We start from the raw sequence: 114,286 nt of genomic DNA, 5'->3' as shown, positions 1-114,286 counted from the left end.
CGCCGCCAGAGCTGATGGCGATCGAACGTCGCGAGTGGGGCAACTTCTACGGCTACCTGGTCAACGTCAAACAGGACGGCAAAGTTATCGCCGAGGGTGAAGCTGCCTGGCCTGAACTGCAAGCGCGGATCAACCGTGTGAACGGCCTGGCGGCACAACTGAAATCGCTGGAAAAAACCGACATCGGTGCGATCAACGCAGGACTGGAGCGCATCCGTCTGCACGGTCGCAAACTGGAACTGGAAGGCAAACTCGACGCCACCGCGCAAGCGGACATGGAGTCCGAGCGTGCCGAGCTGAATGCGCGTTATCAGGACATCGAAGCGCGTCTGGCCGATCTGCATGCGCAGTTCAACCGCGATGCCCTGACCGCTCGCGATGCCAACGGCAAAGAGATCGAAATCGGTCTGGGCAAAGTGGTTCACGCCTACCAGCCGAACGCGATGAGCACCTTCACCAAGGTCGGCTTCTACTTCAGCAAGATCTGGGAATTCCTTTCGGATGACCCGCGTGAAGCGAACACCGAAGGCGGGATTTTCCCGGCAATCTTCGGCACCGTGATGATGACGTTGATCATGGCGATGATCGTCACCCCGTTTGGCGTGCTGGCGGCGGTGTACCTGCGTGAATACGCCAAGCAGAACACCCTGACGCGGATCATCCGTATCGCGGTGAACAACCTCGCTGGCGTACCGGCGATCGTTTACGGCGTGTTTGGTCTGGGCTTCTTCGTTTACGTGCTCGGTGGTTCGGTCGACCGCTTGTTCTTCCCCGAAGCGCTGCCGGCACCGACCTTCGGTACCCCGGGTCTGCTTTGGGCCTCGTTGACCCTGGCGTTGCTGGCGGTGCCGGTGGTGATCGTGGCGACCGAGGAAGGTCTGGCGCGTATTCCGCGTACCGTGCGTGAAGGTTCGTTGGCCCTCGGCGCGACCAAGGCTGAAACCTTGTGGAAGATTGTGATCCCGATGGCCAGCCCGGCGATGATGACCGGCATGATTCTCGCCGTGGCTCGCGCCGCCGGTGAAGTGGCGCCGCTGATGCTGGTGGGTGTGGTGAAACTGGCGCCGTCGCTGCCGGTGGACGGCAACTACCCGTACCTGCACCTGGATCAGAAGATCATGCACCTGGGCTTCCACATCTATGACGTCGGCTTCCAGAGCCCGAACGTCGAAGCGGCCCGCCCGCTGGTGTATGCCACGGCGCTGTTGCTGGTACTGGTGATCGCGACGTTGAACCTGTCGGCGGTGTATATCCGCAACCACCTGCGCGAAAAATACAAAGCACTGGATAGCTAAAGCCATTAGCCACAAGCGGCAAGCTACAAGCCGCTTTTGCTCAAACTTGCAGCTTGCAGCCAGAAGCTCGCAGCTACGAACGGAGTGAGAACCATGCAGCACGAAACACATACCCACGGCATCAACATGTCCGCCCTGGGCCGCGACAAGCAGAGCCTCAACCTCGAACAGGAAACCGTGGCCATCGAAGTACCGGGCCTGAGCCTGTACTACGGCGAGAAACAAGCGCTGTTCGACGTCAGCATGAACATCCCGAAACAGCGCGTGACCGCCTTCATCGGCCCGTCCGGCTGCGGTAAATCCACGCTGCTGCGCACCTTCAACCGCATGAACGACCTGGTTGACGGCTGCCGCGTAGAAGGCGCGATCAACCTCTACGGCAACAACATCTATCGCAAAGGCGAAGACGTTGCGGAGCTGCGTCGTCGTGTCGGCATGGTGTTCCAGAAGCCCAACCCGTTCCCGAAAACCATCTACGAAAACGTGGTCTACGGCCTGCGCATTCAGGGCATCAACAAGAAGCGCATCCTCGACGAAGCGGTCGAGTGGGCGTTGAAAGGCGCGGCGCTGTGGGACGAGGTCAAAGATCGTCTGCACGAGTCGGCACTCGGCCTGTCCGGTGGTCAGCAACAACGTCTGGTGATCGCCCGCACCATCGCGGTTGAGCCGGAAGTGCTGCTGCTCGACGAACCGTGCTCGGCCCTCGACCCGATCTCGACGCTGAAAGTCGAAGAGCTGATCTACGAGCTGAAGTCCAAGTTCACCATCGTCATCGTGACCCACAACATGCAACAGGCCGCGCGGGTGTCCGACTACACGGCGTTCATGTACATGGGCAAACTGGTGGAATTCGGCGACACCGATACCCTGTTCACCAATCCGGCGAAGAAGCAGACCGAAGACTACATCACGGGGCGGTACGGCTAGCCGTACAGCTGCAAGCCGCAAGCTTCAAGCGGCAAGTTAGAAGCGAAGCGGCATGGATCACCACATAACAGCTTGCAGCTTGTAGCTTGCAGCTCTTGGTTAAACGCTTTTTCGGAGCGAATGCATGATTTCCAAAGAAGGCCTCACTCATCACATCTCTGCGCAGTTCAACGCTGAGCTTGAGGAAGTGCGCAGCCACCTCCTGGCCATGGGCGGGCTGGTCGAGAAGCAGGTCAACGACGCGGTGACTGCGCTGATCGAGGCCGACTCCGGCCTGGCTCAGCAGGTGCGCGAGATCGACGACCAGATCAACCAGATGGAACGCAACATCGACGAAGAATGCCTGCGCATTCTTGCCCGTCGTCAGCCGGCGGCGTCCGACCTGCGTTTGATCATCAGCATCTCCAAGTCGGTGATTGACCTTGAGCGCATCGGTGACGAAGCGACCAAGATCGCCCGTCGTGCGATTCAGCTGTGCGAAGAAGGCGAAGCGCCGCGCGGTTACGTCGAGGTTCGCCACATCGGCGACCAGGTGCGCAACATGGTCCGTGATGCGCTGGACGCGTTTGCCCGTTTCGACGCTGATCTGGCGTTGTCGGTGGCGCAGTACGACAAGATCATCGACCGCGAATACAAGACCGCGCTGCGTGAGCTGGCGACCTACATGATGGAAGACCCGCGCTCTATCTCGCGGGTCTTGAGCATCATCTGGGTGCTGCGTTCGCTGGAGCGCATTGGCGATCACGCGCGCAATATCTCCGAATTGGTCATTTACCTGGTGCGCGGCACCGACGTGCGCCACATGGGCCTCAAGCGCATGAAAGAAGAAGTTGAAGGCACAAGCGGCGAAACCGCTAATGTTCCGGGTAATGCTGACGATAAGTAAGATTGCCTGAGAAAAGCGCCCGGCCCTTTGGTCGGGCGTTTTTGTTTGTGCTTTTCACAAGGCAGATCGAATTAAAAAGCAGCACCCGCGAACGAAAAGTCCCGGCGTGACTGAAGAGTTTTGGCAATGTGCCATCAGCCAGCGTTATGCTTGCCGGGATTTTAATAGGGGTGTTGGATGAGCAAGATCAGTGTGTTGGTCGTGGACGATGCTTCGTTCATTCGTGACTTGGTGAAAAAGTGCCTGCGTAATTACTTCCCGGGGATCCGCACCGAGGACGCCGTCAACGGTAAAAAGGCTCAGGCCATGCTGGCCAAAGAGGCGTTCGACCTGGTCCTGTGCGACTGGGAAATGCCGGAAATGTCCGGTCTCGAGCTGCTGACCTGGTGCCGCGAGCAAGACAACCTAAAGACCATGCCGTTCGTCATGGTCACCAGCCGTGGCGACAAGGAAAACGTCGTGCAGGCGATTCAGGCCGGCGTTTCCGGCTACGTCAGCAAGCCGTTCACCAACGAGCAACTACTGACCAAGGTCAAACAGGCGCTGAACAAGGTCGGCAAGCTCGACACCCTGATGAACAGTGCGCCGACCAAAATGAACTCGGCGTTCGGCAACGATTCGCTGAGCGCATTGACTGGCGGCAAGCCTGCCGTGGTCGGTGGTGCGCCGGCGGCCGCAGCGGTCAACCCGTTTGCCAAACCGGTTGCTGCCGCGCCAGCGCCCGCTGCTGCGCCATCCCGTGGCCTGCTCAACAGCCCACCGGTCAAGGCACCAGCCGCCGCATCGGCTCCGGCCAGCGGTCGTGGCCAAGGCCAATTGCGCCTGCCAAGCGGTACTCAGCAATGCGTGATCAAGGCTTTGAGCATCAAGGAAGCGTTGTTGGTGGTGAAACGCACCGAGACCCTGCCGCAGATCCTCGACAGCGCCGTGCTCGACCTGGAGCAGGGCGACAACGCCGAAATCGCCCGTCTCAACGGTTACTTGCACGCGGTTGTCGCGTTCGAGCCGAAACCGGACAGCGACTGGCTGCAACTGACCTTCCGTTTCGTCGATCAGGATGCGCAGAAGCTCGACTACATTTCCCGCCTGATCGCACGCGGCACGGCGCAGAAGCACTTCGTTCCGGGCGCGTGATCGGCGTCTGTGAAAAGATCGCAGCCTTCGGCAGCTCCTACATTGGAATGCATTTTCCCTGTAGGAGCTGCCGAAGGCTGCGATCTTTTGCTTTGTGCGCTGGGCAAATTGAAACATCTGTCGACTAGCCTGGTCTGCTTCACCTGCTAGGCTCATTTCCAGGCCTTCCTTTCGACAGACTCTTGCCCATGCTCGCGCGCCTGCTGTTTTTCTGTGGTCTCTTCATGGCCTCCACCTCGGCTGTGGCCATGACCATTTACAAGTCCACCGATGCCAACGGCGTGGTCTCGTACAGTGACCGGCCGAGCAAAGGCGCGCAGGTGTTCGTTTTTCAGGACCGCATGGTCGAGCGTCTGGAGCGGCAGGTGTACCTCGACATCAAAAAGCAGAAGGGTGCCGACGTGGTCTTCGTGCGCAACGATCTGTATGCGCCGGTCGAGGTGGCGCTGGCGTTCACCGGGATGAGCAATGTGCGCGGCGCGCCGGCACAAACCATCCGCCGGGTGCTGCCGGCGCGCAGCAATACGCGGTTGGCATTGCTGACGGCGGTGTCCGGCAAGCAGCCGCTGGTGTACACGCCGCAATTTCACTATTCCCTCGGTGACCCCGCTGGAACCGCACAGGGCTATCGTTATCCGCTGCCATGGCGCGGTGGGCCGTTTCGCCTGAGTCAGGGCGCCAACGGCCAATACAGCCACTACGGGCCGAAGAACAAGTACGCGATGGACATCGCCATGCCGGTCGGCACGCCGATCATTGCCGCGCGGGCCGGGGTGGTGGTGAAGACCGAGAATTCCCAGAGCGGGCGCGGTAATGATGCTTCCGGCAATTTCGTGCGGGTGCTACACGACGACGGCACCATGGGCGTGTACCTGCACCTCAAACAAGGTTCGGTAAGCGTGCGCGAAGGACAAAGGGTGACCGTGGGCAGTCCGCTGGCGCTGTCAGGCAACACTGGCAACAGCAGCGGCCCGCACCTGCACTTTGTGGTGCAGCGCAATACCGGGGAAGGGTTGGTGTCGATTCCGTATCAGTTCAACCAGCCGCTGGGGGCGTTGCCCAACTTTGCGTTGGGCAAGCAGTAAGCTTCTAAAAGCAAAAGATCGCAGCCTGCGGCAGCTCCTACAGGGATTGCATTCCCATGTAGGAGCTGCCGCAGGCTGCGATCTTTTAGCAGGCAACGCGGTTTCCCGCATTGCACTCAATCCAGCATCAACACCTTGGCCAGCACAATCTTCGGCCCTTTCATCTTCTTGATGATGATCCGCAGGCCTTCGACTTCCAGCACTTCTTCCTCTTCCGGCACCCGTTTCAGGGTTTCATAAACCAGCCCGGCGAGGGTTTCCGCTTCGATGTGATCAAGGTCGATACCCAGCAGGCGTTCAACCTTGAACAACGGCGTGTCACCACGCACCAGCAGTTTGCCCGGCTGATAGGCAAGGATGCCGCGCTCAGCCTTGCGGTGTTCGTCCTGAATGTCGCCGACCAGCACTTCCAGCACGTCTTCCATGGTCAGGTAGCCGATGATGTTGCCGTCAGCCTCCTCGACCACGGCGAAGTGCGAGCCACCCTTGCGGAACTGCTCCAGCAACTGCGACAACGGCATATGGCGCGACACGCGCTCCAGCGGACGGGTCAGTTCAGCGAGGTTGAACGACTCGGGAATGTGATCCAGTGCTGCCAGTTCCAGCAGCAGATCCTTGATGTGCAGCAGGCCGACGAACTCCTGTCGCTCGCTGTCGTACACCGGATAACGGCTGAACTTGTGGCGACGGAACATCGCGAGGATTTCTTTCAGCGGCGCGTTGAATTCAAGGGTGATCAGGTCTTCGCGGGAGTTGGCCCAGTCGACCACCTCCAGCTCGCCCATTTCCACCGCCGAGGCCAAAACGCGCATGCCCTGATCGCTCGGATCCTGGCCACGGCTGGAGTGCAGGATCAGTTTCAGTTCTTCACGGCTGTAATGGTGTTCGTGGTGCGGGCCGGGTTCGCCCTGGCCGGCGATACGCAGAATCGCGTTGGCGCTGGCGTTGAGCAGGTAGATCGCCGGGTACATCGCCCAGTAGAACAGGTACAACGGCACCGCCGTCCACAGCGACAGCAGCTCGGGTTTGCGGATCGCCCACGATTTCGGGGCCAGTTCGCCGACGACGATGTGCAGGTAGGAAATGATGAAGAACGCGGTAAAGAACGACACGCCTTTGACGATTTCCGGCGACTGCACGCCGACCGCACTCAGCAGCGGCTCGAGAATGTGTGCGAAGGCCGGTTCACCGACCCAGCCGAGGCCGAGAGAGGCGAGGGTGATACCGAGCTGACACGCCGACAGATACGCATCGAGCTGACTGTGTACGGTGCGCAGGATGTGTCCGCGCCAGCCGTTCTGATCAGCGATGGCCTCGACCCGGGTCGAGCGCAGTTTGACCATGGCGAATTCCGCCGCAACGAAAAAGCCGTTGAGCAAAACCAGGATCAGAGCAAAAAGGATCATGCCGAAATCGGCGAATATTGTTGCGAGGGACAAGCCAGGGGAAGGGTCCATGATGGAGTTTTGCGGGTTCCGTGTGATTCAAGAGAGGTAAAAGTCGCGCCTGAAAGGCAGGCACAAGTCAGCCAATGTAGCGGCTGACCTGGCGATTGCCTAGTGCGACATTACTCAGCGGCGCTGATCGCCCGCGCCTGGGCCACTTGCGCCGGGGCGAAATGGCAGGTGAATGTGCTGCCGTGACCGGGCACGCTGCTGATCTCCATGCGTGCGCGGTGGCGCAGCAGTACGTGTTTGACGATGGCCAGACCAAGCCCGGTGCCGCCAGTGTTGGAGTTGCGGCTGGAGTCGACACGGTAGAAGCGTTCGGTCAGGCGCGGCAGGTGTTTGCTGTCGATGCCGATCCCGGAATCCTGCACGCTGAGGTGTGCGCCCTGGTCGTCGCCCCACCAGCGAATACGGATGTTGCCCTCGGCCGGGGTGTATTTCACGGCGTTGAACACCAGATTGGAAAACGCACTGCGCAATTCCGCTTCGCTGCCTTTGAGCAGCAGGCCGGCGTCGGCTTCGAGGGTGATGCGCTGGTTCTTCGCGCCGGACAATTGCTGCGCATCGCTCTTGATCGATTGCAGCAGCGAGTCGACCTGCACCGGCTGGTTGTCGGACGGGTAATCGGTGGCTTCCAGTTTCGCCAGCAGCAGCAAATCGTTGAGCAGCGTCTGCATGCGCCCGCCCTGTTGTTGCATCTGCTGCAGGGCGCGGCTCCAGCGCGGATTCACTTCCTCGACGTTGTCGAGCAGGGTTTCCAGGTAGCCGCAGATCACCGTCAGCGGCGTGCGCAACTCGTGGGAGACGTTGGCGATGAAGTCTTTGCGCATCTGTTCCAGCTGATGGATGCGCGTGACGTCGCGCACCAGCATCAAATGTTCATTGTTGCCGTAGCGGGTCAGGTACAGCTGAATGCGCACGCGATCGTTGGTCGGCGAGGGGATTTCCAGCGGCTCGGCGTAGCTGTCCTGCTCGAAGTATTCCTTGAAGCGCGGATGGCGCACCAGGTTGGTCACCGGTTGGCCACTGTCTTGCGGGGTCTTGAGACCGAGCAGGGTTTCGGCGGCACGGTTCCACCATTCCAGGTTGCCGTCGCTGTCGAGCATGATCACTGCGTCTTTCAGCGCGGCGGTGGACTCCTGCACCCGGTCGATCACCGCTTGCAGGCGCCCGCGCACCCGTTGATCGCGGCGTTGCAGGTGGTAGATGCTGTCGAACACTTCGCCCCACAGGCCATAGCCATCGGGCGGTGCTTCGTCGGGTTGGTGCTGGCGCAGCCATTCGTGCAGCCGCAGTAATTGCTTGAGCGTCCAGCCCAGATAAATCCCCAGGCCCGCCGCGAGGCTCCAGCCGTAATAGCCGGTGATCAGGCCGATCACCAGACACGCTGTGACCAGCAACAGCATGTGGCGAATCAGGGTGCCATGCCAGTTTTGATTCACGGGGGCGTCCTTAGCCGCAGCTTCAAGTTTCAAGCTGCAAGCTACAAGTCAGAGCGGCTCGCTGTTACTTGCCGCTTGTAGCTAGAAGCTTGCAGCTGTTTTTTTATGCTTTGGTGGAAAACCGGTAGCCGGTGCCGCGCACGGTTTGTACCAGATTTTCGTAGGCGTCGCCGAGGGCCTTGCGCAGGCGCCGGATGTGCACGTCGACGGTGCGCTCTTCAACATAGACGTTGCCGCCCCAGACCTGATCCAGCAACTGGCCACGGGTGTAGGCGCGTTCCTGGTGGGTCATGAAGAATTGCAGCAGACGGTATTCGGTCGGGCCCATCTCGGCAGGTTTGCCGTCAATGGTCACGCGGTGGCTGATCGGGTCGAGCAGCAGGCCGCCGACTTCGATCGGTGCTTCGCCGTCGGTCGGGCCGGCACGGCGCAGCACGGCTTTGAGACGGGCGACCAGTTCGCGCGGGGAAAACGGTTTGGTGATGTAGTCGTCGGCGCCGACTTCCAGGCCCTGGATCTTGTTGTCCTCTTCGCCCTTGGCGGTGAGCATGATGATCGGGATGTCCCCGGTCAGTTCATCGCGCTTCAGGCGACGGGCCAGTTCGATACCAGAGGTGCCGGGCAGCATCCAGTCGAGCAGGATCAGGTCCGGCTTGCGGTCGACGATGATGGCGTGGGCCTGCTGCGAGTTCTCTGCCTCGAGGCAGTCATAGCCGGCCATTTCCAACGCAACGGCGATCATTTCGCGAATGGGCGCTTCGTCGTCGACGATCAGAATGCTCCTGCCAACCATGCCTTAATCCTCTTGTCATTTAACTGTCTTGCGCCGCATTAGATAACGGAATTATTGCAGTCGTGTGACAGTATTTTAGTCCGGCGGCGATTGTGCAAATCCTCAACTAAGCTCTAAGTCCGAATCCTGACAACCACAAAAGAAGGTTTCCATGACTCAAATGACTGTTTCTTTCAAAGCACTGCTGCTTGCCGCTGCCATTGCATTACCGTCGATGGCGTTCGCCGCTGACCCGGTCATGATGAAAGACGGCATGATGACCGACCACAAAGGCATGACCGTGTACACCTTCGACAAGGACACGGGCGGTAAATCGATGTGCAACGGCGATTGCGCGAAGAACTGGCCGCCGATGATGGCGCCGGCGGGAGCCAAGGCTGAAGGCAAATTCACCCCCATCAAGCGTGATGACGGCATGATGCAATGGGCATATGACGGCAAGCCGCTTTACACCTTCAAAATGGATGAAAAACCAGGCGACATGAAGGGGGAAGGGTTCAAGGACATGTGGCACATGCCGAAACACTGAGTCCTGCAGCAACTGCGTCCCTGTGGGAGCGAGCCTGCTCGCGAAAGCGCTGTGTCAGTTAACGCATTGGCTGACTGACACGACGCCTTCGCGAGCAGGCTCGCTCCCACAGGTTTGAATCCTTAGCGCAACGCGTAATCCAGCACAATCCCGACGAAAATCGCCAACCCGGCCCAGTGGTTGTGCAAGAACGCTTTGAAGCAGCGCATGCGGTCACGATCGCGGGTGTACCAGAACTCCCACGCATAACACCCGGCAGCCACCAGCAAGCCGAGATGGAACCAGACACCCAACTCGAACTTCGACCCCGCCAGCAACAGGCACCCCAGCGACAACGCCTGCAAGCTCAGGATGATCACCCGATCCGCCTCGCCGAACAGGATCGCCGTGGATTTCACGCCAATCTTCAAATCGTCATCGCGATCGGTCATCGCGTAATAGGTGTCGTAACCCACCGTCCACAGCAGGTTGGCGATCCACAGCAGCCACGCCGCTGCCGGCAACTCCCCGGTCTCGGCAGTGAATGCCATCGGCATACCCCACGAGAACGCTGCGCCCAGCACCACTTGCGGGTAATAGGTGTAACGCTTCATGAACGGATAAGTGAAGGCCAGCGCCAGCCCGCCCAGCGACAGCCAGATCGTCGGCGCATTGGTGCACAGCACCAGCAGGAAACTCACGCCCATCAACAGCGCAAAGAACACCAGCGCTTCTTTCGAGCTGATTCTGCCGGCAGCCAATGGCCGCTGTGCGGTACGTTTGACGTAGCCGTCGACCTTGCGATCGGCCCAGTCGTTGATCACGCAGCCACCGGCGCGGGTCAGGATCACGCCGAGGACAAAAATCACCACGTTGGCCAGCGACGGCGAGCCTTTGCCAGCAATCCACAGCGCCCACAGGGTCGGCCACAGCAGCAGGTAAATGCCAATCGGCTTGTCCATACGGGTCAATTGAATGAAGTCCCAGGCGCGCGGGTTCAAGCGGTTCAGGGACTTGAGCAGACTCTGATACATCAGCAATTCTCCGGATGGGCGCGGGCAGCGCTCCACAGGCTTGGCAGGAAAATCTCCGCCACCAGCACGCTCAAAGCGCCACGGTCAAAACGCGAACGGCGGCCCCACAGTTCCGGCGCTTTGGCGGCTTCCGGCAGCCATTGTTCAGGGTAGTGGCAAACTTCGAGGGCGCGACGCTGAAACGCTTGATCACAAAACAGCAATTCGCCCAGCGAGCGGCTGCCCAGCTCATCCATGTGCAAACCGTCGCCCTGCAAGGCTTCGCGCGATGCCACGCTGCGGGCAAACACCCAGGCCTCGCCGTGGCCGCGCAGATACACTTCGCGCACCCAGCCTTCGCTGCCGTCGGCCAGATCCAGTGCGGCGCATTCGTCAGCGCGCAGGGTGTCCCAGCCTTCGAACAACGGCGTGACACTGAAGCCATCATTGGACAGCCGGGTCAGTCGGCGGGTGAGGGAGCCTTCGTCGAACAACCAGTCGAGGGTCAACGAATCGGGGAGGGGCGTCAGTCGGCTTTGGGTCAGCCAGAGCGAGGTCGGGCAGGCATTTGAATGTTGCACAATGAGTCATTATTGGCCGCAAATGAGGCGGCGAGCTTACCATGGCGAGCTGCGATATTGAGTGACCCGGGTCGCCATTGCGCCGAACAGGCTTGCATCTGCCCGGCACCATCAGTACAAAACGCCCTGAGCCGGATGGCAGTGCAACTCCATCGACCGTCCGCGCCGGCACCAAGCCTGAACCCTGAGGAAGTACCTGAATGAAAAAGTGGCAATGTGTGGTCTGCGGCCTGATTTACAACGAAGCCGACGGCTGGCCGGATGACGGCATTGCGCCGGGCACCCTGTGGCAGGACGTACCGGAAGACTGGCTGTGCCCGGACTGCGGCGTCGGCAAGATGGACTTCGAAATGATCGAAATCAACTAAGCAAGAAAAACAAAGGAGTAAGGCATGAGCGCACCTGTCGTCATCATTGGCACTGGCCTTGCGGGCTATAACCTGGCCCGCGAATTTCGCAAGCTCGACAGCGAAACCCCGCTGCTGCTGATCACTGCCGATGACGGCCGCTCTTACTCCAAACCGATGCTCTCCACTGGTTTCGGCAAGAACAAGGACGCTGATGGTCTGAGCATGGCTGAACCGGGTGCGATGGCCGAGCAGTTGAAAGCCGAAGTGCGCACCCACACGCGCATCAGCGGCATCGACGCCGGCCATAAACGCCTGTGGATCGGCGAAGAAGCGGTTTATTACCGTGACCTGATTCTCGCCTGGGGCGCAGAAACCGTACGCGTGCCAATCGAAGGCGATGGCGCGGAGCTGGTATTCCCGATCAACGATCTCGAAGACTATGCGCGTTTCCGTGCCGCTGCGGCGGGCAAGCGTCGGGTGCTGCTGCTCGGCGCCGGCCTGATCGGCTGCGAATTCGCCAACGACCTGATCCTCGGCGGCTACGAAGTGCAACTGGTTGCACCCTGTGAACAGGTCATGCCGATGCTGCTGCACCCGGCGGCTGCGGCAGCCGTGCAGGCCGGGCTGGAAAGTCTCGGTGCGAAATTTCATCTCGGCCCGGTACTGACCCGCTTGCAGAAAGTCGCTGACGGCCTCGAAGCGCATCTATCCGACGGCCAGGTCATCCCATGCGACGTGGTTGTTTCGGCCATTGGCCTGCGTCCTCGCATCGATCTGGCGGCGGCTGCCGGTGTACAAGTCAATCGCGGTGTCGTGGTTGATCGGCACCTGAAAACTTCCCACGCCAATATTTACGCCTTGGGCGACTGCGCTGAAGTCGACGGGCTGAATCTGCTGTACGTGATGCCCCTCATGAGTTGTGCGCGAGCGCTGGCACAAACCCTGGCGGGCAACCTGACTGCCGTGAGCTACGGTCCGATGCCGATCACCGTGAAAACTCCGGTGTGCCCATTGGTGGTTTCGCCGCCGCCACGGGGCAGCGAAGGCGTCTGGACGGTTGAAGGGCAGGGCGCCGACATAAAGGCCCTGTGTCACAGCGCCGACGGCCAGTTGCTCGGCTACGCGCTGACCGGCGCCGCGGTGCTGGAAAAACTCGCCCTGAACAAACAGCTTCCGGCCCTGCTGGCGTAAATACCGGTCGTTCTGTCGGAATCACCCCGCTTTTGCCCCTACAAAGGTCGCGGGGAGACTGGCGCCGCCGGTATCCGCGTGCCATTCTCACTCCCGTCTGCCGCAGAGTAGAGCCTGCGGCGCCTTGGGCGCTGTTCCAACGAGAACAGCACGGACATAACAACAAAAAACCGTCAAAGGGGCTTCACTAATGCGTAAACCAGAACTCGCCGCTGCAATCGCTGAAAAAGCAGATCTGACCAAAGAACAGGCCAACCGCGTACTCAACGCCGTTCTCGAAGAAATCACCGGCGCTCTGCACCGCAAGGACAGCGTGACGCTGGTCGGCTTCGGCACCTTCCTGCAACGCCACCGCGGCGCCCGCACCGGCAAAAACCCGCAGACCGGTGAACCGGTCAAAATCAAGGCCAGCAACACCGTTGCGTTCAAGCCAGGCAAATCGTTGAAAGACAGCGTCAATCCATAAGCGGCGGATCCCCTGAATAGCGGGGGAACATCGTAATAAAAAATGGGCACACCGATTGCGGTCGGGTGCCCATTTTTTGTGGCTGTAAATCGGCTTATTGACGCCGGAAGCAGGCCTTGCCGTTGCCGAAGTCCACGGCCAGGCAGTTTGGCTCAATAGCCAATTGCAGATCCTCGAACAGGACAGACAAATCGTTATCGGAAGCAGGCTTGGTTGCACTTTTCAGCGTCAGTATTTCCTTGTCCACTTGCCAAGTGCCTTTGGCAAAACCGTCAGCACTGCCGTACGCCACGCCCGCATCAAAAGTACCGTCCTTGCGCAGCAGCAATTCGGCGCCCATTTCCATGGCGCCGGACAGGTAGTAATGGCCGTCCAGTGAGGGGGTGTCTGCTGATGCTTGGGTGATTGGCAGCCAAATAAGTGCTGCGAAAAATAGGGTTTTCAATTCCATGAGGTGAAGCTCCTTACCAGCCGTTGTAGAGGGTGCAGATTCTGTGGGCGTTGGATTCTGGCATAGCCAAGATTTGTCCGCGCGTTGTTTAGCCGCTACACAATCGAATCAATATCCAGCTGAAACGGCGCGCCAACCGCATGGCCACTGGTCATTGCGGCGATGGCGGCATCGTGGTCTTCGGCGGCTGTCGGAATCATCGCCAGTTGTTCCTGGACGAGGTTTTCCGGGTGAGCGTTCCAGCGCACCAGGTTTTCCTGCACCCACTCGGGCTGGTCGGCATAGCTGCCGTAAACGTCGGCTTCGGTGACGCGCTGGCCGCGCAGAGCGACCAGGCGGTCATGGGTCATTTTGATTTTGTCTATTTCGTTGTTGAGAACCGTGGTCTTGTGATTTCTTTCCTGGTGGCGGACATAGGCGCTGGGGTGGGCCTGGATCTCGCGCTCAACGGCACGCAGTTGCTTTCTGATATTTTCCAATGCGCCGCTGACCCATTCGAACTCCCGGGGTGTGACCAAAGAGCGTTTGAGCTGCTGCGCCTCCTGCCAGCGGCGCAGGCTGGCCCAGCAGCCGGGGATGTAGCTGCCGACCATCGAGTGATCGCCTGCCGCGAAGAGCTGCTTCAGAAAAGAGCCGCGCTTGGGCAGGCCATTGATATTTCGCAAGGCTTCGGCACAGCCGTGATCGTTGATAATGCTGCAGCCCGGCTGCCAGAGAATGGAGGATTGGTGTTCCTTGCCAAACACTACGGGCATGAAATGGCGCAGTGCACCGTGGTGTCCGTAATCGTCACCAAAGAAGTTGGTCATTCCCCAGACAAGCAAGGCAAAACCGGCAGCGGGGGTAATAACCAGCACTGCTCCATTGGCGATATACATCGGCTCTGGTTTGGCAAAGGTGTTCATCCATGTGGCGGGTACGCTCGGAACCGGGTCGTTCTGGTTGACGATGCGGTGGTGGATCAACGCCTTGGCACTTTCGATGAAAGTGGTGTCGCCGGCGCGAGGGGCGCCGTAGGTGTAGAGCACGATGTCGGGGTCGAAACGCTTATCACGGCGCAGCATTTCGGACAGTATCAAAGCCACTGCACCGCCCAGGCTATGCCCGGTGATCAGCAGCTTTTGCCCGCTGTAGAACTTATCCAGATAGGTCACGATAAAGGGGTATGCCGCCAGAGCCCCGCCGTAGAAACCTCGGTGCACCTTGCCTTCGCCTTCTTCGAACGCAACCTGATAAGCATCGCCATCACGCAGGCCGTCGGGCCATATTTCACTGGTGCCGCGCACGCTGATGAGGATCAGTTCGTCGTGGTGGCAGATGAAGGCTTGGGTGTCGGTACTGTTGTCTTTGTTGCGGTCATCAAGAAAGTGCAGTTTGGCCGGATTTTCTTGCTCATCACCCAACGCCGGGTCGTTCACTTCGGGGTAGAGTTGCGGGTCGAACGGAACCACTTCCAGGCGTTTCGAATAAGGCACTTCTTCGTACAGCGGGTAGTACTTTTGCGTTTGCGCAGCATCGACTTGCCATAACTCATCAAACTGCGCCAGGGCATGGCCGAACCAGTTGCCGCTGCTGGGCTGCAGGGGGAAGCTTACGCTGTCGGTTTCCACCGGTTGCGTGTTCGGTTCCTGTCCGAAATCGCTATAGCTCAGGGTGGCCAGCAAGGACAGTTGATAGAGGTTGAGTGCGCAGAAATCGTCGCTGGTCGACAGCATCGGCCGCAGCGCCCGCATTGGGCGAACTTCCAACACGTGATGTTTGTTTGGCAGCAGGGCAATGCCCTTGGGTTTGGGTGGAGGCGGGAAAAACCCCAGCTCGACCGTGGCCATGTCTTCCTGATTGAAAATTGCACTTAGCCCGCCATCCGGTGCAGTTGTATCAACCTGCTTGAAAGTTCTGCTTTTGGGCGCGGACCGCAGCAGTTTGTGCACCAGCATGTTTGGTGGGTCGCGGCGCTGCGCCAGCGGCGGTAGGTGCGCCACATGCTTGACCAGTTCACTCACCTCGACCTGGTAATAGGCATGGGTGTCGGTGAGATTTTTTGCCGGGTTGGCTTGGGTGCGTACACCTGTTGTGTGGAAAAAGCGGGTTTGTTCGGCGCGTACCTGGAGTTCGGTAATGGGGAGTGGGTAATGTGGTCGTTGCTTCAGCCGAGCGTAGGTTTCCTCTTTGCCCTGATAAAACTGATTGAGTTTTAGAGTGACGGGGCCACAGTAATGATCAATGACTTTGCCAGAGCCAGTAGCATCCAGTTTTCCGGAATAGACGGTGTCTTCGTAATCAATGACTTCATAAGTCAACCCGGCATAGGGTTTGCCGTCGCCAAATTCGTCCACTAGCTGAAACGTGGTCGTATGGCCACGTAAAGGGCAGGCGTGTATGTTGCCTTGCATAAAGCTCGCATCACTGGCGGCCAATGGTTCAACGCTCATTGGGTTTCTTCCTTGTTTTCTGTGCAGCCCGGGTAGATGGTGCAGACGCGCTCATCCAACATTTTGAAGGTGCTGAAGTCTTCGTAATTGCCGAAACAGAACGCGTCCTGATCCTCAAAGCCTTTCCCCATACAGCGCTTCCAGCCGCCAGGGACTTTGACCCACGTGTCACCAAATGCCGGCTTTTCCTCATCGGCCAACTTGACCTTCAGCCTTACCGTTTTTCCCGATAGCTGAGTCAACGTGTACGCAGTGGAGGGACGACCCCTGCGGACGTTGCCCTGCTCATCCATTTTTTTGCAGGTGAGTATTTTCGTGATGTAGCGCTTCGGGCCAACGGTGCGGAACAGCCATTGGCATTCACCGAAAAACTCGCCCGCGCCGTCATCACCGAAGGTACCCATCTGTCGTTCCAATAATTCCGGACGTACGGCGAACGAGGCATAGTCATATCCCGAGTAGCTTCGTTTCTCGTCTCTGCCAATCACTCCGATGATCTTGATCTCAACATGGTTGAGCGCTAGCGGGCACTCACTCTCGGTTCTGTACAGCTCGATCTCGGCAGTACTGATGTATTCCATGCCGGGTTTATTGAAACTGACCCAAAAATCTCGCTTTACCGGCAAGGTGCATGTTTCGCCTTGCGCGGGAAGGTAGATAGCTTTGAGTTCATACGTGAAATCAGCTGGGAAATCGGGAACGAACGTAAACGAGTTCGGCTTGCCGACGGCGGAGCAACCCAAGGTCAGGGCAAGGCAACTGCCCAGCGTCGCCCAGCGTAATGAACCCCTCATATAGACCCCTCCCCCTGCCAATACAGCGCCTGCTGATACAACCGTTCGAAATGCGCCGCGGGGTCTTCTTCAGGTTTAGGCAGCCAGTTTTTGGGTGGCAGATAATCCGGTGCTTTCAAACTCTGGGTCAGTAAAAAGTGCACCTGCTCCGGTTGGTGCCACTGCCACAGGTGACTCAGTTGAATCTGTGCCCACAACCAGTCATCCACATCATGCTGCTCGGCCAGCGACGCCAGTGCTTCGACGTGCTCTCGCACCAGATAGCGTCGGGTGTTATCGAACAGCACGTTGGCGCGCACTGTTTCTGGTATTGGCGTGTTCAACCAGGGTGGTTCGGCCGGCAGCGGGTAAGTGCCGGGAGCTGGGTTATCGGCGACGGACCATTGCGGGTCCTGCCAGTAGCAAACGCTGATGATCGGCCCAAGCAGCTCGGCGTACTGCGCTGGTTGCAGATGGGCCAGGGCACGGCCGAGTACACGGTTGTCGTGTACGCGATACACCGCCAGGTTTGGCGACTCGCCGGTGATTATGCGTTCGCGCCAGTGCGCAGCCAGAGCATCCAGATCCGCGTGACCGGCACTGGCCAGCCAGCCCCAAGCCCGTTCAGGTGTGTTCAACAGGGTCTGGACCAGCGGATGTCTGACGCTACCGATCTGAAACAGAAACGGACCGCTCTGCGCCAGTGAGTTCGCCGCTGTACCCACATATAAATTGCGAGCGTGTTCGGTGCCGAGTTCTTGCGTCAGGGCATTACATTCTTCAGGTTGATCGAGCGAGTCGAGCATCAGAAACAGTGCGCGATCGGATCGCGATTGTGCGTTCAGCCATTGTTCGAGTGTGCTCATGCGACTTCTCCGATGCTGCACTGGCCGGCACGGCAGGCCTCGCAAAGTGGGCAATAGTCCGCGGCCTGCTGGCGGGCACCCGCGACGATGGACGCCGGGCTGGCGATGTCGGCAAGGGTTTTACCGGCCGGGGCCTGTGTTGCCTGTATCGGTGCAATACCCGCCAGAGGGGCGCCGCCCTGCACGATCGGGACGCTGCTGAATATTCCGCCGGCGTTGATCACGATGTGGTGACCACCGGCGGTGAGCGTCAGGCTCATGCCCGCATCGATCACCACGTTGCTGGCCGAAATGTGCGCCTGCTGACCGGCGTGAATTACCAGGGATCCTGCGGTCAGGCTGCTGGTGCCGCTGATCGTCAGCAGATCATCGGCATTGATCACCGTGCTGCGCACGCCGTGCTGGGTGCGCAGTTCTTTGCCTGCGATCAGGGTGGTGCTGTTATTGCCCACCTGTTCGAGGCGGTCGTTGAGGATCACTTGCTCGATGTCACGTTGAGCCCGCAGGTAGATTTTTTCCTGTCCGGCACGGTCTTCGATCGACAACTCGTTGTAACCGCCATTGCGCGGTGAGCTTTGAGTGCGCAAGACCGTTCTGGTCTCGTTGGCTGGCAATGCATAGGCGGCGGATGTGATCTTGTTGGGCACGCACCCGGTGATCAGCGGTTGATCCGGGTCACCCTCCTGAAATGTCACGACCACTTCCATGCCGATGCGCGGAATCGTCATCGCCCCGAAACCTTCCCCGGCCCAGCTGGAGGCAACGCGTATCCAGCAACTGCTTTTCTCGCTATTGAGTTCTGCCCGGTCCCATGGAAACTCGACGCGAACCCTGCCGTATTCGTCGCAGAACGTCTCTCTTCCGGGCGGCCCGGTGACTCGTGCGGTCTGGCAAACCAGCACAGGTCTTGGCGCTGGCAGTGGCGGGCGGTAAAGCACGTCGGCCGGGATGGCCTTGAAGGTATTGCGATAACCTTGAGTGAAGCCATCAGCTGTTTTGTCATCGCTGCTGAAAGCCTCTTCCAGCACTTGGGGCTGCTTGCCTTCATGAGTGATGTTCAGCAGCAACCACATCTCGTTGCAGTCCGGTCGCGGATGTTCGGTCAGGTCGAAAAGGTGACCGCTGCGCAATATCGCTTGATTGCTCTTGCCCTCAATCCATTGATAGTCGCTGCGGTGCCGCTCCAGTGCTTGGCGCGCCTGCTGTTTGCCGTGCTTCTCAGACGTCATGAGCAGCGGATAACGATAGTCTTCAAGTTCGGGCGTGAATTCGGCGGTGAAGCGACTCTCCAGCAACAGGCTCGGGCGTTTCAGGTCATAGTCGCGGCGGGTGACCGTGCTGGTGCGAGTGTTGAAGCCCATGGTGAGGTGATTGACCACCGGATGTTCTGCAACCATGCCGCTGTCAGGCTGAAAAGCGGTCGCTCCCAATTTTGGGAAAAACACCTGACTGTCGCTGAACACCAGCAAATGCCTGTCAACCGAGTGCTGGTGATGCCACGCGATGCCGTCCTCGGCGCACAGGCGCTGGATATAACGGAAGTCGTCCTCGCCGTATTGCGTGCAGTACTCACGCACTGCACGGGTGGTGACATTGAAGGTGAAGTCATCGGGCTGAATGCCCTGCCGTTGCAGAACCTGCGCGACAATTTGGGGCACTGTCAGGTTCTGGAAAATCCGCTGGTCGCGACTGAACTGCAGGTAGTGCAGCGCGGGCACCAGCGTGAGCTCATAGCGAGTCAGGCGTTTGCCGGACTCCGCCAGCATTATGTTTTCGATGCGCCCGTGAATGCCTTCCTGATTGGCGCCGAATTGCAGGAACGCAGGTCGGCTTAGCAACGCTTCCAGATCGACATCAGTCCGCTCGCTCACCAGTGCGACACGGATGGCATACAGCTGACTGACGGCTTCAGCGCCGTTAAACGAAAGCACCTTGAAGTCGTGACGAAAAGCAGGAATTTGCAGGGTAAACAGCGCGCAATTGCCCGTACCGAACATAGGCTTGTCCTTAAGCAAAGTGAGTCATTGCGCGGTGTCCGATCCTCCGTGATCGCCACGCATAAAAAATTTGCCAAGGCACGCTAGCGGCGCGGGAAATAAATTGATGTAAGAAGTGTCTCTGTCATTTGTCAGAGACTTCCGGGTTGTAAAACGTTGTATGAATTGAAGGAACTGGCTGTAGGAGAGTACTTCGATATTTATTGAGTTAGCACGAATGTGCAGTGTTTACGGGGCTGGGAAAGTTTCACAAAAATACTTTGCCATCAAATTGATGGCACTTTTTCTGTTTATCATTGTCCTCGCTGAATTGTTCAAAGAGGCTGATGCATTTTCGGAAGTGTCCTACTTCTATTTTTTTCAAGAGTTGTCATGCTTGCCGCTCTGTAATGGGACGAACGTCCGGGAGGATGTCGTCTCGCCGTACAGAAGCGCTCTAGCTCAGGGCATTGGCGGGGGAGAGAGAAATGTGGCGAATATAAATGACTATCAGGGATTCCCTTGTGACATATAGGGCAATCTCCTACAGACCCCAATGAACACTTCGTCTTGTTGTTTAATCAGATGCTTGCTAGTGGCCATCATAGTGATTACGATGCGCCCACTTGAAAGAGCACATCTCAATTGGATGAGTCGCTTCACCGCTCTTCGATACTGTCCCGCGCCGCCGCAACTCCAATAGGCGCCTGACTGTAATCCTTAATAAAGGCCATGGATGTCCTACTCAAGCAAACTTTCCGCCCATTACCTCGAACTCGCTAAAGTCTCTGTTTCCAAAGAGAATTTCGCGGGCGAAGACGTTCGTTTTTCGAGCGAATTCGAGGCGCTGGAAAGCGAGCTGGCCAAAGCCTCGTCGATGCACGAAAGCGGGCAGATCGACTGGCTGAAAATTCGCGAAAACAGCGAAAACCTGCTGCGTACCCAATCCAAGGATCTGCGTGTCGGCGCCTGGCTGACCTGGTCGCTGTACCAGCGTGAATCCTTCCCCGGGCTGCTGGCCGGCCTCGGTCTGCTGCACCATCTGTCGGAAAATAACTGGGCCGACGTTCACCCGCTCAAACCCCGCACCCGTGCCGCCGCCATCGGCTGGCTGGTGCCGCGTCTCGAGCAGGTCATCACCGAAAACATTGCGATCAAAGAGCAGTTGCCGATGTTCCGGCAGCTCTCCGAGCACCTGTCCGGTCTCGAAGCGGCTTGCGCTGAGCATCTGGGCGATGACTCGCCGCTGTTGCTGCCGATCTCCCGTCGCCTGAAAACCATGATCCAGCGCGCGGCCGACAATCAGCCGGCCCCCGGTGTGGTCGGTGCGGCAGTGGCGCAGGTCAAGCAGGCTGCCAGCCAGTTGCTCACCCCGGGCGCACCGATCGACAACGAACGAGACGCCCATAAAGCCCTGCGCGCCCAGCAGGAAAGCGCCCGTCCGCTGTGCGCCTGGTGGCTCAAACAGAAAGCCACCGACCTGCGCGCTCTGCGCCTCAATCGCACGCTGCTGTGGATGACCATCGACGCGGTGCCGGAGCGCAACGCCGAGCAGATCACCGTATTGCGCGGCCTGCCGCTGGAAAAACTCAAGCTGTACCAGGACCGTTTCGATCAGGGCAAATACGCCGACCTGCTGGTGGAACTGGAGGCGAGCCTGGCGAAGGCGCCGTTCTGGTTCGATGGCCAGAGGATGGTCTGGGAGTGTCTCCAGAACCTCAACGCCGAGCTGGCAATGCGCGAAGTGGAAATCCACTTCGCGCTTTTGGTTCAACGGCTGCCCGGCATTGTCGAGTTGCGTTTCCATGACGGCGCGCCGTTTGCCGATCCGTCCACCCGGGCTTGGATCGCCGCCAACGTCATGCCGCACCTGCAGAGCGCCAGTGCGCCGCGCAAGGTCGAAAGCGAAAACGTCGAAACCCAGCCAGCCTGGGAAAAGGCCCTCGAAGAAGTTCTGCCGCTGCTGCGCAAGGAAGGCCTGAAGCCCGCCGTGCAGACGCTCAAGCAGGGTTTGCAATCCGCTCACGGTGGCCGCGAACGCTTCTTCTGGCAGTTCGCCCTCGCGCGCCTGTGCTTCATGGCCAAGAAATACGAACTGGCCAAGAACCAGCTGGAAACCCTCGATCAGACATTACAGGACTCAGGCCTGCACGCCTGGGAGCCCGATCTTGCATTGGAAGTGCTGCATTTACTGCATAGCTGCTGCGAGTTGTTGCCGCAGAACCATGCCGTACGTGAACGCAAGGAAGAGATTTATCGCAGGCTGTGCCACCTCGACCTCGAAGTGGTACTCGAATAGGCCCCAGGGCCACAACCGCAAGGAGAAAAGCCATGGCCAAAGAAGGCTCGGTAGCCCCCAAGGAACGCATCAACGTCACCTTCAAACCCGCCACCGGCGGTGCTCAGGAAGAGATTGAACTGCCGCTGAAGCTGCTGGCAATCGGTGACTACACCCACCGCAAGGACGATCGCAAAATCGAAGATCGCAAGCCGATCAGCATCGACAAGATGACCTTCGACGAAGTGTTGGCCAAGCAAGAACTGGGTCTGACGCTGAGCGTGCCGAACCGTCTGCAGGAAGATGGCGAGGCCGACGAGCTGGCTGTGCAACTGCGCGTCAATTCGATGAAGGACTTCAACCCGGCCAGCCTGGTCGAGCAAGTGCCTGAGCTGAAAAAACTGATGGAACTGCGCGATGCGCTGGTGGCCCTCAAAGGCCCGCTGGGTAACGCACCTGCGTTCCGTAAAGCGATCGAAGGCGTGCTCGCCGACGACGAATCCCGCGGTCGCGTACTCGGTGAGCTGGGCCTGAACGCCGCAGCCCCGGACGCCTGAGACTCCAGCCAAGGAAGCCAACACAATGAGCACTAGCGCAGCACAAGAGAAGAGCGCCGGCAACGGCGAGTACAGCATTCTCGACAGCATCATCGCCGAAACCCGTCTGACTCCGGACGACGAAGCCTACGACATCGCCAAGCGCGGTGTGTCGGCGTTCATCGAAGAACTGCTCAAGCCGCAGAACAACGGTGAGCCGGTCAAGAAGGCCATGGTTGACCGCATGATCGCCGAGATCGATGCCAAGCTCAGCCGTCAGATGGATGAAATCCTGCACCACCCGGACTTCCAGGCTCTGGAATCGTCGTGGCGTGGTCTGCAGTTGCTGGTCGATCGCACCAACTTCCGCGAAAACATCAAGATCGAAATCCTCAACGTCTCGAAAGAAGACCTGCTGGACGATTTCGAAGATTCGCCGGAAGTCATGCAGTCGGGCCTGTACAAGCACATCTACACCGCTGAATACGGCCAGTTCGGTGGTCAGCCTGTGGGCGCGATCATCGCCAACTACTACATGTCGCCAAGCTCGCCAGACGTCAAGCTGATGCAGTACGTGGCCAGCGTTTCGTGCATGTCCCACGCGCCGTTCATCGCTGCGGCCGGCCCGAAATTCTTCGGCCTGGAAAGCTTCACCGGCCTGCCGGATCTGAAAGATCTGAAAGACCACTTCGAAGGCCCGCAATTCGCCAAATGGCAGAGCTTCCGTACTTCGGAAGACTCCCGCTACGTTGGCCTGACCGTGCCACGTTTCCTGCTGCGTAACCCGTACGATCCGGAAGAAAACCCGGTCAAATCGTTCGTGTACAAGGAAACCGTTGCCAACAGCCACGAGCACTACCTGTGGGGCAACACTGCTTACGCGTTCGGCACCAAGCTGACCGACAGCTTCGCCAAATTCCGCTGGTGCCCGAACATCATCGGCCCGCAGAGCGGTGGCGCGGTTGAAGATCTGCCGTTGCACCACTTCGAAAGCATGGGCGAAATCGAAACCAAGATCCCTACTGAAGTTCTGGTTTCCGACCGTCGTGAATACGAACTGGCCGAGGAAGGCTTCATCTCCCTGACCATGCGTAAAGGCTCCGATAACGCGGCGTTCTTCTCCGCGAGTTCGGTGCAGAAGCCGAAGTTCTTCGGCATCAGCGCAGAAGGCAAGGCCGCAGAGCTGAACTACAAGCTCGGCACCCAACTGCCGTACATGATGATCGTCAACCGCCTGGCTCACTACTTGAAAGTGCTGCAGCGCGAGCAACTTGGTTCGTGGAAAGAACGTACCGACCTCGAGCTGGAACTGAACAAGTGGATCCGTCAGTACGTTGCCGACCAGGAAAACCCGAGCGCCGAAGTGCGTGGCCGTCGTCCGCTGCGCGCTGCGCAAGTGATCGTCAGCGACGTTGAAGGCGAGCCGGGCTGGTACCGCGTGAGCTTGAACGTGCGTCCGCACTTCAAGTACATGGGTGCCGATTTCACCCTGTCGCTGGTTGGCAAGCTGGACAAAGAGTAAGAGCGACTCATGGACGGATACGGCAGCCTGTTCGAACGCCTCAACGGCGACGCGCAACTACGCAAGGGCAATAGCCTTGAGGCTTGTGCCATGGCGTCAGTGGCTGCCCATCTGGCCAAAATGCTCAGCACCCGGGCCGGCAGCGTGCAAACGCTGGCCGACTACGGGTTGCCCGATCTCAATGACATGCGTCTGAGCCTGCACGACTCCCTGAGTCAGGCCCGTCTGGCCATCGAAAACTTCATCGAAGCCTACGAGCCGCGCCTGAGCAACGTGCGTGTCATTTCCCTGCCGCGTGACCACGATCAACTGCGCCTGGCCTTCAGCATCGAAGGCCTGCTGGAAGTTGAAGGGTTCAAGCGTCAGGTCAGTTTTTCCGCGCGCCTGGATGGCAGCGGACAAGTGAAGGTCACCTAAGGAGATCCCCGATGTCTGGCAAACCCGCAGCACGCGTATCCGACCCCACCGCTTGCCCACTTCCAGGCCACGGTACCAACCCGATCGCCGCCGGTTCCGGCGACGTATTCTTCGATGGCCTCGCGGCCGCCCGCCAAGGCGATGCCTCGGCGTGTGGTGGTGCGATGGTCGGCGATCTGGCGACCACGGTGTTGATTAACGGCAAAGCGGCCGCGACCGTGGGTTCGGTTGGTATTCACGGCAACAAGGTCACGGCAGGTTCCGGGACGGTGATTATCGGCAATTCGCCAGGGTCGAGCTGATGACTAAGAAACACCTGAGTGGCGTTGTTCGTTCATGGACAGTCGATAGCGGGGCGTTCTGTCCATGACGCACATGTTCGGGTCGGCTCGATGAAACTCAGAGCCTGGCAATGTCTCATCGCTTTTCTCAGCTCGGTCGGTTTGCTGGCGATTCTGGTCGGCTTCGCGCTGCTGTTGCGAATGGAAAGCTCGACCGAACCAAAGCTGTTCGCTCATCCCAACGCGTTGTGGGTTGGCGCCGAGGATGGCGGGGTATTCGTTGAAGTTACCAGGAACGAGGCGCCGGACTATTACGTCGAGATTCGCCACGAGAGTGGCGGAATGTGGACTGAGGGCTGGGTTCGATACGGCACACGGGACAGCTATCCGTTGAGCGCTACCGCCATCGGCGGCTACGACGGCGTCGAACTCTATGTGTATTCGGCGATGGCGATCACGCCGAAAAAACAGGGAGTGGCGCAGCGATGAATATCTACGCGCGTCTTGCACTCTGTCTGGCGATTCACGCGGCGGGATGCGTGGCCTACGTGTTTCTGAATAACGCAGTGGTTGTGGCCTATAAGGCCTTCAACGGCGGATTCACCACCCGTGGCGTGGCGATTGGCATCGCTCACTACATGTTCATCTACATATTTTTTGGCATAAACGCGCTGGCCGCGATCATCCCGAACCTGTGGGCCAAGCTCGGTTTGCTCGCACTGATGGTTGCCTGGATTCTGTTCATGATGGTGCCGGACAACCCGCTACGTGCGCTGTTCTACACCGTGGCCCAAGGCGGAGTCACGTTGTTGGCGATTCTGCTCACGCAGGTGATTGAACTGCGTTGGGAAAGACTTGCGCTGATGCGGCAGACGTCGCCTGCGAGCCCTGCTCATGCTTAGTCGTGCGCAACTGAGCTTCTTCATGGCGGCCTTGTGGTGGCCACTGCTGGCGGTGTTGGTGATCAGTTCCTATGACCTGTGGAGTGGCGAGTATTCAACACCCGAGTCGTCCGGGATTTATTGGCAGTACCTGTTGTGGTGGGGAATTCCCGGGCTTTTGGGTTTTTCGCTATGGATGTCCCGATCGGCGCAGAGCCGCAACGAGCAACAGGCACTGCGGATGGTTTGGTGGGCGCCGGTGAAGTTCATCCCGTTCTACGCCGTGCCATGGATGCTGTATGGCCTGCTCAGTCTGGTTGTCGGTCAGCTCAGTGATGCCTACATGGCGTACGGCTGGATCTCGATTGTGCCGTTCCTGCTGATTGGCGGTTATTTCTGCGCCGGCGTGACGGTCGCGCTCTACAGGATATTTTTTTGATGCGTTTCAATACCAGGCAGGTAACCCGTGTCGTTTAACCACTACTACCAAAGCGAACTCACCGCACTGCGCCAACTCGGTCGCCGTTTCGCCGAGCGTAGTCCGGCGCTGGCACCGTATCTGGGGCAGGCCGGGCGGGATCCGGACGTGGAGCGGTTGCTCGAAGGCTTTGCGTTTCTGACTGGGCGTCTGCGCCAGAAGCTCGATGACGAGCTGCCGGAACTCAGCCATTCGCTGATGCAATTGCTGTGGCCGAACTACATGCGCCCGCTGCCGGCGTTCAGCATTTTGCAGTTCGATCCGCTCAAGCGATCCGGGCCGGCGTTGCGCGTCGAGCGTGATACGCCGATTGAAAGCAAACCGATCGAAGACGTGCGTTGCCGCTTCCGCACCTGCTACCCGACCGACGTGTTGCCGCTGGATCTGGCTGCGCTGAACTACTCGGTGAAGGGCGACGGCTCGCTGCTCAGCCTGCGTCTGGAAATGAGCGCCGACGGCCACCTCGGTGAGCTGGAACTGAGCAAACTGCGTCTGCACTTTGCCGGTGAGCGCTATATCAGCCAGATGCTCTACCTGAGCTTGCTGCGCAACCTTGAAGGTATCGAGCTGATCCCGCTCGACGGCGCTGGCAAGCCAATCGATGGCGTCAGCGGCAAGCCGATGGCGTTCAAGATTCCCGGTGACCGGGTCAAACCGGTGGGCTTTGCCGAAGAAGAAGCGTTGATCCCGTATCCGCTGAACACCTTCCGCGGCTATCGCTACCTGCAGGAATACTTCGCCTTCCAGGACAAATTCCTGTTCGTCGACGTCAACGGTCTGGACATCATCAATGCGCTGCCGGAAGACACGCTCAAGCAGATGCGCGGCCTGGAATTGCGCTTCGATATTCGCAAGAGCGGCATCATGCGTATGCGGCCGACCCTGGATAACGTGAAGCTGTTCTGCACGCCGATTGCCAACCTGTTCGCCCACGATGCACTGCCGATTCGCCTCGATGGCAAGCAGGACGAGTACCTGTTGCTGCCAGCGGAATACGATCTGGAAAACTGCGGCGTGTTCTCGGTGGAAACCGTGACCGGCTGGAAGCCCGGCGGCCTCGGTTATCAGGAGTACGTGCCGTTCGAATCCTTCGAGCACGACCCGAGTTTCGACGTGCCCAACAGCCGTCCGCACTACAGCATCCGCCAGCGCTCGTCCTTGCTGCACGACGGCCTCGACACCTACCTGAGCTTCGGCATCCGCCACACCGAAGCCCACGAAACCCTGTCGATCGAGCTGATCTGCACCAACCAGAACCTGCCGCGCAAGCTCAAGCTCGGCGACATCTGCATGGCCTGCGAAGAGACGCCCGAGTTCTTGAGTTTCCGCAACATCACCCCGGCCACGTCGAGCTTCGCGCCACCGCTGAACCGTGACTTCCTGTGGAAGCTGATCAGCAACATGTCGCTTAACTATCTGTCGCTGGCCGACGTCAATGCGTTGAAGGTGATTCTCGAAACCTACGACCTGCCGCGCTACTACGACCAGCACGCGGAGAAGGTCAGCAAACGCCTGCTCGGCGGCCTCAAGCACATCAAGCATCACCACGTTGACCGCTTGCACCGTGGGCTACCGGTGCGCGGTTTGCGCACCGAACTGACCATCGACCCGGAAGGGTATATCGGCGAAGGCGACCTGTTCGTCTTCGCTTCGGTTCTTAACGAGTTTTTCGCGCTTTACGCCAGTCTCAATTCATTCCATGAACTGCGCGTAAAAAGCACACAGGGAGAGGTGTACCAATGGACACCACGTATGGGCCTGCAGCCCCTGCTTTAAGCGGGCTGACCAAGGTAATACGCGAGTACTCGCTGTTTCAGGCCGTGCTGCTGGTGATCGACCGGCTGCGCGAGGCACACCCGCACCTGAGCGAAGACGATCTGTACGACCACGTCGAGTTCCAGGCCAACCCGAGCCTGGGCTTTCCGCGCAGCGACGTCGATCGCGTCGAGTTTTTCGAAGAGCACGGGCAGATGCGCGCGCGCATGCGTTTCAACCTGATCGGCCTGGTGGGTTCCGGCTCGCCGTTGCCGGCGTTCTACGGCGAACAAGCCTTGGGCGACAGCGAGGACGGCAACCCGACGCGCAATTTCCTCGACCTGTTCCACCATCGCCTGCAACGGCTGATGCTGCCGATCTGGCGCAAATATCGCTATCGCGCAAGCTTCCAGAGCGGCGCGATTGACCCGTTCTCCTCGCAGCTGTTCGCCCTGATCGGTCTGGGCGGCGACGAGATCCGCAAGGCCAAGGAACTCAACTGGAAACGCCTGCTGCCGTACCTCGGTTTGCTCAGCTTGCGGGCGCACTCGGCGGCGCTGATCGAAGCCGTGCTGCGTTACTACTTCAAGCACGAAGACCTGGTCATTGAGCAGTGCATCGAGCGCCGCGTAGAAATTCTCGAAGAGCAGCGCAATCGTTTGGGCCGCGCCAACAGCCTGCTCGGCGAAGACCTGGTGCTCGGCGAAAACGTGCGCGACCGCAGCGGCAAATTCCGCATTCACATCACCGAACTCAACTGGCAGCGATTCCATGAATTCCTGCCGATCGGTTTTGGTTACCAGCCGCTCTGCGCGCTGGTGCGGTTCACCCTGCGTGACCCGCTCGATTACGACATCCGCCTGGTGTTGCGCCAGGAAGAAATCCGCGAACTGCGCATCGGTGAGCAGAACGCCTGTCGCCTCGGTTGGACCAGTTGGCTGGGCCGCGAGAAAGCGGACGGCGTGGTGACCCTGGGCAGCAAAATTCATTAAGGACGTGAGCCATGATCAACGTAGACCTGCAACAACTCATCCAGGCGCTGGACGCCGAAACCCGTCGTGATCTGGAGCGTTCGGCCGAGCGTTGCGTGGCCCGTGGCGGCAGCAAGATCCTCGTCGAAGATCTGATGCTCGGCCTGCTCGAGCGTCCGAACGGTTTGCTCACACGCGCGCTGCAAGATGCCGACGTCGATGCCGGCGAACTGAGTGCCGCGCTGCAATCGCGGGTTGAACACAGCGCCTCGCGCAACCCGGTGTTCGCCCCGGAGCTGGTGCAGTGGCTGCAAGACGCGCTGCTGGTGGCCAACCTCGAACTGGGCCAGACCCAGGTTGAAGATGCCGCACTGATCCTTGCGCTGCTGCGCAATCCGATGCGCTACGCCGGCAGCCGTTATCAGCCGCTGCTCGCCAAACTGAACATCGATCGCCTGAAGGAATTTGCCCTGTCGCAACATGAGCAACCGGCGGCCAACGGCAAACCAGCCGCGCAGGGCGAATCGCTGCTGCAGCGCTTCACCCACAACCTGACCCAACAGGCCCGTGACGGCAAACTCGACCCGGTGCTGTGCCGTGATGGCGCGATCCGGCAGATGGTCGACATCCTCGCCCGTCGCCGCAAGAACAACCCGATCGTCGTTGGTGAGGCCGGTGTCGGCAAGACCGCCATCGTTGAAGGTCTGGCTTCGCGCATCGCTGCCGGTGAAGTGCCGCAAGTGCTCAAAGGCGTTGAGCTGCTGTCGCTGGACATGGGCCTGCTGCAGGCCGGCGCCAGCGTCAAAGGTGAGTTCGAGCGTCGTCTCAAAGGCGTGATCGACGAAGTCAAAGCCTCGCCGAAACCGATCATTCTGTTCATCGACGAAGCCCACACTTTGATCGGCGCGGGCGGCAACGCTGGCGGTTCCGATGCGGCCAACCTGCTGAAACCGGCACTCGCCCGTGGCGAACTGCGCACCATCGCCGCGACCACCTGGGCCGAGTACAAGAAATACTTCGAGAAAGACCCGGCGCTGGCCCGTCGTTTCCAACCGGTGCAACTGCACGAACCGACCGTTAGCGAAGCGGTGACCATCCTCCGTGGTCTGGCCCAGGTTTACGAGAAGAGCCACGGCATCTACCTGCGTGATGACGCGGTGGTCTCGGCGGCTGAGCTGTCCGCCCGTTATCTGGCCGGTCGGCAACTGCCGGACAAAGCCGTCGATGTGCTCGACACCGCTTGCGCCCGCGTACGCATCAGCCTCGCCGCCGCCCCGGAAAGCCTTGAGCGCCTGCGTGGCGAACTGGCTGAAGGTGGCCGTCAGCGTCAGGCCCTGCGTCGCGATGCCGAGGCCGGTCTGCTGATCGACCACGAAGCGCTGGATGCTCTGGAAGCGCGTCTCGACGAAGCCGAAACTGAAATGGTCGCGCTGGAAACCCTGTGGACTGAACAGAAGCAACTGGCCGAGCGCCTGCTGGAACTGCGTCAGCAACTGGCCAAGGCCCGCGAAGCTGCTGCGGTCGAGCCAGTGGTCACCGTTGAAGAAGACGCCGAAGGCACCGTGATCGAAACCGTCTCCGCTGAGGTTGAAGAAGGCCAAAGCGTCGAAGCGCTGGAAGCCCAGCTCAACGAAACCCACAGTGCACTGACTGCCGCCCAAGTCAAAGAACGTCTGGTCAGCTTCGAAGTGTGCCCGCGTCTGGTCGCCGAAGTGATCAGCGCCTGGACCGGTGTGCCATTGGCGCAATTGGCCCGTGAGCACAACGCCAAAGTCGCCAGTTTCGCCACCGACCTGCGCACGCGCATCCGTGGTCAGGAACAAGCCGTGCACGCACTGGACCGCTCGATGCGCGCCACCGCTGCCGGCCTGAATAAACCTGACGCACCGGTCGGCGTGTTCCTGCTGGTCGGCCCGAGCGGCGTCGGTAAAACCGAAACCGCACTGGCCCTCGCTGACTTGCTGTACGGCGGTGATCGTTTCATCACCACCATCAACATGTCCGAGTTTCAGGAGAAGCACACCGTTTCCCGTCTGATCGGTGCACCGCCAGGCTACGTCGGTTACGGCGAGGGCGGCATGCTCACCGAAGCCGTGCGGCAGAAACCTTACTCGGTGGTGCTGCTCGATGAAGTCGAGAAGGCTGACCCGGACGTGCTCAACCTGTTCTACCAAATCTTCGACAAAGGCGTGGCCAACGACGGCGAAGGTCGCGAGATCGACTTCCGCAACACGTTGATCCTGATGACCTCGAACCTCGGCAGCGACAAGATCAGCGACCTCTGCGAAAACGGCGCACGCCCGACTGCTGAAGTCCTCGAAGAAACCATTCGCCCGGTGCTCAGCAAACACTTCAAACCGGCGCTGCTGGCGCGGATGAAAGTGGTGCCGTACTACCCGGTCGGCGGCCCGGTGCTGCGCGAGCTGATCGAGATCAAACTCGGTCGTCTCGGCGAGCGCCTCAACCGTCGTCAGCTGGATTTCAGCTGGTGCCAGAACCTTGTCGATCACCTGTCCGAGCGTTGCACGCAGAGCGAAAGCGGTGCGCGCCTGATCGACCATCTGCTCGATCAGCACGTGCTGCCGCTGGTGGCGGATCGTCTGCTCGACGCCATGGCCACCGGCGAAAGCCTCAAGCGTGTGCACGCTACGCTCGACGGCGAAGCCAGCGTGACCTGCGAGTTCGCCTGAGGTGGGTGTGATGTTCACTCAGGTGCCGCAGCCACTGGTCTATGCCGAAGCGTTGCTGGCGCAGTTCGCCAGTCTGTCGCGGGCGGCGGACGGTGCTGCGTTGCTGGGTGACTTCGTGCGTGGTCTGGCCGAGTTGAGCGGTTGCGAATTGACGCAACTGTATCTGCTCGACGCCACCCACACCTGCCTGGGGATGAACGCCGAATGCCTCGACGGCGCCTTGCAACCGCGAGAAGCGGCGAGCCTGCCGGCGGATTACAACGGTGAACAACTGCTGCAATTCGCCCTGTGTCAGAACCGCGTGGTGTGCCTCGACGACTTGAGCGGCAGCCTGCACGAAACCAGTTTTCTGCCGGCGGCAACCTCGCCGTGGCAGTCGCTGTTGTGTGTGCCGCTGGTCAATCGCAACAAAGCTGTCGAAGGTTTGCTGCTGTGTGCCAGCCGTCGTCGTACCAATCTGCAAGGTTTTGCCGATTCCCTTGGCCAGCTCGGATCGTTCGTGCTTGGCCAGTTGCATCTGCTGCAACGCTTGCGTCAGCCGCTGGCGGAATCGGCCACGGTGGCGCGCAGCGTGCCGAGCATCAGCGGCTACGGCTTGATTGGTAAAAGCGCGGCGATGCGCCAGACCCATTCGCTGATCAGCAAGGTTCTGCACAGCCCGTACACCGTGTTGTTGCGCGGCGAAACGGGCACCGGCAAGGAAGTCGTGGCGCGGGCGATTCACGATTGCGGCCCGCGTCGGTCGCAGGCGTTCATCGTGCAGAACTGCGCGGCGGTTCCGGAAAATCTGCTGGAAAGCGAACTGTTCGGCTATCGCAAAGGCGCCTTCACCGGGGCCGATCGCGACCGCGCCGGCCTGTTCGATGCGGCCAATGGCGGCACGCTGTTGCTCGACGAAATCGGCGACATGCCGCTGTCGTTGCAGGCGAAGATTCTGCGCGTGTTGCAGGAAGGCGAGATTCGTCCGCTGGGTTCCAACGACACCCACAAGATCGACGTACGCATCATCGCCGCGACTCACCGCGATCTGTCGACGCTGGTCAGCGAAGGCAAATTCCGCGAGGACTTGTATTACCGCCTCGCGCAATTTCCGATCGAGCTGCCGGCGCTGCGTCAGCGCGACGGCGACATCCTCGAACTGGCCCAGCACTTCGCCGAGAAGACCTGCACGTATCTGCAGCGCGATCCGGTGCGCTGGTCGAGTGCGGCGCTGGAACACCTGTCCGGCTACAACTTCCCCGGCAACGTGCGTGAACTCAAGGCCTTGGTCGAGCGTGCGGTGCTGTTGTGCGAGGGTGGTGAGCTGCTCGCCGAGCATTTCTCCCTGCGCATGGAACCGATGCCGGAAGACAACAGCCACCTGAATTTGCGCGAACGTCTGGAGCAGGTCGAACGCACTTTGTTGCTCGATTGCCTGCGCAAGAACGACGGCAACCAGACCCTCGCCGCCCGCGAACTGGGCCTGCCACGGCGCACGCTGCTGTATCGGCTCGGCCGTCTGAACATCAATCTGGGAGATTTCGATGGGTAGGCAAAACATCCTCGAATTCCCCGCAAAAACCAATTTCAGCGCCGCCCGCAAGGGTCGGCGCTTTGTGCTTTGTCTACACCTGGAGACCCTCTGATGTCTGTTCGTCACTGGCAAGCTGTCCTGCTGACCCTCGTCGTTCTATGCGGCCTTGGCGGCTGTAGCGGTAATTACAAATTCAACGACAACGACTATCGCCCGTTGGGTGATCCGCAAGCGGTCAATCGCGGCAAGTGACCGCAAGGAGCATCAAACATGGAATTGGTTTTCGAAATGCTGAACACCAAGCAGTTCGTGCCCACCGAGTTGTGCCAGAAGACCTTCAAACAGGCCGGCGGCGTGATCGGGCGGGGCGAGGACTGCGACTGGATCATCCCTGACCGCAAGCGTCACCTGTCCAACCACCACGCGATTGTCAGCTACCGCGAGGGCACGTTCTTCCTTACCGACACCAGCAGCAACGGTGTCCAGGACGGCGAGAGCGGCGCACGCCTGCACAAAGGCGAACCAGTGCGCATCGAGCACGGCAGCACCTACGTGCTGGGTGACTTCGAGATTCGCGCGCGCTTGGTCCGTGACCCGGCGACCTTCGACGGCGAAGTCGGTCGCCCGCGTGCTGCCGGCAGCATCATCCCCGACGACGCGTTCCTCGATCTCGACCCGCTCAATGCTCTCGAGCAGCAAGAGCGTGTGTACTCGGAAATCGACGAACTGCTGGCCCCGAACACCAAGCCTGAGGATTCCCGTCAGCGTGCCGACTACGCACGCATCGACATGGAAAGCCTGATGGTGCCGGAGCTGATTGCCGCGCCTGCCGAACCTGAGCCTGCTCCGGCACCGAAAGCCGTTGAGCGTCAAAGCGAAGGTTTCTGGGAGCACTTCGGTGCGGCGCTGGGTGTCGACGTCAAAGGCCTCAGCCACGACGAACGCGAAGCCCTGGCCCTGAACGCTGCGCGCTTGCTGCGCCAAAGCATCGGCGGTTTGCAGCAGAGTCTGCGCACCCGTTCGGAGCTGAAAAACGAACTGCGTCTGGCCCAGACCACCGTGCAAGGCACCAACAAGAACCCGCTGAAATTTGCCGTCGACCCGAGCGAAGCGCTGCAGATTCTGTTGCAGCCGAGCAAGCCCGGCCATCTGCCGGCCGAGCAAGCCATCTCCCGCGCGTTCCGTGATTTGCAGGCGCATCAGGTGGCGCTGCTGACCGCCAGTCGCGCCGCCGTGCGTGGCACGCTGGAGCACTTTTCGCCAGAGCAACTGACCCTGCGTTTCGAACGTGACAACAAGCCGTTGATCGCCACCTCGGGCGGACGCTGGAGAGCGTTCGGTCGTTATCACCAGGCGCTGCGTCAGGACGATGACTGGAGCGAGCGTCTGCTGGCCCGCGACTTTGCCCAAGCTTACGAAGAACAGATCCGTCTGATCTCCACCCTCCACACCGACCACCAAGGATGATGCGCATGTCTCGCCGCTCGACCGCTTTTTTCAAGACGCTGACTGCGCTCACCGTGCTGGTGTTGCTCGCCGGTTGCTCGTCGCTGTCGCCGTACTCGAAAGTGACCAAGATCAACCTGAAGCTGACCGGCAGCGATCAGCTCAATCCGGACCTCAACGGTCGGCCGTCGCCGATCGTCGTGCGCCTGTTCGAACTCAAGCACCCGGTGACCTTCGAGAACGCTGATTTCTTCAGCCTTTACGAACGCGCCAAGGAGTCCCTCAACCCGGATCTGGTGGCCAGCGAAGAACTTGAGCTGCGCCCGGGTGAAACCGTGGAAATGAAGCTCAAGGTGGAAGAGGGCAGTCTTTATGTGGGCGTTCTCGCCGCTTACCGCGACTTGCCGGACACCCAATGGCGCCACACGGTGCAGATCACTCCGCTGGAAGTCACCGAAGTCGATCTGACGCTGGACCAGACCGGCATCCGTAACACCAATCAAGTGCTCGCCAAGGCGGATGACTGATCATGAATACCCATAAAGTCATTTGGCAGGAAGGCATGCTGCTGCGTCCGCAGCACTTCCAGCACAACGATCGTTATTACGATCACCAGATGAAAACCCGCACGCAATTGTTGGGTGGTTACACCTGGGGTTTCCTCAATCTGGAGATCGACTTGCAGTTCCTTAACATGGGCAAACTGGTGATCAGTGAAGCCTCGGGGATTCTGCCGGACGGCAGCCTGTTCGAACTTGGTGGCAACACTGAGCCGCTGGCGCTGGACGTGCCGCCGAACACTGGTAACACGCCGATCTACCTGGCGCTGCCGCTGGTCACCGGCAACCACATCGAGTCGCGCCGTCCGGAGCAATCCGACGTGCTCGCGCGTTATACCGCGTACGACGCCGAAGTCGCCGACTCCAATGCCGGCGACGATTCCGCCAGCCAGGTCAGCTGCGGTCGCCCGGACTTCAAACTGTTGCTCGGCGAGCAGCAGAGCGATCAGGCTTACGTGAAGCTGAAGATCTGCGACGTGCTCGACACCACGCCGGACGGCGTGATCAGCCTCGATCCGGATTTCGTGCCGACCTACATTCAGGCCCACGCCTCCAGCTATCTGCTGTCGTGTCTGAAAGAAGTCATCAGCATGCTCAACCACCGTGGCGATACGATTGCCGAGCGGATTCGCTCCAACGGCAAGGTCGGCGGTGCCGAAGTCGGCGACTTCATGATGCTGCAACTGATCAACCGCACCGAACTGCTGCTGCGCCACTACCTCGGCCTGGAGCAGGTGCACCCGGAAGAGTTGTACCGCACGCTGCTGACCATGCTCGGCGATCTGGCGACCTTCTCCGGCGAAAGCAAACGTCCGCGTCTGGACAGCCGCTATTCCCACGCCGATCAGGGTGGGAGCTTCCGCAAACTGATGGAAGCGATTCGTCAGGTGCTGTCGATGGTGCTCGAACAGCACGCCATCGAACTGATCCTGCAAGCGCGTCAGTACGGCATCATCGTTTCGCCGTTGCACGACCACAAACTGCTCGGCTCGGCGTCGTTCGTGCTGGCAGCCAGTGCCAACTGCGACTCCGAAGAACTGCGCCAGCGCTTGCCGGCGCACCTCAAGGTCGGCCCGGTGGAGCGCATCCGCCAACTGGTCAACCTGCACTTGCCGGGGATCAAGGTCAAACCGTTGCCGGTGGCCCCGCGGCAGATCGCGTTCCATTCGAACAAAACCTATTTCATCCTCGAACTCAGTTCCGAAGACCTGGCACAACTCGAGCGCTCCGGCGGTTTCGCGTTCCACGTGTCCGGCGAATTCGCCGAGCTTGAACTGAAATTCTGGGCCATCAGGAACTGACCGACATGATCAAGGAAACGGATTACAACCAGGACGACAAAACCGTCCTGCTCGATCGTCAGGGCCACGGACCGGCATCGAGTCCGCTGACCGACTTCGCCGCGCCGCCGCGTTTCGAGCAACTGGAAGAACGCATGATCTACGCCGCGCGCCTGCGCCCGGCAGAAGCGTTCAACATCAGCCTCAATTCGCTGGTCGCGGCCTCGTCCGAGCTGCTTTCGGAAGTGGTGCGCCTCAAGCACAGCGAAACCCGCGAAGACTTGTACGCACTCAACGAGCGTCTGACTGCCGGGCTGAAACTGTTTGAAGTACGCGCCCTGCACAACGGCGCCGAAAGCAGCCAGGTGATGGCCGCGCGTTACGTGCTTTGCACCGTGGTCGACGAAGCTGTCGTGACCACACCGTGGGGCAACGAAAGCGAATGGTCGCAGATGAGCCTGCTGAGCAGCTTCCACAACGAAACCTTCGGTGGCGAGAAGTTCTTCCAGTTGCTCGATCGACTGTCGAAGAACCCGGTCAAGCACCTGCCGATGCTTGAGCTGATGTACCTGTGCCTGTCCCTCGGTTTCGAGGGCAAGTACCGCGTACAGGCACGCGGCATGCTTGAGCTTGAAGGCATCCGCGATGCTCTGTATCGGCAGATCCGTCAGTTGCGTGGCGACGTGCCGCGCGAGTTGTCGCCACACTGGGAAGGTTTGAACGATCAGCGTCGCAACCTGGTACGCATCGTGCCGGCGTGGATGGTGGTGTTGTTCACTTTCGTCTGTCTGGTGGTGATGTATTCGGGCTTCGCCTGGGTCTTGGGCGAGCAGCGCGACACCGTTCTGCAACCTTATCAGCCGCTTGATCCGGCCGCGGTGCAACCGCAGTCGCAGCCGTAAACAGGGACGTGTGATGAAAAAGTTTTTCAAGAAAGTCGGCGCCTTCCTGCGCCAGACCTGGGTCTGGACCTTGCTGCTGGTGCTGTTTGTGGCGCTGCTGGTGTGGTTCGTCGGCCCGTTGTTGGCGGTTGATGATTACAAGTTCTGGGAGAGCTCGACCTCGCGTTTGCTGACCATCGCTGTGCTGTTCCTGATCTGGGGCCTGACCATGGTCTTCGTCAGCTGGCGCAGCGGTATCCGCAAGAAAGCCGAGGAAGAAAGCGAGGACGGTCAGGACCGCATTCGCCGCGAAGAGCTGATCGACGAAGAACAGAAGGAGTTGAAGGCGCGCTTCAAAGACGCGCTGAAAACCCTGAAGACCTCGAGTCTGTATCGCGGCCGCAGCGAGCGCTGGCGCAGTGACTTGCCGTGGTACCTGCTGATCGGTCCGCAGGCCTCGGGCAAAACCAGTCTGCTGGACTTTTCCGGTCTGGAATTCCCGATCAACAAGATCGACCGCAAGCTGACCCGCGACACCCTCGGTACCCGTCATTGCGACTGGTACTTCGCCGACCACGGTGTGCTGATCGACACCGCCGGGCGTTACACCACGCAACCGGATGTGGAAGTCGACGGCGGCGCCTGGACGACATTGCTGGAGCTGCTGCGCAAGCGCCGTCGCGGGCGTCCGTTGAACGGCGTGCTGGTGACCATTCCGGTGGAAACCCTGCTCGGTGGCAGTGAGCAGGACATCGACACCCTCGCGCGCCAGATTCGCGGCCGTCTGCAAGACGTGCATCAGAAACTGCACGTCGACGTGCCGGTCTATCTGGTCCTGAGCAAGGCTGACAAGCTGCTCGGCTTCGACGAGTTCTTCGATCAACTGACCCGCGAAGAAAGCGATCAAGTGCTCGGCACCAGTTTCCGCAAGGATCAGGTCGGCACCGATGTCGCTGTGCTGCGCAACGAGTTCGAAGAACTGCTGCGGCGCCTCAACAGCCAAGTGATCATGCGCATGCACTCCGAGCGCGACACTCAGCGCCGTGGCCGCATCCTCGACTTCCCGCATCAACTGGGGCAGATCGGCGAGCGCCTGTGCCTGTTCGTCGACATGGCGTTCACTGGCAACCGTTATCAGCGTGCCACGCAACTGCGCGGTTTCTACCTGACCAGCGCACCGCACCTGACTCAAGAGATGGATGCGACCACCGCCGGCATCGGCGCCAGCCTCGGCATGAGTGCCGGCGTGCTGCCGACCCTGCGCAGCGGTCGTTCACGGTTCATCCACCACTTGTTCAGCCAGGTGATTTTCCCTGAATCCGACTTGGCCGGTCTGGACAAGCGTGAACGCAGCCGTATTCATTGGGGCCAGCGTGCGCTGTACGTCGGCGCACTGGCGGCACTGGCACTGTTCGGCATGCTCTGGGCGGGCGGTTTCTCGGCCAACTACGAGCGCCTGGAAAACCTGCGCAATCTGGCGCAGAACTGGACGCAGCAACGCACGGCATTGTCGCCGCGTGATGATGCGATGGGCGTGCTGAAAACCCTCGACAGCAGCTACGCCGCGACCCAGGTGTTCCCGAAGAAGGGCGACGTTTCGTACCACGAACGTGGCGGTCTGTATCAGGGCGAAGACGTCAATCCAGTGGTCAAAGAGGCTTACGAGCGCGAGCTTGAAAAGCAGCTGCTGCCACGGGTTGCGACCATGCTCGAAGGGCAGATCCGCGCCAACATGAAGGACCGCGACCGCCTGCTCAACAGCCTGCGCGCGTACCTGATGCTGAACATGAAGGACCGTCGCGATGCCGCATGGCTCAAGGACTGGGTCGCCACTGACTGGTCGACGCGCTACACCGGCAACACCGCGGTGCAAAACGGTTTGAGCGCGCATCTGGAGCGTTTGCTGAAGCAGCCGTTTATCTACCCGCTGAACGAGCAGTTGGTGACCCAGGCGCGTCAGGTCTTGCGCAGTGAATCGCTGGCCACCGTGGTTTACCGCATGCTCCGCGAGCAAGCGCGCAACCTGCCGGACTACCGTTTCAGCCAACACCTCGGCCCACAAGGCTCGCTGTTTATCGGCACCGAATACGTGATCCCGGGTTTCTACACGCAAACCGGTTATCAGCAGTATTTCTCGGTACAGGGTTCGGCGCTGGTCACCGACATCCTGCGTGACAACTGGGTGCTGGGCGAAGGCGCAGGCATCAGCGACATGGACTTGCGTCGCCTGATGGTCGAGCTGGAGCAGCTGTACTTCCGCGACTACGCCAACTACTGGAGCGAAGCCGTTGGCCAGGTTGCCCTGCCGCCGATCAGCGACGCCGGTGAAGGCGCCGAGCAACTGGCGGGCCTGACCTCGGCGAATTCGCCGGTGCTGGCATTGCTCACCGAAGTGCGTGAGAACACCCGCTTCCAGGCCGCTGCAGATCCTGTCGAAGAAGCTGGCGACGCTGCTGATGCGCTGGCCGGGCAGAAAGGCAAACTGGGTAAGGTTGGCAAACTTGCCGCCGCCGCAGCGGACAAGGCTTCGGCCCTAAACGTGGCGAAGACCCTGCCGGACACCGCGAAGAAGTCGCTGCAACGCCGCTTCGAACCGCTGCATCGCTTGCTCGATGACAACAACGGCCCGGCGGCGGACCTGACTCCGGCACTGAGCGCGCTCAACGACCTGCAACTGCAACTGGCTGGTCTGGCCCGTTCCAGCACACCGGAACAAGCCGCGTTCGAAATGGCGAAAACCCGCATGAGCGGCCAGCGTGATGCGCTGACCAACCTGCGCAATGCCTCCGGCCGTCTGCCGCGTCCGCTTAGCGTGTGGTTCAACGTGCTGGCCGAAGACTCGTGGCGTCTGGTGCTTAACGATGCTTACCAGTACCTGAACGGCCGTTATCAGAACGAGCTGTACAGCGTGTATGGCAAAACCATCAGCAAGCGTTATCCGTTCAGCGCCAGCAGCACCAGCGACGTGGCGATCAGCGATTTCCGTGAGTTCTTCCGCGCTCAAGGCACCGTCGACCGTTTCTTCGACAGCTACCTGCGTCCGTTCGTCAGCGGCGATCCGGGCAACTACCGCATGCGCAGCGTCGACGGTCACAGCCTGCCGGTGTCCAAGGTCTATCTCGATCAGATGGCCGCCGCGCTGACGATTCGTCAGAGCTTCTTCTCGATCAACCCGGCCGAGCCGACCGTGCAGTTCAAACTGGAGCCGTACACCCTCGACCCGGCGGTCAGCCGTTCCGAGTTCAAGTTCGGCGACAAGACCATGGAATATCGCCACGGTCCGATCCTGCCAATGTCGTTCAAATGGCCGACCGATGCTGAAGACGGTCGCACCAGTCTGGTCATGGACAAAATGGCCGGGCGCCCGATCGGCATCGAGAAGAACTCCGGCCCATGGTCGCTGTTCCGTCTGTTCGACCTGATGCAGACCGAGTACCTGACCGGTCGCGACGTGCTGGTGCTGAAAGCCGACGTAGGTGGCCTGCGCGCCAACTACCTGCTGACCAGCCAGCGCACGCCGAACCCGTTCGACATGGGCGTACTGCGCACCTTCCGTATGCCGGTGCAGCTCTGATGCTGGTGGCCAGTGCCTGGCGCAGCGCGGCGCGTACCGACCCGGGCAAGGTGCGGGCGCGCAACGAAGATGCCTTTCTCGACTCGCCACAGCAGGGGCTGTGGGTGGTCGCGGACGGCATGGGCGGTCATCAGGGTGGCGACATCGCCAGCCAGTTGATCGTCGCCAGCCTGGCTGAACTGCCGCAACACGAGGACTTCGACGAACGCCTCAAAGCCATTCGCCAGTGCCTGCACTGGTTGAACCGGCGTTTGGGGCAGGAGTTGACGGTCACTGCCGGACGTCACGACAGCATCATGGGCAGCACCGTCGTGGCGCTGCTGGTGGAAGGCAATCGCGCGGCCTGCATCTGGGCCGGCGACAGCCGTTGCTACATGTGGCGTGGGCAGCGGTTGTATCAGCTGTCCAAGGACCATTCGCTGCAACAGCAACTGATCGACGAACAGCAAATGAGCGTCGAACAAGCGGCGGCACACCCGGCAGCTCAGGCCTTGACCCGAGCCGTCGGCGCCGCCGAACAACTGACCCTGGATGTCCTCGAACTCGAGGTCTATCCGGGCGATGCGTTTTTGCTCTGCAGCGATGGTTTGTATCAGGGCCTGAGCAGCGATGCCCTCGGCAACGCCCTCAGCCTCAGCGCGCCGCACGTGGCGCTGGAACGTTTGTTCGACGGCGCCCTGCGTGGCGCCGCGCGCGACAACCTGACAGCCGTGGTGATCCGCCAATGACTGAAATCGAATCCTCAGTCGACGACTTGCTGATGAGCGAAGAACAGGCCAACAACCTGACCTACTTCGCCTTCGCCAAGGAAAACAAAGCAGCACCTTTGCTGGCGCCGACCAAGGCCAGCATCGGTGCACTGCCGGATGTACTCGCCGGTCGCTACCACCTCGAGCGTCTGCTCGGGGCCGGTGGCATGGGCGCCGTTTACCGGGCGCGGGATCTGCTGCACGAACAGTTCGGCGATCCCGACCCTTACATTGCGCTGAAAATCCTCAGCGAAGAATTTGCCGAATCGCCGGACGCCAGTGCCTTGCTCTACAGCGAGTTCGCCCTGACCCGACGCCTGCGCCACGACAACGTCGTGCGTGCGCACACCTTTGAAGTCGACACCGACTGCCAGCGGGCCTTCATCACCATGGAATACATGCGTGGCCTGACCCTGGACAAATTGCTCTGCGAGCGGCCCCTCGGCCTGCCGTGGCAAGAACTGCGCGACATCGTCCTGCCGCTGCTCGACACGCTGGCCTACGCCCACGGTCGCGGCGTGCTGCACGGTGACATGAAACCGAGCAACGTCATGCTCAGCGAAGACGGCTTGCGCCTCTTTGACTTCGGCCTCGGTCAGGCAGAGGAGGGCGTGTTGCCCGGCCTGCCGCATCTGAGCCGGGAACGCTTCAACGCCTGGACCCCGGGCTACGCCGCCCCCGAACTGCTTGAGGGCCAACCATTGTCGGCCAGCGCGGACGTGTACGGCGTGGCCTGCGTGATCTATGAACTGGCGGGCGGCAAACACCCGTTCCGCCGCTTGCCCTCGACCCAGGCCCGCGACGAGCACCTGGAGCGCGAACTGCAAGCACCGGCGAACTTACCGAAACACGGCTGGCCAGCGCTGCGAACCGCGCTGAGCTTCGACCCGGCAGAACGCACCATCACTGCCCAACAATTGCGTGACGCCTTGGGCGCCACTTCGTCCTGGCTGCAACGTCTGCGACTTCGGGCGTAACGGATGACATTCGAACAGGGAGCACTTTATGTTCAACCCAGCTAACGAAACCCACTTCAGCCTCAAGGTCGAAGACTACGTCGGCGACCTGCAAGTGCTGTCGTTCACCGGCACCGAAGGCATCAGCCAGCCGTATCGTTTCGACTTGGAATTGGTCAGCGAAAACCCGGATCTGGACCTCGAACAGCTCCTGCATAAGCAGGCGTTTCTCGCATTCGATCCACAAGGCTCGGGCATCCACGGCCAGATCTACCGCGTCGCCCAAGGCGATGCGGGCAAGCGCCTGACCCGCTACAAAGTGTCGATGGTGCCGCAACTGCAATACCTGCATCACCGCACCAACCAGCGCATCTACCAGCAGATGTCGGCGCCGAAAATCATCGCGCTGATCCTCGAAGAACACGGCATCAAGGGCAACGCCTACAGCTTCCAGCTCAGCCAGCCGTGCCCGGATCGCGACTACTGCGTGCAATACGACGAAACCGACCTGCACTTCGTCCAGCGCCTGTGCGAGGAGGAGGGGATTCACTACCACTTCCAGCACAGCGACAAAGGCCACCTGCTGGTGTTCGGCGACGACCAGACTGTGTTCCGCAAACTCGGTCAGCCAACTGCGTACGTGCAGGGCAGCGGCATGGTCGCCGAAGAACCGGTGATCAAAGGCTTCAAGCTGCGCCTGGAAACCCGCACCAGCCGCATCACACGCCGCGACTACGACTTCGAAAAACCGCGCCTCCAAATGGAAGCTGCGTATAAGCCGGACGGTGAAAGCACGGAGCCGGATCTGGAAGATTACGACTACCCGGGCCGCTTCATCGATCGCGCCCGTGGCAAGTTCCTCAGCCAGCGCGCCCTCGAACGCCACCGCGCCGACTACCGCCAGGCCGAAGGCCGTGGCGACCAGACCAAACTGGTCAGCGGCCACTTCATGGAAATGTCCGACCACCCGCGCAGCGAGTGGAACGACCTGTGGCTGCTCACCGAACTCTTCCACGAAGGCAAGCAGCCGCAAGTCCTCGAAGAAGGCGTGACCAGCGACACCACCGACAACAAGGACGACTTCCACCAGGGCTACCGCAACACCTTCCTCGCCACCCCGTGGGACGTGTTCTACCGCCCGGCCCTCGAACACCCGAAACCCCGCGTACTCGGCAGCCAGACCGCCATGGTCACCGGCCCCAAAGGCGAAGAAATCCACTGCGACCCATACGGCCGCATCAAAGTCCAGTTCCACTGGGACCGCGAAGGCCAGGCCGACGACAAAACCAGCTGCTGGCTGCGCGTCTCCAGCTCCTGGGCCGGCGACCGCTACGGCGCCATCAGCATCCCGCGCATCGGCATGGAAGTCCTCGTCACCTTCCTCGAAGGCGACCCCGACCAACCCCTCGTCACCGGCTGCCTGTACCACAAGGAAAACCCGGTGCCGTACGCACTGCCGGCGAACAAGACTCGCAGCGTGTTCAAAACGCTTAGCTCACCGGGGGGCGGTGGGTATAACGAACTGCGCATCGAAGACAAGAAAGGTGCGGAGCAGATCTACATTCATGCGCAGCGGGATTGGGATGAAAACGTAGAGCACGATCAGAAGATTCGGGTCGGGAATGAACGTCATGACACGGTGGTGAAAAACACCTACACCGAGCTGAAGGCTGAAGAGCACCGCACCACGATCTCCGATCGCAAGGTTGAAGCGAAGCTGGATGATCACCTGACGGTGGGGCAGAACCAGCATGTGAAGCTGGGGACTGCGCAGCTGACGAGTGTGGGGAAAGAGATTCACCTCAAGGCTGGGGACAAGATTGTTATTGAGGCTGGGACAGAGCTGACCATCCTTGGGGGTGGGAGCTTTATCAAGCTCGATGGCGGTGGGGTGACGGTGGTTGGGCCGGTGATCAAGATCAATGCGGGTGGTTCTGCGGGATTGGGGACTGGCATCGGGATTAAACCACCGGTGCTGCCGGGGGCGGCGGATAAGGATAAGGCGGGGAGTTTGATGGATCAGGCGTTGTTGAATGCGCCGCCTGAGAAGGTTAAGCCCAAGGCTTTTTTTGTGTTTTCTGAGTGATGAGTGTCGTGATGACAACAAACAGGTACGTAAGGCAGATGAAGTGGTTTTCGATTGTTTTGTTGTGCTGGGGGATGACTTCGGGGGCCTTTGCTTCTTCGTCCAGCACCGCCGAATGCCCAAGCGGCAATTTTGGTGATTTCGTCAAAGCCTTTTCATCTGAGCCAGAGATACAGAAAGCCTTTATTGCGTCTCCTGTGAAGCATGTTCACGTGATAGCTGATGGGAAAATACCGAAGGTTGTCGAACGGAGCTTGGGCTCGATTTCCGCCGATGAGTTGAAGGTGCTGCTTCCGGAAAATGCTGCCAAATTGGGTCTCACTATTGAAACCAAGGTGCCTGACAGGGTGGTCGTCCGAGATGAGGCGGGCCATCTTTTGAAGATTTTTCTTTTCAAACACAGTGATTGCTGGGCTCTGAATCGAGTGGAGAACTGGGCAATCGATGCGGTCATGGAAGAGATCACTCAGTCTGAGAAACTAACGCCAGGTGAGCTAGAACTCAAAAAAGGCGTCATATTTGACAGACTGGTCAATAAGGCGTCTCCAGCATCAGGTATCTCTTTATACGCTGCGGCATTGGATAGTTATTTAGATGGTGCCCAGAAGGGTTCGGCGCAAGCAGCATTTGCTGCTGCGGGAATCAGTCTTTCTGGGCAAGCGCCACGCTTGGAGAATTTCAGAATCCTGGCGTTATTGATTCAAGCTTCAGAACGAGTTCCGGATGCCGGCTTGACTCTCGCAGATTTTTATTGCGATGAGGGTGAGTACGACGAAAATCACGGTTGTATTAACCCCAAAGAATCAATAGCGACATTGGAGCGTGCCGCCCGCCTAGGTTCGACTAACGCACTGATTCGATTAGGCGAAGTGTACGAAGCGGGAGCCCTCGTAGCTGCTGACTTGCCTCGCGCGATGGCGTGTTACCGGAAGATCCAGAAAACCGATCCTAACACGGCTACCGCGTTGGTTGAGCGCTTGGCAGCCCGAGGCGTCGTCAGCGATAACTCTATTCAATGTATTGAAGCAGGAAGCTTTTGATGAGCACAGGACTACTTGAGCAAAGGCAGCAATATCGCACTGGTTATGAGTATGGCCCTTTCAAGGGCGAGACTGACCATGATAACAATGGCAAGAAGGAAATTGACTGCTCCGGGCTTCTGTATCGAATGCTTAAGGATGCTGGATATACGATCCCTTACCTCACAACATCAGGGTTAAATACCGACACTACTTATTTTGATGTGATCCCACTCGCGGAAGTACAGCCTGGCGATATTGCGCTGTGGATAAACTTTCATGGGCACACTGGGGTCATCGAAGACATCTCCGGATCGCCTGTTCGAGATCGGGGGAATTTCTTCGGTTCACAGTCTTCAAACGGACCGAAATCTGCCAAATATGGGGTGGGCAGTGGTTACTGGCCAATGCCTGAAAAGTTTTTACGCCCGAGGCCCCAGTTCAGAGGCGCTCAACCAGCACCCGCACCTAATCCTGCGCCGGCCCCTGCACCGGCAGGCCTAACTCCGCTGATGAGCTTCCAATATCCAGTCAGAAAAGCTGACGGTAAGCAGTTTTCTGATGCGGATGAGATTTACAAGGCTCTCGAAAACGAGAGTGCCGGGCATTATTTGCTGGGCAGCAACAAGTTCTGGCACGGTGGCATTCACATCAGCAATGCCAGCGCTCCCCAATGCATTTTGAATGAACCGATTCGCTGCATGGCCGATGGCGAGGTGGTGGCCTACCGCCTCAACGAGGATTATCTAAAGTCGACGTTTGGTACAGGAGAAACGGCGAAAAACCTGGATTATTCTAGTTCCTTCTGTTTGGTGCGACATGAATACAAATCGGCGCCAAACCCAGAAGATGGACCTAATAAAGGAAAGCAGAACGGTCTGATTTTTTATAGCCTATATATGCATCTTTTGCCTTATAAGCACTATCCGTTAGCGGAGAATGAAAAGCCGAACCCGATAGTGACGATGACTGTAAAAGATTTCAAGGCGTATGATGATTTTCCTGCGTCGAATAACTTTCCATATCCGGGAAAATTGGCGAAGCACACCAAGCTTGAAATTCTGGAAAAAAGATCAGTTGAGGATGTTACTTATGCTAAGGGGAAAATCCTTTTCGGTAGCGTAAAACATGGGTCAACTAAAGTCCGCGACGTAGGGCAAGAAGTTTGGTTTGCATATTTAAAGAATGATGAGCCATATCAAAACTCCAGCCACAAGGCTATTTGGGTTGCAGATGCGATACCCGAGCGTGCTAGGCCAAAATATTGGCAAGGCAAGGTAAAGGCTAAAACTACCCAGCGTTTAGCTATGTACGGCGCGCCAACGAACCTTGCTAACGGACAACCTGCAGGTGCACGCATCGAAAATAATCGAGAGATTACAGTAGGTAGTGTCATTGAGTTCGATAGCAAAGATGTACTGAATTTGGTGGTTGGTAACAAGCTGCGGCGTATGGCGCCCTGCGTTCCAGTAGTTGCCAGCATCTGGAACGATAATGGAGCTGCCCCAAGTAATTTTTGGGCGATTATCGAAAGTGAGAAAGATAGTCAGTACACGCAATGGGAATCACTCACTCCTACAAATTTTGATGTTGTGACGACCAGTGTCGGAATCAAGGCTGGTGACCCTATTGGCTATTTGGGTAAAACTGAAAATCTAGTAACTGAAAACGGCCTTACCGATAGTAAATTTCAAGTTCATATCGAGATATTTACAACTCAGGCTGAGGTGAAAGATTTTCTAGATAATGTAGCTGCATTAAAAGTCGGGCGTCAGTATTTGCATCTGCCGAAAGGTGCTCAACTTAAGAAAAAAATGCCTGCTACTGGAACAAGTGAACCTTTAAAAGAAGAACACGCTATTGACCTAGGTAAGGTGCCGGTTGTCAAGGAAGGCAATGAGGATTGGTATGAGCTATCCGTAAATGATGAAGATCAGCCGGTCTCTGGGTTGGTCAAAAAATCTGATGCAAAAGTTATCACTCCACACGATTGGACGAAAATGGGTTTTCAGCTTGTAGAGGAAAGCAACTCAGCCTCCGACGGTTTCCTCGATCCTGATGATATGCCCCAGTTTTTTAAAGACCTCTTGAAGAAAATAGACAAAAACCATGACGGAAAGGTTGAACCATCTGAACTCGCTGACGCATTGAAAAGTACGGAGACAAGGCAGCACTGGTCAAAATTAGTGGCACACCATCCTACGGAGTGGAAGGATGATACAAAATCAGAGAAATGGAAGAGATTAGACACTCTTCTAGAAGGTTCTGAAAAATTACTAAAACATGAAAAAGAAAGGATAGATTCATACGTTTTTTGGGATAAGTTGGCTGATAAGACCCCGGCAGGAACGGGGTTGATTTATCATTTTCACCCTATAGGTTTCGTTTCAAACTTCCTCGCGATGGAGGATGATAATGATCTGAAGTGGCTAAAGGTTGAGAAGGGACAACTTACTTTTGATGTGGAAGGAAATGACATAGAGGATTCGTCGAATTCTTTACACATGTATTTTAGTAGAAAAGCACATTGGCCAGGCGGAGCATCCGGAATTACGATTGGGAGAGGATATGACCTTGGGCAAAAATCGGATCCAATGAGCGATCTCACTGCCGTAGGTGTTCCAGAACCATTATTGAGTTGGTTGGTTGGAGCAAAAGGTCTAAGCGGTAATGCCGCAAGAGATTATCTTAATAATGCTAGCCCTGAAATCCGGAAGACATTCATTACGCGAAAGCAACAATATAAGCTGTTTGTTTCTGTCTATGAAATAATGAAAAATAAAGTTGTGACGATTTCTCAACAGCCTTTCAATGTCGGTCACTATGGCACGCTGAATTGGGATGCTGTTGATGTTAAGATCCAAGACATGATTGTTGACTTGATTTATCGTGGCGATTATAAGCCGACGACAAGAGAAATTGTTCAGCGGCCGTTTGTTGAGAGTAATAAAGCAGAATTGAAGACTGTTATGTCTCTCGAAAGCAATTGGCCAGGAGTGCCTGCTGCCAGATTCGCTGCACGTAAAAACTATTTATGAGGTGGAAATTGAAAAATATTTTTCTATTTATGGCTTTGGCTTTCTCCTGCTGTGTATTTGCTACAGATGAGAAAAAAACAGCTGTAGATGTATACAAGGCAGATACAGCTATGGTCGCAGGCAAGTTGGTTCGTTACTATCAAACTTTATCTAGTCCATGCATTATGGTACAGATTCTCGTGCCGGGTGGAGGAGGTGCTGCAAGTAATTCAAAAAAATTCTGTAATGTCTCAGGAAAAAGTTTTAGTGATGACTTTTCTGAAGTTATTTTGGACCGTGGGGAATTTTCAAATGAAGGTCTTTCGCTCACTTTGAAGCTTATGCCTCTGACTGAAGGTCCAGATGTCGTTGAAGTATGCAGCTTTAAGATTGAAGGTGAGGCGCTAAGTGGGCCGAAGTGTAGTGTTAAGTAGCGGAAAATTAAAGACGGCGGATTAAAGTGGCGAATAACCAGAGGGAATGAGAGCAGGCTACTTTCTAGTGTTAAAGGGGACGGATTTATTTTTTGCGTTCGATCGCTTTGAATTTGGTTGAGAACTTAAATAGATCTGGCCCGTTTGTCGGTTCTGACTCTGTCTTCTGTCGCGAGCCCGTTCAGAATTGAACGGATCACTGAATTTTTTTACGGACGCCAAGGAATGCAGATTTTCCGATTCAGCCTCATTTTTTTAGTTTCAATACTGTCGCCTGTGGTCATGGCTGAGGGCACGATGATTGCCACCATCCTTCAGGCCGACTTTTCCAAAGACCCGGAAGTCCGGTTGCTTGTCAGAGTGGTTGATGTGGGTGGTGGTTCGGATACCCCTTCCATTGCGGTTCGTAATCAATGCCTGGAGAGGAAAGCGTCCGCAGAGCGTCCTGGGCCGGATCCGTGCTTTTCGATAGAGATCACGGAGAGCAAAAAGCAACGGGCCATTGTTCGGCAAACGCTATTGAATGATCCTCAGCGCACAACCGACCCTATCTATTTGGAAATTGTTTATCGCTCGGAGGTCAGCGAGAGCGATCCGACGAATCACCATCAGCGATCCGCCACACTGAAGATCGAAGAAAACGGCCTCTACAATTGGAACAATGAGAGCGAACAGGCATTGGCGGACGTTGAGTGGTTTCCCTCGGGAAATGGTGTTCTTGATCTGATGGTTCCTGACGCGGATGCATTGCTGAATTCTGTATATCGGGATCGTATGAGTCGGCTGGACGAAAGCGGTCAGAAAGCACTGAGGGAAACTCAAAGAGCTTGGATGAAATTTCGAGATGCGGAGTGCCAGGCCGACCCGAAATTGCATAAATCAGTTTTCGGTGAGTGGTCCGATGCCTGCCTAATTCGCGCGACGATAGAGCGTGCTCGCCAATTGGCTTTGGCACCGGACAAGAGCAGACGTTGAAACGGACAAGCCAGAGCATTCGCGCGAAAGCGTCGACTTGGATGAGCATGAACAAACTTTTCTTTCTCTTTTTTGCGCTATTTCCTTTAGGCGCTCAAAGCGCAGTCACCACCGAATCACTTTGCTTCGAACTATCCCAATCGAGCCCGGTAAAGTTCGAACTCCGTACCTACTACGACGAAGCCAGCAAATGGTCCGGTGGCTTCGTCAAGTACGCCAAGTCCAGCGAACCCATTTCCATTGTGCTGACGGATTACGAGGGCGAGATGCTCAGTCCCGATGCGCCTTGGCAGAGCACCACAACCTGGTCTGAAGTCATCAACGGCAACGTCACGGGAACCTATCAGTTCGTGTCTCAAGGGACGCACATCGTCTCGATGTCTTACACGAAGAGGTCTAACGGCAAGGTTTTTCATTTCGGAAATAACACCAGCATCGACTCCTCTCTGGAGTCCGGATGCAAGTGGGAGTAGGGCGAGTACATGCAATTCAAAACTCTTGCGGTATCACTGCTCGGCCTGATGTGGACGATCCCAGCGTTAGCCCAAACCACCACGTTCAGTCCAACCAAAGGCGTCGACGCGACGCTGGTTCTCGAAGGCTCCAAGCTGAACATCGCGGTTAAAAGCGAAACGCACAGCGAGTCGCGAACAATCGATTTTGAAGCCGAAAACGAACTCTATCTGCAGTTCGACGATTTCAATTTCGACGGCGCCCAGGATTTCGCGGTCTGGCAACTCGATGACGGCATGGGCACTTACCACTACTACCGGGTGTTCATTTACCAAGTCAAAACCGGCACCTTCGAAGAGTTGCAGCCGGACTGCGGCGATGGCTTCGTTAACCTGCGCGTCGACAAAAAGCGTAAAGCGTTGCTCAGCACTTACTGGGAAATGAACATCCCGAAGCAATGCATCACCCGACTCACCAAACGCAAAGCCTGAATGACTCAAGGAAGAACCCCGTGAAACGTTTTGTTTTTACCCTGCTGGCCGTGCTACTGCCGGTTTCAGCGGCCTATGCGCAGGATGACTGCAGCCATGTCACCTCAAGCCTGGAAATGGTGCCCTGTTCGGAGGCGGCGAAGAAGGCTGCTGATGCGCAGTTGAACGTCAGCTACAAGCAGTTGATGGCACGGCTTGAGTCTGACTATCGAGCCGATCCCGCGTTGGGCGCGGAGTACGCGGCGAAGGTCAAGGAGTCGCAACGTGCGTGGTTGAAATTGCGCGATGCGAACTGCCCTTTGGAGGCGTTCGAGATCGAGACTGGGATGCCGGCGCATGTGTTCGCCGTTAACTCGTGTATCGCTAGAATGAGTCGCGAGCGCTCGGCGTATCTGGACAAGATTGTCCCTGCGCTTGCATCCGATAAGAGCGCTTCGACGGCTCCCACCAGCGACGCTTGCCCCTCGGAGGAGTTCGCGCCGTTCCTGACAGCGTTTTCCGCCAACAGCGAATCACAACGCCGTCTTACCGCAATGACGGTCAAGTCGCTAGTGTTGAAACCGGTGGCGGGAAAGGATCGAAGTACCTTTGAGCCTTCGACTTCGGGTGTCAGTGGAACTACGTTCACCTACCCGCTGATGGCTGCAATCACGCCCGGCAAGACACCTGGAGTCGAAATCGAAGAGGTCGATGACAGTCACGTCAATGTGGTGGATAAGAGGGCAGGTAACAGCAATGTAAAAATCTTCAACTTCTCTCGTCAGGCGTGCTGGGTGCTTGAGGGGATTGAGGATTGGTCGATCAGTGAGAAGGATCTTGTCGCAACAGAGAACCCGGGAATGAGCCGCGCCGAGAACTTCTGTTATCAGCGTGCCGAAGCGCTAGGTGGGCTGGGGTTTCTTGAGCAATACCCGCTGACTGTGGAGTTGATTGAAGCGTCGCTGGAAAATTTTGTGTGTGCTGCAGAGTCGGGTGACGCACAGGCGAGCCTGTCGGCGGCAAGCCTAAGCCTTTCGCAAATGGCGTCTCAGTTGGAAACCCCGAAGGTTGAGGCGCTGTTCAAAGCAGCCTCGAAAATACCGAGTGGCGCGTTGGCCTATGCCACGTTTCTTTGTTCAGGAAATTCCACCGACTATAGCGGCCCTTGCCTCCATCCCCAGCAGGCGAAAGAGCAGGTCATTCGGGCGATCACCATGGGTTCCACAGACGCGATGAATTATCTGGCCTCGACCTTTGAAGGTGGCGAGCTTGGAACGAAGGATATGTCCCGAGCGTTAGCCTGTTATCAGATGGCGGCTGACAAAGGTAATCAGTTGGGCATCTTCAACGTGGGGCGATTGGGATCGACAGGCGCAGCACCGATCAAGGCCAGTCACTGCATCTGAAATGCCGGGTCATGTCTGATGCGTTTTCGCAGTCGTTGAGTCTGAATCCGTCCGGTAAAACGTTTAGTTTTTGAGCGTCTGACGACCGCGATTTTCCTTTAAACTCCCCACCCCCAAGGAATGCGCTCAGGACACGGAATGCCAGCCCCCTCGAACTCCCTTCGCCCCGCGTTAGTGCTCTGGCTATACGCCGCCGCAATCGTGCACATTCTCGCCGGTCTCACCCTGACCTGGGCCGGGCATTCCGGTTTACTCAACGGCTATCTGCAAGTTCTCGAACTCGCGTTCTGGGGCGCCGACCCGGTGCCCGCCGCCGGCCACGAACAACAGGTCTGGTGGCTTGCGCTGTTCGGCGCGACGTTGCAAAGCTATTCGTTGTACATGCTCGCGCTGGTGCACTTGGGCAATCGCTTGAAAACTCCGGCAGTCTGGGGCTGGTTGAGCGCCGGCATCCTGTTATGGGCGCCGCAGGACATGTGGCTTTCAGCGCAACAGCAGGTTTGGTCGCACCTATGGCTCGACGGTTTTGCGTTGCTGGTGTTGTTGCCGCCGCTGTTCTGGTTGTATCGGCATGACCGCCGAAAATCCCCTTCAGTAAAGGCACCGAGCCAATCCAACCCGTTTTCCGATGGCGCCTACAAAAGAGTGCTAATCACCGGCGGCACCGGTTTTATCGGCGAAGCCTTGGTCAATCAATTACTCGACGCGGGCCACTCGGTCAGCGTCCTGACACGCGATCCGTTGAACGCGGCCAATCTATTCAACGGCCGCGTCCGCTGCGTACATTCGCTCAGCGAACTCAGCCACGACGAAGCCTTCGACGTAATCATCAATCTCGCCGGCGCCCCCGTCGCCGGCCCACGCTGGACTCCCAAGCGTCAGGCGCAACTGCTCGCCAGCCGAGTCGGCACCACCGAAGCGTTGATGACCTGGTTGAAGAACACCAAGCACAAACCAGCTCTGTGGATTCAAGCCTCAGCCATCGGCTACTACGGCGTACGCGATGCCAGCGAAAGCCTCGACGAACACGCCAGCAAGGGCGACGGTTTCATGGCCGAACTCTGCGCGCGTTGGGAAGCCGCCGCGCAACCAGCCACTGAGTTTGGCGTGCGTCAGGTGGTGCTGCGTCTTGGCGTGGTCTTTGGCTTGGGCGGTGCGTTGACGCCGTTGCTGCTGCCGTTCCGCTTGGGTTTCGGCGGGCGCATGGGCGACGGTCGACAAATCATGACCTGGGTGCATCGCGACGATGTGCTTCAGGTGATCGCGCGGGCTTTCAACGACGACAGTCTGCGCGGCACCTACAACATGGTCGCGCCGGAAACGGTCAGTCAGGCCGCGTTCGCCGAGCAGGCCGGCAAGGTCCTCAAGCGTCCGGTGTGGTTCCACATTCCCGCCGCGCCAGTGCGTGCAATGGCAGGGGAGATGGCGCAGCTGTTTTTCGACGGTCAGCGCGTGGTGCCGCAGCGTTTGACCGAGGCTGGCTACACGTTCCGTTATCCAACCCTCGACGCCGCTCTGCGCGATCTGACCTGAGTGCCGCTCATGAGCAAGCCGTTGATGTACCTGCTGGCCGGCAACGGCAGCGCTGCCGATTGGTGGGATGACGCGCTGCCGCACTTCCAGCGCTACGACGTGGTGCCGCTGGAGTTGCCGGGCTTCGGCGCCAATCCGCTGCCACCCTGCAAGGATCTGGCGGACTACGCGCAGACCTTGCTGGCGATGACGAAGCAGGGCAGCGCGATCATGGCGGTCGGGGTCAATGCCTTGCTTGTATTGCATGCGTTGCAACGTCGTCCCGGGCACTTTTCCCGCAGCGTTCTGTTGGCGCCGGTTGGGGCATTTTTGTGGCAGCGTCGCTTGCCGGCGCTGATGTCACCGCTGCCGATCCGCAAGACCATCCACTGGCTGCTGTCGAACAAACCCACGCTGTTCGCGCGCAAGTTTTCCAACCAGACCTGGACGCCTGCGCAGTACCAGCGCATGGGCGCCGGCTATGCGCGCTGCCGTGCGTTTGTGCCGCACTGGGATCTGATTCGCGCCGACACTGCGCTGCCACTGCTGGAGTGGATCACCGATCCAGTCGAGCTGGTCTGGGGCGATCAGGACGCGGTGCTCGGTATCGAGCATGCGGCGGCATGGTCGGCGATTCTCGCCCGCGCCGATCTGACCATCAGCCTGAAACCCGGTTGGGGTCATTACCCGTGGATCGACTCGCCCGCGCAGTTCGCGCAGTGGCTGGAGTCGGGCGAGCGCGGGTTTGTCGCGCACACCAAGGGCGGGCGTTTGCGCCTGGCTGAACTGGCGCGGCAAGCGGTGCCGGCGGCGTTGACTCTCAACGATTGCACTGACCCGCGTCTGCCGACGTTTCTCGCCGTCCAACCTGATGTGACCTGGGCGGTGCGCTCCTCCAGTTATGGCGAGGATCAGGCCGATTCGGCGAATGCCGGTTTGAGCACCACCTATCTGCGCGAACCGACCGCCAATGTGCCGAAACGCATCGCCGAACTGACGGCCGAAGGCGTCGAGGAAGTGGTGGTGCAGCGCTTCATCGCGCCGGTAGTGTCCGGGATCGCGTTCGTACGCCATCTCTCGGTAGAACTTGAGTGGGTTGAAGGCCATCTCGAATCGCTGGCCGACGGTCACGTCAGCCCCTCACGGGCAACGCTTTCGCGGCTCGGCGATGCTTGGCGCAGCGGCACGTTCACGCCGTCCCACGGTTTGACCGAAGACCTGCTCTGGCATTTTCTGCAAGACGTGCTGCGCGTGTTCCACTACGTGCCCGGCGATGTCGAATGGGCTTGGGACGGCGCGCAACTGTGGTTGCTGCAATACCGGCCAATCAGCGATTACGGCTGGCGCCGCCACCTGACTGCCGCCAACATCGCCGAGATCCTGCCGCCGCAACCGAGCGTGTTGGTGGAATACGCCCAACGCCGCGCGGCAGCGAGTATCCCGGCGATCATGGCGCGTTGGGATGCGCGGGTGCTGCAGGACAACGAGCCGTTCACCGCGGTGTTCGGCGGCGCGTCCTACATCAACAATGATCTGTTTCTTGCCCGGCTGGCCGACTGGGGCATCAGCGCCGCGAACTACGCCGGTGAAGTCGGTGGCGCGACTCCGCATTTGCCATGGCAACCGCTGAAGATGCTGCGTTCGTTGCCGCTGTTTTTGCGTATGCAACGCAAGGCTCGCGGCCATTTGCTGAACCTTGAAAATGGCTTGCAGCGCTTCGATCAGGAACTGGCTGAACTCGTCGCCCAAGGTGCCGATGGCCAACAACTCGCGGACTGGTTCACCCGGTTTTACGTGTTCGTAGTGCAAGGCAATCTGTGCATCGCCACGGCACTGGCCAGCAGCGGTGGTGATTGGCTGGGCCGCCCGCCGACTGCTTACGACAACCTTGAAAACAGTCCGCATCGATTGCCGTGGGAAACCGATCCGGCCACCCCTCGGCCCGCGTCGAGCGATCTGCCGCTACAGCCATTCCCGCAATGGTCAGGGCTGATCCGCCTAGCGCATTCGACCGGCCTGCCGGGCCTGCGTGGTTACTACCTGCAAGTGCGCGAGTGGTATCGCGACAACCTGATGCGCATCTTCTTCCGTCTGCACCACGCCATGCCGCTGGCGGATCGCGAGCACTGGTTTGCGCCGCATCCCGACGTGCGCACCCGCGACGGCAGCTTCTGGCAGGACGGTCGCGAAGGTGCGGAGCTGGCCACCGGGTTCATGATTTATCCGGGGCAGGTGCAAGGCATCCTCGGCGCCGACATCCTGCTCGAAGACACCCTCGATCCGGGGCGGCATGCGAACTATCAAGCGGCGCAGGCGGTGATTGCGCGGATGGGTGGGCGCTTGTCGCATGGCTCGACTTTGTTGCGCGAATTGCGCAAGCCGTCGGCGGTGATACCGCAGGTGGATCCGGCGTGGGTGGGGTGTGAGGTGGTGTATCGGGATGGGGATTTGGAATTGATCAATTCGAAGGATGCGAAGTGAAACTACGATGCCTCCGCGAATTGATCTTTGGTCTGTTCGCCTTTTTACAGGTGGATTATGTGACTGCCGCAGGTCCTGTATTGGTCGGTAACGAGCCCGGCCAGTCGCCGGTTGCGCAAGGCCCGACCGAGACAGTTGTAGACATGGGGTCGTGTCGGTTCTCCATGCCGCTGCTGCAGAACCAATGGCTGAAGTTCGACGATTTCTATTCGGTATTTATCGCAGCCAAACAACTGCCCAAACCGTCCAGCGCCCCCAGCTTGTGGCAAGCGCAGACGTCGAGTGGTGCCGACTGGCACTTCGAGAAACATGGCGACCTGAGCCAGCCGTGGTTTGGTTTGATGTGTGAGAACTCGGAGTACTTTTCGCTTCTCACCGACTGGAAACCCCCAGCAGACGATGCGTTTGCGGTGCAAATCCTGCGTGACGACAACGACCGCAGGTGCCCGGCGACGCTTACCTATCAGGGCTGGGTGCCCAATTCGCTCGCGGGTCGTGCGAACACCTACACCTTCGAGCAATGGGGCGGGGAGAGTTCTTCGGGTTTCATCTTCGGTTTCCACGACAAGTCACGACGGCACATTACCCGCATCGCTTTTTGCCTGCTGAGGGGCAAAGACGTGCTGATCGGCTCGGCGGAATCAGGTTCATCCGCCCCGCTGGCGATCAGCAACGAAGGGTTCGAGCAAATCAGGAAAGCGGTGCGCGGCATTGCCTTCGAATGAACACACCCAAAATGAATTGCGTCGATGGAGTTACAGCGTGAAAGGATTTTCGGTTCTTCTCGGCAGCTTGATATTGGCTGCCGCATCCATGGCATTCGCTGCCGATCCAACCTTCAAGGATTACACCATCACGCCAGTTTTCACCGGCTCTAACCATAAGCTGGTGCCGCAAGAAAACAGCAGTCCAATGATGGATCAAGCGCGGGCACAAGCCCTGAAAGGCAAGGTCAACTTCGCCGGCCATTACATCCTTCACAGGCTCGGTTGTGGCGGCAGCGCCATTTGCGGCGAAGTGCTAGACGCCCAGACCGGTGAGGTTGTTGGCGGTCTGCCGAATGCTTACTACGGCAGCACGTTCGGCATGGTTTACCAGCCCGAGAGCCGCATGATCATCGTGTCCGGTATCACGCTCGACGGCGAAGAAGATGCGCAGGGGAATGCGTTGGAAAGCGGTAATCGGGATCGTTACTACGAGTTTGTGAACAATGAGTTTCGGCTGCTGAGCATGACCGACGTGGAATCGTCGCCGATGGATGAGGAGTGAGTAGATGAACCGTCTTCTCGCGGGCAGTCTTAAGCGGTTGATGTTTGTCATGGGCCTGTTAGCTTCAGCCAATGCCTTGTCTGAAAATATTCAGATCGTGGGGGTTGGCGGGCACTTAGTGACGCTGAAGGACAAGACATGGGGCAGGCCTGCTGCGGAGTCGGCGGTTGCCTCGTTTACCGCCAATGGAAAAACGTTTCCCCTCTATGTACCCGCGGTGGGTACTGAAACGCATGAGGCTTGGTTAAGTCCCGACAAGAAAACATTGCTCCTCCTTCAGACTCTGTATGGCGTTGTCATTGGCCAGGAGGGTGAAGAAATCCCGACAGAGGAAACTGGTTGCGGGGTCATTTCGATGGAGACCGGTTGCGTGCTCAGTCAGCCTGCAGCCAGGTTTTGCTACGGCAAGTGGGAGGGCAATCGGTGGACTTCCGGGGAAGAGGATGCGCCTGACCTCGTCCTGCAGACGCCGTCTCCAAAGGACTTATTGAAGCAGGTCTCAAATATTGAGATGCCGCAATCTCGCGTGGAAGAACTCGCATTCAATCTTCGCACTATAAGTCCAGAGTCCTATATGGCTTGTCACCCACCAGCGCGCAATGTTCAAGCTTTTAACGACTTGGCTTTCTACTTGGCCGAGGGCGGTAACGATGAGCTGGCGCTGAAGTTTTATCGCGGCGTTGAGGCCGTTGGTAAACGCACGGTACTGATGTTGAACATTGCCGACTCGCTCTGGCGCCTTGATCGCAAAGATGAAGCGCAGCGCTATTACAGCCAGTACCGCGACGCGATGAGCGCCGATGGCAAGGCGCAGAAAATACCTCAACGCGTAGTTGAGCGATCCGTCATTCAGGGAATGAAAAATTGAACATGTTTGCGCGTTTTATCGCGTTGTCCTTTGGATGCCTGTTTGCCTCCTGCGCGATGGCCGAGGACGACTGCAAAGAAATCACCGTTAGCGCCCAGGTCGATCGGTGTGTCGAGGCAGCCCGCAAGGAAGCCGACAAACAACTCAATGCTAGCTACAAGAAGCTGCTGGGACGGTTTGAGGCTCAACAACGGCGCGACCCTGAGCAGGGCAAGGCACTGGTCGCCATGGCCAGAGAGTCTCAGCGCGCCTGGATCAAGCTACGCGACACCACATGCCCGCTTGAAGCCACGGAAATCGAGCCTGGGGTGGCAGCGCATGTCACGACGATCAACAACTGCATGGCAAGACTGAGTCTGGAGCGTGCGGCTTACCTGGACACAATCGTCACTGATGAGCCGGGTAATGTGGTCGATCTGAACAAGGTGTACCTGTCTGGCTCCCAGCGCTTTGGCGATGTCGTCGCACGTTATGTCAGCACCTTTGGCAGCCCATGTCTGACGGTGCAGATTCTGGCGCCCAACGGCGGTTGGAGAGTGCTGTTCTTCAAGCGGTTTTGCAGTTTCGAGGGCAAGGCATTTTGGACGGACTATGCCGATGCCGGGTTTGAGGATCATGTGTTTGCCGAGGATGGGTTGCACGTGACGCTGAGTTTGACTGAGCTTCGCGGGCTCGGAGAGAAGCGCCTCGCGTGTGTGATACCGATTCAGAATGAGCAAATCAAAGAGCTGAAATGCGGCGCGCCTGAATCATCGTAAAACCATCAGCGTAATCATTTGAAGATTGATCAACAGGGAAGTGAGTGGAATTGGCCAAGCTCTTAAATTGTATGGGTGCGTTCGGGCTCATGGTTGGCCTGTCGGCTCAGCCGTCATTGGCGGAGGATCCACAAACCATTGGTGAGTTGCATCCACCAGTAGTTGCTTCCGTAGGCGATCAAAAGATCACGGTGTTCTTTTTGAAGAACAACCTTAAAGATCTGGAGAGGGTGATTCACGTGCCTGATGCCGAAATTTTCTATGCACCCATAAATGCGGTGACGCCTTCGTTGAATTATGTGTGGAAGGTCGAAGGCGAGCAGATCGCCTCGGTGTTCTTTTTTGAGCGCAAATTCCCTGAGCGGGCGGGGAAGTCCATGTTTGTTCTGACGGAGTCACGTGAGTCGAACAGCGGATTTCGGGGCGTTTCCTATTCAACCCAGGAGTTGCACCTCGTCGAGAGTGGAGGTCGGCTGTCTTTGGAATTTTTTCGCGGCAATGCCTATCCCCCTGAATTGCAGAACTGTTATGAAGGTCGTGACTTGGATAAAGGGGTAGACGTGGAGTGCGCATACAAAGACGCGGCAAGTATTAAGAAGTTTTTGGCCATTCAGGATGCGAAGATGATTGCTGATTCAAAACTGGATCAGGACAACCGTCAGAAACCAATCAAAACCAATGACGACTCGGCCGACACGGCTTGCCCTTCGACCAACTTTGCAGCATTTCTCACAGCCTTCTCCGAGCGCGCCGATGTACAGAAATCCTTCGTCCAGCAGCCACTGAAAATGGTTACAACTGTGGCCGGCGATCCCGAACCCGAAATGGAAAAGCGCAGCCTCAGTGGCGATCAGCTCAAGTTTCCAATCATTCCGAATCAAGCAAAGCGAGAGGCCGAGGGCCTGACGTTGACCGTCAAGGAAGAGCGGGGCGACAAGGCAATTGCGATCCTGCAGAAGCCAGATACCGACTACGTCTTCAAGTATCGGTTTGTCCGTGGGCAATGCTGGCAGTTGGAAGAAGTGATGGATTACTCGCTTTAAAACGCAGAGAACTGGGCTGAAGAAAGAAGTCTGTTCAATCAGAACCGTAAATCATGAGCAGGGAAGCAAGTTGAAAAGATTAGGCTTGATCGCGTTATTGCTGTGTTCTTTCTCTGTGGCTGCGGGGCCGATGTTCCCGTCCCTCAAGTCATGCATGGAGGCCGACAGCGGCTGCGCGTTGGCGCTGAAAGATAACGTTCTTGTGGACGCAATCTCCGGACAACGTTTCTCCGAGGAAGCAGAGTCGGCCGGGGCAATGAGTGGTTTCTGGCTGTATCGAGATGGCAAGCGTTACATCCTGGAGAATGAAAACTACTCCCAGGCAAAGTCCCGACGTTGGCTGGTTTTTACCTATGACAGTGGAAAAGTAGTACTCGACGGCGCCTATATTTTCTCGATAGACATTAATTCGAACACCGGGCCCTATTGGCACGGCTACGACTGCCGAGGTGATGCCAAGCCGTTCGCAGTGCCTACGAAAGAACCCTTCAGCGACGTTGCCTTGGAGGCGTTGTGCGGTGGTGCTGAGGGCTGGGTGGTCTCAGGAAAAGACAAGGCAGTGCCCGTATCAGCCAAGGGGCTGGCCGTCAGTGTTCCCGTTTATCACGCCCGCAACCTTGATGGTTCAGCCACCTACCTGTTTACTGAAAGTGATGTTCCGGAGCTTTCGAAGCTGGTGTGTTTGTCCAATTGCGCCGATGTCACTCAAATACCAGAACGCGTCTCGCAAGAAACAGCGCCTTTGAAGGGCGGGCAGGATGGAACGTTGTGTTCAGATGACGAAGACATTTACTTCAGTTGCCCGTTGGAGGGTGGTAAGACGGTTTCCGTTTGTGCACGGGGAAACAACAAGCCCACGGCCGGTTTTGTTCAGTACCGTTACGGCGTGCCGAGCAAAATAGAGATGGTCTATCCGAAGACGGCTTTGCCGCCCAAGGGCAAATTCTTTGTCGTGAACGCTTCGGAAGGCAGCGTGAACTTGAACATCATCAAGTTCAAAAACGGTGCTTATACCTACCTCGTTAATCAAGCCTTTCTGAGTTATCTGACGGTGCTCAAGGACGACAAGGCGCTGTTCCGGCAGTATTGCGGTGAGGGAGGGAATGCCTACATAAACCGGGCGGCGCTCCAGGGGTTGGAAACGCGCCCAAAAAGCGCAGAGGACTTTCGCTAGTTTTTGTTATCGAGATTTAGAAAAGGGGACTTAACGTCCCCTTTTTTCATCCACAAACTTCGCTACGGCTTGGCCGCCACGCTTCGCACTTCAATCTGGTCGAGTGTCCCTTCCACCATCAATCTCACGCCGTCCGCCATTCTGCTCAGGGCGAGTGCAACCGAACGGCGGGAGCCGTGGAGGTCGTCGGCGAGGTCGCAGGCGATGACGCTGATGGACAGGAGGTCTTCGGAGGCGTTGGCCATGAGGGCTTCGGCGTCGGTGCCAGGGGAGAGTTTGAAGAGGCCGTTCTCGCGTTTGGGGTGTGGATCGACGGCTGGTTTGAAATGGTGGTCAAGGGCGCGCTCGGCGGCTTCGTGGAATTTCTTTGATTCCAGGGTTTCGTAGGGCGAAACGTCTGGGTTTTCGGGGGGATTGGGTGTTGGTTTGATCATAGGTACTTTCCGAGTTATGGAGCCAACACCGTTTCGCTTGCTTCGAAAGGGTGGCAGCTGTGTATAGGTGTGCAAGACCGGACTCGGAAACCGGCAGACCCGAAGGTCTCCCATACACAGTCGCCATAACAGTTCGCGAGCATAGGAAAACACTCGGCGAATAGCCATAACTGAATGCATGACGAGTCTGGACTTGCACGTCCGGGCCACCGATTTTGCGGCGACCCACAGAGCCTATCCCCACCGCACCAACTCGCCTAGTTCATGGACAGCACCGCACTTTGCAGGAAATTTCCCATAGATTCGCGGGCCGGAAGATCAAAAGATCGCAGGCTTCGCCAACTCCTACAGGGATGTGTTTCAACAGGTGTAGGAAAGGTGAGTGGTAAGACGCCGAGCGTCTCGGGATGCATTCCCGCGCGGAGCGGGGGAACGATCAGGGGCGAGCGCTGAATCGTGACTTGGCAGTCATCGTGCGCGAATTGGTCTGCATCCTCTTCCAACAGCGTCAGATACTGGCGTTATCGTTCGAATCCCTTACACTGCCCCGGCCGTTCATTTTCCTTTTGAGGCTGTGCGCATGAAATTTCGTTTTCTTCTGTGGATGATGGGTTTGTTGATGGGTAAGGCCAGCCGGACAAATCCTGCGTTCCAGCAGCAGTTGGGTGACAAGGATCTGGTGTTTCAGCTGCAGACGCTGGATGGGAAAGTGGCGCGGCATTTCGTGGTCAAGGATCAGCGCATCACCAGCAAGTCTGGCGTGGTGGCGGAGCCGGCGTTTGCGATTGCGTTTAAAGATGCCGGTTATGGCTTTGCCACGATGCAGGCGAAGAACAAGCAGTTGGCGTTTATGCAGGGGATTCAGGACAAGTCGATCCAGCTGAAGGGTAATCCGGCGCTGGTGATGTGGTTTCAAGGGTTGATGAAGTATTTGGTGCCGAGGAAGGCTAAGCCTAAGGCGTGAAGCGCCATTCTTTAAAACCCGGTGGGTAATCGGTTTGGCTCGATAAGTCGGTCAATTGGCGCGTAATACCATGAACGCCTGTCAGAAATGACAGGTGTTTTTGTTTGGATGTTGAGGCTTCATAGGGAGCGTCCAGCAGTAAAGGGACTTATCCGGATTGGGGAGTTATCAACATGACCATACAAGCAGGCGAACTTGATTCAACATTCGCCAATGACGGCAAACTCGATTGGGCGTTTCCTGAGTTTGTCAGCATTGCCCCGCAAGTTGTCCTCCCTTTGCCTGACGGTCGTCTGCTCGTCGTGGCGAATGAGTCAGGTGTTTTCCCTGGGTTCGTAGTCGCACGGCTAACTGAAAAGGGACAGCTTGACGTCGGCACCGGGTTTGGCGAGAACCAGCAAGGTTTTGCGCGGATTTTGACCGGGGAAAAACTTTTATCAGCGCAATTTGGCGCAAGCTTGCTGAGTAATGGTGGGCTGCTGATTACGGTCGATTACATGATGGGGCCACCGAGTCATGAAAACGGTTTCGTTGCCATCCAGTTGCTGCCGGACGGTCGACTCAACGATAAGTTTGGTGAAGGCGGTGTGGTCACGTTCCCGTACGGTCTAGTACCCGTAACACTAAGTCGAGCGGCCAGGGCTGCACGCGCACGCCAAAATGTATCTCGAAATATTAAGTCTGCTGTTCAGAGCACCGCCAGTTCTGGAGCGTCCGGTATCGAGTTGCCAGACGGCAAAATAGCGTTGGTCTTCTTTGGCTTTGATCATGTGGCACAGCAAACCAAAGGCTTGGTCATGCGACTCAATCCTGATGGTTCTTTTGACGACACCTTCAACAAGATCGGTTCGGCCACTGTTGAATTGGCTGAGTTGAGCCCGGCAGGTGATAACGCCGCCCGTGGAGTGGCTGTGCAAGCGGACGGTGGCTTGGTGGTGTATGGCGACTTTCATGATGAAGGCACCTTCGGTGCCTATGCCGTGCGCTTCACAAAAGATGGAATGCGCGACGACAAGTTCAAGACGGCCATTGTGTCCTCTGATCGGCTGCCGATTTTTCGCGATATTGCCGTGAGGAAAAAGGACGGAATGATTGCGTTGATAGGAGGCCAGGTCGGTGACGGCTTCCTTGATGGTGAAGGGGTGATTGTCGTACTCAGTGCGGATGGCTCGCCTCACCCCCTCTTCAATAATGGCCAGCCGTTATTTACCAAAGTTGTGCCTGAGATTGGGCAAAATTGGTCGAGCTGCGCCTTTGGCGACGTGGATGAAAGCAAGTTGATTGTCGCCGGCACCAGTGGTGGAGGGTTTGCTATTGATGAGATGCACGCCGTCTGTGCACGTTATCGTCTTACCGGCGAGCTCGACTCGACGTTCAACGGTAGTGGCTGGGTAACTTTTGATCAGGCTGAGAAACTGGAAAATAGTTTGGATCTGCACGTCACCGCGCAAAATAAAATCGTCATCTGCGGTGAGTATTGGAAAGACCGGTTGAGTTTTGCTACAAGCGGATGGATAGCACGCTTTATTGCCTGATCAATAAACAACGCTCTGATGGCCCGCTCTCACGAATAAGAATGATCTCGTGAGAGCGGGTTGTTTATGCCTGGCTGAACTGCGAGGCCAATTCACGCAACAGCACTTCGGCCTCAAGCACTTTGCTGACAACGTCGTTGGCCTTGTCGCGAGTCAAACCCACACGTTCAAGCAGCGCATCCGGAATATCTTCATCCGGGCCAGAGCCAATTCCGCGACTGCGCAGCAGGCGCACGGCCAGGCAGACGAGGTTCGGGTATTCGGCGTAGGCGCCGTCGTAGCTTGGGTCGTGCTGGAAGCGCAGGGCGGTGGCCAGCTCATCCGGCATGTCCCAATAGCGCATCAGCCACGAGCCGATCTGTTCGCGGCTGATACCGAGCAAGTGTTGCTCGATGTAGCTGTGGCACAGGTGCGGGTTGACCTCCAGGTGGCGGCAGATCAGCGAGAAGTGCGGCGGGAACACGTGGGCCAGCAGCAGGTAACCGAAGTTGTGCAGCAGACCGGCCAGATAGGTCAGGCCGGCTTCCGGGCGCTGGGCGCGCGGCATGGCGCGGGTCAGGCCTTCGATGACGGCGGCGGTGTAGATCGACTGCTGCCAGTACGGCGTGGTGTGTTGCGGGTGGTCTTTCGGCAGGCTCAGGGTCTTGCCGAGGGCCAGGCCCAGCGCCAGATTGATCACCAGATCGAAACCGAGCACACGAACGATCGCGTCTTCCACCGAACGAATCTTGCCCGGCGAGGCGTAGTACGGCGACGCCGCCCAGCTCACCACTTGTGCGGCCAGTGCCGGGTCGGTTTCAACGACGCCGGTGATGTCGTCGATGGTGGCGTTGGGGTCGACGCGCAGTTTGATGATTTTTTGCGCGGTCTCGGCCAGCGGCGGAATCTCGATGGTCGCTTCCAGACGCTGCTGAATACGCCGCGCAGTGAAGGCTTGTACGGCCTGAGTGATTTCCTCGCGGTCATCGTCCGGGCGGTCGAGGTTCGGACGGATGCTGCTCAGGGCTTCGCCGAAATTGGCGGCGCTGGCCTTGGTCAGCATGGTCTTGAAGTCTTCGCTGGCGATTTCCAGCAGCAGGCCCGGCTCGCCGGAGTTGATCAGCAACTTCGGTTCGCGCAGCAGGCTTTCTTCGTAGAGGCACGGCGAACTGGTCAGCGCCGGCAGGCCCGGCAGCAGGCTCAGGCTGTGTTTGCCGAGCATCTTTTCCAGGCGCTCGGTGGACACGGCAGTCAGGCGACGGCCCGTCAGTTCGGCGAGGCGATTGAGGTCGAGCAATTGGCTCTGCGGAAACAGCACCATCAGCGCGCCGACGGCGTCGTCCAGCAACACGGCTTGTACCTTGCGCGAGGCATTGAGGCCGTGGTGGTCGAGCACTTCTTCGTAGGCGATCCCGAGTTTGCCTAGCAGCAGCCGAATGACAGACGGCGCGTGCGGGGATTCGGGGGCGAGAGCGGCTTCGGTCATGATCTGTATCCGTTTTTGAAACAATGGCAGGAGTATAACCACCTTGATCAGAACGATCTGTCAGAAACTGCGACGGTGCTCACACTTGGCCGTATTGCTGCCCGTGGCGCAGCCAGCGATCGAGTAATGGGCTGACGTGGGTTGGCCAGCGTTCCAGCAAGGCTTGCGCGGCGTCGCGGACGGCGGGCAGCAGGTCGGCGTCGCGCATCAGGTCGGCGACTTTGAATTGCAGCAGGCCAGTCTGGCGGGTGCCGAGCATTTCCCCGGGGCCGCGCAGTTCGAGGTCTTTTTCGGCGATGACGAAACCGTCGTTGGTCTCGCGCATGATGCCCAGGCGCTGACGACCGATCTGCGACAGCGGCGGGTGGTAAAGCAGCACGCAATGGCTGGCGGCGCTGCCCCGGCCGACCCGACCACGCAACTGGTGCAGTTGCGCGAGGCCTAGTCGCTCTGGGTTTTCGATGATCATCAAACTGGCGTTGGGCACGTCGACGCCGACTTCAATCACCGTGGTGGCGACCAGCAGTTGCAGGTTGCCGGCCTTGAATTCGGCCATGACGGCGGCCTTCTCGACGGGTTTCATGCGCCCGTGAATCAGCCCGACTTTCAGCTCGCCGAGGGCGAGGGTGAGGTCTTCAAACGTGGTTTCGGCGGCTTGGCAGGTCAGCTCTTCGGATTCTTCGATCAGCGTGCACACCCAATAGGCCTGACGGCCTTCAGCGCAGGCACCGCGCACGCGTTCGATGACTTCGACGCGACGGGTGTCGGTCACCAGAACGGTGTTGACCGGGGTTCGTCCGGGTGGCAGTTCGTCGAGGATCGAGGTGTCGAGGTCGGCGTAGGCGCTCATCGCCAGTGTGCGTGGAATCGGTGTGGCGGTCATGATCAGCTGGTGCGGGCACATGCGTCCGCCGACGCCTTTCTGGCGCAGTGCCAGACGTTGCTGCACGCCGAAGCGGTGTTGTTCGTCGATGATCACCAGCGCGAGGTTCTTGAACTGCACTTCGTCCTGGAACAGCGCGTGGGTGCCGACCACCATGGGTGTGCCGCTGGAGATCTGCTCCAGCGCGGCGACGCGGTTCTTGCCCTTGAGTTTGCCGGCCAGCCACGCGACTTCAATGCCCAACGGTTCGAGCCAGCGTTTGAAGGTGATGAAGTGCTGCTCGGCAAGGATCTCGGTCGGCGCCATCAGCGCGACTTGATAACCGGCCTCCAGCGCTTGCAGGGCGGCGAGGGCGGCGACCACGGTTTTACCCGCGCCGACGTCGCCCTGAATCAGGCGCAGCATCGGTTCGTGCTGGCTGAGGTCGTAGGCGATTTCATTGCCGACGCGCTGTTGTGCACCGGTCGGGTTGAAGCCGAGGTTGGCCAGATATTTCGGCGGCAGCTTTTTCGCTTTCGGCATGGCTGGCGCGCGCAGCGAACGCATGCTTTCGCGCAGACGTTGCTGTGAAAGTTGGTGCGTCAGCAGCTCTTCGAAAGCGAGGCGATGCTGGGCCCAGTGATGGCCGAGGGCGAGTTCGTCGACGTCGGCATCGGCGGGCGGGTTGTGCAGGTAGCGGATCGCATCGGCCAGCGGCGCGAGTTGATAGTCGCGCGCCAGTTCGGTTGGCAGCCAGTCGGGCAGGGTGTCGGGCTTGAGCATCGTCAGCGTCTGCAGACACAACTGGCGCAGACGCGCTTGGGTCAGGCCTTCGGTGAGCGGGTAGACCGGGGTCAGGGTTTCATCGACTGGCGGCGGCTCGTCGCCAGTGATGGCGCGGTATTCCGGGTGGTAGATTTCCAGTCCTGACGCGCCGGGCCGGGCTTCGCCGTAGCAGCGAACCCGCGTGCCGCGCTTGAGGCCTTCTTTCTGCGCGTTGCTGAAATGATAGAAGCGCAGACTGAGACCGCCGGTGCCGTCCTGCAGGCGCACGACAAGGCTGCGGCGGCGGCCCATGACCACGTCGGCGCCGCTGACGGTGCCTTCGACCACGGCGTCCTGGCCCGGTCGCAGCGCGCCGATCGGCACCACGCGGGTGCGATCCTGATAGCGCAGCGGCAGGTGGAACAGCACGTCCTGCAGATTCTCCAGGCCGACCTTGGCCAGTTTCTCGGCCATGGCTTCGCCGACACCCTTGAGTGCCGTCACCGACACTTGCGACAGCTCAGTCATGACGCTCGCTTAACCGGCCGTAACCGGCGCCGCTGGCTTGGCCACCGAACACAGGCGAATGGAGTCGGCGAGGATCTCGATGGCTTTCGGCCGTGGGAAACTCGCACGCCAGGCAATGGCCACGGTGCGAAACGGCACTGGCGGCGACAGCGGACGCACTTCGATCACGCCCGGGGCGTAGTGATGGCTGTCGACGGCCGACAACGGCAGGATCGAGATGCCCAGACCGGACGCGACCATGTGGCGAATGGTTTCCAGCGAGCTGGATTCGACCGTGGTGTGTTTGGCGCCGTCGTTGCCCTTGGTCAGGGTCGGGCAGGCTTCCAGCACTTGATCGCGGAAGCAGTGGCCTTCGCCGAGCAGCAGCAGGCTCTTGTCGTTGAGCAGGCCGGCGTCGATGGTTTCTTTTTGCGTCCACGGGTGCTGGGCCGGCATCAAGACGTAGAACGGCTCGTCGTACAGCGGCAGGGTCAGCACGTCGGCTTCGTTGAACGGCAGGGCGATGATGATCGCGTCGAGCTCGCCGTTGCGCAGTTTGTCGCGCAGCACGTGGGTGAAGTTTTCTTCGATGTACAACGGCATCTGCGGGGCGACCCGGTGCAGTTGTGGAATCAGGTGCGGGAACAGGTACGGGCCGACGGTGTAGATCGCGCCGACTTTCAGTGGCGCGGTCAGCTGGTTCTTGCCGGCCTGGGCCAGTTCGCGGATGCCTTGCGCTTGCTCAAGGACTTTCTGTGCCTGGGCGACGATGCCTTCGCCAACCGGGGTCAGGCGCACGGCACTTTTGCTGCGCTCGAAAATCAGCACACCGAGTTCGTCTTCAAGCTTTTTCACGCCCACCGAGAGGGTTGGCTGGCTGACGTGGCAACGTTCGGCGGCGTGGCCGAAATGCTGCTCTTGGGCGAGGGTAACGATGTAGCGTAATTCTGTGAGGGTCATAGCAAGCGTCCATGAAGATGCGGGCCAAGCATACCGGCTGCAATCGATAGACGCACGTTATCAGACTGAGTGAGGAATGCGACACCGGGCAATGTGGGTTTGCCGCGTGCAGATACGCAAAAGGCACCTTTCGGTGCCTTTCTTGGCTGGATCATCCGGCTAGCAGAGAACCCTTGTAGGAGTGAGCCTGCTCGCGATAGCGGTGTGTCAGTCAGAAAATCATCGTCTGACACTACGCTATCGCGAGCAGGCTCACTCCTACAGGGTATTGCGGTGTTGCTTAGCGGCGGCGTTCGAGGGAGTAAACAAACGGCGCAACAATTTCGATCGAGCCGTTGTTGAGCATGTCGGCCGGAGGCTTGGGCAGCGGTTGTGCGCGGCGGATCATTTCCAGGGTAGCCCGGTCCAGATCGGCGTTGCCGGAGCGGCCCACCAGTTCGAACGACAGCACATTACCTTCGGCATCCACCACGAAACGCAGACGGTTCAAGCCTTCCTTGCCCCGTGCCTGAGCACTGGCCGGGTACTTTTTGTACTTGGCCAAATGCGCGAGCAGGGTGCCTTGCCAACTGGCTTTCGCAGCCATCTGAGCCGGTGAAGGACCCGGTGCAGGCTGGGCGGATTTCTCCGTCGGTGCCTGAGTCGGTTGGGTGTCGGCCGGTTTCTCCTCGGAAGGTTTTTCCTTCGGCGGATCAGGCAACTTCTTCTCGACCGGCTTCGGCGGTTTAGGCTTTGGCTTCGGCTTGGGTTTCTGCACCGCGATTTCAGCTTTCGGGGCTTCGGCCAGTTTCGGAATCGGCAACTCTTCTACCGGAGCCGGTGGCTGCGGCGGTGTGACGACTTTCGGCGGAGCAGGCGGTGGCGGGGCCGGAACCGGTGCCAGTTCGACCATCATTGCCTGTGGGGGCAATTCGATGGGCGGGCGGGCGGTCCAGTTCAGCGCCAGCGCGATGGCCAGCGCATGAACGCCCAGCACCACGGCCAGGCTACCGCTGTAACGCGTCAGCTTATGGCGCGTCGTGATCATTTCTTGGCTGCCGTCTCAAGTCCGACCAGACCGACCTTCAGGTAACCGGCGCCGCGCAGCTTGTCCATCACGCTCATGAGGTCGCCGTAATCCACGCCTTTGTCGGCCTGGAAGAAGATGGTGGTGTCTTTCTTGCCCTGAGTCTTGGCGTCGAGCACGGAGCCAAGGGTTTCGGCCTTCACTTCGTCGTCGCCGATGTACAGGCGCTGGTCAGCTTTGACGCTGAGGAACACCGGTTTCTCTGGCCGCGGCGCCGGTTTGGCGGTCGAGGCAGGCAGGTCGACTTTGATGTCCACGGTGGCCAACGGCGCGGCCACCATGAAGATGATCAACAGCACCAGCATCACGTCGATGAACGGCGTGACGTTGATTTCGTGGTTCTCGGCCAGATCGTCGTCTGCGCCTTCTTTCAAATGCAGGCCCATGGCCGATTACCCCACTTTGACCATGTGCGGCTGCGAGCTGCGCTCAGGCTGGTGATCGAGGTCACGGCTGACCAGCAGCAGCACTTCTGCCGAGGCGTCGGAAACCTGCGCCTTGTAACCGGCGATGGAGCGGGCGAAGACGTTGTAGATAACTACTGCTGGAATTGCCGCGACCAGACCCAATGCAGTGGCCAGGAGTGCTTCAGCAATACCGGGCGCGACGACAGCAAGGTTAGTGGTCTGGGTTTTGGCGATGCCGATAAAGGAGTTCATGATGCCCCACACTGTGCCGAACAGGCCCACGAACGGCGCGGTGGAACCGATGGTGGCGAGGACGCCGGTGCCGCTGCTCATGTTGCGACCGCAGGCTGCAACCAGACGCTCGAGACGGAAGCTCACGCGTTCCTTGATGCCTTCTTTCTCGCGGCTGTTGACCGACAGGCGCATTTCTTCGAGGGCGTCGTGCACCAGCAGGTTGGCGAGGGTGCCTTCCTTGCCGGCCGTGGCGCTGGCTTCTTTAAGGGTGGTGGCTTTTTTCAGGGCTGCGATTTCGCCACGCAGACGACGCTTGGCGCCCATCAGCTCGAAGCCTTTGGCAATCCAGATGGTCCAGGTGATGATCGACGCGATGGCCAGACCGATCATCACGATTTTCACGATGATGTCGGCATTCTGGTACATGCCCCAAGGCGACAGGTCGTGCGCCATGCCCAGGCTGTTGTCAGCTTCGAGGACTTCAGGCGCGTCGACAGCGTCGACAGCCTGCACCGGATCGGTTGCAGCGGGAGCAGCGGCAGGCGCGTCAGCAGCAGGTGCGTGCTGTTCGGTGGCGGCCGGGGCGGCTGGCGCTTGGGCGTCGGCGAAAGCGGCGGTCGGTGCCAGCATCAGGCTGAGCAGCAGAGCCGCCACCGCGCTCCAGGCGCGAGGTCGTTTGGTTGGCGAAGCGGGGATTTGATTACGTGTCATGCTGGCCGGACCTGAGATAGAAAAACGGTGATGCTCTACCAGGCCTCGTGAGGCCGAGAACAAAAGTGGCGTGCATTATTGCAAGTAATTCTTGTTAACAAAAGTAATAGAGTATCTTTTTTTCTACCATTGCTAGCCGTTCGTCCTGTGCCAGAGCTAGTCTGTGCCTTTCCGATAGGAGTTTTTTGATGTCCGCGCCTTCTGTTTTGATTGCCGGTTGTGGTGATGTCGGCGGTCGTCTGGCCACGCAATTGCTGACGGCTGGTTGGGAAGTTCATGGCCTGCGCCGTGACGTTTCGAAGCTGCCTGATGGGGTGATCGGCGTTGCCGGTGACCTGTTCAACGAAGACTGCCCGGCGACCTGGCCGGTGGGTGCCGTGGACTATCTGGTGTATTGCGCCGCCGCCACCGATCACGATGAGGCCGGTTATCGCGCGGCTTATGTGCAGGGTTTGCAGAATGTCCTGAGCTGGCTGGACGATTACGGGCAAGTGCCTGAGCGGCTGATCTTCGTTTCCAGCAGCAGTGTGTATGGGCAGCAGGAGGGTGAGTGGGTCGATGAGAGCTCAGAGACCATCGCTGCCGGATACTCCGGGCGGTTGATGCTGGAGGCTGAGCAGGTGGCGCTTAACAGTGGCATTCCCGCGAGCATCCTGCGTCTGACCGGCATCTACGGCCCGGGCCGCGAATGGCTGTTGACTCAAGTGCGTCGCGGTTATCGCGTGGCGGTCGAACCGCCGCTGTATGGCAATCGGATTCATGCTGACGATGCGGCCGGGTTGCTGGCATTCCTGTTGGAGAAGGCTCGGCAGGGCGTGAATCTGGAAGATCTCTACATCGGCGTCGACGATGCACCGGCGCCATTGGCGGAAGTCGTGGGCTGGTTACGCGAGTATCTGGGCGTTACCGAGTGGGCGGACGACGCCAGCGTTCGGCGAACTGGCAGCAAGCGCTGCAGCAATGGCCGGGCGAAATCGTTGGGCTGGACGCCAATGTACCCAAGCTATCGCGAGGGCTATGCCGCGATCCTCGAAGGTAAATGCTGACTTCCTGGCACCCCAAAACAACTGTAGGAGTGAGCCTGCTCGCGATGAGGTCATAACATTCAACACTTGTGCTGACTGTTAAACCGCTATCGCGAGCAGGCTCACTCCTACAGGGGATATCTGCGAATTCAGAAGCGGGTTACTGCTTCTCCAGCAACCACTTGCGCTCACCTGCGGTGAACTGCGGTTGTTCATCCGCCAACGCGGCATTCACGGCCTGGAGGATTTCCAGCTCTTTGCCCTTGCGCACAAAGATCCAGTTATTGCCCTGACCGTTCTGCTGCAACCATATGCTGTCGTTGGTGCTGCTCATCGACGCGCAATCGCCCGCGAGACACAAGGCGTAACGGTCGGCCCCCGGCAATCCGGAGACTTGGCCGTCAGCCTGGAACTGCACGGTGCCGCCTTCGCCCTGACCGCTGGCGATTGTCCAGCTGCCGCCCATGTAGGCCGAATACAGCGCGCGTTCGAAACTGGCGCCAATTGGTGCGCCTTCCGGCACCGGAATCTGTGCGCGGTCGAACACCTGCTCGGGTTCGTTCTCGCTGGCGGCTTGCTGCAGTTGCCCGCCGTCGCGTTTCAGCTCGCTGGCGGAGCTGCCATAGAAGTCGACTTTCCAGGCGCCGGATTTTTCACCCAGCAGCCGCCCTTCGACGTTCTCAAAACCGTTGGTGTAGCGGGCCTGACCGGCCTTGGTGTTGACGTCCCATTCGAGGTTGGGGCCGTAAGCCTGAAGCGCTTCGCGCAGGGGACCGCCCTTGGCTGCGGCATCGATCGCCACCTGATTGATCCAGGTGCCGCTGATGTCACGGTCGGCAGGGTTGCTGGCGCAGCCGCCGAGGAAAATGGCGAGCAGCGGGAGAGCTAGCGCTTTGCGCATGGTGGAGTCCTTTCAAAACCTTTTCTTGCTGAGCAGTCGGCGCGGCGTTTGAAAACCGCGCCGTGCGCATCACTCGATGACCAGAATGGCATCCATTTCAACCTGCGAACCCTTTGGCAGGGCAGCCACGCCGATGGCGGCGCGGGCCGGGTACGGCTGGTCGAAGTACTTGCCCATGATCTCGTTGACCTTGGCGAAGTGGCTCAGGTCGGTGAGGAAGATGTTCAGTTTGACGATGTCCTTGAACGAACCGCCAGCGGCTTCGGCCACGGCTTTGAGGTTCTCGAACACCTGGACGGTCTGGGCTTCGAAGCCTTCAACCAGCTCCATGGTTTTTGGGTCCAGAGGAATCTGACCCGACATGTAAACGGTGTTACCGGCCTTGATCGCCTGGGAGTAAGTGCCGATGGCGGCCGGGGCCTTGTCGCTGGTGATAACAGTCTTGGTCATGTATGACTCCTTGTAATGGTTGAGTTATGCACGCATGCGGGTGATGCGGATCACCCCGGTCAGGGCGCGCAGCTTCTTGATCACGCGGGCCAGGTGCACACGGTCGTGAACGCTGACCACCAACTGGACAACGCTGATGCGACCATCGCGTTCGTCCATGCTGATTTTCTCGATATTGCCGTCAGCCGCGTTGACGCTGCTGGCGAGCAGGGCGATCAGGCCGCGCTGGTGTTCCAGCTCGACACGCAGTTCGACGTTGAATTCGCCGGTGACATCCTTGGCCCACGAGAGCTGGATGCATTTTTCCGGGTTATGCCGGATTTCGCTGATGTTGCGGCAGTTGTCGAGGTGCACGACCATGCCTTTGCCCGCCGACAGGTGCCCGACAATCGGGTCGCCCGGGATCGGCGTGCAGCACTTGGCGTAGCTCAGCACCAGACCTTCGGTACCGCGAATCGCCAGCGGGCCTTCCGGGCTTGGCAGTTGTTCGCCTTCGCCGAGCAGGCGGCGGGCAACGACGTAAGCCATGCGGTTGCCGAGGCCAATGTCTTCGAGCAAGTCTTCGATCAGTTCGAGGCGGTACTCGGTGAGCATCGCCTTGACGCGTTCGGCCGGGATCTTCTCCAGCGAACTGTCGAAACCGTTGAGTACCTTGTTCAGCAGGCGTTCGCCGAGGCTGATGGACTCGGAGCGACGTTGCAGTTTCAGCGCATGGCGGATGTGCGTGCGCGCCTTGCCGGTGACGACGAAGTTGAGCCACGCCGGGTTCGGCCGTGCGCCGGGGGCGCTGACGATCTCGACCGTGGAGCCGCTTTGCAGCGGTTCGGACAGCGGTGCGAGACGACGGTTGATCCGGCAAGCGATGCAGCTGTTACCTACGTCGGTGTGTACCGCGTAGGCAAAGTCGACCGCCGTGGAGCCTTTCGGCAGCTCCATGATCCGGCCTTTGGGTGTGAACACGTAGACCTCGTCCGGGAACAGGTCGATCTTCACGCTCTCGATGAATTCCAGCGAGTTGCCGGCACGTTGCTGCATTTCCAGCACGCCTTTGACCCACTGGCGGGCACGGGCGTGAGTGCCTTTCGGCTGCTCGTCACCGCTGGATTTGTACAGCCAATGGGCGGCGATGCCGTTGTTGGCCATCTCTTCCATTTCGCGGGTACGGATCTGAATCTCGATCGGTACGCCGTGCATGCCGAACAGCGTGGTGTGCAGCGACTGATAGCCGTTGGCCTTGGGGATCGCGATGTAATCCTTGAAACGCCCCGGCAACGGTTTGTACAAATTATGAACAGCGCCCAGCACGCGGTAGCAGGTATCGACCTTGTCGACGATGATCCGGAACGCGTAGACGTCCATGATCTCGTTGAAGGCCCGACGCTTGCCGCGCATTTTCTTGTAGATGCCGTAGAGGTGTTTCTGCCGACCGCTGACTTCGCCCTGGATGCCGTCGATAGCGAGGCAATGGCCAAGGGATTCTTCGATCTTGTTGACGATTTCCTTGCGGTTGCCCCGGGCGCGTTTGACCGCCTGGTAGATCCGCGCGGAACGCATCGGGTGCATGGCCTTGAAACCAAGGTCTTCGAATTCGATGCGGATCGCATGCATGCCCAGCCGGTTGGCGATGGGCGCATAGATTTCGAGGGTTTCCTTGGCGATCCGGCGGCGTTTTTCGCCGGACAGCACTTCCAGCGTGCGCATGTTGTGCAGGCGGTCGGCAAGCTTGACCAGGATCACGCGAATGTCGCGCGCCATGGCCATGGCCATTTTCTGGAAGTTTTCGGCTTGGGCTTCGGCCTTGGTCTCGAAATTCATCTGGGTCAGTTTGCTGACCCCGTCGACCAGTTCGGCCACGGTTTCACCGAACTGCGCTTGCAGCGCTTCTTTGGCGATACCGGTGTCTTCGATCACGTCATGCAGCATCGCGGCCATCAGGCTCTGATGGTCCATGTGCATGTCGGCAAGAATATTGGCCACGGCAAGAGGATGCGTGACGTACGCCTCGCCGCTGCGACGGCGCTGACCGTCATGGGCTTGTTCGGCGTAGAAATACGCTCGGCGGACCAGGTTGACCTGGTCGTTGCCGAGGTAGGTCGATAAGCGATCGGCGAGGGCGTCTATGCTCGGCATGATGATTCCTGCCGTAAGCTGTGATCCCGCGCCGTGCTACGTCGACCAGGCATAGGCTTAGACGGCCTCGTTGGACTCGTCCTCGAACGCAGCGAAGACCGGGTCTTCGTGGACGATTTCCTGCTCGGCGATGAACTCGTAGCTCATCAGGCCTTCAGCGATTTCACGCAGGGCAACAACGGTCGGTTTGTCGTTTTCCCACTGAACCAGTGGCTCTTTGCCGCCGGTGGCCAGTTGACGGGCACGTTTGGTAGAGAGCATGACCAGCTCAAAACGGTTTTCCACGTGGTTCAGGCAGTCTTCAACGGTTACGCGGGCCATGGTATTCCTCGGAGCGAATGCAATATGCGCGCTGCCCGGTTGGGCGAGCGGACTCAACAGTTTAAAAAATCACCAGCGATTAGGGAAGCGCTGATTTTTTAACCAAGCCCTTCAACGCGCTGCAAGCACCAATGTAAAGCGCTTGCAGCGGTTTTGGGAAGTGTTGATTTAACCCAGCAACTCAGCCAGCAATTTGCCGAAACGCTGCTGTTGGCGTTTCTGTTGCAGCTGATTGGCGCGGAAAATCGCCTTCAGATCATCCAGCGCGTGGGCGAAATCGTCGTTGATGATCAGGTAGTCGTACTCGACATAGTGACTCATTTCGCTGACCGCTTCGCGCATCCGGCCGTCGATGATCTCGTCGCTGTCCTGACCGCGGTTGGTCAGGCGTTGGTGCAGGGCCTGAAGCGACGGCGGCAGGATGAAGATCGAGCGTGCCTGCGGCATCAACTTGCGCACTTGCTCGGCGCCTTGCCAGTCGATTTCAAGAATCAGGTCGTGACCTTCGTCCAGCGTCTGCTGCAGGCGGCTTTGCGAGGTGCCGTAGAAGTTGCCGAAGACTTCGGCGCGTTCGAGGAAGTCGCCGTGCTCGCCCATTTTCACGAACGCTTCGCGTGAGACGAAGTGATAGTTCACGCCGTCCACTTCACCCGGTCGCATGGCGCGGGTGGTGTGCGAGACCGAAACGCGGATTTGCGCGTCGGCGTCGGTCAAAGCCTTGACCAGACTGCTCTTGCCCGCGCCGGATGGCGCGGAAATGATGTACAGGGTGCCGGTGCTGTGGGTCATGTCGGGGTAGCCTTACTCAATATTCTGCACTTGTTCGCGCATCTGCTCGATCAACACCTTGAGGTTGACGGCGGCCTGGGTGCTGCGCGGGTCGAAGGCTTTGGAGCCCAGTGTGTTGGCTTCGCGGTTGAGCTCCTGCATCAGGAAGTCGAGGCGACGCCCGGCTGCTCCGCCGGACTTGAGCACCCGGCGCACTTCGATGATGTGGGTGCTCAGGCGATCCAGTTCTTCGGCCACGTCGCTCTTTTGCGCGAGCATGACCATTTCCTGTTCGAGGCGTTGCGGATCCAGTTCGGCCTTCATATCGGTGAAGCGGTCGAGGACCTTCTGACGCTGAGTGGCGAGCATTTGCGGCACCAGTTCACGCAGGGTCACGACGTCTTCTTCGATAGAGGTCAGGCGCTCGTTGATCAAGCGTGCCAGCTCCGCGCCTTCGCGCTCGCGGCCGGCCTTCAACTCTTTCAAGCCTTGATTGAACAGGGCCAGTGCGTCGGCATTCAGTGCTTGCGGGTCGCTCGCATCACCGACCAGGACGCCAGGCCAGGCCAGCACCTCGAGCGGGTTCAGTGCGCCAGGATTCTTGATCAGGCCGGCAACGGTCTCGGCCGCAGCGACCAACTGCGCGGCGCGCTCGCGATCGACTTGCAGCGTTTTGCCGGTGCTTTCTTCGGTGAAACGCAGGGTGCATTCCAGTTTGCCTCGCGACAGGCCCTGACGCAGCGCTTCACGCACCGCGCCTTCGAGGTCGCGAAACGACTCCGGCAGGCGCAGGTGCGGTTCCAGATAGCGGCTGTTGACCGAGCGCAGTTCCCAGCTCAGTGTGCCCTGGGCGCCGGCTTTTTCGACGCGGGCGAAGGCGGTCATGCTGTGCACCATGGCGGTGACCTCGCAATGCAGATCGGCGCAGCAGGGATGTTCCGCAGGCTCGATATCAATGAATTTAAGCCGACTGGCAGCAAAGGCGCAGGATTGTAGCGCAGTGCGGCGAATGCGCCCAAACACACGGTGTGACAAAGGGCTGCAGCCCGTCGGTAATGGGTGTTTCAAGGGCTTCAGTCGTCGACCCGATTTTTTAGCGAGTGCCCAGGGGCGGTGCAGCGCTCTATAATGCTCGGCAGTTTTCCGTCCCCAGTACAGGTATCTCCTATGAAACGTCCAAGTGGTCGCGCTGCCGATCAGCTCCGCTCGATCCGCATTACCCGCAACTACACCAAGCACGCCGAAGGTTCGGTGCTGGTCGAATTCGGTGATACCAAAGTCATCTGCACCATCAGCGTCGAAAACGGCGTGCCGCGCTTCCTCAAGGGCCAGGGCCAGGGTTGGCTGACCGCCGAGTACGGCATGCTGCCGCGCGCCACTGGCGAGCGTAACCAGCGTGAAGCGAGTCGTGGCAAGCAGGGCGGTCGCACTCTGGAAATCCAGCGCCTGATCGGCCGTTCCCTGCGCGCTGCGCTGGATATGTCCAAGCTGGGTGATGTCACCCTCTATGTCGACTGCGATGTGATCCAGGCTGACGGCGGTACTCGTACCGCTTCCATTACCGGCGCCATGGTTGCACTGGTTGATGCGTTGAAAGTGATCAAGAAGCGCGGCGGCCTTAAAGGCGGTGATCCGCTCAAGCAAATGATCGGTGCGGTATCGGTCGGCATGTATCAGGGCGAGGCTGTGCTGGATCTGGACTATCTTGAAGATTCCGCAGCCGAGACTGACCTCAACGTGGTGATGACCAGCACCGGTGGTTTCATCGAAGTACAGGGCACCGCTGAAGGCGCGCCTTTCCAGCCTGAAGACTTGAACGCCATGCTGGAACTGGCCAAGCAAGGCATGAACGAAATTTTCGAACTGCAAAAGGCTGCACTGGCCGACTGAGCAGGTTCATAACCGCAAGGAGGACGCGATGAGTGACGAGCAAGAGCTGCTGCCCAAGCCGAGCCAAGAGGTTCGCCAATGGGCAATGTTTTGTCACTTGTCCGCCTTGCTGGGGATCTGGATTCCGTTCGGCAATCTGATCGGACCATTGATCCTTTGGCAGATGAAGCGCGAGACAGATCCGTTCATCGATGCGCAGGGCAAGGAGGCGTTGAATTTTCAGATCACCGTCGCCATCGCCTCGTTGATTTGCTTCCTGCTGATGGTTCTGATCATCGGGTTCTTCCTGCTGGGGATACTGGCGATCGGCGCGCTGGTTTTGACGATCATCGCCGGTGTGAAAGCCAATGAAGGTTTTCCTTACCGATATCCGTTTACCTGGCGGCTGATCAAATAACAAGCTCGAAAAGTTTAAAATCAATGCCCTGACCTGTCAGGGCATTTTTATTTATGCAACTAAATTAGTCTCTACTATATGTAGGAATAATCTGACTGCGATGACTGGTCGATACTCTTTCCGTATATACACTTTTGGTCACAACTGCATTGGCTTAGTTTGGATTCATGGCCTTGGAATCAAAGGCAGCGATTGTTAAAGTTGGCCGAATAATATTTCTCCTGAAATATTAAGATATATTCAAGCCATCGAAGGCTTTTGAATTTCCGAGTAATCAGTGTTGAGAAAATCAGCCGGTTCATGAGGCGCGTGCAGGTAAACAGCTCGCCTCTGAATATATAGCCAAGAATAATCCCAATGATTCAGCTCGATTTTTACGGAACACTTGTGGCCGCCTCGTTAGTGCTTCTGCTAGGGCGCGGGCTCGTTATGCGTGTTGGTTTCATGCGCAGTTACAATATCCCCGAACCTGTCGCGGGTGGCTTGGTAGTTGCCTTGCTTTTATTGCTGCTGCGAATGTTCGATATTGAAATTCGTTTCGATACTTCCCTGCAGACACCTTTGATGCTGGCCTTTTTTGCCACCATTGGTCTGAGCGCAGACTTTGCCAGCCTGAAGAAAGGCGGCCGCATAGTTGGGGTATTTCTCCTGGCGGTCACCGGGCTGTTGGTGGTGCAGAATGCCATGGGTATCGGCTTGGCAAAAATGCTCGGGCTTGATCCATTGATGGGGCTGCTGACCGGTTCGATCACTCTGGCGGGCGGTCATGGCACCGGTGCTGCGTGGGGTACGGTATTCAGCGAGAAGTACGGTCTGGCGTCTGCGTCGGAACTGGCGATGGCATCCGCGACGTTTGGCCTGGTGCTGGGTGGTCTGATCGGCGGACCAGTCGCGCGCTTGCTCATCAAGCGAGTGCAACTGCCCGGTTGTCAGAGTCAGGATGCGCCGCCGCGGTTGCCAAAAGGCTTCGAGCAACCAAACAAAGAACGCTCGATTACGCCGTTTTCGTTTATAGAAACACTCGCCCTGATCGCGGTCAGTTTGCTGGCGGGCAATCTGTTGAACGGTCTGCTGCTGGGGACCGCATTCGAGTTGCCAACGTTTGTTTGTGTCCTGTTTGTAGGCGTGGTGTTGCGCAACGGGCTCTCGGCGCTGGGCCTGTATCAGGTGTTCGAGCGTGAAGTGTCGGTGCTGGGTAATGTCAGCTTGTCGCTGTTTCTGGCGATTGCCCTGATGTCGCTCAAGTTGTGGGATCTGGCCGCACTGGCGTTGCCGATTTTCATCATTCTGGCTGTACAGGCGCTGGTCATGGCGTTGTTCGCGATTTTCGTGACGTTCCGGATGATGGGGCGCAACTACGACGCGGCCGTGCTGGCTGCGGGGCATTGCGGTTTTGGCCTGGGTGCCACGCCGACTGCCATTGCCAACATGCAGGCCGTGACACAGCGCTACGGTCCCTCGCAGATCGCGTTTCTGGTGGTGCCGATGGTCGGGGCGTTCTTCATCGACATCATTAATGTCATCGTCATCAAGCTGTATCTGGCTTTGCCGTTCTTCGCAGCTGCCTGAATTCGAGCCTGCCTGAATTCGAGCCTGCCTGGAAGTGACGCATAAAAAATGCCCGTATCTTGCGATACGGGCATTTTTTAACTGCGAAACGACGCTTAGATGGTCAGCGTCCAGTCGTAGTCGACTATCAACGGCGCGTGCTGCGAGAACCGTGGCTGACGTGGCAGACGTGCACTGCGCACGAAGCGTCGCAAGCCCGGGGTCAGGATCTGGTAATCGAAACGCCAGCCCAGATTGAGCATCTCGGCCTGTTCGTTATCCGGCCACCAGCTGTACTGGTCACCTTCACGGCTGACTTCGCGCAGGGCATCGACATAACCCATGTTGCCGACAATCTCGTCCATCCAGGCGCGTTCTGGCGCCAGGAAGCCCGGGGATTGCTGGCTGTCGCGCCAGTTCTTGATGTCGAGCTTCTGCTGCGCCACGTACAGCGAGCCACAATAAATGTACTCGCGACGTTTGCGTCGCTGTTTGTCCAGGTACTTGCCGAAATCGTCCATGAGCTTGAACTTCTGGTTCAAGTCCTCATCGCCGTTCATCCCCGAAGGGAGCAGCAAGGTGGCAATACTGACTTTGTCGAAATCTGCTTGCAGGTAGCGCCCGTAGCGGTCGGCCGTCTCGAAACCGAGACCGCTGATGACAGCCTTCGGTTGCAACCGCGAATACAAAGCCACGCCGCCTTGGGCAGGGACTTCAGCATCGCAGGCATAAAGGAAGTAGCCATCCAGTTGGAAGGCTGGGTCATCCAGTTCAAAGGCGGAGGCACGGGTGTCCTGCAGGCAGATGACGTCGGCATTCTGTGCTTGCAGCCAACTGAGCAAACCACGCTCGACTGCAGCCTGAATACCATTGACGTTCACACTGATGATCCGCATAAATGGCCCCAAAAATCGCGTGCGTGTATGATACACGGCGTCAAGCTAATTAGCTAAATCCGTGGTATTTGGGGTTTTTTTCATGCAAGCGTATCAGCGCGATTTCATTCGTTTTGCCATCGATCGCGGCGTTTTGCGCTTCGGTGAGTTCACCCTGAAGTCCGGGCGCACCAGTCCTTACTTCTTCAATGCCGGCCTGTTCAACTCGGGTTCGGCCCTGGCGCAGCTGGGGCGTTTCTACGCGGCAGCCATCGCTGAGAGCGGCATTCCTTTCGACGTTCTGTTCGGTCCGGCCTACAAAGGTATCCCGTTGGCGGCGACCACCGCTGTGGCACTGGCCGAGCACCACGACCGTGATCTGCCGTGGTGCTTCAACCGCAAAGAAGCCAAGGCCCACGGCGAAGGCGGCAGCCTGGTCGGCGCGCCGCTGACTGGCGACGTGCTGATCATCGACGACGTGATCACCGCCGGTACCGCAATCCGCGAGGTGATGCAGATCATCGCTTCGCAGGATGGCGCCAAGGCGGCCGGCGTGCTGATCGCCCTGAACCGTCAGGAGCGTGGCAACGGCGAGTTGTCGGCGATCCAGGAAGTCGAGCGCGACTTCGGCATTCCGGTGATCAGCATTGTTTCGCTGAATCAGGTGCTGGAATTCCTCGCCGATGATCCGCAGCTCAAGCAACACCTGCCGGCCGTAGAAGCTTATCGCGCCCAGTTCGGCGTCTGACGCGATGCCTTTGTAGGAGCTGCCGAAGGCTGCGATCTTGTGATTTTGGCATTTAAGGGCAAGATCAAAAGATCGCAGCCTGCGACAGCTCCTACATAGGAGAGGTGCAGAAATCTGAGGTTTCAGGCAAAAAAGACCCCGCTCAGCCAGGCTGAGCGGGGTCTTTTTGTTTTGCGTCTGTGCTTACGGACGTTTGCGATTGCTGATCAGCGTACCCACACCGGTGTCGGTGAAGATTTCCAGCAGGATCGCATTCGGCACGCGACCGTCGATGATCAGCGAGCTGCCCACGCCGCCCTGAACCGCTTCCAGCGCGCAACGGATCTTCGGCAGCATGCCGCCGTAGATGGTGCCGTCGGCGATCAGATCATCGACCTGCTGCGTGCTGAGACCGGTCAACACCGTGCCCGACTTGTCCATCAGGCCGGCGATGTTGGTCAGCAGCATCAGCTTCTCGGCTTTCAGCGCCTCGGCGACTTTACCGGCCACCAGATCGGCGTTGATGTTGTACGACTCGCCGTTCTCACCCACACCAATCGGCGCGATGACCGGGATGAAGTTGCCTTTGACCAGCAGGTTAAGCAGCTCGGTGTTGATCCCGACGACTTCGCCGACGTGACCGATGTCGATGATTTCCGGCTGGGTCATCTCCGGGGTCTGGCGGGTCACGGTGAGCTTCTTCGCACGAATCAGCCCGGCGTCTTTACCGGTCAGGCCGATGGCGCTGCCGCCGTGGCGGTTGATCAGGTTGACGATGCTTTTGTTGACCTGACCGCCCAAGACCATTTCCACGACGTCCATGGTCGCGGCGTCGGTGACGCGCATGCCGTCGACGAAGTGGCTTTCGATCGACAGACGCTTGAGCAGATCACCGATCTGCGGGCCGCCACCGTGCACGACCACGGGGTTGATACCTACGGCTTTCATCAAGACGATGTCGCGGGCGAAGCCGGTTTTCAGCTCCTCGCTTTCCATCGCGTTGCCGCCGTATTTGATCACCAGGGTCTTGCCGACATAGCGTCGGATGTAAGGCAACGCTTCGGACAGGACCTGGGCGGTATGGGCGGCGGCTTCGCGTTCGAGGGTCATTCAGGGCTCCGGGTGGATCAGAACGGTAGTTGGAGATCAGGTGCAACGCGTTTCAGTTGGGCGTGGAACACATCCTTGATGCGCTGCAATTCAGCCTCGTCATCGGCCTCGAAGCGCAGCACCAGCACCGGTGTGGTGTTGGACGCGCGCACCAGGCCCCAGCCTTTGGCGTAATCGACTCGCACGCCGTCGATGGTGGTCAGGTCAGCGCCTGCGCCCCACTGTGCGTCGTGCAGTGCATCAATGATGCTGAATTTGCTCTCTTCGGTCACATGGATATTGATTTCCGGCGTAGAAATATCATTCGGGAAGGTCGCAAACAGCTCTTCCGCAGTGGATTTTTCCTTGCTGAGGATCTCCAGCAGCCGTGCGGCGCTGTAGATACCGTCGTCGAAACCGAACCAACGCTCCTTGAAGAAGATGTGCCCGCTCATTTCACCGGCCAATAGCGCGCCGGATTGTTTCATTTTCTTTTTGATCAACGAATGACCGGTCTTCCACATTAGCGGACGACCGCCGTATTCCTTGATCAGCGGCACCAGGCGGCGGGTGCATTTGACGTCGAAAATGATCTCGGCGTCCGGGTTGCGCGCGACCACGTCGCGGGCGAACAGCATCAACAGGCGATCCGGGTAAACGATGCTACCGGTGTTGGTCACCACGCCGACACGGTCGCCGTCGCCGTCGAACGCCAGGCCGATATCTGCGTTGGTTTCTTTGACTTTGGCGATCAGGTCGACGAGGTTTTCAGGCTTGCCCGGGTCCGGGTGATGGTTCGGGAAGTTACCGTCGACTTCGCAGAACAGCGGGATGACTTCGCAGTTCAGCGCTTCGATCAGTTGCGGGGCGATCACGCCGGCCGCGCCGTTGCCGCAGTCCACCACGACTTTCATGCGCCGGGCCAGTTTGATGTCCTGGACGATTTCGGTGTTGTAGCGGTCGAGGATCTCGACCTGGGTGACGCTGCCTGTGCCGCTGCTCAGGTTGTTGCTCTTGAGGCGTTCGTGCAGGGCCTGGATCTGCTCGTTGGCGAGGGTGTCGCCGGCGATGACGATCTTGAAGCCGTTGTAGTTCGACGGGTTGTGGCTGCCTGTGAGCATCACCCCGGACTTGCCGGCGAGCACGTTGGCGGCGTAGTACAGCGCCGGCGTTGGCACCAGGCCAACGTCGCTGACATGGCAGCCGCTCTCGGCGATACCGCGAATCAACTCGGCAACCAGTTCCGGGCCGGACAGGCGACCGTCGCGACCGACGGACACGTTCGGCTCACCTTGGGCCAGGCTCTGCGAGCCGATGGCGCGGCCAATCCAGTAAGCGGTTTCGGCATTGAGGAATTCCGGCACGGTGCCGCGAATGTCATAGGCGCGGAAAATGCTGTCGGGCAGCTTCGGGGCAATCTTGGCTGGGGTGCTCATCTACGGAAATGCTCCATCTCGAAAGGGGCGGGACAGACCGACGAATCGTTCGACGGCAGGCTCAAACTGAAGGGTATGACGGCGTTTTCCACAGAGAGTTCGTGGTGTGAAAGGGCCATGACGCCTCGGCTGGCGTGGCTTTCGGCCGGCAAAACCTTGATTTACGGTGTTAAAACCTGCCGCTGAAAATGCGCAAATTTCCCCCGTAGGGGCTGCCGCAGGCTGCGATCCTTTGACTTTGTTTTTTAAGATCAAGATCAAAAGATCGCAGCCTGCGGCAGCTCCTACAGGATATTCATCCGGTTATTTGGTGCCGGTATGACCGAAACCGCCGGTGCCGCGTTCGGTTTCGACGAACTCTTCGACCATTTCGAAGTGCGCCTGCACCACCGGTACCAGCACCAGTTGCGCCAGACGTTCGCCGACGGTCATGGTGAAATCGCTCTGGCCACGGTTCCAGCACGACACCATCAGCGGGCCCTGGTAATCGGAGTCGATCAAACCGACGAGATTGCCCAGCACGATGCCGTGCTTATGGCCCATGCCCGAGCGCGGCAGGATCAGCGCGGCGAGGTTCGGGTCACCGATGTAGACCGACAGACCGGTAGGGATCAGCACGGTTTCGCCCGGTTTGATCACGATGTCCTGATCCAGCATGGCGCGCAGGTCGAGGCCGGCGGAGCCCGGGGTGGCGTATTGCGGCAGCGGGAATTCAGTACCGATGCGTGGGTCGAGGATCTTGGCTTGCAAAGCGTGCATGTAAATTAAACCTGGTTCAGACGTTCGGCGATAAAAGTGACCAGTTGGCGAGCGATCTTGCTCTTGCTGGTCTGGGCGAAAACCGTGGCGTGCAGCGCACGGTCAATCACGCTGCAGGCGTTTTCTTCGCTGTTGAAACCGATGCTCGGGTTGGCGACGTCGTTGGCGACGATCAAATCGAGATTCTTGTCCTTCAGCTTGCGTGCAGCGTAGTCGAGCAAGTGTTCGGTCTCGGCGGCAAAGCCGACACTGAACGGACGGTCGGGACGGGTCGCGATGGTGGCCAGGATGTCCGGGTTACGCACCATTTGCAGGACGAAGCCGTCGCCGCTCGTAGGGTCTTTCTTCAATTTCTGCGGGGCAACCACTTCCGGGCGGTAGTCCGCTACGGCTGCCGAGGCGATGAACACGTCGCACGGGATCGCCGATTCGCAAGCCGCGAGCATGTCGCGGGCACTGACTACGTCGATGCGCGTGACGCGATCTGGCGTTGGCAGGTGCACTGGGCCGCTGATCAGGGTCACGCGGGCGCCGGCCTCAACCGCTGCTTCAGCCAGGGCGAAGCCCATTTTGCCGGAGCTGTGGTTGGTGATGTAGCGCACCGGATCGATGTTTTCCTGAGTCGGGCCGGCGGTGATGACGACGTGCTTACCGGTCAGTGCCTGACGCTGGAAGCAGTCCGCCGCGCATTGCGCCAGATCGGTGGCTTCCATCATCCGGCCCATGCCGACGTCGCCACAGGCCTGACTGCCCGAGGCTGGGCCGAAGGTCTTCAGGCCACGGCTTTCCAGAAGTTGCAGGTTGGCCTGAGTCGCCGGATCGCGCCACATCGCCTGATTCATGGCTGGCGCGACAGCGACAACAGCGTCGGTGGCCAGCACCAGCGTGGTCAGCAAATCGTTGGCGATGCCTTGCGCCAGGCGGGCGAGCAGGTCGGCGGTGGCCGGCGCGATCAGCACCAGATCGGCCCACTTGGCCAGCTCGATGTGGCCCATCGCGGCTTCGGCGGCCGGGTCGAGCAAGTCGAGGTGCACCGGGTGGCCGGACAAGGCCTGCATGGTCAGCGGGGTGATGAACTCGGCGCCGCCACGGGTCATGACCACGCGCACTTCGGCGCCCTGGTCGATCAGGCGACGAACCAGATCAGCGCTCTTGTAGGCCGCGATGCCGCCGCCGACGCCCAGAACGATGCGTTTCCGATACAGCCGCTGCATAGGTCTGCCTTTCATTTCGTTGATGACTGCGGTGCGATGCCCCCTCCCCAGGGTTGAATCGACCACAAAAAAGATGGGCTACGATATCACAGCGACCGCTACGGAACAGCGGCGCCCACAGACAGGGAATGTGTATGAGTATTCGCGATTGGCCTGCGGCGGAACGGCCGCGGGAAAGGTTACTGGAGCACGGGGCAGCGAGCCTTTCGGACGCTGAGTTATTGGCCATTTTTCTGCGCACTGGATTGCCCGGGGTAAGCGCTGTGGACCTGGCGCGCAATCTGTTGACTCAATTCGGTAGCCTGCGTTTGCTGCTTGAGGCCGATCAGGACGCATTCAGCAAACAATTGGGGCTCGGGCCGGCGAAGTTTGCGCAACTGCAAGCTGCTCAGGAAATGAACAGGCGACATCTGGCTGAGAAATCTCGGCAGAAACCAGCCCTGGAAAACCCTCAGGTCGTTCGCGATTATCTGAAATCGATGCTGCGTCACGAGCCGCATGAGGTGTTTGGTTGCCTGTTTCTTGACTCTAAACATCAAGTACTGAATTTCGAGATACTGTTTCGCGGCTCCATCGACAACACCAGCGTGCATCCGCGCGAGGTGGTTAAGCGATGTCTGGCCAATAATGCCGCTGCGTTGATCCTGTGCCACAACCATCCATCGGGGAATACTGACCCCAGTCAGGCTGATCGATTACTGACCAAGCGTTTGCAGAAGGCACTGGAGTTGATCGATGTGCGGGTGCTCGATCATTTCATCGTTGGCGATGGTGAGCCGCTGTCGATGGCGGAGTGTGGCTGGATGTAAAAAAACAGCGGCAAGCGTCGAGCTACAAGCGGCAAGCTAGAGCCCTGCGCGGACAGCTCTAGCTTGCGGCTTGCCGCTTATGGCTTGACGCTGGTTTTGGAATAGTCCTGACGGCCAAACGGGCTGACCGAATAGCCCTGCACGTCTTTGCGCGTCAATGCGTAAGCCGTCGGATGCGCCAGCGGCAGCCACAGCGCCTGCTGTTGAATCTGCGCCTGCGCCTGCTCGTACAACTTGGTGCGCACACCTTGCTCGCTAGTGGTCTTGCCGGCGCTGATCAGCTTGTCCAGATCGGCATTGCAATATCGCGCGAAGTTGGTGCCCGATTTGACCGCAGCGCAGGAAAACTGCGGCGTGAGGAAGTTGTCCGGGTCGCCGTTATCGCCGGCCCAACCCATGAACAGCAGGTCATGCTCGCCGGCTTTGGCGCGGCGAATCAATTCGCCCCACTCGATCACACGGATTTCCGCCTGAATGCCGATTTCCGCCAGATCTGACTGCAACATCTGTGCGCCCAGGCTCGGGTTCGGATTCAGCAGGCTGCCGGAAGGACGCGTCCAGATGGTGGTCTGGAAACCGTCCTTCAACCCGGCCTTGGCCAGCAATGCCTTGGCTTTGGCGACATCGTGCGGGTAACCCGGCAGGTTCTTCGTGTAACTCCAGGTGTTCGGCGGGTAAGGGCCGTTGGCGGCTTCGGCGGTGTCTTCAAACACAGCCTTGATGTAGTTGGCCTTGTCGAAGGCGAGGTTGATTGCCTGACGCACTTCCGGCTTGTCCAGCGGCGGATGCTGGCTGTTAATGCCGACGAAAGCGGTCATGAACGCGTCAGTCTTTTCGACTTTCAGCGTCGGTTCTTTCAGCGCGGCTTGTACGTCGAGTGGCTTCGGTGACAGGGCGATCTGGCATTCATTGCGTCGCAGCTTCTGCAGGCGCACGTTGGCGTCCGGGGTGATGGCGAAGATCAACGGGTCGACCGCAGGTTTGCCGCCGAAATAATCCGGGTTGGCCTTGTAGCGGATCGCCGCGTCTTTCTGGAAACGGTTGAACACGAACGGGCCGGTGCCGATCGGCTGGCTGTTGAGCTTGTCCGTCGCGCCGGCCTTCATCAGTTTGTCGGCGTATTCGGCAGAGTAAATCGAGGCGAAGCCCATGCTCAGGGTCGCCAGGAACGTTGAGTCCGGGTGATCAAGGGTGAAGCGCACGGTCAGCGGATCGAGGGCGTCGATCTTCTTGATCAGTGCTGGCAACTGCATCGACTGCGCATGCGGGAAGCCGCTCTGGGCAACTTTGTGCCACGGGTTGGCCGGGTCGAGCATGCGGTCGAAGCTGAATTTGACGTCTTCGGCGGTCAGCTCGCGGCTCGGCTTGAAGTACTCGGTCGAGTGAAATTTCACCTGCGGGTGCAGTTTGAACACGTAAGTCAGGCCATCGGTGCTGACTTCCCAGCTGTCGGCCAGGCTCGGCACGACTTTGCCGCTGGCGGTGTCGAAATCCACCAAGCGGTTCATCAGCACGTCGGCCGAGGCGTTGGTGGTGGTCAGCGAGTTGTATTGCACCACGTCGAACCCTTCCGGGCTGGCCTCGGTGCAGACGCTCAGCGCGGCGGCCTCGGCCAGAGGGCTCAGCAGGAGCGGGGCGAGCAACAGGGGTAGGGCAGCAAGGCGCATGGTCGGTTTCCTTTTACAGATCGAAGGCCCATCTGCAAGTGCAGTCTGGAAAAGGCCTACCCTAGAGGGCTGGATTACAAATGACTATCCCCTTTTTGTATTTTCGGGGCACAGTGATGGCAGTTTTTCAGACCACGGCGTCACGTTAAAAGTCGGAAACGTCTGCACAGGCGATTTTCTGCGACGAGTGGTAAAAATCGATGTCAGCCTTTATCCAAGGCGTTCGCGGGCTGAAAAAGCGCCTTTTTGTGGATTGATTGCACACCGAATGTTGTTGCACCCCAGTCTTTCTGGTATAAAGCAGCGCTCTTTTCTAGGGGCCCGGTTCCTTCACTGTAGGTGTAGCCGGTAAGACCTCTAAAGAAACGCGGCGCCTGGCGCCAAATGACTGAGAGATTAAGCGGCCAACCCATGCCGGGTTGGGCATGTGGTTTTAGAGGGCTGAGGCATGTCGAGAGTATGTCAAGTTACCGGTAAGGGTCCGGTGACTGGGAATAACATTTCCCACGCAAACAACAAAACCCGTCGTCGTTTCCTGCCGAACCTGCAGCATCACCGCTTCTGGGTTGAAGAAGAGAAACGTTTTGTGCGTCTGCGCGTATCTGCCAAAGGCATGCGTATCATCGACAAGCGTGGCATCACTGTCGTGCTCGCCGAACTTCGCCGCGATGGCAAGATTTAAGGGAGCTAATCATGCGTGAATTGATTCGTTTGATCTCGAGCGCCGGTACTGGTCACTTCTACACTACCGACAAGAACAAGCGTACTACCCCGGACAAAATCGAGATCAAGAAATATGATCCGGTTGTTCGCAAGCACGTGATCTACAAGGAAGGCAAAATCAAGTAATTGATTTTTCCCGACTTACGAAAAAGGCCCGTATCTCACGATACGGGCCTTTTTTGTTGCCTTGAACAATCGATCAGCCGCAGATGAGTTCAACGATCTCGTTTTGATCGTTAACCAGCACCCTGATGCGGTCAGGCTTGGGCAGGAGGTTGAACATATCCTCCGGGCGCTCGAGTCGATGCTTTTGTACGCCAGCGGCGGCGCGGATGGTGCTCAGGGTTGTCGGGGTAGCGAATTGGCCGAGCGCGAATGTCACGGCGTTGATATTGCAGGAACCGGTCATGGTGCCTCCTTGCGTTCTGTTGGGTTAGGGCGCTCTCGATCAAGCCGGTCGACACATCCTGTGCCGACAGGGAATTTGACCGGTTAAGTTTCGGCGCCTTCGCCAAGTCTCGCTCAACAGAACCTGGCAGGTCTCATTCGGATGGTGACCAACTGTGACCAATTACGCTTTCTGTTCGAAGATCACATAGATCTTGCGGCAGGCTTCAAGCACTTCCCAGGTGCCACGAAACCCTGCCGGAATCACAAACCGGTCGCCCACACGCAGCGTCTTGGCATTGCCATCGTTATCACGCAGCACCGAAACGCCCTGCAAAATCTCGCAGTATTCATGCTCGGTGTAATTCACCGTCCATTGCCCCACCGCACCTTCCCACACGCCGACGCCCATCTGCCCACAAGGGCTTTCGTACTGATGGAACACCGCTTGCTCAGGATCACCCTTCAGCACTTTGGCCGGGTCCGGACGATAGCGTTCTGCTTCGCTGCTGGTCAGGCTGATGTCGACGACGTTCTGGATGTTCATTGTTGTTTTCTCCCGTGATGACGGCGCGATGGTTGGAATGGGCGGAAGTCTATGTTTATTAAAATGAACACCGCAAGGCCGTATGGCGCGCTTATGTCAAATATATTGAAACAACCCCAGCCGCTGGTTTAGGGTGGCGGGTGCCTCGGGCCGAAATGCAGGCTGGCCGGGCAGAATTCTTGAAGACGTCCGCGAAGATCGCGGCGCCCGTATTCAATAAGAGGAGGACACCCGAATGACCACCCTGACTCGTGCCGACTGGGAACAACGCGCCCGCGACCTGAAGATCGAAGGCCGCGCCTACCTTGATGGCGAATACACTGATGCCGTCTCCGGTGAGACCTTCGAATGCATCAGCCCGGTCGATGGCCGTCTGCTCGGCAAGATTGCCAGCTGTGACGTCGCCGACGCTCAGCGCGCTGTGGAAAACGCCCGCGCCACCTTCAATTCCGGCGTCTGGTCGCGCCTGGCGCCGACCAAACGCAAAGCCACCATGATTCGTTTTGCCGGCCTGCTGAAACAGCACGCCGAAGAATTGGCTCTGCTCGAAACCCTCGACATGGGCAAGCCGATCAGCGATTCGCTGTACATCGATGTGCCGGGCGCGGCACAAGCGCTGAGCTGGAGCGGTGAAGCGATCGACAAGATCTACGACGAAGTCGCTGCCACGCCGCACGATCAACTGGGTCTGGTGACCCGCGAGCCGGTGGGTGTGGTCGGCGCCATCGTGCCGTGGAACTTCCCGCTGATGATGGCTTGCTGGAAACTCGGCCCGGCTCTGTCGACCGGTAACTCGGTGATCCTCAAACCGTCGGAAAAATCCCCGCTGACCGCCATCCGCATCGCTGCGCTGGCCGTTGAGGCCGGTATTCCGAAAGGCGTGCTCAACGTGCTGCCGGGCTACGGCCACACCGTTGGCAAGGCGCTGGCCCTGCACAACGATGTCGACACGCTGGTGTTCACCGGTTCGACCAAGATTGCCAAGCAACTGATGATCTACTCCGGCGAATCGAACATGAAACGTGTCTGGCTCGAAGCCGGCGGCAAGAGCCCGAACATCGTCTTTGCTGATGCGCCGGATCTGCAGGCCGCTGCCGAATCGGCTGCCAGTGCCATCGCCTTCAACCAGGGCGAAGTCTGCACCGCCGGTTCGCGTCTGCTGGTCGAGCGTTCGATCAAGGACACATTCCTGCCGATGGTGATCGAGGCGCTGAAAACCTGGAAGCCGGGCAACCCGCTGGATCCGGCTACCAATGTCGGGGCGCTGGTCGATACCCAGCAAATGAACACCGTGCTGTCGTACATCGAATCCGGCCACAGCGATGGCGCCAAACTGGTCGCTGGCGGCAAGCGCATTCTGCAGGAAACTGGCGGCACTTACGTTGAGCCGACGATTTTCGACGGCGTGAGCAACGCGATGAAGATCGCTCAGGAGGAGATCTTCGGGCCAGTGCTGTCGGTCATCGCTTTCGATACTGCCGAGGAAGCCGTCCAGATTGCCAACGACACGCCGTACGGCCTGGCCGCAGCAGTCTGGACGCAAGACATCTCCAAGGCGCACCTGACCGCCAAGGCGCTGCGTGCTGGCAGCGTTTGGGTCAACCAGTATGACGGCGGCGACATGACTGCGCCGTTCGGCGGCTTCAAGCAGTCGGGCAACGGTCGCGACAAGTCGCTGCACGCGTTCGACAAGTACACCGAGCTGAAGGCGACGTGGATCAAGCTGTAAGCCGCTGAGGGGAGCCTGATTAAATCAGGCTCCCAAACCAGACAGATATTCCCTGTGGGAGCGAGCTTGCTCGCGAATGCGGTGTATCACTCAGCAGACCTGCTGAATGTGAAACCGTATTCGCGAGCAAGCTCGCTCCCACAGTGGTTTTGTGTTGCACATAATAATTATCCACAGGAGCGTGGAACATGCGTTGGGCGACGTATTTCGCCGTGTTGGCGTCTGTCTTGAGCGTCGGTCTGGCCCTGGGGGTCAGCATGCCGTTGGTGTCGTTGCGTCTTGAGGGTTGGGGTTACGGTTCCTTCGCCATCGGTGTAATGGCAGCGATGCCGGCGATTGGCGTGTTGTTGGGCGCGAAGATTTCCAGCCATTTGGCGGCGCGCTTCGGCACGGCGAACCTGATGCGCCTGTGCCTGTGGGCCGGGGCACTATCGATCGGCCTGCTGGCGCTGTTGCCAAGTTATCCGGTCTGGCTGGTGCTGCGTCTGATGATCGGGGTGATCCTGACCATCGTGTTCATCCTCGGCGAGAGCTGGATCAATCAACTGGTGGTCGAGCACTGGCGCGGTCGCCTGGTGGCGCTGTATGGCAGCAGCTATGCGTTGAGCCAGCTGTCGGGGCCGTTGCTGTTGGGCGCGCTGGGCACCGAGCATGATTACGGCTTCTGGGTCGGTGTTGGTTTGCTGCTGGTTTCACCGTTGCTGTTGCTCGGTCGCAGCGGCGCGCCGAGCAGTGAGGCAAGCAGCGTGACGTTCCGCGATCTTTGGGGATTCGCACGCGAGCTACCGGCAATTGCCTGGGCGGTGTCGTTGTTTGCCGCGTTCGAGGCAATGATCCTGACGTTGCTGCCGGTGTATTGCCTGCAACAGGGCTTCACCGCCGAAATCGCGCTGGCGATGGTCAGTACCGTGGTGGTCGGCGATGCATTGCTGCAATTGCCGATTGGCGCGTTGGCCGATTATCTGTCGCGGCGCACATTGTTCGCCGGCTGCGCGGTGGTGCTGATGCTGTCGAGTCTGGCGATTCCGATGTTGCTCGATACGCTGCTGATCTGGCCGTTGTGGGTGTTGTTTGGCGCCAGTGCCGGTGGTTTGTTCACCCTGTCGTTGATTCTGATCGGCGAGCGTTATCGCGACGATGCGCTGGTGCGCGCCAATGCGCATATCGCGCAGCTGTGGGGCGTCGGTTGTCTGATCGGGCCGCTGGCGGCGGGGGCGGGGAGCCAATGGATCAGCGGGCATGCGTTGCCGCTGTTGATGGCGATCGGGGCGTTTGGATTGGTGATATTGCTATTGCGCCAAGGGGCATTTGGTACAGAGCAAACGGCTTAAGGTCAAAAGATCGCAGCCTGCGGCAGCTCCTACAGTTGAAATGTATGTCCATGTAGGAGCTGCCGCAGGCTGCGATCTTTTGCTTTTCAAAGCATCCGCTCAAGCCCCACGGTGGTGCTGAACCACGCATTGAAGCGTCGCCACCAACTCCCCGGTTCCTTGGTCAGGGTATGCATCTGGCCGTTGTCTTCGGTGACCCAGACAATCTGGCCATCCTGCAATTTCGCCTCATAACTTAATGCGGGCGCCATACCCTGCAAGGCCAGTTCGCGAACATGTTCGGCCAGCTCGGGGCTGTCGACCAAGACCCCGACTTCGGTGTTCCACAACACCGAGCGCGGGTCGAAGTTGAACGAGCCGATAAACGACTTCTGCCGATCGAAGATCATCGCCTTGCTGTGCAGGCTTGAATCCGAGCCGCGAAACGACTTGCTGTAAAACACATGCGGTCCGCTGCCATAGTTATCCCCAGGCTGGCGCCGCAATTCATATAGCTTCACTCCATGTTCCAGCAGCGCCTTGCGATAGGGCGCATAGCCACCGTGCACCGCCGGCACGTCGGTGGCTTCCAGCGAATTGGTCAGCAGACTCACGGTAACGCCAGCATCGGCGCGTCCGGTCAGGTACACCAACCCTGGCTGGCCTGGTACGAAGTACGCCGAGATCATGATCAGCTCTTTGCTGACCCCCCTAAGCTCCGGCGCCAGTTGCGTGGTCAGCAGCAACTGCGGATCCGGCTCGCCCTTGGCCAACACCTTGCTCGGCGCATCCCACAGCGCCTGGTTCCACGCCCAGATCAGCTCCTTTCGCCAGATGTCCATGCGCGGCGCGGTGGTGAAGGTCATCAGCTGCTGATACAGCGCGTGATTCTGTTTGCGCGTTTCTTCCAGCGATTCTTCCAGGCGCGTGCGGGTGTTCTCCAGGTCCTTGGCGGTCGGTTGGCTGGAGAGGAATTCGTCGATCGGTTTGCTCAGGGCGCTGTTCCAGTATTGGTCGAAACTGTGCCCGAGCTGCTCGGCCACCGGCCCGACACTGAGCATGTCGATGTCGGTGAAATTCAGGTTTGGCTCGGCATCGAAATATTCATCGCCCAGATTACGTCCGCCGACGATGGCCGCACTGTTGTCCGCCAGCCACAACTTGTTATGCATGCGTCGATGCTGCAGCGACAGGTTGAACAGGCGTCCGGCTGCGCGCGTTACGCCGGTGCTACGCCCCAGATGCAGCGGGTTGAACAGGCGAATCTGAATCTGCGGATGCGCTGCGAGTGTGGCGATGATCTGATCGAGGCCATCGCTGGTGGTGTCGTCGAGCAGGATGCGCACGCGCACGCCACGGTCGGCGGCCTTGAGCAATTCCTCTACCAGCATCCGCGTGCTGATACCGTCATGGACGATGTAGTACTGCAGATCGAGACTGGTCTGGGCGTTACGGATCAGCTCGGCGCGTGCAGTGAATGCCTCGCTGCTGTTGGATAGCAGACGAAATCCCGAGCGACCTTGATAGGGTGCCGCTTGTGCCTGAATCGAACGGCCGAAGCTGGAATCGACCGCTGGCAAGGCCTGACTGGGCTCGCGCGGGACATCGAGACTGGCACAGCCGCTCAGGAACGAGGCGAGTAACAGCAAAGCGAACAGGGGCTGTCTGAAGCTCACGTAGGATCATTCCGGTTGGCGGCTAGGGTCGGCATATGGACGCGGTTCTCTGGAAAAAGGTCAGTCGGCTTCGGCCAGTAATCTGACAGCCGTCTCGCCGACCTTGCGCACCGCCTCTTCGATCTGCGCTGTCGGTTTGGCAGCGTAGTTCATCCGCAGGCAATTGCGGTACTTGCCCGAGGCGGAAAAAATGCTGCCGACGGCAATCTGTACGCCTTGGTCGTGCAACTCACGATTCAGTTTCAGGGTGTCGAAACCTTCCGGCAATTCGACCCACAACATGAAACTGCCTTGCGGCCGGCTGGCGCGAGTACCCGCGGGAAAGTACCGCGTCACCCAATCGATCATCAGGTCGCGGCTGCGCTGGTATTGCGTGCGCATGCGCCGCAGGTGCGGTTCGAAATGGCCGGCCTTGAGGAATTCGGCGATGGCAATCTGCGGTTGTGGCGCGGTCGAACCGGTGCTGATGTATTTCATGTGCAGCACGCGCTCGAGGTATCGACCCGGCGCGACCCAGCCAATACGCAGCCCCGGCGCCAGGGTCTTGGAAAACGAACTGCACAGCAGCACGCGGCCATCTTCGTCGAAGGATTTGATCGTGCGCGGACGCGGGTAGGTGTAGGCCAGCTCGCCATACACATCGTCCTCGATGATCGCCACGTCGAAGCGCTGCGCGAGGTTGAGCAGGGCACGTTTGCGCGACTCCGGCATGATGTAGCCGAGCGGGTTGTTGCAGTTCGGGGTGAGCTGAATGACCTTGATCGGCCATTGTTCGAGCGCCAGTTCCAGTGCTTCGAGGCTGATGCCGGTGAGTGGGTCGGTGGGAATTTCCAGGGCTTTCATGCCCAGGCCTTTGAGCGTTTGCATGGCGCCGTGGAAGCTCGGCGAGTCCACCGCGACGATGTCGCCCGGCTCGCAGATCGCGTGGATGCTGGTGGACAGCGCTTCGTGGCAACCGGTGGTGATCACCAGATCGCTGGCGCTCAACTGGCAGCCGGAGTCGAGCATCAGTCGGGCGATCTGCTCGCGCAGTTCGAGGGTGCCGTGGATATTGTCGTAATACAGGCCGGGCATGTCCTGGCGACGGCTGATGCGGGCGAGACCGCGCAGCAGCGGTTTCATCGTCGGCGAGCTGATGTCCGGCATGCCTCGACCCAGTTGCACGACATCCTTGCGCGGCACCGCGCGAATCAATTCCAGCACCTGATCCCACTGCGAAATCTCCACCGGCCGCTGCGCCGGACGGCCGACGGCGGGCAGCTCCGGCAGTTCACGGCCGACCGGCACAAAGTAGCCGGATTTGGGCTTCGGCGTGGCCAGACCACTGTCTTCGAGCACGCGATAAGCCTGCTGCACCGTGCTCAGGCTGACCCCGTGTTCGACGCTCAAGGCGCGCACCGACGGCAGTCGGTCACCCGGACGATAGAAGCCGTTTTCGATGCGCGTGCCGAGCAATTCGGCGAGGTTTACATAAAGGGTCATGGCGCTGCCTCGGTGCGGTGATTCGATAAACCAGTACAGATGCGGCAAAAATCGACAATTCAGAGGGCAAAGCGGCAAATCTGTATGGAGTTAATACAGTTGCTTTGAATCTGTAACGGTTTTGCTCGCCCGCGCATCATGGAATCTCTGGCTACCCAAGTAAACAGGAGCATTGAAAATGAACGGCTTGAGCGATGTGCGGCTGACGTTACACAGTCAGGAACTGGCGGCAGGGCAGAAGGATCGTGCACGCAATGAGATCATGCGTAACGCACCGTCCGGCCTGAGCCGCTGGGGTCTGATGTGGCATCGCCTGCACACGCGCAAGGCGTTGCTGGCGCTGACGGCGGATCAGCTCAAGGACATCGGGCTGACCCGAGAGCAGGCGCTGGAGGAGGGGTTGAAGCCGTTCTGGCGGATCTGAGATCTGTATTGTTCTTGCCGGCCCCTTCGCGAGCAGGCTCGCTCCCACATTGATCTTCGGTGGATACAACATTCCAAACCACCGCATATCCCTTGTGGGAGCGAGCCTGCTCGCGAAAGCGGCCTCGGGATCACTGCAAAAACATCAGACCAACTCTTTCAGCCGATGCCACAACATCCCCAACGCCAACAACGGCGAGCGCAAATGCTTGCCGCCCGGGAAGGTGATGTGCGGCACCTTGGCAAACAGATCAAAGCCACCGCTGTGCTGCCCGCTGATCGCTTCGGCGAGCAACTTGCCCGCCAGGTGCGTGGCGTTTACTCCGTGGCCTGAATAGGCCTGGGCGTAATACACATTCGGCTGATCATTGAGCCGGCCAATCTGCGGCAAACGGTTGGCGCCGATGCCGATCATGCCGCCCCACTGATAATCGATCTTCACCCCGGCCAGTTGCGGGAATACTTCGAGCATCTTCGGTTGCATATACGCCGCAATATCTTTTGGATCGCGCCCCGAATAGTGGCAGGCACCGCCAAACAGCAAGCGACGGTCTGCCGAGAGCCGGTAGTAATCCAGCGCCACCCGCTGATCACAGACCGCCATGTTTTGCGGCAAGAGGTTATGCGCCTGTTCTTCGCTCAACGGTTCGGTGGCGATGATGTAACTGCCGGCGGGCAGGACTTTGCCGCTGAGTTGCGGATTAAGATCATTCAGATAGGCGTTGCAACCGAGCACAAGCGTCTTGGCTCGCACCGATCCCTGGGCTGTATGAACTTTGACTTCAGGGCCGTAATCGATACGCGTCACCGCTGAGTGTTCAAACAGTTTCACACCCAATTGCTGCGCAGCCGCCGCTTCGCCCAATGCGAGATTGAGTGGATGCAGATGCCCTGAACCCATATCGATCAAACCACCGACGTAGCGCTTGGAGCCTACAACCGTGTGCATCTCGTCGGCTTGCAACAATTGCGTTTCGTAGCGATAACCGAGGCCGCGCAGTTCTTCGGCATCTTCGGCAAAACCTTCGAGGTCGGACGGTTTGTTGGCGAGATCGCAGTAGCCCCAGGTCAGGTCGCAGGCAATCTGAAAGCGCTCGACCCGCTGGCGAACGATTTCCACCGCTTCCAGGCCCATGAGTTTCATCTCGCGCACGCCGTCGCTGCCGATGACATTGGCGAACTGATCGAGACCGTGACCGACGCCGCGAATCAACTGCCCGCCGTTGCGGCCGCTGGCGCCCCAGCCGATCTTGTGCGCTTCCAGCAACACCACGTTGAGCCCGCGCTCAGCCAGTTCCAGCGCCGTGTTTAGCCCGGAAAACCCACCGCCTACCACGCAGACGTCCGCCGCCACGTCGCCTTGCAGCAGCGGATGATCCGGCTGCGGCAGGCTGCTGGCGGCGTAGTAAGAGGCAACGTGAGGTTGGCTCGCGGAAGTGTGGGCGCGGGCAGTCATGGGCGTCATCCAACGGCTAAGGTGTCGAGAAAATTTGACGGAGAATAAGCCGCACGCCCGAACGGGGGCAACACTGGTCGCCCTGCGGTGTCTGGATCACGGCTTTTGCGGCACAATTGTCGCCTATCCCACCTTGGTTATCGTTTCGATGAGCTGCAACAGCCAGACAGTCCGCACCTTGCGCCAGCAGATTCCCTCGTTCGAGTGCGTGCCCGGCTGCCACGATTGCTGTGGGCCGGTGACCACCTCGCCGGAAGAAATGGCGCGCCTGCCGCGCAAGACCCGCGCCGAGCAGGATGCGGCGATGGAAGAACTGAACTGTGTGCATCTGGGGCCGAATGGCTGCACGGTGTATGAAGAGCGGCCACTGATTTGCCGTTTGTTTGGCACGACCAAAACCTTGCCTTGCCCGAATGAGCGGCGGCCGGTGGAGCTGATTCATCCGCGCGTGGAGAAGCAGATTTTCGAGTACATGGCGGCGAATCGGCAGGTGTTGGTTTAACGCGTTCACTCGGAACCGTGTCGACGCCATCGCTGGCAAGCCAGCTCCCACAGGTTCGGCGTCGTACACAAATGTTGTGAACACCGATAATCACTGTGGGAGCTGGCTTGCCAGCGATGGGGTCGGGTCAGGAATCCCCAATCTCAGTCTGGAATCGGCAGGCTCAAGCTCTCCTTAACCTCTTCCATCACGATATAGCTCTTCGACTCGCGCACATGCGGCAGCTTGAGCAGAATGTCGCCCAGCAGCTTGCGGTATGAGGCCATCTCGGAAATCCGCGCCTTCACCAGATAGTCGAAATCCCCTGACACCAGATGGCACTCCAGCACGTGCGGCAATTTCAGCACCGCGCGTCGGAACTCCTCGAAAGTGTCGCCGGATTTGTAGTCGAGGCTGATCTCGACGAACACCAGCAAGCTACCCTTCAAGTGCTGCGGATTCAGCCGGGCGTTGTAGCCCATGATGATGCCTTCGCGCTCCAGACGCCGCACCCGCTCGGTGCAGGGCGTGGTGGAGAGGCCGACCTTCTCGCCGAGTTCGGTAAAGGAAATCCGCCCGTCCGCCTGCAGGATCCGCAAGATGTTGCGGTCGATCTTGTCCAGCTCACGTTTGGTCTGAGTGTTGGTACGCATAGGGGATGCGCCTCCGTGAAAAGGGTTTCTGCCGAGAATTGTCGCCAAATATAGGCGCTTATATAGTGAAAAGCACTGGCATTTCTTTTTTACACTGCGCGCATCATTGCTCTAACAACAGACGTGCGCGGCCCTGCCGCGATGAGGGATACAAAATGCGTGTAATGGTCTTGGGTAGCGGCGTCATCGGTACCGCCAGTGCTTACTATCTGGCCCGTGCCGGGTTTGAAGTGGTGGTGGTCGACCGGCAGCCAGCCGCGGCCATGGAGACCAGTTTCGCCAACGCCGGCCAGGTGTCGCCGGGCTACGCCTCGCCGTGGGCTGCGCCGGGCGTACCGCTCAAGGCGATCAAGTGGCTGCTGCAACGCCACGCCCCTCTCGCGATCAAGGCCACCGCCGACATCGACCAGTACTTGTGGATGGCGCAGATGCTGCGCAACTGCACCGCTAACCGTTATGCGGTGAACAAGGAACGCATGGTGCGTCTGTCCGAGTACAGCCGCGACTGCCTCGATGAATTGCGCGCCGAAACCGGCATCGCCTACGAAGGCCGCAGCCTCGGCACGACCCAGCTGTTCCGCACTCAGGCGCAACTCGATGGCGCCGCCAAAGACATCGCTGTGCTGAAAGAATCCGGCGTGCCGTTTGAAGTCCTCGACCGCGCCGGCATTGCCCGCGTCGAGCCGGCACTGGCAGGTGTCACCGACATCCTCGCCGGTGCCCTGCGCCTGCCGAACGACCAGACCGGCGACTGCCAGATGTTCACCACGCGCCTCGCCGAAATGGCAGTGAAACTCGGTGTCGAATTCCGTTTCGGCCAGGACATTCAGAAACTCGACTACGCCGGTGATCGCATCAACGGCGTGTGGATCGACGGCAAGCTGGAAACCGCCGACCGCTACGTGCTGGCGCTCGGCAGCTACTCGCCGCAACTGCTCAAGCCGCTGGGCATCAAAGCCCCGGTGTATCCGCTCAAGGGTTACTCGCTGACCGTGCCGATCACCAACCCGGCGATGGCCCCGACCTCGACCATTCTCGACGAGACCTACAAGGTCGCGATCACCCGTTTCGACAACCGCATCCGCGTTGGCGGCATGGCCGAGATCGCCGGTTTTGACCTGTCGCTGAACCCGCGTCGACGCGAAACCCTGGAGATGATCGTCAACGACCTTTATCCTCAGGGCGGCAATCTGGCCGAGGCGAGTTTCTGGACCGGCCTGCGTCCGACCACCCCGGACGGCACGCCGATCGTTGGCGCCACACCGTTCAAGAACCTGTTTCTCAACACCGGTCACGGCACCCTCGGTTGGACCATGGCGTGCGGTTCCGGTCGTTTGCTGGCCGACCTGATGGCGAAGAAAAAACCACAGATCAGCGCCGAAGGCCTCGATATTTCCCGTTACGGCAACAAAATCCAGGAGTCCGCAAAACATGTCAATCCAGCGCCAGCTCACCAATGAGCGCATGAGTCAGATCGTCAGCCACAACGGCACCGTGTATCTGGCCGGGCAGGTCGGCGACGACTTCGACGCCGGGATTGAACAGCAGACCCGCGACGTACTGGCCAATATCGAGCGTTTGCTTGATCTGGCCGGCACCGACAAACAACACCTGCTGTCGGCGACGATTTACCTGAACGACATCGAGGCGCACTTCGCCGGGATGAACTCGGTGTGGGATCAGTGGCTGCCAAAAGGCGCTGCCCCGGCCCGCGCCACCGTCGAAGCGAAAATGGCAAAACCGAGCATTCTGGTAGAAATCTCTATCGTCGCCGCGCTGCCGTAACCGTTGTAAAGATCCCTCTCCCGGCGCTGTTGGCGGTTCACGTCGTCAGTCGGCGCCGGTTTTTCTTCCCATGACCGCCTAGAAGTCTGCCGCCATGCGTCCTGCCCGTGCCCTGATCGACCTAGAAGCCCTGCGCCACAATTACCGAATTGCCCGCGAAGTCACCGGCGCCAAGGCGCTCGCGGTGATCAAGGCCGATGCCTATGGCCATGGCGCGGTACGTTGCGCTCAGGCGCTGGAGTCCGAGGCCGATGGTTTTGCCGTGGCCTGCATCGAAGAGGCGCTGGAGTTGCGCGCGGCCGGCATCAAGGCGCCCGTGTTGTTGCTGGAAGGGATTTTCGAGGCCGATGAGCTGGCGCTGATCGTCGAGCATGATTTCTGGACCGTGGTGCACTCGCTGTGGCAACTCGAAGCCATCGAGCAGGCAGCTCTGAGCAAGCCGATTACTGTCTGGCTGAAGCTCGATTCAGGCATGCACCGCGTCGGTCTGCATCCAAAGGATTACGCAGCCGCCTATCAGCGTCTGCTGGCCAGCGGCAAAGTCGCGAAAATTGTCTTGATGAGCCACTTCGCCCGCGCCGATGAACTGCACGCGCAGAGCAGCACCGAACAGGTCGCGGTGTTTGAGGCGGCGCGTCAGGGGCTGGCGGCGGAAGTCAGCCTGCGCAACTCGCCTGCCGTACTCGGCTGGCCGCAGATTCACAGCGACTGGGTGCGCCCAGGCATCATGCTCTACGGTGCAACCCCGTTCGAAGAAGCCAACGCCGTGGCTGAGCGTCTGCAACCGGTGATGACCCTGGAATCGAAAGTGATTTGCGTGCGTGAACTGCCGGCCGGCGAACCGGTGGGTTACGGTGCCAGATTCATCACCGACAAGCCGATGCGTGTCGGTGTGGTCGCCATGGGTTACGCCGACGGCTATCCACGTCAGGCGCCGACCGGCACGCCGGTTTTGGTGGCTGGCAAGCGCAGCCGCATTCTCGGTCGCGTGTCGATGGACATGCTTTGCATCGATCTGACGGATGTGCCGGAAGCCGACCTCGGTTCGACCGTCGAGCTGTGGGGCAAAAACATCCTCGCCAGCGAAGTGGCGCAGTGGGCCGACACCATTCCGTACCAGATCTTCTGCAACCTGCGCCGGGTGCCAAGGCTCTATTCCGAGGGTTGACGCCGCTGCGGGGGCCAAGTGTTGTAAATACTGAACGCTGTCGCCATGATAACGCTCAATATTCTTACAACATCAGGAGGCTCGCGCCTTGGACGTCGGTGAACGACTGCAATCGATCCGCAAGCTCAAAGGGCTTTCCCAGCGTGAACTCGCCAAACGCGCGGGCGTCACCAACAGCACCATTTCGATGATCGAAAAGAACAGCGTCAGCCCTTCGATCAGTTCGCTGAGAAAGGTACTGGGCGGGATTCCCATGTCCATGGTCGAGTTCTTTTCCGAAGAAATCCTGCAGGAAGTCCCGACCCAGATCGTCTACAAGGCCAACGAGCTGATCGACATTTCCGACGGCGCCGTGACCATGAAACTGGTGGGCCGCGCGCACCCCAGTCGCGCCATCGCCTTCCTCAACGAAATCTACCCGCCGGGCGCCGACACCGGCGAAGAAATGCTCACCCATGAAGGCGAAGAAACCGGGATTCTGGTGGAAGGTCGCCTGGAACTGGTTGTGGGTCTGGAAACTTTTATTCTCGAAGCCGGCGACAGCTACTACTTTGAAAGTACCAAGCCGCATCGTTTCCGTAATCCGTTCGACGCGCCTGCGCGGCTAATCAGCGCAGCCACGCCAGCGAATTTTTAACAAAGAGGTGCCAAGCCATGATGGCAAAGGCATCCAGAGAGTTTTTCTACCGTGCGGTATAACCCCTTCGACTATGGGGTTGTTTCAGTGTGACGGGCTACCCGCTATACTTCCGCCCGCCTGCGAACCGTGGCCGCAGGCGTGAATAGCCACCATTGAGGGTGAACGCGTGAACCTAATTATGAAAATGCTGGCCGCACCAGCAACCGTACTGGCCCTCTGGGCTGTCAGCGCTCAAGCTGCGACGAATGACGACATTGCCAAACGCCTCGAGCCGGTCGGCCAGGTGTGTGTCCAAGGGCAGGAATGCAAGGGGATGGAAGTGGCTGCAACTGCCGGCGGCGGTGATGCCAAGACTCCAGACTCAATCATTGCCAAACATTGCAACGCTTGCCATGGCTCCGGCCTTTTAGGTGCGCCGAAAATCGGTGACACCGCAGCCTGGAAAGAACGAGCCGATCACCAGGGCGGCCTCGACGGCATCCTGGCCAAGGCCATCACCGGCATCAATGCCATGCCGCCTAAAGGCACCTGCGCTGACTGCTCCGACGCCGACCTGAAAGGCGCAATCGAGAAGATGTCCGGCCTGAAATAAGCCGCGCTTCTGACGAAAAAAACCGTCTTCGGACGGTTTTTTTTGTGCCTGCGATTCAGCAGCCCTCACCCCAGCCCTCTCCCGGAGGGAGAGGGGGCCGACCGAAGTGTCTTTCGCTATACATCGACCGGAAAGACCTTAGCGATTATGGATTCAGCACATCACTTTCACGTCGGCGTATCTTCACAGCAACCCCCAATCAGTCCCCTCTACCTCTGGGAGAGGGCTAGGGTGAGGGCAACAATTTCGAGTCGGATAAATATTTCAAGAACAGCGCACATTCACTCTGAAGCTGTTCATTGCAGCAAACTCAAGGCAATCTCGGTCTACCCCTATTCACGGAACGGGCAGGAGGCTTCAGATGGTGCAGTTGTGTTCGATCGAACAGGCAGTGGATGACGTGCTGGCGCGGTTGCCGGCGCATATCCACATGGGCATGCCGCTGGGCCTGGGCAAACCCAATCACTTCGTCAACGCGCTGTACCGGCGGATCAAAGAGCTGCCCGAGCGGCAACTGACGATCTACACCGCGCTGTGCCTAGGCCGGCCGAACCTGGGTGACGGTTTGCAGAAACGCTTTATCGAACCCTTCGTCGAGCGCGTCTTCGGTGACTACCCGGAATTCGATTTTCTCGCCGATCTGCACCGCGACAGCCTGCCCGCCAACATCCGCATCGAACAGTTTTTCATGCAGCCCGGCAGCCTGCTCAACAGCGCGCCGGCTCAGCAGGATTACGTCAGCAGCAACTACAGCCACGCCGCCCGCGACATCAACGCCGCCGGGCTCAATCTGGTGGCACAATTGCTCGCCAGCAGCAGCGAGCATCCCGATCGACTGAGCCTCAGTTGCAATCCCGACATCACCCTCGACCTGTTGCCGATGATCGCCAAGCGGCGCGACGCCGGGGAGACCATTTTGCTGGTCGGCCAGGTGCACACCGATCTGCCGTACATGCCCGGCGATGCCGAGGTCGATATCGACACCTTTGACCTGCTGATCGACGCGAAGGACAGCAGCACGCTGTTTTCCACGCCAAACATGCCCGTCGGTTTTCAGGATCATTTCATTGGTTTGCACGCGAGTACGCTGGTGCGCGACGGCGGCACGTTGCAGATCGGCATCGGTTCGATGGGCGATGCCCTCACCGCAGCACTGCTCGCACGGCAGGCGGATAACGCCGGTTATAAAGCGTTGCTCGATGACATCAACCTGAGCCAGTGGGCGCAATTGATCGACCGCGAAGGCGGCACCGGACCGTTCGCCAAAGGCCTGTACGGTTGCAGCGAAATGTTCGTGAACGGCCTGCTGGTGCTGGCGGATGCCGGGATCATCCGGCGCAAGGTCTATCCCGACGTGCAGACTCAGGAACAGGCTAACGCCGGCACCCTCGACGAGGCCGCGCAAACTGACGGCATCTCGGTGCACGGTGGCTTCTTCCTCGGCCCGCGCAGTTTCTACGAGCGCCTGCGCGAGCTGCCGCAGAGCAAACGCCTCGAATTCAACATGACCCGCATCAGCTACATCAACGAGTTGTACGGGCAGGAAGAGCTCAAGCGTCTGCAGCGCCTTGATGCGCGGTTTATCAACACCGTGTTCACCATGACCTTGCTCGGTGCGGGTGTGGCGGATCAACTGGAAGACGGACGGGTGCTCAGCGGTGTCGGCGGGCAGTACAACTTTGTTGCCCAGGGGCATGCGTTGCACGATGCCCGTTCGATTCTGATTCTGCGCAGCTGGCGCGAATCCGGTGGCGACGTCAGTTCCAACATCGTCTGGGAATACGGCCACTGCACGATCCCACGGCATTTGCGCGACATCGTTGTGACCGAGTACGGCATTGCCGATCTGCGCGGTAAATCCGACGCAGTGGTGATCGAGTCGCTGCTGAACATCAGCGACTCACGCTTCCAGCAAGGCTTGATCGAGCAAGCGCAAAAGGTCGGCAAACTGCCAAAGGATTTCCGCCTCGACCCACGCTTTGCCGACAACACGCCGCAGCGTTTGCAGACGATTGCTGCACGGCACTCAAATCTGTTTCCGGAGTACCCGCTGGGCTGTGATTTCACAGTGATTGAAAAGGATTTGCTACGCGCGCTGAACTGGTTGAAGAGCAAATTCAAACTCACCGAAATCCTCGAACTCGGCAAGGCCGCCCTCGACGCCCCCGAGGCATCGCTCTACCCCGAACACCTCGAACGCATGCAACTCACAAACCCGGAAGGCCTGAAAGAAGACCTCTTCCAACGCCTGCTCCTCACCGGCCTGAAAGCCACCGCACAATAACTGCCGGGCCCAAAACAACTGTAGGAGTGAGCCTGCTCGCGATAGCAGTGTTTCAGCCGACGAATATATCGACTGACACTAAGCTTTCGCGAGCAGGCTCACTCCTACAGGGGAGCTGCGGTGTGGCTTTATTCGATGAAGGTAACGACGCCACCCGTCAGCGATTTCACCCGGGCCAGCGATTCGACGCGGTAGCCCTGCGAGTCCAGCTCGGCGCGGCCGCCCTGGAACGACTTCTCGATGACGATGCCCAGACCGGCAACGGTCGCGCCGGCCTGTTTGATGATCGAGATCAGCGCCTGCGAGGCCTTACCGTTGGCCAGGAAGTCGTCGATGATCAGCACGCGGTCGCTGCTGGTCAGGTGGCGCGGGGAGATGGCCACGGTGCTTTCGGTCTTCTTGGTGAACGAGTAAACGGTCGCCGACAGCAGGTTTTCCGTCAGGGTCAGGGACTGTTGCTTGCGGGCGAAGATCACCGGCACGCCGAGGTTCAGACCGGTCATGATCGCCGGAGCGATGCCCGAGGCTTCGATGGTGACGATCTTGGTGATGCCCGAGTCCTTGAACAGCGAGGCGAATTCGTCGCCGATCAGCTTCATCAGGGCCGGGTCGATCTGGTGGTTCAGGAAGGCGTCGACCTTCAGGACCTGGTCGGAAAGCACAATGCCTTGTTCGCGGATTTTCTGCTGCAATGCTTCCATGAAGCTGTCCTCTTTTGGCGCTTAGTGCGCCGAAGGTCTAGTAAAAAAAGTGGTCAATTCTAGCGCTTTAACATCGCGCGTATATCAGCCAATGCGCTATTGCCGCGCACGACTTTGACTTCGGTCGGGGTGTCGTCGTTGCCTTCCCACGCCAGATCGTCCGGTGGCAGCTCATCGAGGAAGCGGCTCGGCGCGCAGTCGATGATTTCGCCGTACTGCTTGCGCTTGGCGGCGAAGGTGAAAGCCAGGGTCTGGCGCGCGCGGGTGATGCCCACGTAGGCCAGGCGGCGTTCTTCTTCGATGGTGTCGGCTTCGATGCTGGAGCGGTGCGGGAGGATTTCCTCTTCCATGCCCATGATGAACACGTAAGGGAATTCCAGGCCCTTGGACGCATGCAGCGTCATCATCTGCACGCCTTCGGCGCCGTCTTCCTCTTCCTGCTGACGTTCGAGCATGTCGCGCAGGACCAGTTTGCCGATCGCATCCTCGACGGTCATTTCGCCTTCTTCGTCCTTCTCGAGGGTGTTTTTCAACGCCTCGATCAGGAACCAGACGTTGCTCATCCGGTAGTCCGCAGCCTTGTCGCTGGAGCTGTTGGTGCGCAGCCAGTTCTCGTAGTCGATGTCCATGACCATGCTGCGCAGTGCCGAGATCGGATCTTCACCGGCGCACTGCTCGCGGACCTTGTCCATGAAGCGCTTGAAGCGGCCCAAGCGATCGGTGAAGCGGCTGTCGAGATGCTCGCCCAGACCGATTTCGTCGGTGGCGGCGTACATCGAGATTTTTCGCTCGGTGGCGTAGTTGCCGAGTTTTTCCAGGGTGGTCGAGCCGATTTCGCGGCGCGGCACGTTGATCACGCGCAGGAAGGCGTTGTCGTCATCCGGGTTCACGATCAGGCGGAAGTAGGCCATCAGGTCTTTCACTTCCTGACGGCCGAAGAAGCTGTTACCGCCGCTCAAACGGTACGGCACCTGATGGTGCTGCAACTTCAGCTCAATCAGTTTGGCCTGATAGTTACCGCGATAAAGAATCGCAAAATCGCTGTACGGGCGGTCGGTGCGCAAGTGCAGGCTGAGGATCTCCATGGCCACGCGCTCGGCTTCGGCGTCCTCGTTGCGGCAGCGGATCACACGGATTTCGTCGCCGTGGCCCATCTCACTCCACAACTGCTTTTCGAATTCGTGCGGGTTGTTCGAGATCAGCACGTTGGCGCAACGCAGGATGCGACTCGTCGAACGGTAGTTCTGTTCGAGCATCACCACTTTCAGCGATGGATAGTCGTCCTTGAGCAGCATCAGGTTTTCCGGCCGCGCGCCGCGCCAGGCGTAGATCGACTGGTCGTCGTCGCCTACCACGGTGAACTGGTTGCGCTTGCCGATGAGCATTTTTACCAGCAAGTATTGGCTGGCGTTGGTGTCCTGGTATTCGTCGACGAGCAGGTAGCGCACCTTGTTCTGCCACTTTTCGAGGATGTCGGCGTGTTCTTCGAAGAGTTTTACCGGCAGCAGGATCAAGTCGTCGAAGTCCACCGCGTTGAACGCTTTGAGCGTGCGCTGATAGTGGGTGTAGACGATCGCGGCGGTCTGTTCCTTGGGATTGCGCGCGTTCTCCAGCGCCTGAGGCGGCAGGATCAGGTCGTTTTTCCAGGCGCCGATCATGTTCTTGATCTCGTCGACGCCGTCTTCGCCCGCGTATTCCTTCTGCATGATGTCGGTCATCAAGGCTTTGACGTCGGTCTCGTCAAAGATCGAGAAACCGGGTTTGTAGCCCAGCCGCGCGTGTTCCTTGCGGATGATGTTCAGCCCGAGGTTGTGGAACGTGCAGACCGTCAGACCGCGCCCTTCGCCGGCGCGCAGCAGGGTGCCGACCCGCTCTTTCATCTCGCGCGCGGCCTTGTTGGTAAAGGTCATGGCGACGATGTACTGGGCGCGAATGCCGCAGTTCTGGATCAGGTGCGCAATTTTGCGCGTGATCACGCTGGTCTTGCCGGAGCCAGCACCGGCGAGCACCAATAGAGGGCCGCCGACGTAGTTCACGGCTTCTTGCTGCCGGGGATTGAGTCGGGACATACGAAAAATTCGGGAGTCGTTGACGAAATGGGCCGGCATTTTAACAGGCTCAGAGAATTGTGCTGCTCTCTCCGACTTGTGACGTACCGCGCGATTCAAATTTGCCGGTTTTGTTACTTTCGCGGAGGATGCGCGGTGATTTTGCGGCTAATGTTCTCATTCGTGACACAAAATAACGTTTTGATAACCGTTGTCATTTGGTCATTGAACATCGCAACGGCATAATGCCCCGCCCACATCATTGCAGAGTCTAGGGAGCTAGCTTGTCTACGCCTGTCGAACCCTTGCGTTTGCTGCTACTGGCCGAAGAGCCAGCGTGGACAGCGTTATTGCGTGAGTGTCTGGCTCCGATGGGGAGCGCGGCGGTGCTGATCAGCGCGCCGAGCTGGGAGTCGGTCAGCAGTTTGTTCGAAGACAACCGCCACGCGGTGTTGTTGACCCTTCCTGCGTTGCAACCGGCACCCGGCCGCTGCAGCCTGCCAACGGTATTGCTGCTGGAACACGAACCGGACACCGCGCCGGTTGGCGTCAGTGACTGGCTGGTGTTCGACGCCCTCGACGCCGGCATGCTACGACGTTGTCTGCGCCATGTGCGCGAGCGCGGCGTTCTCGAAAATACCCTGCAACGCCTCGCCGAACAGGATCCGCTGACCGGCATCGCCAACCGTCAGGGTTTCCAGACCTTGCTCGCCGCGCGCCTCGCGGAAAACGACGGCCGCGGCCTGGCCCTCGGGCATCTTGATCTCGACAACTTCCGCCACGCCAACGACGCCCTCGGTCATCAGGCAGGCGATCGCTTGATCCTGCAAGTGGTCGCACGATTGAAAAGCCAGCTGGAGGCCGGCGATCAGCTGGCGCGGCTGGGCAGCGACGAGTTTGCCCTGCTGATCGACACCCGCCGCGCTCCGCAGCGCGCCGAGTGGATGGCCGAACGTATCACCGAAGCACTCGCCGAGCCTTATTGGGTCGATGGCGAAAGTCTGCTGATCGGCTCCAGCCTCGGCATCGCCCACGCCCGCGCACAGGCTGGCGCTGACCCGCTGATGTGGCACGCGCACATCGCCATGCAGCAGGCCAAAAGCACGCAGGGCTGCACTTTTCATATCTTCAACGAGCGGATCAACCGCAACGCGCGGAGCATGGCTGACCTCGAAAGCGAGCTGCGCCGGGCGTTGCGTCGCGATGAGCTGGAACTGCATTACCAGCCACGCCTGAATCTTGAGGACGGCCAGATTGTCGGCCTCGAAGCCTTGGTGCGCTGGCGCCATGGCGAACGTGGTTTGCTGCCGCCGAGTGAGTTCGTGCCGTTGGCCGAGCAGAGTGGTTTGATTGTGCCGCTGGGTTACTGGGTGATTTCCCGGGCGCTGCGTGACATGCAGGCGCTGCGCGAACGCGGGCTGCCGGCGCTGCACATGGCGATCAACCTGTCGTTCCGCCAGTTTCAGGACAGTCAGTTGTTGCCGACACTCAGTCGCTTGATTGCCGAGCGCGGTGTCGAAGCGCAGTGGCTGGAATTCGAACTGACCGAAACCGCGGTGATGCGCCGCAGCGATCTGGTCAAACAGACCATGGACGCTCTCGGCCGCCTCGGTGTGCGTTTCTCGCTGGATGATTTCGGTACCGGTTTCTCGTCGTTCGTGCACCTCAACAGCCTGCCGATCACCTTGCTGAAGATCGACAAGAGCTTCGTCGGCGGCATGGAGCAGCGCGAAGAGAACCGCAAACTGGTGCACGCGATGATCAATCTCGCGCACAACCTGCATCTGGAAGTGGTGGCGGAAGGAGTGGAAACTCCGGAGCAACTGGAACTGCTGCGCGGATTTGGTTGCGATCAAGTGCAGGGTTATCTGATCAGCCGGCCGTTGCCGTTGGCGGAGTTGGTTGAATACCTGACATTTGGCTCAAGCCAACAGGTTTCTGTGGAGGCTGTTTAAAAGATCGCAGCCTGCGGCAGCTCCTACACCGATTCATGTAGGAGCTGCCGCAGGCTGCGATCTTTTGATCTTAATCCGCGCGAACAGCCTCGAACCTCGGTGACACAGGCTCCAGCCGAATCATCCGCTTCATCTTCCACTCAAACGCCAGCGTCAAACTTACCGCCGCGCACGCCAAACCCAGCGCCAAGCCCCACCAGACGCCCGTCGGCCCCCAGTTCAAATGGAACGCCATCCACCACGCCGCCGGCGCGCCGATCAGCCAATAACAGCCGAGCCCGACCAGAAACGTGGTCTTCGCATCCTTGAGCCCACGAATGCAGCCCATGGCAATCGTCTGCGTGCCGTCGAACAACTCGAACCACGCCGCCACCGCCAACAGGCTCACCGCCAGACGAATCACCTCGGCAAAGGCCGGATCGTTGTGATCGAGAAACAACCCGACCAACTGATTTGGCAGCAACCAGAACACCATCGCAAACCCCAGCATGACCACCGCGCCAAAGACGATCCCGACCCGCCCGGACATCCGCGCATCGCTCAATTGCCCCGCGCCGTAATGCTGGCCGACGCGCATGGTGATCGCATATGACATGCCCGCCGGCACCATGAACGCCACCGAAACAATCTGCAGGGCGATCTGATGCGCGCCCAGTTGCGTGCTGCCCATGGTGCCCATGCACAACGCCGCAAATGCGAACAGACCGACTTCCACCGCGTAGGTGCCGCCGATTGGCAGGCCGAGGCGCCACAGCTCTTTCAGGTACTGCCGGTTCGGTCGCGACAGGCCCGCACGCAAAGGGTAAGCGTCATAAGCCGGATGCCGACGGATGTGCCAGGCCAATGCCAACGCCATGCAGTTGGCGACAATGGCCGTGACCAGGCCGATCCCGGTCAGACCCATTTTCGGCAGGCCGAACATGCCGGTGATCAGCGCGTAATTGAGCAGGAAGTTGGCCACCGTGCCGGCCAGACTGATAACCATCACCGGTGTCGCCCGGCCAATCGCGCTGGTAAAACCGCGCAGGGCCATGAAGCTCAAGTAGCCGGGCAGGGCGAAGGGCAGGGCGATCAGAAATTGCCCGGCAGCGTTGACGTTGGTTTCGGTCTGGCCGAACAGCAGCAACACCGGTTTCAGGTTCCACAGCAGCAAGCCGGCGCCCAGTGCCATCAGCCACGCCAGCCACAGGCCAGCCTGAGTCAGCCGTGCGGCGCCAATGATGTCGCCGGCGCCTTTGCGAATCGCCACCAGCGTGCCGACAGCCGCAATCACGCCAATGCAGAAAATCGACACAAATGAATAACTCGCCGCTCCGAGACCGCCACCGGCCAACGCTTCCGGACTGAGGCGCGCCATCATCAGAGTGTCGGTCAGCACCATCAGCATGTGCGCCAACTGTGAAGCGATCAACGGCCCTGCCAGCCGCAGAATGGCCCAGAGTTCGGTACGCACAGGATGCTGCATGGTCATCACCAGTCGATTTCAGAGGGAACAGGAGACCGTCGATTCTCAGGCCTTGGCAGGTTTTGCACAAAGGGATAAAAAGGATGGGTAGCATGATTAAAACTCATCTTGAGCAGTTTTCGTCAGACTGGCTGCATCCCGCTATAGGAGCTTTCTGCATGTCTCGTCGTCTTCCTCCCTTGTATGCCCTGCGCGCATTTGAAGCAGCGGCACGGCACAGTTCGTTCACCCGTGCGGCGGAAGAGTTGTCGATCACCCAGAGCGCAGTCAGTCGGCATATTCGAACCCTGGAAGATCATTTCGCTTGCCGGCTATTCCACCGCAGTGGTCGCAACCTGCAACTGACCGAGGCCGCTCGCCTGCTGTTGCCCGGCATCCGCGAAGGCTTCACGGCGCTGGAGCGGGCCTGCAATACCTTGCGCGCCGAAGACGACATTCTGCGTATGAAGGCGCCGTCGACCCTGACCATGCGCTGGCTGCTGGCACGGCTCAGTCGCTTCCGTCACTTGCAGCCGGGCAACGAAGTGCAACTGACCAGCGCCTGGATGGATGTGGATTCGGTGGACTTTAACGATGAGCCGTTCGATTGCGCTGTGCTGCTGAGTGACGGGCATTTTCCGCCGGATTGGGAGGCCAGCCTGTTATTTCCTGAGGAACTGATCCCGGTGGGTGCGCCGAACCTGCTGAATGATCAGCCGTGGGATCTGGCCCGGCTGGCGTCCACCGAATTGCTCCATCCGACCCCGGATCGTCGTGACTGGCGCAGTTGGCTGGAGCACATGGGACTGTCCGATCAGGTTTCACTCAAGGGCGGACAGGTGTTCGATACCCTCGAGTTAGGGATGATCGCAGCGGCGCGCGGTTATGGTGTGTCGATGGGCGACCTGTTGATGGTCGCCGAAGATGTGGCGCAGGGACGACTGAGCCTGCCGTGGCCGACGGCGGTCGCCAGCGGACTGAATTATTACCTGGTGTGGCCAAAGACCCGTCCGGGAGGTGAACGTTTGCGCCGCCTCAGCGACTTCCTGCAAGGCGAAGTCCGCGCCATGGAACTGCCGGCGGTTGCGCGCTTGAGCTGAAACGTTCGAGCCGCCACAATGGCGGCCTTGTGCCATAACCCTGCTGCTCGCTCAAGTATTCGGCTTTACCGCCGAATACGTGCATGTGGAACCGTCGTGCCGGTATCCACGATTTACCCCCACTATTAAAAATTATCCGAGCTGCGATCAAGGAGGATCGGAAAGTTCGGCCAGGAGCTGTCATGTCTCAACCTCGCGCTCGGATCGCCTCACAGTTAGGTCTCGCCCTCGCCGTGATACTGGCGATAGTCATCAGTGGCAGTACGGTGTTCGCCCTGCGTTCGCTGGATTCCGCCAACCTCGCTACCCGTGAAGAGCATCTGGCCAGTGAGGCGCGGCTGCTGGCCGACCAACTGAGCACCTTTCACGGCACGCTGCGTGAAAGCACCCAACGCCTGAGCGGGTTGTTCGAAAAGCGCTTCAGCGCGGGTCTGAG

The 114,286-nt window shown here is 59.0% G+C and carries 104 protein-coding genes and 2 pseudogenes (2 of these 106 only partly in view); 68 read left to right on the top strand and 38 right to left on the bottom strand.

All coding sequences use genetic code 11. The features are described 5' to 3' along the window. From pstA to U6037_RS28765, 5 genes are all read left to right on the top strand, one after another. Positions 1–1,295: the 3' portion of a phosphate ABC transporter permease PstA gene (pstA, locus tag U6037_RS28785; protein WP_322845299.1), read on the top strand. The gene continues 376 nt to the left of window position 1, outside the view; 1,295 of the gene's 1,671 nt are visible here — the last part of the coding sequence; the start codon falls outside the window, past its left edge; the stop codon is at positions 1,293–1,295. A 93-nt stretch (positions 1,296–1,388) separates the two neighbouring features. Beyond that, the gene (pstB, locus tag U6037_RS28780) at positions 1,389–2,222 is read left to right on the top strand and encodes a phosphate ABC transporter ATP-binding protein PstB (protein ID WP_042561817.1); all 834 of its coding nucleotides are present in this window, start codon (positions 1,389–1,391) and stop codon (positions 2,220–2,222) included. 124 nt (positions 2,223–2,346) lie between these two features. Next, positions 2,347–3,108: a phosphate signaling complex protein PhoU gene (phoU, locus tag U6037_RS28775; RefSeq protein ID WP_016985766.1), complete on the top strand. Its 762-nt coding sequence runs from the start codon at positions 2,347–2,349 to the stop codon at positions 3,106–3,108. Positions 3,109–3,285: 177 nt separating this feature from the next. Next, complete coding sequence (locus U6037_RS28770; protein WP_322845298.1) at positions 3,286–4,242, top strand: response regulator; 957 nt, start codon at positions 3,286–3,288, stop codon at positions 4,240–4,242. 188 nt (positions 4,243–4,430) lie between these two features. Beyond that, positions 4,431–5,327: a M23 family metallopeptidase gene (locus U6037_RS28765; RefSeq protein ID WP_322845297.1), complete on the top strand. Its 897-nt coding sequence runs from the start codon at positions 4,431–4,433 to the stop codon at positions 5,325–5,327. 116 nt (positions 5,328–5,443) lie between these two features. On the opposite strand, the gene U6037_RS28760 is transcribed toward U6037_RS28765, so the two are convergent. The 3 genes from U6037_RS28760 to phoB form a co-directional block, all read right to left on the bottom strand. After that, a complete protein-coding gene (locus tag U6037_RS28760) occupies positions 5,444–6,784 on the bottom strand; it encodes a hemolysin family protein (protein WP_007920256.1) in 1,341 nt (446 codons plus the stop codon). Positions 6,785–6,894: 110 nt separating this feature from the next. Further along, complete coding sequence (gene phoR / locus U6037_RS28755; RefSeq protein ID WP_322847373.1) at positions 6,895–8,181, bottom strand: phosphate regulon sensor histidine kinase PhoR; 1,287 nt, start codon at positions 8,179–8,181, stop codon at positions 6,895–6,897. Positions 8,182–8,320: 139 nt separating this feature from the next. Continuing rightward, complete coding sequence (phoB, locus tag U6037_RS28750) at positions 8,321–9,010, bottom strand: phosphate regulon transcriptional regulator PhoB (RefSeq protein WP_007896474.1); 690 nt, start codon at positions 9,008–9,010, stop codon at positions 8,321–8,323. A gap of 151 nt (positions 9,011–9,161) precedes the next feature. Here phoB and U6037_RS28745 point away from each other — a divergent pair, with 151 nt between their 5' ends. Further along, positions 9,162–9,539, top strand: coding sequence for a hypothetical protein (locus U6037_RS28745; protein ID WP_322845296.1), 378 nt, complete (start codon positions 9,162–9,164; stop codon positions 9,537–9,539). A gap of 122 nt (positions 9,540–9,661) precedes the next feature. Here U6037_RS28745 and ubiA read toward each other — a convergent pair whose 3' ends face one another. Both ubiA and U6037_RS28735 read right to left on the bottom strand, forming a co-directional pair. After that, a complete protein-coding gene (ubiA, locus tag U6037_RS28740) occupies positions 9,662–10,552 on the bottom strand; it encodes a 4-hydroxybenzoate octaprenyltransferase (RefSeq protein WP_322845295.1) in 891 nt (296 codons plus the stop codon). Further along, positions 10,552–11,112, bottom strand: coding sequence for a chorismate--pyruvate lyase family protein (locus U6037_RS28735; RefSeq protein WP_322845294.1), 561 nt, complete (start codon positions 11,110–11,112; stop codon positions 10,552–10,554). The genes ubiA and U6037_RS28735 overlap by 1 nt, the downstream gene beginning before the upstream one ends. 200 nt (positions 11,113–11,312) lie before the next feature. Here U6037_RS28735 and U6037_RS28730 point away from each other — a divergent pair, with 200 nt between their 5' ends. From U6037_RS28730 to U6037_RS28720, 3 genes are all read left to right on the top strand, one after another. Beyond that, complete coding sequence (locus U6037_RS28730) at positions 11,313–11,480, top strand: rubredoxin (protein WP_007954349.1); 168 nt, start codon at positions 11,313–11,315, stop codon at positions 11,478–11,480. Between the two features lie 24 nt (positions 11,481–11,504). Then, the gene (locus U6037_RS28725) at positions 11,505–12,653 is read left to right on the top strand and encodes an NAD(P)/FAD-dependent oxidoreductase (RefSeq protein WP_322845293.1); all 1,149 of its coding nucleotides are present in this window, start codon (positions 11,505–11,507) and stop codon (positions 12,651–12,653) included. Between the two features lie 190 nt (positions 12,654–12,843). Further along, positions 12,844–13,119, top strand: coding sequence for an HU family DNA-binding protein (locus U6037_RS28720; protein WP_003213368.1), 276 nt, complete (start codon positions 12,844–12,846; stop codon positions 13,117–13,119). A gap of 94 nt (positions 13,120–13,213) precedes the next feature. Here the strand turns inward: U6037_RS28720 and U6037_RS28715 are convergent, their stop codons facing one another. The 5 genes from U6037_RS28715 to U6037_RS28695 form a co-directional block, all read right to left on the bottom strand. Continuing rightward, positions 13,214–13,570 carry a hypothetical protein gene (locus tag U6037_RS28715; protein WP_322845292.1) on the bottom strand — a complete coding sequence of 119 codons (357 nt, stop codon included), beginning with the start codon at positions 13,568–13,570 and terminating at the stop codon, positions 13,214–13,216. A gap of 95 nt (positions 13,571–13,665) precedes the next feature. Then, positions 13,666–16,002: a lipase family protein gene (locus U6037_RS28710; RefSeq protein ID WP_322845291.1), complete on the bottom strand. Its 2,337-nt coding sequence runs from the start codon at positions 16,000–16,002 to the stop codon at positions 13,666–13,668. After that, the gene (locus tag U6037_RS28705) at positions 15,999–16,796 is read right to left on the bottom strand and encodes a hypothetical protein (RefSeq protein ID WP_322845290.1); all 798 of its coding nucleotides are present in this window, start codon (positions 16,794–16,796) and stop codon (positions 15,999–16,001) included. Before U6037_RS28705 ends, U6037_RS28710 begins: the two co-directional genes overlap by 4 nt. Then, the gene (locus U6037_RS28700) at positions 16,793–17,641 is read right to left on the bottom strand and encodes a DUF4123 domain-containing protein (protein WP_322845289.1); all 849 of its coding nucleotides are present in this window, start codon (positions 17,639–17,641) and stop codon (positions 16,793–16,795) included. The genes U6037_RS28705 and U6037_RS28700 overlap by 4 nt, the downstream gene beginning before the upstream one ends. Then, positions 17,638–19,638, bottom strand: coding sequence for a type VI secretion system tip protein VgrG (locus U6037_RS28695; RefSeq protein WP_322845288.1), 2,001 nt, complete (start codon positions 19,636–19,638; stop codon positions 17,638–17,640). The genes U6037_RS28700 and U6037_RS28695 overlap by 4 nt, the downstream gene beginning before the upstream one ends. Positions 19,639–20,353: 715 nt before the next feature. Between U6037_RS28695 and tssA the strand changes: the two genes are divergently transcribed. The 36 genes and pseudogenes from tssA (at position 20,354) to U6037_RS28515 (ending at position 61,350) form a co-directional block, all read left to right on the top strand. Then, complete coding sequence (gene tssA, locus U6037_RS28690) at positions 20,354–21,916, top strand: type VI secretion system protein TssA (RefSeq protein ID WP_007920270.1); 1,563 nt, start codon at positions 20,354–20,356, stop codon at positions 21,914–21,916. Between the two features lie 32 nt (positions 21,917–21,948). Continuing rightward, on the top strand, positions 21,949–22,452 hold the full coding sequence (gene tssB / locus U6037_RS28685) for a type VI secretion system contractile sheath small subunit (RefSeq protein WP_003229587.1): 504 nt from the start codon (positions 21,949–21,951) through the stop codon (positions 22,450–22,452). A gap of 25 nt (positions 22,453–22,477) precedes the next feature. Beyond that, positions 22,478–23,953 (top strand): type VI secretion system contractile sheath large subunit, encoded by a 1,476-nt coding sequence (gene tssC / locus U6037_RS28680; RefSeq protein WP_007920272.1) that lies wholly within the window; start codon positions 22,478–22,480, stop codon positions 23,951–23,953. A 9-nt stretch (positions 23,954–23,962) separates the two neighbouring features. Next, positions 23,963–24,370: a type VI secretion system baseplate subunit TssE gene (tssE, locus tag U6037_RS28675; protein WP_007920274.1), complete on the top strand. Its 408-nt coding sequence runs from the start codon at positions 23,963–23,965 to the stop codon at positions 24,368–24,370. A gap of 11 nt (positions 24,371–24,381) precedes the next feature. Continuing rightward, positions 24,382–24,657: pseudogene (locus U6037_RS28670) on the top strand (PAAR domain-containing protein); the annotation flags it as partial. A gap of 105 nt (positions 24,658–24,762) precedes the next feature. Further along, a complete protein-coding gene (locus U6037_RS28665) occupies positions 24,763–25,140 on the top strand; it encodes a hypothetical protein (RefSeq protein ID WP_322845287.1) in 378 nt (125 codons plus the stop codon). Then, complete coding sequence (locus U6037_RS28660) at positions 25,137–25,553, top strand: hypothetical protein (RefSeq protein ID WP_110718144.1); 417 nt, start codon at positions 25,137–25,139, stop codon at positions 25,551–25,553. Before U6037_RS28665 ends, U6037_RS28660 begins: the two co-directional genes overlap by 4 nt. Continuing rightward, a complete protein-coding gene (locus tag U6037_RS28655; protein WP_322845286.1) occupies positions 25,546–25,971 on the top strand; it encodes a hypothetical protein in 426 nt (141 codons plus the stop codon). Before U6037_RS28660 ends, U6037_RS28655 begins: the two co-directional genes overlap by 8 nt. A gap of 27 nt (positions 25,972–25,998) precedes the next feature. After that, a complete protein-coding gene (tssF, locus tag U6037_RS28650) occupies positions 25,999–27,786 on the top strand; it encodes a type VI secretion system baseplate subunit TssF (protein ID WP_007920286.1) in 1,788 nt (595 codons plus the stop codon). After that, complete coding sequence (gene tssG, locus U6037_RS28645; RefSeq protein ID WP_322845285.1) at positions 27,750–28,757, top strand: type VI secretion system baseplate subunit TssG; 1,008 nt, start codon at positions 27,750–27,752, stop codon at positions 28,755–28,757. The genes tssF and tssG overlap by 37 nt, the downstream gene beginning before the upstream one ends. A gap of 11 nt (positions 28,758–28,768) precedes the next feature. Beyond that, entirely contained in the window at positions 28,769–31,426 is a 2,658-nt protein-coding gene (tssH, locus tag U6037_RS28640) for a type VI secretion system ATPase TssH (RefSeq protein WP_322845284.1), read from the top strand. Between the two features lie 10 nt (positions 31,427–31,436). Continuing rightward, positions 31,437–32,957 (top strand): sigma-54 interaction domain-containing protein, encoded by a 1,521-nt coding sequence (locus U6037_RS28635; protein ID WP_322845283.1) that lies wholly within the window; start codon positions 31,437–31,439, stop codon positions 32,955–32,957. Positions 32,958–33,050: 93 nt separating this feature from the next. Beyond that, positions 33,051–33,191: a hypothetical protein gene (locus U6037_RS28630; protein WP_007920296.1), complete on the top strand. Its 141-nt coding sequence runs from the start codon at positions 33,051–33,053 to the stop codon at positions 33,189–33,191. Between the two features lie 18 nt (positions 33,192–33,209). Further along, positions 33,210–34,406: a type VI secretion system-associated FHA domain protein TagH gene (tagH, locus tag U6037_RS28625; protein WP_064116459.1), complete on the top strand. Its 1,197-nt coding sequence runs from the start codon at positions 33,210–33,212 to the stop codon at positions 34,404–34,406. Positions 34,407–34,411: 5 nt separating this feature from the next. Continuing rightward, positions 34,412–34,912 (top strand): type VI secretion system lipoprotein TssJ, encoded by a 501-nt coding sequence (gene tssJ / locus U6037_RS28620; RefSeq protein ID WP_007920299.1) that lies wholly within the window; start codon positions 34,412–34,414, stop codon positions 34,910–34,912. A gap of 2 nt (positions 34,913–34,914) precedes the next feature. Then, on the top strand, positions 34,915–36,246 hold the full coding sequence (tssK, locus tag U6037_RS28615) for a type VI secretion system baseplate subunit TssK (protein ID WP_077575067.1): 1,332 nt from the start codon (positions 34,915–34,917) through the stop codon (positions 36,244–36,246). A 5-nt stretch (positions 36,247–36,251) separates the two neighbouring features. Continuing rightward, on the top strand, positions 36,252–37,127 hold the full coding sequence (gene icmH / locus U6037_RS28610) for a type IVB secretion system protein IcmH/DotU (protein ID WP_016985783.1): 876 nt from the start codon (positions 36,252–36,254) through the stop codon (positions 37,125–37,127). Positions 37,128–37,140: 13 nt separating this feature from the next. Then, positions 37,141–40,680 carry a type VI secretion system membrane subunit TssM gene (tssM, locus tag U6037_RS28605; RefSeq protein ID WP_322845282.1) on the top strand — a complete coding sequence of 1,180 codons (3,540 nt, stop codon included), beginning with the start codon at positions 37,141–37,143 and terminating at the stop codon, positions 40,678–40,680. Then, a complete protein-coding gene (locus U6037_RS28600) occupies positions 40,680–41,408 on the top strand; it encodes a PP2C family protein-serine/threonine phosphatase (protein ID WP_038359322.1) in 729 nt (242 codons plus the stop codon). Before tssM ends, U6037_RS28600 begins: the two co-directional genes overlap by 1 nt. Beyond that, positions 41,405–42,406, top strand: coding sequence for a serine/threonine-protein kinase (locus U6037_RS28595; protein ID WP_322845281.1), 1,002 nt, complete (start codon positions 41,405–41,407; stop codon positions 42,404–42,406). The genes U6037_RS28600 and U6037_RS28595 overlap by 4 nt, the downstream gene beginning before the upstream one ends. Positions 42,407–42,434: 28 nt before the next feature. Next, positions 42,435–44,471 (top strand): type VI secretion system tip protein VgrG, encoded by a 2,037-nt coding sequence (locus U6037_RS28590; RefSeq protein ID WP_322845280.1) that lies wholly within the window; start codon positions 42,435–42,437, stop codon positions 44,469–44,471. A 38-nt stretch (positions 44,472–44,509) separates the two neighbouring features. Next, complete coding sequence (locus U6037_RS28585; protein ID WP_322845279.1) at positions 44,510–45,511, top strand: sel1 repeat family protein; 1,002 nt, start codon at positions 44,510–44,512, stop codon at positions 45,509–45,511. Continuing rightward, positions 45,511–48,528: a pesticin C-terminus-like muramidase gene (locus tag U6037_RS28580; protein WP_322845278.1), complete on the top strand. Its 3,018-nt coding sequence runs from the start codon at positions 45,511–45,513 to the stop codon at positions 48,526–48,528. The genes U6037_RS28585 and U6037_RS28580 overlap by 1 nt, the downstream gene beginning before the upstream one ends. A gap of 8 nt (positions 48,529–48,536) precedes the next feature. Further along, the gene (locus U6037_RS28575; RefSeq protein ID WP_322845277.1) at positions 48,537–48,941 is read left to right on the top strand and encodes a hypothetical protein; all 405 of its coding nucleotides are present in this window, start codon (positions 48,537–48,539) and stop codon (positions 48,939–48,941) included. A 225-nt stretch (positions 48,942–49,166) separates the two neighbouring features. Continuing rightward, complete coding sequence (locus U6037_RS28570; RefSeq protein ID WP_322845276.1) at positions 49,167–49,916, top strand: lysozyme inhibitor LprI family protein; 750 nt, start codon at positions 49,167–49,169, stop codon at positions 49,914–49,916. A gap of 47 nt (positions 49,917–49,963) precedes the next feature. Then, complete coding sequence (locus tag U6037_RS28565) at positions 49,964–50,389, top strand: hypothetical protein (protein ID WP_322845275.1); 426 nt, start codon at positions 49,964–49,966, stop codon at positions 50,387–50,389. 9 nt (positions 50,390–50,398) lie between these two features. Beyond that, positions 50,399–50,860 carry an XAC2610-related protein gene (locus tag U6037_RS28560; RefSeq protein WP_322845274.1) on the top strand — a complete coding sequence of 154 codons (462 nt, stop codon included), beginning with the start codon at positions 50,399–50,401 and terminating at the stop codon, positions 50,858–50,860. Between the two features lie 20 nt (positions 50,861–50,880). Further along, positions 50,881–52,245 (top strand): lysozyme inhibitor LprI family protein, encoded by a 1,365-nt coding sequence (locus U6037_RS28555; protein WP_322845273.1) that lies wholly within the window; start codon positions 50,881–50,883, stop codon positions 52,243–52,245. A gap of 138 nt (positions 52,246–52,383) precedes the next feature. Next, entirely contained in the window at positions 52,384–53,778 is a 1,395-nt protein-coding gene (locus tag U6037_RS28550; RefSeq protein ID WP_322845272.1) for a TIGR01777 family oxidoreductase, read from the top strand. Between the two features lie 9 nt (positions 53,779–53,787). After that, positions 53,788–56,238 carry an alpha/beta fold hydrolase gene (locus tag U6037_RS28545; RefSeq protein WP_322845271.1) on the top strand — a complete coding sequence of 817 codons (2,451 nt, stop codon included), beginning with the start codon at positions 53,788–53,790 and terminating at the stop codon, positions 56,236–56,238. Further along, complete coding sequence (locus U6037_RS28540; RefSeq protein ID WP_322845270.1) at positions 56,235–56,963, top strand: hypothetical protein; 729 nt, start codon at positions 56,235–56,237, stop codon at positions 56,961–56,963. Before U6037_RS28545 ends, U6037_RS28540 begins: the two co-directional genes overlap by 4 nt. Before the next feature lie 88 nt (positions 56,964–57,051). Further along, a complete protein-coding gene (locus U6037_RS28535; RefSeq protein ID WP_322847372.1) occupies positions 57,052–57,507 on the top strand; it encodes a hypothetical protein in 456 nt (151 codons plus the stop codon). 4 nt (positions 57,508–57,511) lie between these two features. Beyond that, a complete protein-coding gene (locus tag U6037_RS28530) occupies positions 57,512–58,375 on the top strand; it encodes a tetratricopeptide repeat protein (protein ID WP_322845269.1) in 864 nt (287 codons plus the stop codon). A 2-nt stretch (positions 58,376–58,377) separates the two neighbouring features. Beyond that, the gene (locus U6037_RS28525) at positions 58,378–59,133 is read left to right on the top strand and encodes a lysozyme inhibitor LprI family protein (protein ID WP_322845268.1); all 756 of its coding nucleotides are present in this window, start codon (positions 58,378–58,380) and stop codon (positions 59,131–59,133) included. 44 nt (positions 59,134–59,177) lie between these two features. Continuing rightward, positions 59,178–60,176, top strand: a complete 999-nt coding sequence (locus U6037_RS28520) for a hypothetical protein (protein WP_322845267.1) — start codon at positions 59,178–59,180, stop codon at positions 60,174–60,176. Between the two features lie 85 nt (positions 60,177–60,261). Continuing rightward, positions 60,262–61,350 (top strand): hypothetical protein, encoded by a 1,089-nt coding sequence (locus U6037_RS28515; protein ID WP_322845266.1) that lies wholly within the window; start codon positions 60,262–60,264, stop codon positions 61,348–61,350. Between the two features lie 62 nt (positions 61,351–61,412). Here U6037_RS28515 and U6037_RS28510 read toward each other — a convergent pair whose 3' ends face one another. Next, entirely contained in the window at positions 61,413–61,784 is a 372-nt protein-coding gene (locus U6037_RS28510) for a DUF6124 family protein (RefSeq protein WP_123376100.1), read from the bottom strand. A gap of 580 nt (positions 61,785–62,364) precedes the next feature. Here U6037_RS28510 and U6037_RS28505 point away from each other — a divergent pair. Then, positions 62,365–62,748, top strand: a complete 384-nt coding sequence (locus tag U6037_RS28505; RefSeq protein WP_016985803.1) for a helicase — start codon at positions 62,365–62,367, stop codon at positions 62,746–62,748. Positions 62,749–62,921: 173 nt separating this feature from the next. Continuing rightward, complete coding sequence (locus U6037_RS28500) at positions 62,922–64,283, top strand: hypothetical protein (RefSeq protein WP_322845265.1); 1,362 nt, start codon at positions 62,922–62,924, stop codon at positions 64,281–64,283. A gap of 64 nt (positions 64,284–64,347) precedes the next feature. On the opposite strand, the gene U6037_RS28495 is transcribed toward U6037_RS28500, so the two are convergent. From U6037_RS28495 to exbB, 6 genes are all read right to left on the bottom strand, one after another. Beyond that, positions 64,348–65,748 (bottom strand): aminoacyl-tRNA deacylase and HDOD domain-containing protein, encoded by a 1,401-nt coding sequence (locus U6037_RS28495; protein ID WP_016985804.1) that lies wholly within the window; start codon positions 65,746–65,748, stop codon positions 64,348–64,350. A 79-nt stretch (positions 65,749–65,827) separates the two neighbouring features. Continuing rightward, a complete protein-coding gene (gene recG / locus U6037_RS28490; RefSeq protein ID WP_322845264.1) occupies positions 65,828–67,903 on the bottom strand; it encodes an ATP-dependent DNA helicase RecG in 2,076 nt (691 codons plus the stop codon). Positions 67,904–67,912: 9 nt separating this feature from the next. After that, on the bottom strand, positions 67,913–68,842 hold the full coding sequence (locus U6037_RS28485) for a hydrogen peroxide-inducible genes activator (protein ID WP_007920331.1): 930 nt from the start codon (positions 68,840–68,842) through the stop codon (positions 67,913–67,915). Positions 68,843–69,122: 280 nt separating this feature from the next. After that, positions 69,123–69,869 (bottom strand): TonB family protein, encoded by a 747-nt coding sequence (locus U6037_RS28480; protein WP_038359287.1) that lies wholly within the window; start codon positions 69,867–69,869, stop codon positions 69,123–69,125. Beyond that, positions 69,866–70,294, bottom strand: coding sequence for a TonB system transport protein ExbD (gene exbD / locus U6037_RS28475; protein WP_322845263.1), 429 nt, complete (start codon positions 70,292–70,294; stop codon positions 69,866–69,868). Before exbD ends, U6037_RS28480 begins: the two co-directional genes overlap by 4 nt. 6 nt (positions 70,295–70,300) lie before the next feature. Next, positions 70,301–71,260, bottom strand: a complete 960-nt coding sequence (exbB, locus tag U6037_RS28470; protein ID WP_322845262.1) for a tonB-system energizer ExbB — start codon at positions 71,258–71,260, stop codon at positions 70,301–70,303. 188 nt (positions 71,261–71,448) lie between these two features. On the opposite strand from exbB, the gene U6037_RS28465 reads away from it, so the two are divergent. Next, positions 71,449–72,306: an SDR family oxidoreductase gene (locus U6037_RS28465; protein ID WP_322845261.1), complete on the top strand. Its 858-nt coding sequence runs from the start codon at positions 71,449–71,451 to the stop codon at positions 72,304–72,306. Between the two features lie 139 nt (positions 72,307–72,445). Here U6037_RS28465 and U6037_RS28460 read toward each other — a convergent pair whose 3' ends face one another. The 6 genes from U6037_RS28460 to U6037_RS28435 all read right to left on the bottom strand — a co-directional run bounded on the left by U6037_RS28460 (position 72,446) and on the right by U6037_RS28435 (position 77,752). After that, entirely contained in the window at positions 72,446–73,186 is a 741-nt protein-coding gene (locus U6037_RS28460) for a hypothetical protein (RefSeq protein ID WP_322845260.1), read from the bottom strand. 69 nt (positions 73,187–73,255) lie between these two features. Next, positions 73,256–73,636, bottom strand: a complete 381-nt coding sequence (locus U6037_RS28455) for a RidA family protein (RefSeq protein WP_003229509.1) — start codon at positions 73,634–73,636, stop codon at positions 73,256–73,258. Positions 73,637–73,660: 24 nt separating this feature from the next. After that, positions 73,661–75,766: a bifunctional GTP diphosphokinase/guanosine-3',5'-bis pyrophosphate 3'-pyrophosphohydrolase gene (spoT, locus tag U6037_RS28450; protein WP_007920338.1), complete on the bottom strand. Its 2,106-nt coding sequence runs from the start codon at positions 75,764–75,766 to the stop codon at positions 73,661–73,663. A 57-nt stretch (positions 75,767–75,823) separates the two neighbouring features. Continuing rightward, complete coding sequence (gene rpoZ / locus U6037_RS28445) at positions 75,824–76,087, bottom strand: DNA-directed RNA polymerase subunit omega (RefSeq protein WP_123469860.1); 264 nt, start codon at positions 76,085–76,087, stop codon at positions 75,824–75,826. Between the two features lie 168 nt (positions 76,088–76,255). Further along, a complete protein-coding gene (gmk, locus tag U6037_RS28440; protein WP_322845259.1) occupies positions 76,256–76,876 on the bottom strand; it encodes a guanylate kinase in 621 nt (206 codons plus the stop codon). Positions 76,877–76,888: 12 nt separating this feature from the next. Then, entirely contained in the window at positions 76,889–77,752 is an 864-nt protein-coding gene (locus U6037_RS28435) for a YicC/YloC family endoribonuclease (protein ID WP_322845258.1), read from the bottom strand. Between the two features lie 270 nt (positions 77,753–78,022). On the opposite strand from U6037_RS28435, the gene rph reads away from it, so the two are divergent. The 3 genes from rph (at position 78,023) to gltS (ending at position 80,711) form a co-directional block, all read left to right on the top strand. Beyond that, the gene (gene rph, locus U6037_RS28430; RefSeq protein ID WP_322845257.1) at positions 78,023–78,745 is read left to right on the top strand and encodes a ribonuclease PH; all 723 of its coding nucleotides are present in this window, start codon (positions 78,023–78,025) and stop codon (positions 78,743–78,745) included. Between the two features lie 28 nt (positions 78,746–78,773). Next, positions 78,774–79,142, top strand: coding sequence for a DUF4870 domain-containing protein (locus tag U6037_RS28425; RefSeq protein WP_007920344.1), 369 nt, complete (start codon positions 78,774–78,776; stop codon positions 79,140–79,142). Positions 79,143–79,499: 357 nt separating this feature from the next. Beyond that, on the top strand, positions 79,500–80,711 hold the full coding sequence (gene gltS / locus U6037_RS28420) for a sodium/glutamate symporter (protein ID WP_322845256.1): 1,212 nt from the start codon (positions 79,500–79,502) through the stop codon (positions 80,709–80,711). 95 nt (positions 80,712–80,806) lie between these two features. Here gltS and U6037_RS28415 read toward each other — a convergent pair whose 3' ends face one another. Beyond that, entirely contained in the window at positions 80,807–81,586 is a 780-nt protein-coding gene (locus U6037_RS28415; protein ID WP_007920349.1) for an exodeoxyribonuclease III, read from the bottom strand. Between the two features lie 82 nt (positions 81,587–81,668). On the opposite strand from U6037_RS28415, the gene pyrE reads away from it, so the two are divergent. Further along, positions 81,669–82,313, top strand: coding sequence for an orotate phosphoribosyltransferase (gene pyrE, locus U6037_RS28410; RefSeq protein ID WP_008078597.1), 645 nt, complete (start codon positions 81,669–81,671; stop codon positions 82,311–82,313). Positions 82,314–82,496: 183 nt separating this feature from the next. On the opposite strand, the gene argB is transcribed toward pyrE, so the two are convergent. The 4 genes and pseudogenes from argB to coaBC all read right to left on the bottom strand — a co-directional run bounded on the left by argB (position 82,497) and on the right by coaBC (position 86,790). After that, the gene (argB, locus tag U6037_RS28405) at positions 82,497–83,402 is read right to left on the bottom strand and encodes an acetylglutamate kinase (RefSeq protein WP_285373423.1); all 906 of its coding nucleotides are present in this window, start codon (positions 83,400–83,402) and stop codon (positions 82,497–82,499) included. A 17-nt stretch (positions 83,403–83,419) separates the two neighbouring features. After that, a pseudogene (locus U6037_RS28400) lies at positions 83,420–84,796 on the bottom strand (phosphomannomutase/phosphoglucomutase); the annotation flags it as partial. 324 nt (positions 84,797–85,120) lie between these two features. After that, a complete protein-coding gene (gene dut, locus U6037_RS28395; protein WP_122594515.1) occupies positions 85,121–85,576 on the bottom strand; it encodes a dUTP diphosphatase in 456 nt (151 codons plus the stop codon). A 5-nt stretch (positions 85,577–85,581) separates the two neighbouring features. Continuing rightward, positions 85,582–86,790: a bifunctional phosphopantothenoylcysteine decarboxylase/phosphopantothenate--cysteine ligase CoaBC gene (coaBC, locus tag U6037_RS28390; protein ID WP_322847371.1), complete on the bottom strand. Its 1,209-nt coding sequence runs from the start codon at positions 86,788–86,790 to the stop codon at positions 85,582–85,584. A gap of 134 nt (positions 86,791–86,924) precedes the next feature. Between coaBC and radC the strand changes: the two genes are divergently transcribed. Beyond that, positions 86,925–87,599: a RadC family protein gene (radC, locus tag U6037_RS28385; protein WP_322845255.1), complete on the top strand. Its 675-nt coding sequence runs from the start codon at positions 86,925–86,927 to the stop codon at positions 87,597–87,599. Positions 87,600–87,676: 77 nt separating this feature from the next. On the opposite strand, the gene U6037_RS28380 is transcribed toward radC, so the two are convergent. Next, positions 87,677–89,266 (bottom strand): ABC transporter substrate-binding protein, encoded by a 1,590-nt coding sequence (locus tag U6037_RS28380; protein ID WP_322845254.1) that lies wholly within the window; start codon positions 89,264–89,266, stop codon positions 87,677–87,679. A gap of 448 nt (positions 89,267–89,714) precedes the next feature. Here U6037_RS28380 and rpmB point away from each other — a divergent pair, with 448 nt between their 5' ends. Together rpmB and rpmG are read left to right on the top strand one after the other, a co-directional pair. Next, positions 89,715–89,948 (top strand): 50S ribosomal protein L28, encoded by a 234-nt coding sequence (rpmB, locus tag U6037_RS28375; RefSeq protein WP_007920377.1) that lies wholly within the window; start codon positions 89,715–89,717, stop codon positions 89,946–89,948. Positions 89,949–89,959: 11 nt separating this feature from the next. Next, entirely contained in the window at positions 89,960–90,115 is a 156-nt protein-coding gene (gene rpmG, locus U6037_RS28370; RefSeq protein ID WP_003177274.1) for a 50S ribosomal protein L33, read from the top strand. Between the two features lie 73 nt (positions 90,116–90,188). Here the strand turns inward: rpmG and U6037_RS28365 are convergent, their stop codons facing one another. After that, complete coding sequence (locus U6037_RS28365) at positions 90,189–90,398, bottom strand: I78 family peptidase inhibitor (protein WP_322845253.1); 210 nt, start codon at positions 90,396–90,398, stop codon at positions 90,189–90,191. Positions 90,399–90,560: 162 nt separating this feature from the next. Then, positions 90,561–90,923: a cupin domain-containing protein gene (locus tag U6037_RS28360; protein ID WP_322845252.1), complete on the bottom strand. Its 363-nt coding sequence runs from the start codon at positions 90,921–90,923 to the stop codon at positions 90,561–90,563. A gap of 235 nt (positions 90,924–91,158) precedes the next feature. Here U6037_RS28360 and U6037_RS28355 point away from each other — a divergent pair, with 235 nt between their 5' ends. Both U6037_RS28355 and U6037_RS28350 read left to right on the top strand, forming a co-directional pair. Beyond that, positions 91,159–92,652, top strand: a complete 1,494-nt coding sequence (locus U6037_RS28355; RefSeq protein WP_322845251.1) for an aldehyde dehydrogenase — start codon at positions 91,159–91,161, stop codon at positions 92,650–92,652. Positions 92,653–92,840: 188 nt separating this feature from the next. Then, positions 92,841–93,983 (top strand): MFS transporter, encoded by a 1,143-nt coding sequence (locus U6037_RS28350; RefSeq protein ID WP_322845250.1) that lies wholly within the window; start codon positions 92,841–92,843, stop codon positions 93,981–93,983. Positions 93,984–94,069: 86 nt separating this feature from the next. Here the strand turns inward: U6037_RS28350 and U6037_RS28345 are convergent, their stop codons facing one another. Both U6037_RS28345 and U6037_RS28340 read right to left on the bottom strand, forming a co-directional pair. After that, a complete protein-coding gene (locus tag U6037_RS28345; protein WP_322845249.1) occupies positions 94,070–95,638 on the bottom strand; it encodes a phospholipase D family protein in 1,569 nt (522 codons plus the stop codon). Between the two features lie 60 nt (positions 95,639–95,698). Further along, positions 95,699–97,120, bottom strand: coding sequence for a PLP-dependent aminotransferase family protein (locus U6037_RS28340; protein WP_322845248.1), 1,422 nt, complete (start codon positions 97,118–97,120; stop codon positions 95,699–95,701). A 178-nt stretch (positions 97,121–97,298) separates the two neighbouring features. On the opposite strand from U6037_RS28340, the gene U6037_RS28335 reads away from it, so the two are divergent. After that, complete coding sequence (locus tag U6037_RS28335) at positions 97,299–97,544, top strand: DUF1127 domain-containing protein (protein ID WP_322845247.1); 246 nt, start codon at positions 97,299–97,301, stop codon at positions 97,542–97,544. A gap of 144 nt (positions 97,545–97,688) precedes the next feature. Here U6037_RS28335 and U6037_RS28330 read toward each other — a convergent pair whose 3' ends face one another. Beyond that, positions 97,689–98,999, bottom strand: coding sequence for an FAD-binding oxidoreductase (locus U6037_RS28330; protein ID WP_322845246.1), 1,311 nt, complete (start codon positions 98,997–98,999; stop codon positions 97,689–97,691). Between the two features lie 148 nt (positions 99,000–99,147). Here U6037_RS28330 and U6037_RS28325 point away from each other — a divergent pair, with 148 nt between their 5' ends. Beyond that, complete coding sequence (locus tag U6037_RS28325) at positions 99,148–99,501, top strand: YkgJ family cysteine cluster protein (protein ID WP_038359217.1); 354 nt, start codon at positions 99,148–99,150, stop codon at positions 99,499–99,501. A 143-nt stretch (positions 99,502–99,644) separates the two neighbouring features. On the opposite strand, the gene U6037_RS28320 is transcribed toward U6037_RS28325, so the two are convergent. Continuing rightward, positions 99,645–100,133, bottom strand: coding sequence for an Lrp/AsnC ligand binding domain-containing protein (locus tag U6037_RS28320; protein WP_003177284.1), 489 nt, complete (start codon positions 100,131–100,133; stop codon positions 99,645–99,647). A 155-nt stretch (positions 100,134–100,288) separates the two neighbouring features. On the opposite strand from U6037_RS28320, the gene dadA reads away from it, so the two are divergent. The 6 genes from dadA to U6037_RS28290 all read left to right on the top strand — a co-directional run bounded on the left by dadA (position 100,289) and on the right by U6037_RS28290 (position 106,602). Then, the gene (gene dadA / locus U6037_RS28315) at positions 100,289–101,593 is read left to right on the top strand and encodes a D-amino acid dehydrogenase (RefSeq protein ID WP_064389549.1); all 1,305 of its coding nucleotides are present in this window, start codon (positions 100,289–100,291) and stop codon (positions 101,591–101,593) included. Then, the gene (locus U6037_RS28310; RefSeq protein WP_034152045.1) at positions 101,565–101,918 is read left to right on the top strand and encodes a RidA family protein; all 354 of its coding nucleotides are present in this window, start codon (positions 101,565–101,567) and stop codon (positions 101,916–101,918) included. The genes dadA and U6037_RS28310 overlap by 29 nt, the downstream gene beginning before the upstream one ends. Before the next feature lie 94 nt (positions 101,919–102,012). Next, positions 102,013–103,086: an alanine racemase gene (gene alr, locus U6037_RS28305; RefSeq protein WP_322845245.1), complete on the top strand. Its 1,074-nt coding sequence runs from the start codon at positions 102,013–102,015 to the stop codon at positions 103,084–103,086. 88 nt (positions 103,087–103,174) lie between these two features. Beyond that, positions 103,175–103,723 carry a cupin domain-containing protein gene (locus tag U6037_RS28300; RefSeq protein ID WP_007920393.1) on the top strand — a complete coding sequence of 183 codons (549 nt, stop codon included), beginning with the start codon at positions 103,175–103,177 and terminating at the stop codon, positions 103,721–103,723. A gap of 181 nt (positions 103,724–103,904) precedes the next feature. Further along, entirely contained in the window at positions 103,905–104,318 is a 414-nt protein-coding gene (locus tag U6037_RS28295; RefSeq protein WP_102901447.1) for a c-type cytochrome, read from the top strand. A 361-nt stretch (positions 104,319–104,679) separates the two neighbouring features. Further along, positions 104,680–106,602, top strand: a complete 1,923-nt coding sequence (locus U6037_RS28290) for an acetyl-CoA hydrolase/transferase C-terminal domain-containing protein (protein WP_322845244.1) — start codon at positions 104,680–104,682, stop codon at positions 106,600–106,602. A gap of 128 nt (positions 106,603–106,730) precedes the next feature. Here the strand turns inward: U6037_RS28290 and U6037_RS28285 are convergent, their stop codons facing one another. Together U6037_RS28285 and rep are read right to left on the bottom strand one after the other, a co-directional pair. Next, positions 106,731–107,303, bottom strand: a complete 573-nt coding sequence (locus U6037_RS28285) for a xanthine phosphoribosyltransferase (RefSeq protein WP_034152041.1) — start codon at positions 107,301–107,303, stop codon at positions 106,731–106,733. Positions 107,304–107,362: 59 nt separating this feature from the next. Then, positions 107,363–109,372, bottom strand: a complete 2,010-nt coding sequence (gene rep / locus U6037_RS28280; RefSeq protein WP_322845243.1) for a DNA helicase Rep — start codon at positions 109,370–109,372, stop codon at positions 107,363–107,365. Between the two features lie 263 nt (positions 109,373–109,635). On the opposite strand from rep, the gene U6037_RS28275 reads away from it, so the two are divergent. After that, positions 109,636–111,306, top strand: coding sequence for a bifunctional diguanylate cyclase/phosphodiesterase (locus tag U6037_RS28275; RefSeq protein ID WP_322845242.1), 1,671 nt, complete (start codon positions 109,636–109,638; stop codon positions 111,304–111,306). A gap of 70 nt (positions 111,307–111,376) precedes the next feature. On the opposite strand, the gene U6037_RS28270 is transcribed toward U6037_RS28275, so the two are convergent. Continuing rightward, the gene (locus U6037_RS28270) at positions 111,377–112,771 is read right to left on the bottom strand and encodes a NorM family multidrug efflux MATE transporter (protein WP_322845241.1); all 1,395 of its coding nucleotides are present in this window, start codon (positions 112,769–112,771) and stop codon (positions 111,377–111,379) included. 158 nt (positions 112,772–112,929) lie between these two features. Here U6037_RS28270 and U6037_RS28265 point away from each other — a divergent pair, with 158 nt between their 5' ends. Together U6037_RS28265 and U6037_RS28260 are read left to right on the top strand one after the other, a co-directional pair. Continuing rightward, on the top strand, positions 112,930–113,850 hold the full coding sequence (locus U6037_RS28265; protein ID WP_034152038.1) for a LysR substrate-binding domain-containing protein: 921 nt from the start codon (positions 112,930–112,932) through the stop codon (positions 113,848–113,850). A gap of 182 nt (positions 113,851–114,032) precedes the next feature. After that, positions 114,033–114,286 carry the 5' portion of a methyl-accepting chemotaxis protein gene (locus tag U6037_RS28260; protein WP_322845240.1) on the top strand. Its footprint extends 1,723 nt past the window's final position, so only the first 254 of its 1,977 coding nucleotides appear in the window; the start codon lies at positions 114,033–114,035; its stop codon lies beyond the right edge, outside the window.

This window comes from Pseudomonas sp. B33.4 (assembly GCF_034555375.1).
Classification (GTDB): domain Bacteria; phylum Pseudomonadota; class Gammaproteobacteria; order Pseudomonadales; family Pseudomonadaceae; genus Aquipseudomonas.
Note: the sequence above shows the minus strand (reverse complement) of the source record. Positions and strands in the feature narration are given on the sequence as shown.

Excerpts from the sequence above, each read along its gene's own strand:
- pstB (WP_042561817.1), top strand. The coding sequence starts at position 1,389 with ATGCAGCACGAAACACATACCCACGGCATCAACATGTCCGCCCTGGGC.
- phoU (WP_016985766.1), top strand. The coding sequence starts at position 2,347 with ATGATTTCCAAAGAAGGCCTCACTCATCACATCTCTGCGCAGTTCAAC.
- U6037_RS28770 (WP_322845298.1), top strand. The coding sequence starts at position 3,286 with ATGAGCAAGATCAGTGTGTTGGTCGTGGACGATGCTTCGTTCATTCGT.
- U6037_RS28765 (WP_322845297.1), top strand. The coding sequence starts at position 4,431 with ATGCTCGCGCGCCTGCTGTTTTTCTGTGGTCTCTTCATGGCCTCCACC.
- U6037_RS28760 (WP_007920256.1), bottom strand. The coding sequence starts at position 6,784 with ATGGACCCTTCCCCTGGCTTGTCCCTCGCAACAATATTCGCCGATTTC.
- phoR (WP_322847373.1), bottom strand. The coding sequence starts at position 8,181 with ATGCTGTTGCTGGTCACAGCGTGTCTGGTGATCGGCCTGATCACCGGC.
- phoB (WP_007896474.1), bottom strand. The coding sequence starts at position 9,010 with ATGGTTGGCAGGAGCATTCTGATCGTCGACGACGAAGCGCCCATTCGC.
- U6037_RS28745 (WP_322845296.1), top strand. The coding sequence starts at position 9,162 with ATGACTCAAATGACTGTTTCTTTCAAAGCACTGCTGCTTGCCGCTGCC.
- ubiA (WP_322845295.1), bottom strand. The coding sequence starts at position 10,552 with ATGTATCAGAGTCTGCTCAAGTCCCTGAACCGCTTGAACCCGCGCGCC.
- U6037_RS28730 (WP_007954349.1), top strand. The coding sequence starts at position 11,313 with ATGAAAAAGTGGCAATGTGTGGTCTGCGGCCTGATTTACAACGAAGCC.
- U6037_RS28725 (WP_322845293.1), top strand. The coding sequence starts at position 11,505 with ATGAGCGCACCTGTCGTCATCATTGGCACTGGCCTTGCGGGCTATAAC.
- U6037_RS28720 (WP_003213368.1), top strand. The coding sequence starts at position 12,844 with ATGCGTAAACCAGAACTCGCCGCTGCAATCGCTGAAAAAGCAGATCTG.
- U6037_RS28715 (WP_322845292.1), bottom strand. The coding sequence starts at position 13,570 with ATGGAATTGAAAACCCTATTTTTCGCAGCACTTATTTGGCTGCCAATC.
- U6037_RS28710 (WP_322845291.1), bottom strand. The coding sequence starts at position 16,002 with ATGAGCGTTGAACCATTGGCCGCCAGTGATGCGAGCTTTATGCAAGGC.
- U6037_RS28705 (WP_322845290.1), bottom strand. The coding sequence starts at position 16,796 with ATGAGGGGTTCATTACGCTGGGCGACGCTGGGCAGTTGCCTTGCCCTG.
- U6037_RS28700 (WP_322845289.1), bottom strand. The coding sequence starts at position 17,641 with ATGAGCACACTCGAACAATGGCTGAACGCACAATCGCGATCCGATCGC.
- U6037_RS28695 (WP_322845288.1), bottom strand. The coding sequence starts at position 19,638 with ATGTTCGGTACGGGCAATTGCGCGCTGTTTACCCTGCAAATTCCTGCT.
- tssA (WP_007920270.1), top strand. The coding sequence starts at position 20,354 with ATGTCCTACTCAAGCAAACTTTCCGCCCATTACCTCGAACTCGCTAAA.
- tssB (WP_003229587.1), top strand. The coding sequence starts at position 21,949 with ATGGCCAAAGAAGGCTCGGTAGCCCCCAAGGAACGCATCAACGTCACC.
- tssC (WP_007920272.1), top strand. The coding sequence starts at position 22,478 with ATGAGCACTAGCGCAGCACAAGAGAAGAGCGCCGGCAACGGCGAGTAC.
- tssE (WP_007920274.1), top strand. The coding sequence starts at position 23,963 with ATGGACGGATACGGCAGCCTGTTCGAACGCCTCAACGGCGACGCGCAA.
- U6037_RS28665 (WP_322845287.1), top strand. The coding sequence starts at position 24,763 with ATGAAACTCAGAGCCTGGCAATGTCTCATCGCTTTTCTCAGCTCGGTC.
- U6037_RS28660 (WP_110718144.1), top strand. The coding sequence starts at position 25,137 with ATGAATATCTACGCGCGTCTTGCACTCTGTCTGGCGATTCACGCGGCG.
- U6037_RS28655 (WP_322845286.1), top strand. The coding sequence starts at position 25,546 with ATGCTTAGTCGTGCGCAACTGAGCTTCTTCATGGCGGCCTTGTGGTGG.
- tssG (WP_322845285.1), top strand. The coding sequence starts at position 27,750 with ATGGACACCACGTATGGGCCTGCAGCCCCTGCTTTAAGCGGGCTGACC.
- tssH (WP_322845284.1), top strand. The coding sequence starts at position 28,769 with ATGATCAACGTAGACCTGCAACAACTCATCCAGGCGCTGGACGCCGAA.
- U6037_RS28635 (WP_322845283.1), top strand. The coding sequence starts at position 31,437 with ATGTTCACTCAGGTGCCGCAGCCACTGGTCTATGCCGAAGCGTTGCTG.
- U6037_RS28630 (WP_007920296.1), top strand. The coding sequence starts at position 33,051 with ATGTCTGTTCGTCACTGGCAAGCTGTCCTGCTGACCCTCGTCGTTCTA.
- tagH (WP_064116459.1), top strand. The coding sequence starts at position 33,210 with ATGGAATTGGTTTTCGAAATGCTGAACACCAAGCAGTTCGTGCCCACC.
- tssJ (WP_007920299.1), top strand. The coding sequence starts at position 34,412 with ATGTCTCGCCGCTCGACCGCTTTTTTCAAGACGCTGACTGCGCTCACC.
- tssK (WP_077575067.1), top strand. The coding sequence starts at position 34,915 with ATGAATACCCATAAAGTCATTTGGCAGGAAGGCATGCTGCTGCGTCCG.
- icmH (WP_016985783.1), top strand. The coding sequence starts at position 36,252 with ATGATCAAGGAAACGGATTACAACCAGGACGACAAAACCGTCCTGCTC.
- tssM (WP_322845282.1), top strand. The coding sequence starts at position 37,141 with ATGAAAAAGTTTTTCAAGAAAGTCGGCGCCTTCCTGCGCCAGACCTGG.
- U6037_RS28600 (WP_038359322.1), top strand. The coding sequence starts at position 40,680 with ATGCTGGTGGCCAGTGCCTGGCGCAGCGCGGCGCGTACCGACCCGGGC.
- U6037_RS28595 (WP_322845281.1), top strand. The coding sequence starts at position 41,405 with ATGACTGAAATCGAATCCTCAGTCGACGACTTGCTGATGAGCGAAGAA.
- U6037_RS28590 (WP_322845280.1), top strand. The coding sequence starts at position 42,435 with ATGTTCAACCCAGCTAACGAAACCCACTTCAGCCTCAAGGTCGAAGAC.
- U6037_RS28585 (WP_322845279.1), top strand. The coding sequence starts at position 44,510 with ATGAAGTGGTTTTCGATTGTTTTGTTGTGCTGGGGGATGACTTCGGGG.
- U6037_RS28580 (WP_322845278.1), top strand. The coding sequence starts at position 45,511 with ATGAGCACAGGACTACTTGAGCAAAGGCAGCAATATCGCACTGGTTAT.
- U6037_RS28570 (WP_322845276.1), top strand. The coding sequence starts at position 49,167 with ATGCAGATTTTCCGATTCAGCCTCATTTTTTTAGTTTCAATACTGTCG.
- U6037_RS28565 (WP_322845275.1), top strand. The coding sequence starts at position 49,964 with ATGAACAAACTTTTCTTTCTCTTTTTTGCGCTATTTCCTTTAGGCGCT.
- U6037_RS28560 (WP_322845274.1), top strand. The coding sequence starts at position 50,399 with ATGCAATTCAAAACTCTTGCGGTATCACTGCTCGGCCTGATGTGGACG.
- U6037_RS28550 (WP_322845272.1), top strand. The coding sequence starts at position 52,384 with ATGCCAGCCCCCTCGAACTCCCTTCGCCCCGCGTTAGTGCTCTGGCTA.
- U6037_RS28545 (WP_322845271.1), top strand. The coding sequence starts at position 53,788 with ATGAGCAAGCCGTTGATGTACCTGCTGGCCGGCAACGGCAGCGCTGCC.
- U6037_RS28535 (WP_322847372.1), top strand. The coding sequence starts at position 57,052 with ATGGCATTCGCTGCCGATCCAACCTTCAAGGATTACACCATCACGCCA.
- U6037_RS28530 (WP_322845269.1), top strand. The coding sequence starts at position 57,512 with ATGAACCGTCTTCTCGCGGGCAGTCTTAAGCGGTTGATGTTTGTCATG.
- U6037_RS28525 (WP_322845268.1), top strand. The coding sequence starts at position 58,378 with ATGTTTGCGCGTTTTATCGCGTTGTCCTTTGGATGCCTGTTTGCCTCC.
- U6037_RS28510 (WP_123376100.1), bottom strand. The coding sequence starts at position 61,784 with ATGATCAAACCAACACCCAATCCCCCCGAAAACCCAGACGTTTCGCCC.
- U6037_RS28505 (WP_016985803.1), top strand. The coding sequence starts at position 62,365 with ATGAAATTTCGTTTTCTTCTGTGGATGATGGGTTTGTTGATGGGTAAG.
- U6037_RS28500 (WP_322845265.1), top strand. The coding sequence starts at position 62,922 with ATGACCATACAAGCAGGCGAACTTGATTCAACATTCGCCAATGACGGC.
- U6037_RS28495 (WP_016985804.1), bottom strand. The coding sequence starts at position 65,748 with ATGACCGAAGCCGCTCTCGCCCCCGAATCCCCGCACGCGCCGTCTGTC.
- recG (WP_322845264.1), bottom strand. The coding sequence starts at position 67,903 with ATGACTGAGCTGTCGCAAGTGTCGGTGACGGCACTCAAGGGTGTCGGC.
- U6037_RS28485 (WP_007920331.1), bottom strand. The coding sequence starts at position 68,842 with ATGACCCTCACAGAATTACGCTACATCGTTACCCTCGCCCAAGAGCAG.
- U6037_RS28480 (WP_038359287.1), bottom strand. The coding sequence starts at position 69,869 with ATGATCACGACGCGCCATAAGCTGACGCGTTACAGCGGTAGCCTGGCC.
- exbD (WP_322845263.1), bottom strand. The coding sequence starts at position 70,294 with ATGGGCCTGCATTTGAAAGAAGGCGCAGACGACGATCTGGCCGAGAAC.
- exbB (WP_322845262.1), bottom strand. The coding sequence starts at position 71,260 with ATGACACGTAATCAAATCCCCGCTTCGCCAACCAAACGACCTCGCGCC.
- U6037_RS28465 (WP_322845261.1), top strand. The coding sequence starts at position 71,449 with ATGTCCGCGCCTTCTGTTTTGATTGCCGGTTGTGGTGATGTCGGCGGT.
- U6037_RS28460 (WP_322845260.1), bottom strand. The coding sequence starts at position 73,186 with ATGCGCAAAGCGCTAGCTCTCCCGCTGCTCGCCATTTTCCTCGGCGGC.
- U6037_RS28455 (WP_003229509.1), bottom strand. The coding sequence starts at position 73,636 with ATGACCAAGACTGTTATCACCAGCGACAAGGCCCCGGCCGCCATCGGC.
- spoT (WP_007920338.1), bottom strand. The coding sequence starts at position 75,766 with ATGCCGAGCATAGACGCCCTCGCCGATCGCTTATCGACCTACCTCGGC.
- rpoZ (WP_123469860.1), bottom strand. The coding sequence starts at position 76,087 with ATGGCCCGCGTAACCGTTGAAGACTGCCTGAACCACGTGGAAAACCGT.
- gmk (WP_322845259.1), bottom strand. The coding sequence starts at position 76,876 with ATGACCCACAGCACCGGCACCCTGTACATCATTTCCGCGCCATCCGGC.
- U6037_RS28435 (WP_322845258.1), bottom strand. The coding sequence starts at position 77,752 with ATGGTGCACAGCATGACCGCCTTCGCCCGCGTCGAAAAAGCCGGCGCC.
- rph (WP_322845257.1), top strand. The coding sequence starts at position 78,023 with ATGAAACGTCCAAGTGGTCGCGCTGCCGATCAGCTCCGCTCGATCCGC.
- U6037_RS28425 (WP_007920344.1), top strand. The coding sequence starts at position 78,774 with ATGAGTGACGAGCAAGAGCTGCTGCCCAAGCCGAGCCAAGAGGTTCGC.
- gltS (WP_322845256.1), top strand. The coding sequence starts at position 79,500 with ATGATTCAGCTCGATTTTTACGGAACACTTGTGGCCGCCTCGTTAGTG.
- U6037_RS28415 (WP_007920349.1), bottom strand. The coding sequence starts at position 81,586 with ATGCGGATCATCAGTGTGAACGTCAATGGTATTCAGGCTGCAGTCGAG.
- pyrE (WP_008078597.1), top strand. The coding sequence starts at position 81,669 with ATGCAAGCGTATCAGCGCGATTTCATTCGTTTTGCCATCGATCGCGGC.
- argB (WP_285373423.1), bottom strand. The coding sequence starts at position 83,402 with ATGACCCTCGAACGCGAAGCCGCCGCCCATACCGCCCAGGTCCTGTCC.
- dut (WP_122594515.1), bottom strand. The coding sequence starts at position 85,576 with ATGCACGCTTTGCAAGCCAAGATCCTCGACCCACGCATCGGTACTGAA.
- coaBC (WP_322847371.1), bottom strand. The coding sequence starts at position 86,790 with ATGCAGCGGCTGTATCGGAAACGCATCGTTCTGGGCGTCGGCGGCGGC.
- radC (WP_322845255.1), top strand. The coding sequence starts at position 86,925 with ATGAGTATTCGCGATTGGCCTGCGGCGGAACGGCCGCGGGAAAGGTTA.
- U6037_RS28380 (WP_322845254.1), bottom strand. The coding sequence starts at position 89,266 with ATGCGCCTTGCTGCCCTACCCCTGTTGCTCGCCCCGCTCCTGCTGAGC.
- rpmB (WP_007920377.1), top strand. The coding sequence starts at position 89,715 with ATGTCGAGAGTATGTCAAGTTACCGGTAAGGGTCCGGTGACTGGGAAT.
- rpmG (WP_003177274.1), top strand. The coding sequence starts at position 89,960 with ATGCGTGAATTGATTCGTTTGATCTCGAGCGCCGGTACTGGTCACTTC.
- U6037_RS28365 (WP_322845253.1), bottom strand. The coding sequence starts at position 90,398 with ATGACCGGTTCCTGCAATATCAACGCCGTGACATTCGCGCTCGGCCAA.
- U6037_RS28360 (WP_322845252.1), bottom strand. The coding sequence starts at position 90,923 with ATGAACATCCAGAACGTCGTCGACATCAGCCTGACCAGCAGCGAAGCA.
- U6037_RS28355 (WP_322845251.1), top strand. The coding sequence starts at position 91,159 with ATGACCACCCTGACTCGTGCCGACTGGGAACAACGCGCCCGCGACCTG.
- U6037_RS28350 (WP_322845250.1), top strand. The coding sequence starts at position 92,841 with ATGCGTTGGGCGACGTATTTCGCCGTGTTGGCGTCTGTCTTGAGCGTC.
- U6037_RS28340 (WP_322845248.1), bottom strand. The coding sequence starts at position 97,120 with ATGACCCTTTATGTAAACCTCGCCGAATTGCTCGGCACGCGCATCGAA.
- U6037_RS28335 (WP_322845247.1), top strand. The coding sequence starts at position 97,299 with ATGAACGGCTTGAGCGATGTGCGGCTGACGTTACACAGTCAGGAACTG.
- U6037_RS28330 (WP_322845246.1), bottom strand. The coding sequence starts at position 98,999 with ATGACTGCCCGCGCCCACACTTCCGCGAGCCAACCTCACGTTGCCTCT.
- U6037_RS28325 (WP_038359217.1), top strand. The coding sequence starts at position 99,148 with ATGAGCTGCAACAGCCAGACAGTCCGCACCTTGCGCCAGCAGATTCCC.
- U6037_RS28320 (WP_003177284.1), bottom strand. The coding sequence starts at position 100,133 with ATGCGTACCAACACTCAGACCAAACGTGAGCTGGACAAGATCGACCGC.
- dadA (WP_064389549.1), top strand. The coding sequence starts at position 100,289 with ATGCGTGTAATGGTCTTGGGTAGCGGCGTCATCGGTACCGCCAGTGCT.
- U6037_RS28310 (WP_034152045.1), top strand. The coding sequence starts at position 101,565 with ATGTCAATCCAGCGCCAGCTCACCAATGAGCGCATGAGTCAGATCGTC.
- alr (WP_322845245.1), top strand. The coding sequence starts at position 102,013 with ATGCGTCCTGCCCGTGCCCTGATCGACCTAGAAGCCCTGCGCCACAAT.
- U6037_RS28295 (WP_102901447.1), top strand. The coding sequence starts at position 103,905 with ATGAAAATGCTGGCCGCACCAGCAACCGTACTGGCCCTCTGGGCTGTC.
- U6037_RS28290 (WP_322845244.1), top strand. The coding sequence starts at position 104,680 with ATGGTGCAGTTGTGTTCGATCGAACAGGCAGTGGATGACGTGCTGGCG.
- U6037_RS28285 (WP_034152041.1), bottom strand. The coding sequence starts at position 107,303 with ATGGAAGCATTGCAGCAGAAAATCCGCGAACAAGGCATTGTGCTTTCC.
- rep (WP_322845243.1), bottom strand. The coding sequence starts at position 109,372 with ATGTCCCGACTCAATCCCCGGCAGCAAGAAGCCGTGAACTACGTCGGC.
- U6037_RS28270 (WP_322845241.1), bottom strand. The coding sequence starts at position 112,771 with ATGCAGCATCCTGTGCGTACCGAACTCTGGGCCATTCTGCGGCTGGCA.
- U6037_RS28265 (WP_034152038.1), top strand. The coding sequence starts at position 112,930 with ATGTCTCGTCGTCTTCCTCCCTTGTATGCCCTGCGCGCATTTGAAGCA.